At 70.3% G+C, this 115,343-nt stretch carries 97 protein-coding genes and 1 pseudogene (2 of these 98 only partly in view); 50 read left to right on the top strand and 48 right to left on the bottom strand.

Annotation, left to right across the window (positions count from 1 at the left end; genetic code table 11):
* The 7 genes from AB0L64_RS09050 to AB0L64_RS09020 form a co-directional block, all read left to right on the top strand.
* Positions 1-146: the 3' end of a dipeptide/oligopeptide/nickel ABC transporter permease/ATP-binding protein gene (locus AB0L64_RS09050; protein WP_363709352.1), read on the top strand. It extends 1,762 nt beyond the left edge of the window; the window shows 146 of its 1,908 coding nt (coding positions 1,763-1,908); its start codon lies beyond the left edge, outside the window; its stop codon occupies positions 144-146.
* Positions 143-895, top strand: coding sequence for an ATP-binding cassette domain-containing protein (locus AB0L64_RS09045; protein WP_363709350.1), 753 nt, complete (start codon positions 143-145; stop codon positions 893-895). Before AB0L64_RS09050 ends, AB0L64_RS09045 begins: the two co-directional genes overlap by 4 nt.
* The gene (locus AB0L64_RS09040; protein ID WP_363709348.1) at positions 892-4,167 is read left to right on the top strand and encodes a serine hydrolase; all 3,276 of its coding nucleotides are present in this window, start codon (positions 892-894) and stop codon (positions 4,165-4,167) included. Before AB0L64_RS09045 ends, AB0L64_RS09040 begins: the two co-directional genes overlap by 4 nt.
* On the top strand, positions 4,167-5,279 hold the full coding sequence (locus tag AB0L64_RS09035) for a M20 family metallopeptidase (RefSeq protein ID WP_363709346.1): 1,113 nt from the start codon (positions 4,167-4,169) through the stop codon (positions 5,277-5,279). Before AB0L64_RS09040 ends, AB0L64_RS09035 begins: the two co-directional genes overlap by 1 nt.
* Positions 5,276-6,151, top strand: a complete 876-nt coding sequence (locus AB0L64_RS09030; protein WP_363709344.1) for a GNAT family N-acetyltransferase — start codon at positions 5,276-5,278, stop codon at positions 6,149-6,151. Before AB0L64_RS09035 ends, AB0L64_RS09030 begins: the two co-directional genes overlap by 4 nt.
* Positions 6,148-7,254, top strand: a complete 1,107-nt coding sequence (gene menC, locus AB0L64_RS09025) for an o-succinylbenzoate synthase (protein WP_363709342.1) — start codon at positions 6,148-6,150, stop codon at positions 7,252-7,254. The genes AB0L64_RS09030 and menC overlap by 4 nt, the downstream gene beginning before the upstream one ends.
* A gap of 97 nt (positions 7,255-7,351) precedes the next feature.
* The gene (locus AB0L64_RS09020) at positions 7,352-8,974 is read left to right on the top strand and encodes a helix-turn-helix domain-containing protein (protein ID WP_363709340.1); all 1,623 of its coding nucleotides are present in this window, start codon (positions 7,352-7,354) and stop codon (positions 8,972-8,974) included.
* 7 nt (positions 8,975-8,981) lie between these two features.
* Here the strand turns inward: AB0L64_RS09020 and AB0L64_RS09015 are convergent, their stop codons facing one another.
* Together AB0L64_RS09015 and AB0L64_RS09010 are read right to left on the bottom strand one after the other, a co-directional pair.
* On the bottom strand, positions 8,982-9,533 hold the full coding sequence (locus tag AB0L64_RS09015; RefSeq protein ID WP_363709338.1) for a DUF305 domain-containing protein: 552 nt from the start codon (positions 9,531-9,533) through the stop codon (positions 8,982-8,984).
* A gap of 63 nt (positions 9,534-9,596) precedes the next feature.
* Positions 9,597-10,136, bottom strand: a complete 540-nt coding sequence (locus AB0L64_RS09010) for a DUF1996 domain-containing protein (RefSeq protein ID WP_363709336.1) — start codon at positions 10,134-10,136, stop codon at positions 9,597-9,599.
* 92 nt (positions 10,137-10,228) lie between these two features.
* Between AB0L64_RS09010 and AB0L64_RS09005 the strand changes: the two genes are divergently transcribed.
* Positions 10,229-10,399: a hypothetical protein gene (locus AB0L64_RS09005; RefSeq protein WP_363709334.1), complete on the top strand. Its 171-nt coding sequence runs from the start codon at positions 10,229-10,231 to the stop codon at positions 10,397-10,399.
* Here the strand turns inward: AB0L64_RS09005 and AB0L64_RS09000 are convergent.
* Complete coding sequence (locus AB0L64_RS09000; protein ID WP_363709332.1) at positions 10,386-11,243, bottom strand: NmrA/HSCARG family protein; 858 nt, start codon at positions 11,241-11,243, stop codon at positions 10,386-10,388. The genes AB0L64_RS09005 and AB0L64_RS09000 overlap by 14 nt on opposite strands.
* Positions 11,244-11,348: 105 nt before the next feature.
* Between AB0L64_RS09000 and AB0L64_RS08995 the strand changes: the two genes are divergently transcribed.
* Positions 11,349-12,698: a serine/threonine-protein kinase gene (locus tag AB0L64_RS08995; protein WP_363709330.1), complete on the top strand. Its 1,350-nt coding sequence runs from the start codon at positions 11,349-11,351 to the stop codon at positions 12,696-12,698.
* 3 nt (positions 12,699-12,701) lie between these two features.
* Here the strand turns inward: AB0L64_RS08995 and AB0L64_RS08990 are convergent, their stop codons facing one another.
* The gene (locus AB0L64_RS08990; RefSeq protein WP_363709328.1) at positions 12,702-13,958 is read right to left on the bottom strand and encodes an MFS transporter; all 1,257 of its coding nucleotides are present in this window, start codon (positions 13,956-13,958) and stop codon (positions 12,702-12,704) included.
* 56 nt (positions 13,959-14,014) lie between these two features.
* On the opposite strand from AB0L64_RS08990, the gene AB0L64_RS08985 reads away from it, so the two are divergent.
* The 3 genes from AB0L64_RS08985 to AB0L64_RS08975 all read left to right on the top strand — a co-directional run bounded on the left by AB0L64_RS08985 (position 14,015) and on the right by AB0L64_RS08975 (position 18,810).
* Positions 14,015-15,034 carry a DUF5937 family protein gene (locus AB0L64_RS08985; protein WP_363709326.1) on the top strand — a complete coding sequence of 340 codons (1,020 nt, stop codon included), beginning with the start codon at positions 14,015-14,017 and terminating at the stop codon, positions 15,032-15,034.
* 9 nt (positions 15,035-15,043) lie between these two features.
* Complete coding sequence (locus AB0L64_RS08980) at positions 15,044-16,393, top strand: beta-N-acetylglucosaminidase domain-containing protein (RefSeq protein ID WP_363709324.1); 1,350 nt, start codon at positions 15,044-15,046, stop codon at positions 16,391-16,393.
* Positions 16,394-16,500: 107 nt separating this feature from the next.
* A complete protein-coding gene (locus AB0L64_RS08975) occupies positions 16,501-18,810 on the top strand; it encodes a heavy metal translocating P-type ATPase (protein WP_363709322.1) in 2,310 nt (769 codons plus the stop codon).
* Here the strand turns inward: AB0L64_RS08975 and AB0L64_RS08970 are convergent.
* Both AB0L64_RS08970 and AB0L64_RS08965 read right to left on the bottom strand, forming a co-directional pair.
* A complete protein-coding gene (locus tag AB0L64_RS08970; RefSeq protein WP_363709319.1) occupies positions 18,801-20,534 on the bottom strand; it encodes a phosphatidylglycerol lysyltransferase domain-containing protein in 1,734 nt (577 codons plus the stop codon). The genes AB0L64_RS08975 and AB0L64_RS08970 overlap by 10 nt on opposite strands.
* 10 nt (positions 20,535-20,544) lie before the next feature.
* Entirely contained in the window at positions 20,545-21,045 is a 501-nt protein-coding gene (locus AB0L64_RS08965; RefSeq protein WP_363709317.1) for a nitroreductase family deazaflavin-dependent oxidoreductase, read from the bottom strand.
* Positions 21,046-21,181: 136 nt separating this feature from the next.
* Here AB0L64_RS08965 and AB0L64_RS08960 point away from each other — a divergent pair, with 136 nt between their 5' ends.
* Together AB0L64_RS08960 and AB0L64_RS08955 are read left to right on the top strand one after the other, a co-directional pair.
* A complete protein-coding gene (locus tag AB0L64_RS08960; protein ID WP_363709315.1) occupies positions 21,182-22,402 on the top strand; it encodes a low temperature requirement protein A in 1,221 nt (406 codons plus the stop codon).
* A gap of 94 nt (positions 22,403-22,496) precedes the next feature.
* On the top strand, positions 22,497-22,970 hold the full coding sequence (locus AB0L64_RS08955; RefSeq protein WP_363709313.1) for a GyrI-like domain-containing protein: 474 nt from the start codon (positions 22,497-22,499) through the stop codon (positions 22,968-22,970).
* 9 nt (positions 22,971-22,979) lie between these two features.
* Here the strand turns inward: AB0L64_RS08955 and AB0L64_RS08950 are convergent, their stop codons facing one another.
* The gene (locus tag AB0L64_RS08950) at positions 22,980-23,492 is read right to left on the bottom strand and encodes a pyridoxamine 5'-phosphate oxidase family protein (protein WP_363709311.1); all 513 of its coding nucleotides are present in this window, start codon (positions 23,490-23,492) and stop codon (positions 22,980-22,982) included.
* 37 nt (positions 23,493-23,529) lie between these two features.
* Complete coding sequence (locus tag AB0L64_RS08945; RefSeq protein WP_363709309.1) at positions 23,530-24,405, bottom strand: universal stress protein; 876 nt, start codon at positions 24,403-24,405, stop codon at positions 23,530-23,532.
* 229 nt (positions 24,406-24,634) lie between these two features.
* Here AB0L64_RS08945 and AB0L64_RS08940 point away from each other — a divergent pair, with 229 nt between their 5' ends.
* Positions 24,635-25,255, top strand: coding sequence for a hypothetical protein (locus AB0L64_RS08940; protein ID WP_363709307.1), 621 nt, complete (start codon positions 24,635-24,637; stop codon positions 25,253-25,255).
* A 10-nt stretch (positions 25,256-25,265) separates the two neighbouring features.
* Here AB0L64_RS08940 and AB0L64_RS08935 read toward each other — a convergent pair whose 3' ends face one another.
* Complete coding sequence (locus AB0L64_RS08935) at positions 25,266-26,060, bottom strand: inositol monophosphatase family protein (RefSeq protein WP_363709305.1); 795 nt, start codon at positions 26,058-26,060, stop codon at positions 25,266-25,268.
* A 121-nt stretch (positions 26,061-26,181) separates the two neighbouring features.
* Here AB0L64_RS08935 and AB0L64_RS08930 point away from each other — a divergent pair, with 121 nt between their 5' ends.
* A complete protein-coding gene (locus AB0L64_RS08930) occupies positions 26,182-26,835 on the top strand; it encodes a hypothetical protein (protein ID WP_363709303.1) in 654 nt (217 codons plus the stop codon).
* On the opposite strand, the gene AB0L64_RS08925 is transcribed toward AB0L64_RS08930, so the two are convergent.
* Positions 26,836-27,810, bottom strand: a complete 975-nt coding sequence (locus AB0L64_RS08925; RefSeq protein ID WP_363709301.1) for an L-threonylcarbamoyladenylate synthase — start codon at positions 27,808-27,810, stop codon at positions 26,836-26,838. It lies immediately after the preceding gene.
* Between the two features lie 130 nt (positions 27,811-27,940).
* On the opposite strand from AB0L64_RS08925, the gene aqpZ reads away from it, so the two are divergent.
* Positions 27,941-28,705 (top strand): aquaporin Z, encoded by a 765-nt coding sequence (gene aqpZ / locus AB0L64_RS08920; protein WP_363709299.1) that lies wholly within the window; start codon positions 27,941-27,943, stop codon positions 28,703-28,705.
* Positions 28,706-28,757: 52 nt separating this feature from the next.
* On the opposite strand, the gene AB0L64_RS08915 is transcribed toward aqpZ, so the two are convergent.
* From AB0L64_RS08915 to AB0L64_RS08890, 6 genes are read right to left on the bottom strand one after another with little or no spacing between them, the layout of a single operon-like run.
* Positions 28,758-30,890 carry a TIM-barrel domain-containing protein gene (locus AB0L64_RS08915; RefSeq protein ID WP_363709297.1) on the bottom strand — a complete coding sequence of 711 codons (2,133 nt, stop codon included), beginning with the start codon at positions 30,888-30,890 and terminating at the stop codon, positions 28,758-28,760.
* Between the two features lies 1 nt (position 30,891).
* Positions 30,892-31,986 (bottom strand): glycoside hydrolase family 15 protein, encoded by a 1,095-nt coding sequence (locus tag AB0L64_RS08910; RefSeq protein ID WP_363709295.1) that lies wholly within the window; start codon positions 31,984-31,986, stop codon positions 30,892-30,894.
* Between the two features lie 47 nt (positions 31,987-32,033).
* Positions 32,034-33,293 (bottom strand): sugar ABC transporter substrate-binding protein, encoded by a 1,260-nt coding sequence (locus AB0L64_RS08905; protein ID WP_363709293.1) that lies wholly within the window; start codon positions 33,291-33,293, stop codon positions 32,034-32,036.
* Between the two features lie 13 nt (positions 33,294-33,306).
* Positions 33,307-34,110: a carbohydrate ABC transporter permease gene (locus AB0L64_RS08900; RefSeq protein WP_363709291.1), complete on the bottom strand. Its 804-nt coding sequence runs from the start codon at positions 34,108-34,110 to the stop codon at positions 33,307-33,309.
* Positions 34,103-35,053, bottom strand: a complete 951-nt coding sequence (locus AB0L64_RS08895; protein WP_363709289.1) for a sugar ABC transporter permease — start codon at positions 35,051-35,053, stop codon at positions 34,103-34,105. Before AB0L64_RS08895 ends, AB0L64_RS08900 begins: the two co-directional genes overlap by 8 nt.
* The gene (locus AB0L64_RS08890) at positions 35,050-36,249 is read right to left on the bottom strand and encodes an ROK family protein (RefSeq protein ID WP_363709287.1); all 1,200 of its coding nucleotides are present in this window, start codon (positions 36,247-36,249) and stop codon (positions 35,050-35,052) included. The genes AB0L64_RS08895 and AB0L64_RS08890 overlap by 4 nt, the downstream gene beginning before the upstream one ends.
* A 158-nt stretch (positions 36,250-36,407) precedes the next feature.
* Here AB0L64_RS08890 and AB0L64_RS08885 point away from each other — a divergent pair, with 158 nt between their 5' ends.
* From AB0L64_RS08885 to AB0L64_RS08875, 3 genes are read left to right on the top strand one after another with little or no spacing between them, the layout of a single operon-like run.
* Positions 36,408-37,589, top strand: coding sequence for an ROK family transcriptional regulator (locus AB0L64_RS08885; protein WP_363709285.1), 1,182 nt, complete (start codon positions 36,408-36,410; stop codon positions 37,587-37,589).
* Positions 37,590-37,640: 51 nt separating this feature from the next.
* Positions 37,641-40,934, top strand: coding sequence for a TIM-barrel domain-containing protein (locus AB0L64_RS08880; protein ID WP_363709283.1), 3,294 nt, complete (start codon positions 37,641-37,643; stop codon positions 40,932-40,934).
* Positions 40,931-43,780 (top strand): TIM-barrel domain-containing protein, encoded by a 2,850-nt coding sequence (locus AB0L64_RS08875; RefSeq protein WP_363709281.1) that lies wholly within the window; start codon positions 40,931-40,933, stop codon positions 43,778-43,780. The genes AB0L64_RS08880 and AB0L64_RS08875 overlap by 4 nt, the downstream gene beginning before the upstream one ends.
* Before the next feature lie 8 nt (positions 43,781-43,788).
* Here AB0L64_RS08875 and AB0L64_RS08870 read toward each other — a convergent pair whose 3' ends face one another.
* Positions 43,789-44,715: a proline dehydrogenase family protein gene (locus AB0L64_RS08870; RefSeq protein ID WP_363709279.1), complete on the bottom strand. Its 927-nt coding sequence runs from the start codon at positions 44,713-44,715 to the stop codon at positions 43,789-43,791.
* Positions 44,716-44,830: 115 nt separating this feature from the next.
* On the opposite strand from AB0L64_RS08870, the gene AB0L64_RS08865 reads away from it, so the two are divergent.
* Entirely contained in the window at positions 44,831-46,006 is a 1,176-nt protein-coding gene (locus AB0L64_RS08865) for a helix-turn-helix domain-containing protein (RefSeq protein WP_363709277.1), read from the top strand.
* On the opposite strand, the gene AB0L64_RS08860 is transcribed toward AB0L64_RS08865, so the two are convergent.
* A complete protein-coding gene (locus tag AB0L64_RS08860) occupies positions 45,957-46,973 on the bottom strand; it encodes a LacI family DNA-binding transcriptional regulator (protein WP_363709274.1) in 1,017 nt (338 codons plus the stop codon). The genes AB0L64_RS08865 and AB0L64_RS08860 overlap by 50 nt on opposite strands.
* Positions 46,974-47,444: 471 nt before the next feature.
* Here AB0L64_RS08860 and AB0L64_RS08855 point away from each other — a divergent pair, with 471 nt between their 5' ends.
* From AB0L64_RS08855 to AB0L64_RS08830, 6 genes and pseudogenes are all read left to right on the top strand, one after another.
* On the top strand, positions 47,445-48,125 hold the full coding sequence (locus AB0L64_RS08855; RefSeq protein ID WP_363709272.1) for an ABC transporter permease subunit: 681 nt from the start codon (positions 47,445-47,447) through the stop codon (positions 48,123-48,125).
* The gene (locus AB0L64_RS08850; RefSeq protein ID WP_363709270.1) at positions 48,122-49,030 is read left to right on the top strand and encodes a carbohydrate ABC transporter permease; all 909 of its coding nucleotides are present in this window, start codon (positions 48,122-48,124) and stop codon (positions 49,028-49,030) included. The genes AB0L64_RS08855 and AB0L64_RS08850 overlap by 4 nt, the downstream gene beginning before the upstream one ends.
* A 30-nt stretch (positions 49,031-49,060) precedes the next feature.
* Positions 49,061-50,689, top strand: a complete 1,629-nt coding sequence (locus tag AB0L64_RS08845; RefSeq protein WP_363709269.1) for a hypothetical protein — start codon at positions 49,061-49,063, stop codon at positions 50,687-50,689.
* Between the two features lie 384 nt (positions 50,690-51,073).
* Entirely contained in the window at positions 51,074-52,126 is a 1,053-nt protein-coding gene (locus AB0L64_RS08840; RefSeq protein WP_363709267.1) for a Gfo/Idh/MocA family oxidoreductase, read from the top strand.
* A complete protein-coding gene (locus AB0L64_RS08835; protein WP_363709265.1) occupies positions 52,123-53,298 on the top strand; it encodes a Gfo/Idh/MocA family oxidoreductase in 1,176 nt (391 codons plus the stop codon). Before AB0L64_RS08840 ends, AB0L64_RS08835 begins: the two co-directional genes overlap by 4 nt.
* Positions 53,299-53,357: 59 nt before the next feature.
* Positions 53,358-53,456: pseudogene (locus AB0L64_RS08830) on the top strand (DUF2961 domain-containing protein); the annotation flags it as partial.
* 47 nt (positions 53,457-53,503) lie between these two features.
* Here the strand turns inward: AB0L64_RS08830 and ligD are convergent.
* The 3 genes from ligD to AB0L64_RS08815 form a co-directional block, all read right to left on the bottom strand.
* A complete protein-coding gene (ligD, locus tag AB0L64_RS08825) occupies positions 53,504-54,424 on the bottom strand; it encodes a non-homologous end-joining DNA ligase (protein WP_363709263.1) in 921 nt (306 codons plus the stop codon).
* Positions 54,425-54,537: 113 nt separating this feature from the next.
* Positions 54,538-55,791, bottom strand: coding sequence for a HAMP domain-containing sensor histidine kinase (locus tag AB0L64_RS08820; RefSeq protein ID WP_359923190.1), 1,254 nt, complete (start codon positions 55,789-55,791; stop codon positions 54,538-54,540).
* A complete protein-coding gene (locus AB0L64_RS08815) occupies positions 55,788-56,480 on the bottom strand; it encodes a response regulator transcription factor (protein ID WP_355691371.1) in 693 nt (230 codons plus the stop codon). Before AB0L64_RS08815 ends, AB0L64_RS08820 begins: the two co-directional genes overlap by 4 nt.
* A gap of 125 nt (positions 56,481-56,605) precedes the next feature.
* On the opposite strand from AB0L64_RS08815, the gene AB0L64_RS08810 reads away from it, so the two are divergent.
* The 6 genes from AB0L64_RS08810 to AB0L64_RS08785 all read left to right on the top strand — a co-directional run bounded on the left by AB0L64_RS08810 (position 56,606) and on the right by AB0L64_RS08785 (position 61,507).
* Positions 56,606-56,896, top strand: coding sequence for a hypothetical protein (locus AB0L64_RS08810; protein ID WP_363709260.1), 291 nt, complete (start codon positions 56,606-56,608; stop codon positions 56,894-56,896).
* A complete protein-coding gene (locus AB0L64_RS08805; protein ID WP_363709258.1) occupies positions 56,893-57,909 on the top strand; it encodes a MoxR family ATPase in 1,017 nt (338 codons plus the stop codon). Before AB0L64_RS08810 ends, AB0L64_RS08805 begins: the two co-directional genes overlap by 4 nt.
* On the top strand, positions 57,906-58,835 hold the full coding sequence (locus AB0L64_RS08800) for a DUF58 domain-containing protein (RefSeq protein ID WP_363709256.1): 930 nt from the start codon (positions 57,906-57,908) through the stop codon (positions 58,833-58,835). Before AB0L64_RS08805 ends, AB0L64_RS08800 begins: the two co-directional genes overlap by 4 nt.
* Positions 58,832-59,770, top strand: a complete 939-nt coding sequence (locus AB0L64_RS08795) for a VWA domain-containing protein (RefSeq protein WP_355691376.1) — start codon at positions 58,832-58,834, stop codon at positions 59,768-59,770. Before AB0L64_RS08800 ends, AB0L64_RS08795 begins: the two co-directional genes overlap by 4 nt.
* A gap of 13 nt (positions 59,771-59,783) precedes the next feature.
* Positions 59,784-60,722: a trypsin-like peptidase domain-containing protein gene (locus AB0L64_RS08790; RefSeq protein ID WP_363709254.1), complete on the top strand. Its 939-nt coding sequence runs from the start codon at positions 59,784-59,786 to the stop codon at positions 60,720-60,722.
* Positions 60,723-60,922: 200 nt separating this feature from the next.
* Positions 60,923-61,507, top strand: a complete 585-nt coding sequence (locus AB0L64_RS08785; protein ID WP_363709252.1) for a hypothetical protein — start codon at positions 60,923-60,925, stop codon at positions 61,505-61,507.
* Between the two features lie 221 nt (positions 61,508-61,728).
* Here AB0L64_RS08785 and AB0L64_RS08780 read toward each other — a convergent pair whose 3' ends face one another.
* Together AB0L64_RS08780 and AB0L64_RS08775 are read right to left on the bottom strand one after the other, a co-directional pair.
* Positions 61,729-63,564, bottom strand: coding sequence for a DUF222 domain-containing protein (locus tag AB0L64_RS08780; RefSeq protein ID WP_363709250.1), 1,836 nt, complete (start codon positions 63,562-63,564; stop codon positions 61,729-61,731).
* A 112-nt stretch (positions 63,565-63,676) separates the two neighbouring features.
* A complete protein-coding gene (locus tag AB0L64_RS08775) occupies positions 63,677-64,516 on the bottom strand; it encodes a phytanoyl-CoA dioxygenase family protein (RefSeq protein ID WP_363709248.1) in 840 nt (279 codons plus the stop codon).
* An 87-nt stretch (positions 64,517-64,603) separates the two neighbouring features.
* Here AB0L64_RS08775 and AB0L64_RS08770 point away from each other — a divergent pair, with 87 nt between their 5' ends.
* Positions 64,604-65,443 carry an AraC family transcriptional regulator gene (locus AB0L64_RS08770; RefSeq protein WP_363709246.1) on the top strand — a complete coding sequence of 280 codons (840 nt, stop codon included), beginning with the start codon at positions 64,604-64,606 and terminating at the stop codon, positions 65,441-65,443.
* Between the two features lie 12 nt (positions 65,444-65,455).
* Positions 65,456-67,261 (top strand): heparinase II/III family protein, encoded by a 1,806-nt coding sequence (locus AB0L64_RS08765; protein WP_363709244.1) that lies wholly within the window; start codon positions 65,456-65,458, stop codon positions 67,259-67,261.
* Here AB0L64_RS08765 and AB0L64_RS08760 read toward each other — a convergent pair.
* The 6 genes from AB0L64_RS08760 to AB0L64_RS08735 form a co-directional block, all read right to left on the bottom strand.
* Positions 67,258-69,000, bottom strand: a complete 1,743-nt coding sequence (locus tag AB0L64_RS08760; RefSeq protein WP_363709242.1) for a beta-galactosidase — start codon at positions 68,998-69,000, stop codon at positions 67,258-67,260. The genes AB0L64_RS08765 and AB0L64_RS08760 overlap by 4 nt on opposite strands.
* Positions 69,001-69,110: 110 nt before the next feature.
* Entirely contained in the window at positions 69,111-70,178 is a 1,068-nt protein-coding gene (locus tag AB0L64_RS08755; RefSeq protein ID WP_363709240.1) for a LacI family DNA-binding transcriptional regulator, read from the bottom strand.
* 20 nt (positions 70,179-70,198) lie between these two features.
* Entirely contained in the window at positions 70,199-72,136 is a 1,938-nt protein-coding gene (locus tag AB0L64_RS08750) for a family 43 glycosylhydrolase (RefSeq protein ID WP_363709238.1), read from the bottom strand.
* A 7-nt stretch (positions 72,137-72,143) separates the two neighbouring features.
* Positions 72,144-73,013, bottom strand: a complete 870-nt coding sequence (locus AB0L64_RS08745; RefSeq protein WP_363709236.1) for a carbohydrate ABC transporter permease — start codon at positions 73,011-73,013, stop codon at positions 72,144-72,146.
* Between the two features lie 9 nt (positions 73,014-73,022).
* On the bottom strand, positions 73,023-73,982 hold the full coding sequence (locus AB0L64_RS08740) for a sugar ABC transporter permease (protein WP_363709234.1): 960 nt from the start codon (positions 73,980-73,982) through the stop codon (positions 73,023-73,025).
* Positions 73,982-75,262, bottom strand: a complete 1,281-nt coding sequence (locus tag AB0L64_RS08735; protein ID WP_363709232.1) for a sugar ABC transporter substrate-binding protein — start codon at positions 75,260-75,262, stop codon at positions 73,982-73,984. The genes AB0L64_RS08740 and AB0L64_RS08735 overlap by 1 nt, the downstream gene beginning before the upstream one ends.
* A 356-nt stretch (positions 75,263-75,618) precedes the next feature.
* Between AB0L64_RS08735 and AB0L64_RS08730 the strand changes: the two genes are divergently transcribed.
* Positions 75,619-76,383: a sulfite exporter TauE/SafE family protein gene (locus AB0L64_RS08730; RefSeq protein WP_363709230.1), complete on the top strand. Its 765-nt coding sequence runs from the start codon at positions 75,619-75,621 to the stop codon at positions 76,381-76,383.
* Between the two features lie 24 nt (positions 76,384-76,407).
* Here the strand turns inward: AB0L64_RS08730 and AB0L64_RS08725 are convergent, their stop codons facing one another.
* Positions 76,408-77,283 carry a LysR family transcriptional regulator gene (locus tag AB0L64_RS08725; protein ID WP_363709228.1) on the bottom strand — a complete coding sequence of 292 codons (876 nt, stop codon included), beginning with the start codon at positions 77,281-77,283 and terminating at the stop codon, positions 76,408-76,410.
* A 72-nt stretch (positions 77,284-77,355) separates the two neighbouring features.
* Between AB0L64_RS08725 and AB0L64_RS08720 the strand changes: the two genes are divergently transcribed.
* Both AB0L64_RS08720 and AB0L64_RS08715 read left to right on the top strand, forming a co-directional pair.
* Entirely contained in the window at positions 77,356-78,015 is a 660-nt protein-coding gene (locus tag AB0L64_RS08720) for a type 1 glutamine amidotransferase domain-containing protein (RefSeq protein ID WP_363709226.1), read from the top strand.
* A gap of 83 nt (positions 78,016-78,098) precedes the next feature.
* On the top strand, positions 78,099-78,770 hold the full coding sequence (locus AB0L64_RS08715; RefSeq protein ID WP_363709224.1) for an N-acetylmannosamine-6-phosphate 2-epimerase: 672 nt from the start codon (positions 78,099-78,101) through the stop codon (positions 78,768-78,770).
* 156 nt (positions 78,771-78,926) lie between these two features.
* On the opposite strand, the gene AB0L64_RS08710 is transcribed toward AB0L64_RS08715, so the two are convergent.
* The 5 genes from AB0L64_RS08710 to AB0L64_RS08690 all read right to left on the bottom strand — a co-directional run bounded on the left by AB0L64_RS08710 (position 78,927) and on the right by AB0L64_RS08690 (position 85,852).
* Complete coding sequence (locus AB0L64_RS08710) at positions 78,927-80,192, bottom strand: ABC transporter ATP-binding protein (RefSeq protein ID WP_363709222.1); 1,266 nt, start codon at positions 80,190-80,192, stop codon at positions 78,927-78,929.
* 81 nt (positions 80,193-80,273) lie between these two features.
* The gene (locus tag AB0L64_RS08705; protein ID WP_363709220.1) at positions 80,274-81,458 is read right to left on the bottom strand and encodes an amidohydrolase family protein; all 1,185 of its coding nucleotides are present in this window, start codon (positions 81,456-81,458) and stop codon (positions 80,274-80,276) included.
* A 117-nt stretch (positions 81,459-81,575) separates the two neighbouring features.
* Positions 81,576-84,308 (bottom strand): AAA family ATPase, encoded by a 2,733-nt coding sequence (locus tag AB0L64_RS08700; protein WP_363709804.1) that lies wholly within the window; start codon positions 84,306-84,308, stop codon positions 81,576-81,578.
* 43 nt (positions 84,309-84,351) lie between these two features.
* A complete protein-coding gene (locus AB0L64_RS08695; RefSeq protein ID WP_363709218.1) occupies positions 84,352-85,095 on the bottom strand; it encodes a universal stress protein in 744 nt (247 codons plus the stop codon).
* A 115-nt stretch (positions 85,096-85,210) separates the two neighbouring features.
* Complete coding sequence (locus AB0L64_RS08690) at positions 85,211-85,852, bottom strand: HAD hydrolase-like protein (RefSeq protein WP_363709217.1); 642 nt, start codon at positions 85,850-85,852, stop codon at positions 85,211-85,213.
* Positions 85,853-85,894: 42 nt separating this feature from the next.
* On the opposite strand from AB0L64_RS08690, the gene AB0L64_RS08685 reads away from it, so the two are divergent.
* Both AB0L64_RS08685 and AB0L64_RS08680 read left to right on the top strand, forming a co-directional pair.
* Complete coding sequence (locus AB0L64_RS08685; protein WP_363709215.1) at positions 85,895-86,926, top strand: DUF4037 domain-containing protein; 1,032 nt, start codon at positions 85,895-85,897, stop codon at positions 86,924-86,926.
* 3 nt (positions 86,927-86,929) lie between these two features.
* Positions 86,930-87,964 carry an enolase C-terminal domain-like protein gene (locus AB0L64_RS08680; RefSeq protein WP_363709213.1) on the top strand — a complete coding sequence of 345 codons (1,035 nt, stop codon included), beginning with the start codon at positions 86,930-86,932 and terminating at the stop codon, positions 87,962-87,964.
* A gap of 11 nt (positions 87,965-87,975) precedes the next feature.
* Here AB0L64_RS08680 and AB0L64_RS08675 read toward each other — a convergent pair whose 3' ends face one another.
* The 4 genes from AB0L64_RS08675 to AB0L64_RS08660 form a co-directional block, all read right to left on the bottom strand.
* Positions 87,976-89,616, bottom strand: coding sequence for an MOSC and FAD-binding oxidoreductase domain-containing protein (locus tag AB0L64_RS08675; protein ID WP_363709211.1), 1,641 nt, complete (start codon positions 89,614-89,616; stop codon positions 87,976-87,978).
* Positions 89,617-89,695: 79 nt separating this feature from the next.
* Entirely contained in the window at positions 89,696-90,595 is a 900-nt protein-coding gene (locus tag AB0L64_RS08670; protein WP_363709209.1) for a hypothetical protein, read from the bottom strand.
* A gap of 9 nt (positions 90,596-90,604) precedes the next feature.
* Complete coding sequence (locus AB0L64_RS08665) at positions 90,605-91,492, bottom strand: hypothetical protein (RefSeq protein ID WP_363709207.1); 888 nt, start codon at positions 91,490-91,492, stop codon at positions 90,605-90,607.
* 81 nt (positions 91,493-91,573) lie between these two features.
* Entirely contained in the window at positions 91,574-93,100 is a 1,527-nt protein-coding gene (locus AB0L64_RS08660) for a sulfatase (protein WP_363709205.1), read from the bottom strand.
* 85 nt (positions 93,101-93,185) lie between these two features.
* Between AB0L64_RS08660 and AB0L64_RS08655 the strand changes: the two genes are divergently transcribed.
* From AB0L64_RS08655 to AB0L64_RS08635, 5 genes are all read left to right on the top strand, one after another.
* Positions 93,186-94,190, top strand: a complete 1,005-nt coding sequence (locus AB0L64_RS08655) for an acetylxylan esterase (protein WP_363709203.1) — start codon at positions 93,186-93,188, stop codon at positions 94,188-94,190.
* A gap of 104 nt (positions 94,191-94,294) precedes the next feature.
* Positions 94,295-94,711 carry a glyoxalase superfamily protein gene (locus AB0L64_RS08650; RefSeq protein WP_359923285.1) on the top strand — a complete coding sequence of 139 codons (417 nt, stop codon included), beginning with the start codon at positions 94,295-94,297 and terminating at the stop codon, positions 94,709-94,711.
* Positions 94,708-95,694: an RNA polymerase subunit sigma-70 gene (locus AB0L64_RS08645; protein ID WP_363709200.1), complete on the top strand. Its 987-nt coding sequence runs from the start codon at positions 94,708-94,710 to the stop codon at positions 95,692-95,694. The genes AB0L64_RS08650 and AB0L64_RS08645 overlap by 4 nt, the downstream gene beginning before the upstream one ends.
* Before the next feature lie 10 nt (positions 95,695-95,704).
* Complete coding sequence (locus AB0L64_RS08640; protein WP_363709198.1) at positions 95,705-96,460, top strand: beta-phosphoglucomutase family hydrolase; 756 nt, start codon at positions 95,705-95,707, stop codon at positions 96,458-96,460.
* Positions 96,457-98,826 carry a glycoside hydrolase family 65 protein gene (locus tag AB0L64_RS08635; protein WP_363709196.1) on the top strand — a complete coding sequence of 790 codons (2,370 nt, stop codon included), beginning with the start codon at positions 96,457-96,459 and terminating at the stop codon, positions 98,824-98,826. The genes AB0L64_RS08640 and AB0L64_RS08635 overlap by 4 nt, the downstream gene beginning before the upstream one ends.
* A gap of 19 nt (positions 98,827-98,845) precedes the next feature.
* Here the strand turns inward: AB0L64_RS08635 and AB0L64_RS08630 are convergent, their stop codons facing one another.
* Both AB0L64_RS08630 and AB0L64_RS08625 read right to left on the bottom strand, forming a co-directional pair.
* On the bottom strand, positions 98,846-99,115 hold the full coding sequence (locus AB0L64_RS08630) for a hypothetical protein (RefSeq protein WP_359923296.1): 270 nt from the start codon (positions 99,113-99,115) through the stop codon (positions 98,846-98,848).
* A gap of 117 nt (positions 99,116-99,232) precedes the next feature.
* Positions 99,233-100,036 carry a hypothetical protein gene (locus tag AB0L64_RS08625; RefSeq protein WP_363709194.1) on the bottom strand — a complete coding sequence of 268 codons (804 nt, stop codon included), beginning with the start codon at positions 100,034-100,036 and terminating at the stop codon, positions 99,233-99,235.
* Between the two features lie 157 nt (positions 100,037-100,193).
* Between AB0L64_RS08625 and AB0L64_RS08620 the strand changes: the two genes are divergently transcribed.
* The gene (locus AB0L64_RS08620; RefSeq protein WP_363709192.1) at positions 100,194-101,297 is read left to right on the top strand and encodes a crosslink repair DNA glycosylase YcaQ family protein; all 1,104 of its coding nucleotides are present in this window, start codon (positions 100,194-100,196) and stop codon (positions 101,295-101,297) included.
* A gap of 31 nt (positions 101,298-101,328) precedes the next feature.
* On the top strand, positions 101,329-102,711 hold the full coding sequence (locus tag AB0L64_RS08615; RefSeq protein ID WP_363709190.1) for a ricin-type beta-trefoil lectin domain protein: 1,383 nt from the start codon (positions 101,329-101,331) through the stop codon (positions 102,709-102,711).
* Here the strand turns inward: AB0L64_RS08615 and AB0L64_RS08610 are convergent, their stop codons facing one another.
* Complete coding sequence (locus AB0L64_RS08610; protein ID WP_363709188.1) at positions 102,712-103,581, bottom strand: DMT family transporter; 870 nt, start codon at positions 103,579-103,581, stop codon at positions 102,712-102,714.
* An 81-nt stretch (positions 103,582-103,662) separates the two neighbouring features.
* Between AB0L64_RS08610 and AB0L64_RS08605 the strand changes: the two genes are divergently transcribed.
* Positions 103,663-104,544 carry a LysR family transcriptional regulator gene (locus AB0L64_RS08605; protein ID WP_363709186.1) on the top strand — a complete coding sequence of 294 codons (882 nt, stop codon included), beginning with the start codon at positions 103,663-103,665 and terminating at the stop codon, positions 104,542-104,544.
* Positions 104,545-104,554: 10 nt separating this feature from the next.
* Here the strand turns inward: AB0L64_RS08605 and AB0L64_RS08600 are convergent, their stop codons facing one another.
* From AB0L64_RS08600 to AB0L64_RS08585, 4 genes are read right to left on the bottom strand one after another with little or no spacing between them, the layout of a single operon-like run.
* On the bottom strand, positions 104,555-104,746 hold the full coding sequence (locus tag AB0L64_RS08600; protein WP_359923310.1) for a DUF1918 domain-containing protein: 192 nt from the start codon (positions 104,744-104,746) through the stop codon (positions 104,555-104,557).
* A gap of 38 nt (positions 104,747-104,784) precedes the next feature.
* Positions 104,785-105,429: a LysE family translocator gene (locus AB0L64_RS08595; RefSeq protein ID WP_363709184.1), complete on the bottom strand. Its 645-nt coding sequence runs from the start codon at positions 105,427-105,429 to the stop codon at positions 104,785-104,787.
* A 55-nt stretch (positions 105,430-105,484) separates the two neighbouring features.
* Complete coding sequence (locus tag AB0L64_RS08590) at positions 105,485-106,897, bottom strand: HAMP domain-containing sensor histidine kinase (RefSeq protein WP_363709182.1); 1,413 nt, start codon at positions 106,895-106,897, stop codon at positions 105,485-105,487.
* A gap of 25 nt (positions 106,898-106,922) precedes the next feature.
* Positions 106,923-107,600, bottom strand: coding sequence for a response regulator transcription factor (locus AB0L64_RS08585; protein ID WP_355691469.1), 678 nt, complete (start codon positions 107,598-107,600; stop codon positions 106,923-106,925).
* A gap of 133 nt (positions 107,601-107,733) precedes the next feature.
* Here AB0L64_RS08585 and yicI point away from each other — a divergent pair, with 133 nt between their 5' ends.
* Positions 107,734-109,977: an alpha-xylosidase gene (gene yicI / locus AB0L64_RS08580; protein WP_363709180.1), complete on the top strand. Its 2,244-nt coding sequence runs from the start codon at positions 107,734-107,736 to the stop codon at positions 109,975-109,977.
* Here yicI and AB0L64_RS08575 read toward each other — a convergent pair.
* On the bottom strand, positions 109,926-112,709 hold the full coding sequence (locus AB0L64_RS08575) for a glycoside hydrolase family 3 C-terminal domain-containing protein (protein ID WP_363709178.1): 2,784 nt from the start codon (positions 112,707-112,709) through the stop codon (positions 109,926-109,928). The genes yicI and AB0L64_RS08575 overlap by 52 nt on opposite strands.
* A 161-nt stretch (positions 112,710-112,870) precedes the next feature.
* Positions 112,871-114,061 carry an ROK family transcriptional regulator gene (locus AB0L64_RS08570; RefSeq protein WP_363709176.1) on the bottom strand — a complete coding sequence of 397 codons (1,191 nt, stop codon included), beginning with the start codon at positions 114,059-114,061 and terminating at the stop codon, positions 112,871-112,873.
* Positions 114,062-114,170: 109 nt separating this feature from the next.
* On the opposite strand from AB0L64_RS08570, the gene AB0L64_RS08565 reads away from it, so the two are divergent.
* On the top strand, positions 114,171-115,343 hold the 5' portion of the coding sequence (locus AB0L64_RS08565; protein WP_363709174.1) for an extracellular solute-binding protein. 492 nt of this gene lie beyond the right edge of the window; 1,173 of the gene's 1,665 nt are visible here — the first part of the coding sequence; its start codon is at positions 114,171-114,173; its stop codon lies off the right edge, out of view.

Raw genomic sequence — 115,343 nt, 5'->3', positions numbered from 1 at the left:
CCCGCTGCCCGTTGGCCGACGAGCGTTGCCGGGCGGAGGATCCGCCGCTGTCGACCGACGGCGCGGGACACCGGGTCGCCTGCTGGCATGCGGGCGAGCCGATCGCGGTCGAAGCGTCGATCGACGAGCTGGTGGAGGCGCCGTGAGCGAGTTGCGTTTCGACGGCGTGCGGGTCAGCTACGGCCGGACCACGGCCGTCGACGGTGTCAGCCTGACGGTTCCGGCCGGTCAGATCGTCGGCCTGGTCGGCGAGTCGGGATCGGGGAAATCCACCTTGGCCCGGGCCGCGGTGGGACTCGCGCCGCTGGACGGCGGACAGATCCTGCTGGACGGCCGGCCGGTGCCGACGCGGGGCCGGCAGCGCCCGTTGCAGATGGTGTTCCAGGATCCGTACTCCTCGCTGGATCCACGGATGCGGATCGGTGAGAGCATCGCGGAGGTCGTCCCTCCGGGCGGGTCGCGCGCCGAACGCCGGGCCGAGGTCGAGCGGCTGCTCGGGCTCGTGCACCTCGACCCCGCCCAGGCCGCGTCCTACCCGTCGCAGTTGTCCGGCGGTCAGCGCCAGCGGGTGGCGCTGGCGCGGGCCCTGGCCGGTCGGCCGCGGGTGGTGATCGCCGACGAGATCACCTCCGCCCTGGACGTCTCGATCCAGGGCGCCGTCCTCAACCTGGTGCGCGAGCTCCAGCGCGAGCTCGGTCTGTCCATCCTCTTCATCTCGCACAACCTCGCGGTGGTCCGCTACGTGTCGACGCAGGTCGCGGTGATGTACCGCGGCCGGATCGTCGAGCAGGGACCGACCGACCGCGTCCTGGCCGAGCCTCGCGACGACTACACCCGCGAGCTGCTCGCCGCCGTCCCCGGGCCCACGGCCCCGACCGACAGGAGTACCCCATGACCCGACGGATGCGTATCGACGACCTGACCGAGCTCGCGGTCCCGTCCCAGCCGGCCCTGTCCCCGGACGGTACGCGGATCGCTTACGTGGTGAGGACTCTGGACGCCGACCTCGACCGCAACGTCGACGAGCTGTGGCTCGCGGCGACCGACGGGACGGCGGCTCGTCGCCTGACCGCAGGCCCGAAGGACGTCGCACCTGCCTGGTCACCGGACGGCACGCGCGTCGCGTTCGTCCGGGACGGACAGCTCGCCGTACTCACCGCCGACGGTGGCGAAGCGGAGACGCTGACCGATCTGTCTCTCGGCGCGGGTGCGCCGGTGTGGAGCCCGGATAGCCGGCGGCTGGCGTTCAGCGCGCTGGTCGATGATGGCACGAGCGGTCCGCTGGTCGCGGATCGCGTCGACTACCAGGCCGATGGCGCCGGCCGGTACGGCGTTGTGCGCAGCCAACTGCACGTCCTCGATCTCGCGACGCGCGACGTACGCCGGCTCACGGACGACTCGGAGAGCGCGGGACAACCCGTGTGGTCGCCCGACGGTACGACGCTCGCCTTCACCCGGCGCGTCGGCGACGACAGCGATCTGCGGTCCCGGACCGCCGTACACCTGCTCGCTGTCGACGACCCGAAGGCCGAGCCACGCGCAGTCGCGCTCACGGACGGTCTCGCGGCGACCGTCGACTACACGACGGACGGCAGCGCGTTGCTGGTCATCGGCTGGCCGGGCGAGCCGAAGGGCCACCTGCGGTTGCTGCTCGTTCCGCTGGACGGCGGGGACACTGTCGAGCTGTCCGGATCGCTCGATCGCAACGTGATGCCGGGTGCGACCGCGTACCCGGGCGGACGGCCGCAGGAGCATGACGGCCGGATCTACTTCTGCGTCCGCGACCGCGGCTGCACGGGCTTGTGGTCCGTCGCCCTCGACGGCACCGGCGCACGTCCGGTCCTGGCAGGTGCCGACCGTGTGGTCGGCGGCCTGTCCGTTGCCGCCGGCAACGCCGCGATCACGCTCGCCGGCATCACGTCGTACGGCGAGATCGCGGTCGTGGACCTGTCCACCGGCGACTCGACCGTGCTGACCGAGCATGGATCCGCCCTGAACGACCTACAGCTGTTCCCCCGCGAGGAGCGGACCTTTACGATCTCGGACGGGTCGCAGGTGCAAGCCTGGCTGGTGCGTGATCCGGACCGCTCAGGTCCCACGCCGGTGCTGCTCGACATCCACGGTGGCCCGCACAACGCGTGGAACGGTGCCGCCGACGAGGTGCACCTGTACCACCAGGAGCTTGCGGCGCGCGGGTGGACCGTGCTGCTCGTCAACCCGCGCGGCAGCGACGGATACGGCGAGGCCTTCTTCGGCGGAGCGGTGGGCGCCTGGGGTGTTGCCGACAGCAAGGACTTTCTCGAGCCGCTGGACCAGCTGGTCGCGGAAGGGCTGGCGGACCCGGACCGGTTGGCTGTCGCGGGCTACAGCTACGGCGGCTTCATGACGTGCTGGCTGACCGCGCATGACGACCGGTTCGCCGCCGCGGTGGCCGGCGGGGTGGTCAGCGACCTGGTCAGCATGGCCGGGACCTCTGACGACGGGCACTTCCTCAGCGCCCACGAACTCGGCGGCCTGCCCTGGACGCAGCCCGAGCGGTACGCCGCGATGTCGCCGATCGCGAGCGTGGCGGCCGTCCGCACCCCGACGCTGATCCTGCACGGCGCGGATGATCTCAGGTGCCCGGTCGGGCAGGCGCAGCAGTGGCACACCGCGCTGCGTGAGCTCGGCGTACCGACACGGCTGGTCCTGTACCCGGAGGCGTCACACGCGTTCATCCTGACGGGCCCGCCGTCGCAGCGGCTCGACTACAACCGCCGGATCGTTGACTGGGTCGAGCAGCACGTCGTCCGCTCGGGCCGCCCGCGCATCGATGTTGCGCACTGGCAGAAGCGGCTGACCCGGCTGGCGGAACGGCACCACGTGCCGGGCGCGCAGCTCGGCATCCTTCGCGCGGACGAGCAGGTCGAGGCGTCGTACGGCGTACTCAACCTGAACACGGGCGCTCCGGTGACGGCGGAGTCGGTGTTCCAGATCGGTTCGATCACTAAGGTCTGGACCGCGACCGTCGCGATGCAGCTGGTCGACGAGGGACTGCTCGACCTCGACGCTCCGCTCGTGGAGGTGCTGCCGGAGCTGCGGCTGAAGGACCCGGACGTGACGAAGGCCGTCACGCTGCGGCACCTGCTCACTCACACCAGCGGGATCGACGGCGACATCTTCACCGACACCGGCCGCGGCGACGACTGCCTGGAGAAGTACGTCGACCTGCTGGCCGACGCGGCGCAGAACCATCCGCTCGGCGCCACCTGGTCGTACTGCAACTCGGGCTACTCGCTGCTCGGCCGTGTGATCGAGAAGGTCACCGGCAAGACCTGGGACCAGGCGATGCGCGAGCGTCTGTTCACACCGCTCGGCCTGACCCACACGACGACGCTGCCGGAGGAAGCTCTGGTGTTCGCCGCGGCGGTCGGTCATGAAGAGCGGGACGGGAAGCAGCAGCCCGTCCGGGTCTGGGGACTACCGCGGTCGGTCGGACCCGCGGGACTCGTCACGTCGACGGTGTCCGACGTCCTGGCATTCGCTCGCTTGCATCTGGCCGGCGGTACGACGACCGACGGGCAGCGGGTGCTCGCCGAAGCCACAGCGACCGCGATGACCGAGCACCAGGCCGACCTGCCGGACAAGCACGTCCTCGGCGACTCGTGGGGACTCGGCTGGATCCGTTTCGGCTGGGACGGTCAGCGGTTGTACGGCCACGACGGCAACACCCTCGGGCAGGCCGCGTTCCTCCGGGTCCTGCCGTCGCAAGGACTCGCCGTCACGTTGCTGACGAACGGCGGCAACACCCGCGATCTGTACGAGGACCTGTACCGCGAGATCTTCGCCGAGCTGGCCGGTGTGGCGATGCCGGCGCCGGTGACTCCGCCCGCGGAGCCGGTCGAGGTCGACGTCACGCCGTACGTCGGAGCCTACGAGCGCGCGTCGGTCCGGATGGAGGTCGAGGCGACGGCCGACGGGCCGCTGCTGCGGACGATCCTGACCGGTCCGCTCGCCGAGCTCGTGCCCGACCCGGTGGAGGAGTACCCGATGGTGGCGATCGGGTCGAAGCAGTTCCTGGTCAAGCCGCCGGAGGCCGAGACCTGGGCGCCGGTGACCTTCTACGAGCTGCCGACCGGCGAACAGTACGTCCACTTCGGGGTGCGGGCGACGCCGCGGGTGAAGTGATGCTGACCAGCCTCCTGGCGGACATCCAGGCCCTGGTTGAGTGCGAGTCGCCGTCGGCCGACCTGTCCGCGGTCGCCCGCTCCGCCGCGGTGGTGGCGCGGATCGGTACGGCCCGGCTCGGGGTCGAGCCCGAGCGGATCGTGCTGGACGGCCGCACCCATCTGCGCTGGCGGCTCGGCGAGCGGCCGCGTGTCCTCCTGCTCGGCCATCACGACACGGTGTGGCCGATGGGGTCGCTGGCGACTCGCCCGTACTCGGTCGAGGGCGGCGTCCTGCGCGGGCCGGGCTGCTTCGACATGAAGGCCGGACTCGCGATGGCCTTCCACGCCGCCGCCGGACAGGACGGCGTCACGCTGCTCGTCACCGGCGACGAGGAGCTCGGCTCGCCGTCGTCGCGGTCGCTGATCGAGGACGAGGCCCGGGTCGCGGAGGCCGCCTTGGTGCTCGAGGCCTCCGCCGACGGCGGCGCGCTCAAGACCGAGCGCAAGGGCGTGTCGCTGTACGACGTACGGATCACCGGCCGCGCTGCCCACGCGGGCCTCGAACCTGAGCGCGGGATCAACGCGACCCTGGAGCTCGCGCACCAGGCACTCGCCGTGCATGCACTCGGCGCACCGGAACTCGGCACGTCGGTCACGCCGACAAGCTCCCGCGCCGGTACGACGACCAACACGGTCCCGGCCGAAGGGTCGTTCGCGGTGGACGTGCGCGCCCGGACGACCGCCGAGCAGGATCGCGTCGACGCAGCCATGCGTGCGCTACGACCGATGCTCGCGGGCGCCGCCATCGAGGTCGGCGGTGGCCCGAACAGGCCGCCGCTGGAGTCGTCCGCCGTCCTTCTCGAACGGATCCGCGCCGTCGCGGCCCGGCTCGGGATGCCGGCGCCGGCAACGGCCGCGGTCGGCGGCGCGTCGGACGGCAACTTCACGGCCGGCGCCGGGACACCGACGCTCGACGGACTCGGCGCGGTGGGCGGCGGTGCACACGCCGACGACGAACACGTCCTGATCGAGCCGCTCGCGGCACGGACCGAGCTCCTGCGCGCGCTCGTCGCGGACCTGCTGACCGATCCGATCCGGCACCTGACGACTACTGGCACGGGGCGACGATGACAAGAGCTGAAGACCAGGGTGGGCTGCGGGTCCTGGCCGACCCGGTCCAGGACCGCGCGACGGCCGCCGCGGAGGCGGCGGCGCTGAGTGCGGGAGTGGTGGTCCGCGAGATCTGGGACCTGACCGAGCTGGAGGGCGTGGTGCGGCTGTACGGCGCGATCTGGGGCAACGGCACCAACCCCCAGGTCACCGTCGAGCTGTTGCGCGCGTTGACCAAGGCCGGGAACTACGTCGGCGGCGCGTTCGCCGGCGGCCGGCTGGTCGGCGCCTGCGTCGGCTTCTTCCACGCCCCCGCCGAGGACGCCCTGCACAGTCACATCGCCGGGGTGTCCCGGGACGGCATCGGGCGTGGCGTGGGCTTCGCACTCAAGCTGCACCAGCGGGCCTGGGCGCTGCGGCGCGGCGTCTCGGAGGTGGCCTGGACGTTCGACCCGCTGATCAGGCGCAACGCCTACTTCAACCTGGTGAAGCTCGGCGCCCGGGCCGACGAGTACCTGCCGAACTTCTACGGCGCGATGACCGACGCGATCAACGGCGGCGACGACTCCGACCGGCTGCTGGTCCGTTGGCGTCTCGCCGATCCGGCGGTCATGGCAGCCTGCGACGGCACACCCGTCGCCGTCGGCACCAGCGCGGCGGTCGTTGCCCTCGGCATCTCTGCGGCCGGCGCGCCGGTCGTGGGTCCGGCGGATGACGCCACGTGCCTGGTCGCGGTGCCGCCGGACGTCGAGGCGCTGCGGGTGCGCGAGCCGGCGCTCGCCCGGCAGTGGCGGACCGCGGTGCGCGACATGCTCGGCGTACTGCTGGCGGACGGCGGGCGGATCACCGGCTTCGACCGAGCAGGTTGGTACGTGGTGAGGAGAGAGCAGTGAAGCTGACCGGTGTTGAACTGCGGCACGTCTCGATGCCGCTCGTCGCTCCGTTCCGTACGTCGTTCGGCACCCAGACCACCCGTGACGTCCTGCTGCTGCGGGTCGTCACCGACGAGTCCGAGGGCTGGGGCGAGTGCGTGGCGATGACCGATCCGCTGTACTCGTCGGAGTACGTCGACGGCGCTGCCGACGTACTGCGACGGTTCCTGGTGCCCGCGCTGGCGGCGGCCGGCCCGATCGATGCGCACGCGGTCGCCACGGTGCTGACGCCGTACCGCGGGCACCGGATGGCGAAGGCCGCGCTCGAGACCGCCGTCCTCGATGCCGAACTGCGGGCCGAAGGACGCTCATTCGCGCGCGAGTTCGGCGCGGTGCACGACCGGGTGCCGTGCGGGGTGTCGGTCGGGATCATGGACAGCCTCCCGGCCCTGCTCGATGCGGTCGGCACCTACCTGGACGAGGGCTACTTGCGGATCAAGCTCAAGATCGAACCCGGGTGGGACGTCGAGCCGGTCCGGGCGGTGCGCGAGCGGTACGGCGAAGACGTCCTGCTGCAGGTCGACGCGAACACGGCGTACACGCTGGCCGATGCGCGGCACCTGGCCCGGCTGGATCCGTTCGGGCTCCTGCTGATCGAGCAGCCGCTGGACGAGGAAGACGTGCTGGGCCACGCCGAACTGGCGCGGCTCATCGAGACGCCGGTCTGTCTGGACGAGTCGATCACGTCCGCGCGCTCGGCCGCCGCGGCGATCCGGCTGGGAGCCTGCCAGGTGGTGAACATCAAGCCCGGCCGGGTCGGCGGCTACCTGGAGGCCCGCCGGATCCACGACGTGTGCGTCGCGCACGGCGTGCCGGTGTGGTGCGGTGGGATGCTGGAGACCGGCATCGGCCGGGCCGCGAACGTCGCGCTGGCCGCGCTGCCCGGGTTCGTCCTGCCGGGCGACACGTCGGCGTCCGGTCGCTACTACCGCACGGACATCACCGAGCCGTTCGTGCTGGCGGACGGACAGCTCGCCGTACCGACGGGGCCGGGATCGGGGGTGTCGCCCGTGCCCGAGTTGCTGGACGAGGTCACCACCGGGGTCGAGTGGCTGGCGGTGTAGTTGTTGTCCGGGCGGACAGGTTTCGTGCTGGATCTTGTCCGCCCGGACGAAGTACTCTGCGTGTGTCCGCGCCTACCTTCGGGAGGTGCTCTCTGCGATGAGCTCGAGCCGCCCACGGGCCAGTCTGTCCCGGATCGTCGACGATCTCGGGGCGACCCTGCTCGACCTGGTGCACGGCGACACCGAGTCCGCCGCCGGTATCGGCGGCGTGGTCATCCATGACCCGGTCGACGCTCCGCCGCTGCCGCCGTACGCGCTGATCCTCGGCGTCGGCCTGGACGATCCGGAGCGGATCGCCGAGCTGCTCGGGAGTCTTCGGCGTGGTGCGGCCGCGGCACTCGTCCTGCGGGCGCCGGTGCCGTTGACGCCTGCGGTCAGGGCTGCCGCGGACGCGGCGAACGTCGCGCTGCTCGGCCTCAGCCGCGGTGTCCCGTGGGCGCACCTCGCCGCGATGCTCCGCTCGTTGCTGGCCGAGGGCGATGTCGGCGTCGCGGAGCCCGAGTCGCTCGGCGGGCTGCCGTCCGGCGACCTGTTCGCGGTCGCCAACGCCGTCGCCGCGCTGCTCGACGCACCGATCACGATCGAGGACCGCAACTCCCGCGTACTGGCATTCTCCGGCCGCCAGGACGAGGCCGACGCGTCCCGCGTCGAGACCATCCTCGGCCGGCAGGTTCCGGAACGGTTCTCGCGGATGCTGTCCGAGCGGGGCGTGTTTCGCGAGCTGCACCGCAGCGACCGGCCGGTGTACATCGAGCCGCTGCCGGACAGCCGCTCCGGGCTGACGATGCTCCGGGTGGCGATCGCGGTCCGCGCCGGCGACCAGTTCCTCGGCTCGATCTGGGCGGCGGTGCCCGAGCCGCTCAGCGAGGAGCGGACCGAGGCCCTGACGGAGGCCGTGAAGCTCGTTGCCCTGCACCTGCTGCGGGTGCGCGCGGGGGCCGACGTACAGCGTCGTCTCCGGGCGGATCTGCTCAGCTCGGCGCTCGAAGGCGGTGCGGGTGCGCGCGACGCTCTCGAACGGCTGGGGCTGGCCGGCCGGTCCCTGGTCGTCCTCGCGGTCGCGCTCCGCGAGTCCGCCGCCGACGGCGCGATCGTCGCACAGGAACTCGAACGGGTCGGCGACGCGCTCGCCGTCCATCTGGGCGCGGTGCAGCCACGGTCCGCGGCTGCGCTCGTCGGTGGCGTGATCTACGGCCTGGTCCCGGCGACCGAGGACAGCGTCGTCCGTATCGCGACCGACTTCCTGCACCGGGTCGGCGACCGGATGTGCCCGATCGTCGGGCTCGGGCCCGCCGGCCGCGACCTGGCCGGCATCGTCCAGGCGCGCGCGGGTGCGGACCGCGCCCTGCGGGTGCTCCGGGAGCGGCGCGGCGCGCCGCGAATCGCCCGGCTGGCCGACGTACAGGTGGAATCGCTCGTGCTCGAGCTGCGCGATCTGGCCGCGGCGCGCGGTGACCGTCCGGGCGAGGCGCTGGAACGGCTGATCCGCTACGACGAGCGGCACCGGAGCAACCTCGTCGAGACCCTGCAGGCCTGGCTGGACGCGTTCGGAGACGTCGCGATCGCCTCCGACGCGTTGCACGTGCCCGCGAACACCTTCCGCTACCGCCTACGCCGAGCCGTCGAGGTCGGCGACATCGACCTGGACGACCCCAACACGCGCTTCGGCCTCCAACTCCAGCTACGCGTCCTCGTCCCGCACCGAGGCCGTCCGAACTGACCGGCGCTCAGGCCGGCGCCAGGCCCGGCACGTGCGACACCGAGGCCAGTTGGGTGGTTCGGGTTTGCTCGATCCTGGTGGCGACGGGCTTGACGGCCGGGGACCGGCCGGCGGTCTTCACGCTGCGGGTGATCAGGGCGGACTGGTTGAGGTGGTCCTGGATCTCGGTGGTGAGGGTCTTGTCGAAGGCAGGGCCACGGAGGTTGCTGAGGGCAAGTAGTTCGTCGGCGCGCATCATGCCTGGCATGTCATGGCCCTCGTGCGGGTTGGTGGTCGGCAGGCCCGCCTCGGTGCGGAGGGCGGTCAGCTGCTGGAGCTCGGTTCGATGACTCGGGGCGAGCTGCGCGGCGAGCCGCCGTACGGCGGGGTTGCGGGAGCGGGCCGGGGCCAGGTCGAGGATCTGGAGGAACTGTTCGTCCATCGGGATCATCAGTTCGAGCCAGGCGGCGTCGGTGGGATTGAAGGTGGAAGGGCTGGCCGGCGGAGCGGGCTGAGTGCTGCCGCACGCGGTCAGCAAGCCGCACAGGAGCGCGCCGGCGAGGCGTACTGCGAGAGGCATGGGTGTCCTTGGGGGTCGACCTGCGGTGCCGGGGTCTGCCCCCGCCCGGCACCGCAGGAACTGTCAGGGCCGGCCCGGCAGGCGGTAGTTGTCGCCGAGGGCTTGGCCGCGATCGGGTTTGTAGAGGTCGAACCCCTTCGAGTTGCACTGCAGGCCACCGTTGATGCAGTGGCTCACCAGGGCAGCGAGCGTCGGCGGGTCCCAGGCGTTGAAGAAGTCGTAGTGCCAGGAGTACCCGCGGCTGCTGGCGAGGCGGATCCCGGTCAGGTCACCGTCGGCCGGGAAGGCGATCTTGAACTCGAGCATCGGCACCGGGTTCGGATGCGACGCCGGGCAGGCGCCGTTGACCGGATACGCCATGTGGCTCTTGTGGTCGGCTGAGTCGAGGTCGTGGCCGTTCCAGCAGCTCGGCGCCTGGTAGCGGATGTTGAGCTGGGTCCCGGCCGGACAGCTCGCCGGGAAGTCCCAGTTGTGGAAGCTGTCGCCGCACTCCCAGCCTTCGACGGCGCCCGGTGCGGTCCGGAACGCGTCCTGGGTGGCCGACGGGCTGGTTTGGTGGTCAACGGCAACGACGTGACGATGTACGGGCTGTTCGTCGAGCACTACCAGCAGTACGAGGTGCTCTGGAACGGCAACGGCGGCCGCACGTACTTCTTCCAGAACGAGTTTCCGTACGACGTACCGGACCAGGCCTCGTGGTCGAGCGGCGGCGGGACGCAGAGGTTCCCGACACCGCCGGCGTCCGCTTCCACGACCTGGTCTCGGTCTCCCTCGGCGGCGTCGGCACCATCGCCGACGTCATCAACTCCACCGGCGGCGCCGCGAACGCCGCCAACCAGCAGCGCTACCTGGTCAGCTACCCCTGATCGGCTTCGCCAGAAACTCCTCGACCGTGGTGACGCGGTCGAGGAGTTCCGCCGTGGCCGCCGGATCCGCAGGCACGGGATGGTTCGCGAGCCAGCGCCACATGGTGGTCAGGTCCTTGCCGACGAATCGCTCGAAGAGCCACACGGGCATCGGGAAGCCGCGGGGAGCGCGGCCTCTGACCGAGGCCCAGGCCCGGCGGCAGTCCGCGATCGAGCGGAACTCGGTGGCGACGGGGAGTTCGGTGCCGGCCAAGCGCATGGGCTCCGCGAACACCCTCGCCGCGATCGCTCCGAGGTCGTCGACCGCGACCCACGGGATCGGTGTCCGATCGCCGGCGAGCTTGGGCATGACGTGCCAGACGGAGACCGGCGGGTAGAAATCCCTGTCGGTCATCAGCTCCATGAACGCCATCGGCCGGAGCACGGTCAGCGGTATGCCGGTGGCTCGCAAGTGGTCGGCGACAATGAGCTTCGACTCCCACGAATCGACGCCGGTTCCGCGCAGTCCTGGGCCTGCTGAGCCGTAGACGATGTGCTGTACGCCGGTCGCCTCGGCGGCGTCGGCGACGTTCCTGCCCTGCCGGATCTCGCCGGCGTGTCCGGCGGTCATCGGGTTCTGCACGCTGAAGACGCCGTGCACTCCGGTGAACACCCGGTGTAGCGAGGCCAGGTCGTCCATGTCGCACCGGCCGACCTGCGCACCCGCGGAGCGCAAGGACCTGCTCGCGGGCGAGTCCGGGGTGCGGGTGAGAGCGAGCACCGGTCGGCCTGCGGCCAGCAGGTGCCGCGCGACCGCTCCGCCCTGGCGGCCCGTGGCGCCCAGGACAGCGACCAGCCCGTCCATGCCACCACCCCCTGCCGCCAGGTTAGGACTGGTTTGCGCTGCGGGATAGCCTGGCCAATTGGACTTGGGCGGTTGCTGGTGGAGTGGCATGGGTACGGGAGTCGGATGCTGATCGCGGAGCGGTACCGGTTGGGCGCGTCCTTGGGGCGGGGCGGTATGGGGGAGGTCTACCGGGCGACGGACGAGACGCTGGGGCGTGAGGTCGCGGTCAAGCTGATGCTCCGGTCGGTCGAGAACACCTCGGCGGTGGAGCGTTTCCAGCGGGAGGCGCGGGCCGCCGCGCGGCTGACCGATCCGCACATCGTGGCCGTCTACGACTTCGGGCAGCACGACGACACCTTCTACCTGGTGATGGAGCTCGTCGAGGGCCGGTCGGTCGCGGCCGAGCTGGCCGAGAGCGGGTCGGTGTCGTGGGAGCGCGCGATCACGATCGTCGAGCAGGCCGCGGTCGGTCTCGCGGCCGCGCACGCGCAGAACGTCGTGCACCGCGACATCAAGCCGAGCAACCTGCTGGTCGCGGCCGACGGCACCGTGAAGGTCGCGGACTTCGGGATCGCCCACCTGCCCGGGGCCGAGACGCAGGAGCTGACGGTCACCGGCGAGATCCTCGGCAGCCCGCACTACCTCGCACCCGAGCGCGCCAGAGGTCTCCAGGGCGGACCGGAGTCGGACGTGTACGCGCTGGGCTGCGTGCTGTACCAGCTGGTCACCGGTCGTCCGCCGTTCGTCGGCGACCACCCGACCGCGGTGCTCTATCAGCACGTCGACACGCCGCCGGTCCCGCCGGCTCAGCTGCGCCCCGAGCTCGCCGGCCCGTACGACGGCGTACTGCTGCGGATGCTGGCCAAGGCGCCCGAGGACCGTCCGACGGCCGAACAGCTCACCGTCATGTCACTCGCGGCCGAGTCGTTCCCTACCGTCCCGCTCGTCGCCGAGCCGCCCGCGGGACCACCTCCCGAACCTGTCGCCCCGCCGGTGGCCGAGCCGTTGGCCGAGCCTTCCGGCCGCCGGAAGCCCTTGCTCGTCGCAGCCGCTGCCGTGCTGGTCCTCGCCGGCGCGATCGCGGCGGGCGTCGTCCTGCGCAACACCGGGAACGACCTGCCACCGACCGTTGACGTCGGCCCGCGGCCGAGTACGCCGGCTGCCACCCCGACGACCTCGGCGACGACCAGCGACCCGACGACGGCAAGTACCAGGGCTTCCGAGGCCGGAAGGACGACGCGGACCACTCCAACCGCTACGCCGTCGGACACCCCGAGCCCCACCCCGACTCCCACTGCCTCGAGCCCGACGCCGTCCTCCTCGCCGAGCCCGACCCCCTCGTCGTCGCCGACCCCGACGAAGTCGTCCTCGTCGCCGACGCCGTCGTCGACTCCCACCTCGACCCCGCCGAGCCCCTCGCCGACTCCGAAGTCGACGAGCACGCCGCCCCCGTCGGCTACGCCTACGCCGTAGCGCTCACGAAACCCTGGTCGCCGAAGCGGGCTGGTCCACCAGCAGGGACCGATGCTTGGCGGCGTGGTTCGCGAGGACTGCGGTCGCCGTGCCGGTGAGGGCGAAGATGGCGCCGAGGACCAGCCAGCCCGGTGTGCCATGGTCGACGCCGGTCGTGGTGACGACCGCCGGGCCGAGCATCAGCGCGAGCGCCAGGCCGGTCTGGCTGAGGCCCTGATAGGCGCCGGCGCGGGCCGGATCGGCGAGCTCGAACGCCATGCCCCAACTGCCGGCTTCGCCGCGGGTCTCGGCTGCCGAGGAGGCGAGGGCGGCCAGCAGTAGCACCGCGGTCGCGGCGGCGGCACCGAGATGACCCGCGACGGCGAACAACACGCAGGCGACGAGCAACAGCAACCCGGCCCGGCGGACCGATCGCCCCGCCGTGCGCAGGTCCTGGGTGCCCCGCGACGCGCGCACCTGGAACAGCGCGACGTAGGCGGTGTTGACCACCAGCAGCGCCGAGACGACGACGGTCGGGGCTTCGGTGTGGTCCGCCACCCACAGCGGTATGCCGATGCTCGTCAGCCCGAAGTGCATGGCGAGTACGGCGTTGAGCACCGTCGACGTCACGTACGTCCGATCGCGCAGCGGCGAAGGACCCCGCGGCGCTTCGGGGCCGGCCGCGGAATCCATCCGCTCGGCCAGCCCGGAAACCCTGCGGCGCAAGCCGATCAGCGGAAGCGTGCCGAGCATCGTGAGCGCGCCGACGAGCATCACGGTCAGGCGATAGGCCGTGGCCGTGTCGACCACCAGAGCCAGGCCCGCGAGCAGCGTCCCGATGCCGATACCGACATTCATCACAACGCGCAGCCGGGCGCGGACAGCGACCCGCTCCGGGCCGACGTACCACCGGGCGAGCAACGTCATCTGCGCGGTGCTCTGCAGACCGCGGGACGCGGAGACGCAGGCCGCCACCAAGACGAAGCTGACGACGTCGCTGGCCAAGGCGTAACCCAGCAGGGCGGCGCCGTTCGCGGCGAGAGCCCACTGCTGCAGCCGATCGGCGCCGATCCGGTCGCTCAGCCGGCCACCGGCGTACGACGCCAGAACGCCGACTCCGCCGGCGACGGTGAGACCGATGCCGACCGTGGCCGGTGAGAGTCCGACACCACGGGTGAAGTAGAGGGCGCTGACGGCGAAGAACATGCCGCGGGACAGCGAGAGGGCGGCGACGGCGCAGGCGAGCGCCCGTTCGACGGGATCGCGGAGGAGCTCAGGCACCCGTCAGTTGTCGCATCCGCCGCGTCGGGGACGCCACCGATGTAGCGTAATGCTTCATGATCGAATACGAGCTCGTCGGCAACGATCTCGGTGAGGTGCGTTTCGCGATCTCGCCGCTGAACGAGCTGGTGCTGTCGCTGCGAACCCTGCGTGACCCGGGCCGGTTCCCGTTGCAACTGCCCTGGCTGCGGGCCACCGAGCCGGCGCGGACCGCGCTGCGGCTGGAGCTGCTGCGCGCGCTGACGAACGACGCGCTGTGGACGCCGGACTTCCTCACACCGCGGCCGTACACCCCGCTGGGCAGGATCGAGGACGAGTTCGCCGCCCTCACCGGCACGCCCGGCGCAGTCGTCCGCGCAGACCTGGCGGAAATCCATCCGGCGGGGCTGCCGCCCGTGCTGCGAGGCCGGCCGGACCGCGTTCTCGCCCAGGTGCTGTCGGCGCTGCGGGAGTACTGGGAGGCCTGCTTCGAGCCGTACTGGCAACGGATGCGGACCGTGCTGGAGGCCGACGTCGTCTACCGCGGGCGAGTGACGGCGCAGTCCGGCCTCGCGGCGATGTTCGCCGACATCGACCCGCAGGTCCGCCTCGAGGAGAGCGTGGTGACCGTGCGGCTGCGCAGCGACCTGTCGTACCGCTGTTCGACCGCGGGGCGCGGGCTCACGCTCGTCCCCTCGCTGTTCAGCAGGCGGGCGTCGGTGCCGATCTCCGCCGACGAGCCGCCGCACATCATGTACCCGGCACGCGGTCTCGGCACCCTGTGGCAGACCGAGACGACCACGCCGCCGAACGCCTTGGTCGGCCTGATCGGCCGGGTCCGCGCGCGCCTGATGAGCCTGCTCGAGACGCCGACGTCGTCGACCGAGCTCGCCGTACGGCTGGGTGTCACGCCGACCGCGGTCAACCAGCACCTGCGGGCGCTGCGCGCGGCCGGTCTGCTGCTGTCCGCCCGCCACGGCCGCTCGGTGCTGTACCGGCGCTCGGACCTCGGCGACCGTCTCGTCCGCGGCGCCGGACCGCAAGGTGCGGTAAACTCGTCTAGTCCAATATTGACAACCACGGCGGCGCGCCCGTAGACACGAGCCGTGCCGATCACCGACCGGGCCGTCCTGGAGTGTTTCTACGGCCCTCTGTGGAGTCCTGCCGACCGCGCCGAGGTCGTCCGCCGCGCACACCGGCACGGCGCCACGGCCTATGTCTACGGCCCGTCCGCCGACGAACGTACCGGACCGGACTGGCGGCAGCCGTACGGTGCGGACGGCAACCACCTGGACGAGCTGGTTGCCCTGACCAACGACCTCGGGATGATGGCCACCTGGCGGGTCTCGCCGGGCGCGCCGTTGCGCCGCGAACGCGCCATGCGGCTGGCCGACGCGGACGAGCTCGCCCTGTTGATCGACCGGTTGACCGAGATGGTGCGGAGGGGATTCGGCCGGGTCATCATCGCCTTCGACGACCTCGACGCGGAGCTGGATCCGGCCACCCGCTCGGCGTACGCCGATGATCCGCATCCGATGGCGGCTGCCCAGGCCGGCGTGGTCAATGCCGTACACGATCGGCTCGCCCGCCTGGGGGCGGAGCTGCTGGTGTGCCCGACGCACTACTGGGGTGTCAAGTCGTCGCGCTACCGGCAGCGGCTCGGGGAGTTGCTGCACAGTGATCTGGTCGTGTGCTGGACCGGTTCCGCGGTGATCTCACCGACGATCACGGCCGCGCAGGTTCGCGCGGTGGTGGAGCAACTCCGGCGCCCGATCTGGCTCTGGGACAACTATCCGGTCAACGACTGGGACTCTGTCGACGGCGTGTTCGCGAACACCATGACGCCCCGGCGCCTCCCGCTGGCCCCGTTGCGGGGCCGGGATCCCGGGCTGGCCGACGTCCTCGCCGGGTACGGCACGAACGCTGCGCTGCAACCGCTCGCCGGACTGCCTGCACTGTGTACGGCGCTGGACTGGGCGCGCGATCCGCACGGGTACGACGCGGACGCATCGTTCGCGCGGGCGCTGGACGAGACCGGTCAGGGCAAGTCCCTCAGGGTGCTGGCCGAGCTCGCCGGGCCGAGCATCCTGGCCGAACGGCCCGGCCGGGTGGCCGACGGGTGCCGCCGTGTGCTGGCGGGTCCGGACCCGGCGGCCTTGTCGGCGCTCGACGAGACGATTGCCCAGGCAGCGATCGCTGCCGCGGCACTCGACGGCCCGATCACCGCCGAGCTCCGGCCGTGGCTCGACGCGCTGCGCACGGTGCTGCCGATCTCGGCCGCCGCTGTTCGCGCGATCGCCGCGGCCCGCGCCGGTGACCCGGTGCAGAACGAGGACATCGCCGCGCTGCGCACCGGCCTCCAGGACTGGCCCCGGATGTCCATCGCCGCCGGAGCGCCGTACGCGCTCGCCGACCACGCCCTCGCTCTGGCCGGCGGCGGCACACCGACCTTTTGATCGGCACGACCGCTTCTTGACGCCCTGAGCCGTACTGGGCCGGAAGGACCTACGGGCAGAGCCATGGTGCCCTGGCGGGCCGGCCTCGCCGGAGGAATCGTCGGGGCATGGCTACGGTCAGCGTCGGACGGGTGAGGGTGTCGGGAGAGACTGTCTTGCTGGTGCTGGTCACCGCGCTGCTGGCCGCCGGTGGCGCCGCGCGGTTCGGCGGACCGGTCCGCGCCGACAGCCTGTGGGCCGCCGCGGATCTGGTGGGGTTGATACCCGCCGCCGTGTGGGTCGTCGCAGACCTGCGGGCCGGCCGGTACGGCGCGGATCTGCTGGCGCTGCTCGCACTGGGCGGCACGCTCGCGGTCGGGGAGTTTCTCGCGGGCGCGATCATCGCGGCGATGGTCGCGACCGGACGTGTGCTGGAGAACGCCGCGCAGCGCCGGGCCGGTCGTGACCTGTCCGCGCTGCTGCAACGGGCCCCGAGCCAGGCACACGTACGACAAGGCGACGACGTCGTCACGGTCGTGATCGGCCAGGTGCGGCAGCGGGACCAGGTCGTGGTGCTGCCCGGCGAAGTGGTGCCGGTCGACGGCGCGTTGCTCGGAGACGGGACGTTCGACGAGTCGGCGCTGACCGGCGAAGCCGTTCCGGTGACCCGGCCGGCGTCGGACCGGGTGCGCAGCGGGGTGGTCAACGCCGGCGCCGTGGTCGAGCTCCGGGCGACGGCCAGTGCGGCGGACAGTACGTATGCCGGCGTGGTCGAACTCGCCCAGGAGGCCGCGGCGAGCAGCGCGCCGGTCGCGCGGCTGGCCGACCGGATCGCCGTCTTCTTCCTGCCGGCCGCGTTGCTGATCGCGGCGCTCGCGTGGACGATCAGCGGCGACGCCGGACGGGCGGTCGCCGTACTGGTCACCGCCACTCCGTGCCCGCTGCTGCTCGCGGTGCCGATCGCCGTCACCGCTGGGATGTCTCGTGCCTCCAGGGCAGGCGTCGTGGTCAAGGGCGGTGCGGCGCTCGAACTGCTCGGCCGGGTGAACACGCTCGTCATGGACAAGACCGGTACGGTGACCGCCGGCCGCCCCGAGGTCGTCGACGTGGTCTGGGCGCCCGGGGCGACTCGCGCAGAGGCATTGGCGTCCGCTGCCGGTATCGAGCAGTACTCACCGCACGTGCTCGCCGGTGCGGTACTGCGGGCCGCCGAGCGCGCCGGTGTGACACCACTGCGCGCCGAATCGGTGACCGAGGAGCCCGGTCGCGGCGCTGCCGGAATCATCGACGGCCAGGTGGTCCAGGTGGGGAAGCTGCCTGCCGGACTCGTGATGCCGAATTGGGCCCGTGGGGCCGCCCGGCGCGGCCGGCTCGACCTGGCGAGCGTCATCTGGGTCTGCCGGGGCGCCGAGCCCCTCGCGGCGATCTTCGTCCGCGACCGGATCCGGACCGACGCCGCCCGCACCATGCGCCGGCTGCGCGCAGCGGGAATCCAGCGCGTCATGCTGCTCACCGGTGATCATGTCGACAACGCCGTCGAGGTCGCCGGCATGCTGGGCGTCGACGAGGTGCACGCCGACGCGACCCCGGCCGGCAAGATCGAGCAGGTACGGGCGACCCGGGCCCACGGAATCACCGCGATGGTCGGTGACGGCATCAACGACGCGCCGGCGCTCGCCGCTGCCGACGTCGGCATCGCCCTCGGCTCCCGAGGCTCCACCGCCGCGGCGCAGGCCGCCGACGCGGTCATCCTCGACGACCGCATCGACCGGCTCGCCGACGCCGTCGAGGTCGCACACCGTACCCGACGACTCGCCGTGCAGAGCGCCGCGGCCGGGACCGTGCTCTCCCTGCTCGCCATGCTCGCCGCGGCCGGTGGCCGGCTGGGACCTGTGGCGGGCGCGGTCGTCCAGGAGGGAATCGATCTAATCGTCATCTTGAACGCGCTGCGGGCGCTGGGCGGCCGGACACGGAAACCTCACACCGAGGCCGACGCGTTGCTGCACCGCTTCGCCAAGGAGCACGAGGATCTGATCCAGGTTCGCGCCGCGGTCAGAGAAGCCGCCGACGCCGTCGCGGGTGGCACCGGTCCACGCACCGACGCGATCGTCGCCCGAACCTACGCACTCCTCGTCGAACGGTTGCTGCCCCACGAGTACGCCGAGGAACACACCCTCTACCCGGCGCTGGCCGAGGTCCTGGGCGGCCCGGAAGGCACCTTCACGATGAGCCGCGAGCACGCGGAGATCGAACGACTGGTTCGTCGCATCGGTCGTCATCTCGACGAGTCGCGCAGGATCCAACCGGACCAGCTCGACGACCTCCGCGCCACTCTCTACGGACTCGACGCGGTCCTCACGCTGCACTTCGCGCAGGAGGAAGAGGCCTACTTCACCCTCGACACCACCACCGCATCCGGCGACGCGCGTCACCCGTGACCCGCCGCGGCCCGGTCGGCGACGGCAAGGTGGGGCCTGCGGCGGTGCGGCCAGCGGACGAACGACTCCGCCTGCAGGGTGGCCGACGCGATCCGGGGAAGGTCGCGGGTGCGTGGGTAGCAGACGAAGCGCGGGTTCCAGGCGGGCCGGTACTTGGCGTTGGCCCGGTACAGCGACTCGATCTGCCAGAACCGGCTCAGCCCGAGCAGGACGCGATACCGAACCCGCGACGCGGCACCTGCTCCGGTCAGGCCGCCGCGCTCGAACACCTCGCGGAAGACCGCGAAGTTGAGGGAGATCCGCGTGACTCCCAGTTCCGGACCGGCTCGGACGAGTTCGTTGACCATGAACTCGATCACCCCGTTGCCGGCGTTCGGCGAGCGGACCATCAGATCGAGCGAGAGCCCGTCGTCGTTCCAGGGCACCAGACTCAGGATCGCGACGAGCTCCGCACCGGCGTCGCGGCAGCTGACCACCACCGCGTCGCTGTCCCGGGGATCCCCGAACCGCCCGAGCGCCATCGAGAACCCGCGCTCCGCCTGGCCCGCACGCCAGCCGGCCACCTGCCGGGACAGCTCGTCGAGTTCCTTGCCGTCGATCTGGCGCAACCGGCGGATCTGTGCCACGTGCCCCCGTCGTTCGGCCCGCCGTACTGCCTGCCGGACGGACCGCATCGGCCGGGATGCCAGGCTGAAGGTCGCCGTGTCGAGCACTGCCTCGTCGCCGAGCTGGACCGCCGCCAGCCCATGATCGCCGTAGCTCGACACACCGCTCTCGCTGGCCCCGACGACCCCGGGTGTCCAGGCATAACGGCGAGCTTCGGTCAGCCAGGCGTCGATCGCTTCGGACCATCCACCCCGATCGCCGATCGGATCGCCGCCGGCCAGCGAGACGCCCGCGACGACGCGGTACGCCACCGCCGCCCGTCCGGAAGGCGAGAAGATGAGGGACTTGTCGTCGCGCAGCGCGAAATAGCTCAGGGAGTCGTTACGGCTTCCGGCCAGCAAGGCCCGCAGGCGCTCGGCTTCGGCATCGATCTGATGCCGCGGCGCGCGAGCGGTCCGCAGTGCCACGAGCACCGTCGTCAGTGCTACGACGACCCCCAGCAGGAGCAGGGTGGTCTCGAGTCGCTGACGAGCTTGCGCCGATTCGAACTGTGCCGGTCCGCTGACACCGACGAAACCGAGCCAGACCTCGCTCATGAGCTTCCGCATCGGGAGACGCTGCGTCAGAGCGTCCGGGTCGGCCAGGAGTGCGCCGGCGCCCACGAGCGTCGCCAGCAGGAGCGACGCCAGGAACGTGAGCGCGACGGTACGCCGGCTGCCCGGGTCCGGACGACCGGTGAACGCCGAGCGGGTGACCACCAGCAGCACGATGACCACCACGGCCGCGATCGACTCCCCGATCGATCGGGCCAGTCCGTTGAGGACCAGCAGGCCGGTCGTCGCCGCCAATGCCCCCACCCAGGCACGCCGCTTACGCCGAGCGAGACCTCGCGACAACAGAACCAGAACCACCCCGAGCGGCACGGCCGCGCCCGCCGCCTGTGGTACCAGGACCGGCAGTACGTCGGTCAACGCCTCCAACCGTGGCCGCAGCGGCGGGCTGATGGCGTCGAGCACGCTCACGACACCGAGCAGGCCCACCAGGACGGCGATCCACGGCGCCCACCGTGCCTGGTCACGCGGTGTGTCCGCGGTCCGTCGGTCTCGCCGCCTGTGCATGTCAGTCGGTTCACGCCGGGGCGGGCGTGATGCGGAAGACGGGGTAGTCCGCGGCGATGCGCTCGAATTCGGCGAGCGGAGCGGTGCGGTCCACCGGCAGGTGCGCCCTCGCGCCGGGGGCCAGCTCCAGGAACTTCTGCAGGATCGCCGCTCGGGCGGCCGGTGCCACCTCCACGAGCCGTACGGCCTCGCGGTGACCGGAGCGAAGGACGGCCCGTCCGTCGGCGGCGCGGACGTTCCGCACCCAGTTGGTGTGCTCGCCCAGCATCGAGACCAGGTACCGCTGACCGTCGTACGGCGTCAGCACCAGCGGGAACGAGATCGCCTTGCCCGTACGCCGCCCGACCACCTCCAGCGTGACCGCCTGCCTGGGTGCGGCGATCCGGTGCGCGTACTGGACCGCCCCGATCCGGTTCAGCACCCGCGCGAGCCGGTTCGGACGGCCGCCCCGGTACATCCACCGATCGAGCCGGTGCAGCATTCCCGCGGATGTGGTGTCAGCCTGCTTCATGAGTCCTCCGCCGATGTGGGTACTTCGATCGTGTGCCGGGCGGTGCGTCGGACGAACGGGCGAAGGTCCTGAGCGGTGTCGGCAGACGGCCCGGACCTGGCCGGGGGAGACGCCGGTGCATGGCAGGATGCGGCGTATGGCGACGTTCAGGCATCCGCTTCGGGTCACGGAGGCGGCGCGCGATCAGCCGGTCACCACGTTGGAGTTGTTCTTCGACCTGGTGTTCGTGTTCGCGCTGACGCAGATCACCGCGCTGATGGCGCACGAGTTGACGTGGCACGGTGTCGTCCGCGGACTGCTGCTCGTCGGGCTGCTGTGGTGGAGCTGGATCGGGTACGCCTGGCTGTGCAACATCGTGAAGGCGGATGTCGGAGCGTTCCGCGGCGTCCTGCTGCTCGCGATGGCGGCGATGTTCGTGATCGCGCTGGCGATCCCGGAGGCGTTCCACGACCTGCCCGGCGGGCTGCCCGGACCGGTGGTCATCGCCTGGGCGTACTTCGCCTTCCGGGCGCTGCACCTGGTGCTGTTCTGGATGATCGCCGACGGGGATCGTGCCCTGCGCCGTACGCTGGCGCGGTTCACGCCGTCGATGCTCGGCGGCACCGCGCTGCTGCTGGTCGCGTCGCAGTTCCACGGCTGGACCCAGACCGCGCTCTGGGCGGGCGCGCTCGCGGTCGACTACGGCGGGACGTACCTGATCGACGCGCGCGGTTGGCGGTTCAGGTCCGCCTCGCACTTCGCCGAGCGGCACGGACTGATCGTGATCATCGCGCTCGGCGAGTCGATCGTGGCGATCGGGGTCGGCGTCACCGATCTGCCGATCTCCTGGCCGGTCCTGATCGCGTCGCTGCTCGGCCTGGGGGTCTCGGCCGCGCTGTGGTGGATCTACTTCGACGCGACCGTGCACTACGGCGAGCACGCGCTGGCGGCGGAGCCCGAGGAGACCCGGTCGGTGATGGCCCGCGACGCCTACACCTTCTGGCATTTCCCGATGGTGACCGGCATCGTGCTGCTCGCACTCGGCCTGAAGAAGGTCCTGGAGTACGTCGCCGACGCCGAACACCACGACCTGTCGGACCCCTTGAAGGGCCCCGGCCTGTACGCGCTGTACTTCGGCGTCGTGATCTACCTGCTCGGTCACGTCGGCTTCAAGTGGCGCACGGTGCACATTGTCGGCACGACCCGGCTGGCCGCGGCGGTGACGCTGATCGTCGCGGCGCTGCTCGTCGGCAAGGTGCCCGCCCTGGGGCAACTCGGTGTCCTGGTCGCGGTGCTGGCGGCCCTGGTCGTCGTCGAGTCCGTCTACTACGCCCGGGACCGCGCCCAACTGCACCACACCGGCGACCAGGCGTCTTAGCGGAGAAAAGTGCCCGAGTCCGGGACCAAGGGCCCTGACAGACGCGCGGTGCAGGGGCCATGGTGGAGGGGACGAACAAACCTGGGGAGGGACCATGCAGGCCGAGTTCCGGACAGTTCGTGAGCAGCTGACCGCCGTACTGCGGGCGACCCTGGGGCGCCGTGATGTTGTCGACTGGTTCGACGCCGCCTTCTCCACGGTCGCCGACTACCTGTACCGGCACGGCGTCGCGGCGTGCGGGTTCCCGTTCTCCCGCGACCACCTCCTCCCCGACGGCAGCTACCTGCTCGAAGCGGGGTTCCCGGTCGGTACGAGGATCAAGGGTGACGGGGAGGTCCGCCCGTCCAGCCTGCCCGGTGGGAAGGTCGTGGTGGCCCGGCACATCGGGTCGTACGCGGATGTGGCGGACGCCTATCAGGCGATCGACGAGTGGCTGAAGGCAGAGCACGCGATCCGCACCGGCGACGCGTGGGAGGTCTACCGCGGAGCGGGCGGCGACCGGGCCGGACAGACCACCGAGGTCGTCCAGCCCTTCCGCCTCGTACCGGTCGGCAGCCTCACGCACTGACCGGCGAGGTCAGCTGACGCGCACGTGGGCGCGCGCCGCGGCGGGGTTGCGCATCTTCAGCAGCGGGGTGCCGATGCCGTAGGTGAGGAAGAAGCCTTCCGGGAAGATCTCGACGATCCGGGTGTCGGCCAGCCGCTCGGCCGGTACGAGCGTGGCCAACTGTGACGACAGCGAGTCGATGTCGAGCGAGCCCCGCGGATGAACGACCGCCCGGGCATGGAAACTGATGGTGGCCGCCGGGATCGGCCAGATCAGCGAGAGCAGACCGCCGCGCCGCACCGGCACGGTCACCGCCACCTGGCCGGTGACCGGGATGTGCCTCGCCTTCCAGCTGTCGGGTGCGACGGCCGCGTACAGCCGGCCAGGGGCGGCGACGTACACAACGCCGCTCGACCTGGGCTCCCCGGCCGGCGTGACGTAGCTGAGCACGGCGAACGACCGCTTCTCGAGCTGCTTCCAGACCTCCGCGCCGGTGGGTCCGGGCGTCCGGGGCTCCTTCACTCGGTTGTCTGTCTCGACCATCGGCCTGCCTTTCGAGCTGTTGAAGGGTCGCGCCCGCTCAGCGGATGACGGCGACGGGACAGGGGGCGTGGTGGAGGACGTGCTGGCTGACGGAGCCGACCAGGAGTCCGGCGAAGCCTCCCCGGCCGCGGGATCCGACGACGATGAGATCGGCGGAGTCGCCCGCGCGAAGGATGGCGCGGGCCGCCTGGCCGTTGATCAGCCGCGTCTGCCACGGCACGTCCGGATAGTCGAGGACGGCCCCGGCGACCGACTCGGCGACGAGCAGCCGGCTGGACTCCTTGACGTCCTCCTCGTCGAACTGCAGCATCGACTCGCCGTCGACGTAGGTGAGATACGGGCTGGTCCAGGCGTGGACGGCGACCACCCGGGCGCCGAGCGCGTCGGCGTGCTCGAAGGCGAAGCCGATCGCCCGGGCCGAGGTCTGCGATCCGTCGACGCCGACGACCACGGTCGGCTGGTCGGCGACCCGCGGCCGCTGATCGGGCGGTACGACGACGACCGGGCAGGGCGCGTGCATCGTCACCTGCATCGCCACCGAGCCGAGCATCAGGCCGGTCCAGCCGCCGAGGCCGCGGGAGCCGAGAACCATCAGCCGGGCCGCTGCGGCCTCCTCGACCAGTTCTTTCGCGGCCACGCCGTCCAGGAGAACCGCCTCGACCTGCAGAGCGGGATGCCGGAGCCGGATCCCCTCGGCGATGGCGTTGAGACCTCGCTCCCGCAGCGCCCGCAGCGTCGAGAGCGGGACGGTCTTGCCCAGCGAGGGGCGGGTCGCGACGACCAGCTGGAAAACCTCCGCGATCCGCAGCGGAGCGTGCAGCCGGACCGCTTCGGTGGTCGCCCAGTCGAGCGCGGCCAGGCCCGCGGGCGAACCGTCGTACCCGGTGACGACCGGAGCGGGTCGTGTGGTCATGTGCCCCCCTCGCAGGCACGCGCTGAGCCGCGTGGCCACGACCAGTCGACAGCGCCGCGCGGTCCGCGTTCAAGGGCCGATGGGCCTCATCGGTCGTGCCGTTGGGCCCTGCTGCCGCTGCCATGCGCGAAATCGGGACTTCGGACCCTAGCCGGGGGAGGCCTCGCGGTTGATCGTGGAGCTATGACGTAGTCGGCCGCCCTGGCGTCCGACGGGGGGAGGCTCCGCCATGGGGTCTGGTTCGTGCGCCGATTCCGAGGGGACGGCGGGTGCGCAACTGGCGCTCTACCGTGCCGTCTGGTGGGGGTTCTGCGGCGCGTTCATCGTGATCTGCGGTGCCGCGGCGGCGCTGTTGCTGCCGTCGGACATCCTGTTGCTCGCGCTGGCGCTCGTTCCGGTGTCCGGTGCGACGGCCGCGGCGATGTACGGCGGCGACACCGAGTGGCTCTCCCGCTGGACGAGATGGCAGGTTGCCGTCACGGTGGCCGTCATCGCGGGCGCGAGTACGTTGCTCCTCGGCCTCACCGATGTTCTCGGGTACAGCGTGCTCTGGCTGGTCCTGCTCCTCGGAGCGAGCTCACCGCCCGCGGTGCGGTGGTACCGCGGGGGACCGCGGATCGGCCGCGCCGGACTACCGGAACGCAGTACCGCGGAGCTGTGCCGGCAGTGGCGCGACAGTTACGACGCGCTGCGGCGGGCGACGAGCGACGCGCACCGGCTGCGGATCGTCCTGGAGCGCCAGCACTGCTTGGACGAACTCGGCCGACGGGATCCCGAAGGCCTGCAAGCCTGGCTCGCTTCGGCCGCCAGCGCGGCCGGCGACCCCGAACGGTTCCTCAAGAGCCAATAGAGCCAACAGGTCAGCGGAGGCGTTCGAGATGGGGTGCGAGGAAGCCGAGGATCTCGGTGTGGACTTCGGCGGAGGCGCTGATCACGGCGCCGTCTTCGGTGCCGAGCGGGGCGCCGCGCAGGTCGGTGATGATGCAGCCGGCGGCTTCGGCGAGGGCGAGGCCGGCGGCGAAGTGCAGGTCGTTGCGGAGTTCGCCGTCGGTGACGTACGCCGCGCGCCGGCCGGCTGCGACCCAGGCGACTCCGAGGGTCGACGACAGGACCCGCGGCGAGAACTGCGCCCGGAACGCGACATCGGCGACGAGTTGGCCGCTGACGGAGGCGGCGGCGGTGGGCCGGTCGGCGTTGATCTCGACCAGTCCGGTCGCCACGGAAGGCACCAGCGGCTGGTCGGTGCCCGCGTGCCGGACCTGCGCCGACATGCCGTCGGTCCAGAAGGTCTCCTGCGCGACCGGGTCGGCAGCCGCCGCGGCGATCGTGCGCTCGCCGTCGAGCAAGGCCACGTTCACGACCATCAGCGGTGTCGTCGCCGCGAAGTTCAGCGTCCCGCACAGGGGGTCGATCAGCCAGCGACGGGCGGTGGCCGCCGGTCCGGAGCGACCGAACTCTTCACCCTCGCGCGCGTCATCGGGCCGCCGGGCCGAGAGCACCGCGGTGATGGCTCGCTCCGCGTCGAGGTCGGTCTGGGTCGCGAAGTCGGTCGCCGACTTCGCGAACCTCAGGTGTTCACGACCGTACGAGCCCGCGACGACCGCCGCGCCCGCATCGGCTGCCTCGATCGCCACCTCCGCATCACTCATCGCCATGCGCCGACCTTAGGCCCTGACCTAGCCGCTGCCGCCGGCCGGAGGTCGGTTCGGTGGTACGGCGGGGTACCGGGGTAGTGAGCGATCCGTCGCGGACGGATGTGCTTGTCAGGGAGTCGCCATGGTCCGTCGGCGGGGCAAAGAGTCCGACCGGGTGGTCGAGGTCGGGCTGGACGAACTGCTCTGGCCCGGCGCGAGCACGGAGGACGAGCCGGCCCCGGACGCTGCCGATGAACCCGCCGGTGAACAAGGGATCAGTGAGCAAGGGGCCGGTGAGCGAGGGTCCGGTGAACCGGCGGCCGAGCCGGTGCAGCCGGGTGCGTCGTTCGGTGTCGCGTTCTTCGGCTGGCTCGTCGCCAGTGGCACCTCGGTCCTGCTGGTGGCCCTGGTTGCTGCCGTCGGCACGGTGATCGGCTGGGACAAACTCGCCGACTGGTCGAGAGACTGGCTGTTCGTCGGCCTGTGGGCACTTCTCGTGCTGTCGTTGGCCATCGGTGCGTTCTCCGGCGGGTACGCCGCCGCGCGCATGGTGCCGTCCCAAGGCGCACGGCAGGGCCTCGAGGTCTGGTTCTTCAGTTGGTGCGCGGCCGCCGTCCTGGGCGGGCTGGGCTATTTCGCGAACCGGCAGTACGACCTCGTGGCTCGCGTCGACTGGCCGTCGGTGCCCGTCGCCGAGCCCGATCGGGGGCTGGCCGCCGTGATCGCGACGGCGGCGGTCCTGCTCGTCACGTTGGTGGGTGCGGTAGTCGGTGGTGCCTCCGGCAACAGGAAGTAGTCAGACGTCACGGGGGCCGGCGGCGCGGCGGAGACGGTTGGCGATCGCGAGGCCCATCTCCTTCTCCTCCGGGAGCGAGGCGATGATCAGGTCGCAGCCGCGCTGGTCGAGCTCACGGAGGAAGCCGTACAGCTCGCGCGCGTACACCGCCGGCGACTCCGGGACCGCGACGACCGCGTGCGCCTTCACCGGAGTGCCCGCCAGGGACGGCGGCAGGAAGACACCGACCCGGTGCCCGCGGTCCTGCGCCGACTCGGCCTCGGCGACGACGTCCGCCGGCTCGACGAGGACGACCTTCGCGTTCGGCGCGTAGTGCGAGGGGTGCTGACCCGGCACCCGGATGTGGCTCGTCGCGGGCACCGCGAGCCGGAGGCCCAGCACGGCTTCCAGGTCCTCCCGGGTGACTCCGCCGGGACGCAGGATGTTCGGCGTGTCGCCGGTGACGTCGACGATCGTCGACTCGAGGCCGACCTGGCAGGGGCCGCCGTCGAGCACGAAGTCGACGGCGTCGCCGAGCTCGGCGCGCACGTGGTCCGCCGTGGTCGGGCTGACCGAGCCGAACCGGTTGGCCGACGGGGCCGCGATGCCGCCGCCGAAGGCCGCGAGCAGCGCGAGCGCCACGGGATGCGCCGGGACGCGCAGCGCGACGGTCTCCAGACCGCCGGTCGCCTCGAGCGGAACCCGGCGGCCGCGGCGCAGGACGAGCGTCAGCGGCCCGGGCCAGAAGTGTTCGGCCAGCCGGCGCGCGGTCTCCGGCACCTCTTCGACCCAGTCACCGAGCTGCTCCGCGCCGCCGATGTGGACGATCAGCGGATGCGACGGCGGGCGGCCCTTGGCCTGGAAGATCCGGGCGAGCGCCGCCGGGTCCTCGGCGTTCGCGCCCAGCCCGTACACGGTCTCGGTCGGGACCGCGACCAGACCACCGGCGCGCAGCACCTCGGCCGCCTTCTCGATCTCAGCACTTCCTGCGAACATGCCCGCAATCCTCCCACTGCGGGCCACTTCGGACTCAATCGACGCCGATTTCACCCGATGTCACGATCCGATGGCTTACCGTGACAAGGAGAGTGCTCCAATCCACGGGGGGTCCAACAAGGAGGCTGTCGTGGAATCACCCAGTCCTGCGGCTCGGATCGGTGCGGAATTCCTGGGGACGTTCTGGCTGGTGTTCGGCGGCTGCGGCGCTGCCGTGCTGGCGGGCGTCGTGCTCAGTCCGGACAAGGTCCCGGTCGGCATCGGCTACCTCGGCGTGGCGCTGGCCTTCGGCCTGACCGTGCTGACCATGGCGTTCGCCGTCGGCCACGTGTCCGGCGGTCACTTCAACCCGGCGGTCACGATCGGCCTCGCGGTCGCGCGGCGGATCGAGTGGAAATGGGTCCCGACGTACATCGTGACCCAGATCGGGGCCGCCAGTGCGGCCGGCGCCGTCCTGCTGGCGGTTGCCAGCGGCAAGGACGGCTTCAGCGCCGCCGGGAGCGGCTTCGCGAGCAACGGCTACGGTGACCGGTCGCCGGGCAGCTACTCCTTGCTGGCCTGCCTGATCGTGGAGGTCGTGCTGACCGCCTTCTTCTTGTACGTGATCCTCGGCGCCACCGACGACCGGGCGCCCAAGGGGTTCGCCCCGATCGCGATCGGTCTCGCCCTGACGCTGATCCACCTCGTCGGCATCCCGGTCACGAACACCTCGGTGAACCCGGCGCGGTCGCTCGGTGTCGCCTGGTTCGCCGGGGCCGACGCGCTCGGCCAGGTCTGGCTCTTCATCCTGGCCCCGATCGCCGGCGCCGCGATCGCCGGGATCAGCTACGCCGCCGTCACCGGGGCGCGCGGGGCACAGGCCGAGGTCGACGCGGGGGTCGCCAACAACCCGTGAGGAGCGCGGCGTCCGGCGGCCTGGGCATCGGGCCGCCGGACGCCGCGGCCGATCAGCGCAGTACGCCGGGCCTGCGGCTGTAGACCGGGATGATGTCGATCGGCACGTCGCGGGTGATCAGTCCGCTCTCGACGGGCTCGTCGGTCCAGGCGTCGTACCAGGTGCCCTCGGGCAGGTACGTCGTCCAGGTGGTGACGCCGGGCTCGAGGACGGGGCTGACCAGCAGGTCGTCACCGAGCTGGTACTGGTACGGGTGGTCCCAGATCTCCGGGTCGTCGGCGTGGTCGAAGAACAGCGGCCGGAGCAGCGGGCGGTCGGTGGCGACGGCCCGTGCGGCCTGCGCCGCCAGGTACGGGACGAGCTTCTCCCGGAGTACGGCGTACGCGCGGAAGACCGGGACGACGCGGTCGTCGCCGGTGGTCTCGGCGACGAACCACGGTGTCCGGTCGCGCAGCGGGAGCTGGTGGTGGTTGAACTCCGAGTGGTACTGCATGATCGGCAGGAACGTCGACGCGGCAGTGGCGCGCAGGTACAGCTCGGCGTCCGGCACCGGTCCGGAGAAGCCGGCCAAGTCCCAGCCCCAGTAGACGATGCCGCACGACGCCGCCGTCAGGCCCGCGGTGATCGACGACCGGAACGCCTCCCAGGTCGAGTCCTCGTCGCCGGCCCAGAAGATGCCGTGCGCCTGCGACCCGGTGAACCCCGCGCGGGAGAACGTCACCGGCGCCTTGCCGGCCGACCGGAGCAGGTCGCCGAACGCGCGGGCGTAGTGCACCGGGAACAGGTTGTTGCCGTCGTCCCCGCGCCGCCCATCGGCGTACCGCAGGTCGTGACCCCACGCGTGCTCGCCGCCGTCGGTCTTGAAGCCGTCGACGTCGAAATCCTCGACCAGATACCGGCGCTTCTCGGTCCACCAGTCCCGGGTGCGCTGCACGGACAGGTCGGGCATCAGCGCCTTCGGGAACCACCAGCCGCGGTTGCGGTAGGCCGTACCGTCCGCCTCCAGCACCGCGTGGCCCTCACGCACCATGGCGGCGGCGTCGGCGGCGACCTGACCGCTGTCGAACTCGCTCTTCTGCAACGGGATCTGCCACAGGATGACCTTGATGTCGCGGCTGTGCAGCTCGTCGATCATCGCCCGCGGGTCCGGCCACGCGCCGTCGGCCGGGTAGCTGAAGTCCGCGGCCTTGTGAGCGCTGCCGTCCGGCGTGACGTCGTACTGCGCGTCGCGCCAGATCGTGATGCCTTCCTCGTCGCTCCACGCCTCGATCACCACGGTCCCGACCGGGATGTCCAGGTCGCGGTGCGCGTCCATCCGGGCCATCACCAGCGCCTGGGTGTTCCATTCGTTGCCGGAGGCCCACAGGCGGAACACCCAGTCGGGCAACTCCTCCGCGCGACCCACCTCGTCCAGGAACGCGGACAGCACCTCGGTCGGTGAGCCCTCGTAGATGCCCAGGTCGACCACCGGCTCGTCGCCCAGGGCGACTTCCACGGTGAGGCCGGTGTCGTCGGACGAGAACCAGGTCCGGCGCGACGTGCGGACGTGGAAGCCCCAGCCGCCGTTGACCACGTGCGCGAACGGCATCGGCAGGTAGGTGCGGCCGTGTACGCCCTGCGCCTTGTACTGCTCGAACACGACCGCGTCCAACTGCTGGCCGCGCTGGTCCAGGTGGTCGTAGCGCTCGCCGAAACCGACCAGGTGATCGGTCGGCTGCAGAGGCAGTCTGAACCGGGCGCGATGGACGCCCTCGGCCGACACCAGCCACTCCACATCACGGACCCGATGACCCCCACCGCGCACCTGTCCGCCTTCAGCCATCCACGCAGCCGGCGCCACGTCGAACCACTCGCTCGTCTCGGTGCCCGCGTGGAAGCGGTATCGGACCGGTTCGGTGATCGGCGGGGTGACGACCGACCAGCTGTCGTCGGATCCCAATGACTTCGCCTGGGCCTCGCTCAGGTGGCCTTCGCCGCCCGCCAACGCCGCCGCGTCGGCCGCAGTCGCCTGCGTCGGCGTCAGCTCGAGTGTTGTCGTGCCCCACTCGCAGACCACCGACGTGACGTACGGGGAGGCGACGACGCCGAGCCGGACAGGTTCGCCGGCGAGCGGGAGGACCGGCACGCGCTGGTCGGGGGAGCTGGCGTACGGATGCTCGATGCCGTGCGGGCGATGGGTGATCATGTCAGGCCTTCTCGGAGAGGATGCCGAGCTCGTCGGCGAGGATCAGGTACATGCCGTGCGACCACAGCAGCGGCGTGGCGACGGTGCCCCAGCGGGCGATCCACTCGTCCCGCGACCCGGGGTGCAGGAGATGGTGCGCGACCTGCTCGGGAAGGTCGCCGTCGGGTGTCGCCTGGTCGGCGATCCAGCGCAGCAGCCGCCACGCCCCGGCGGTGTCGCCGGCGGCCGCGAGGTTCCAGCCGAGCAACGCGGACAGCAGGATCCATTGCCCGCCGCCGTAGAACACGTCGGCGGTGAACCGGTGAACGCCGCCGTCGGCGTCGAGGTCCCGTGCGACCGCGCCGAGCGTCGCCGTACCGGCGTCACCCGACACGAGCCCGAACGGTACGACGCAGGAAGGCAGCGACCCGTCGACCGCCGCGGTCCCCAGCCACTTGGTCAGATGCCCGTCGTGCATGCCCTCGGCGACGACCAGGGACCGGATGCGCTCGGCAACGTCCAGGACGGCGACCCGGGTGTACGGCGCGATCGCGACCAGCCCGCCGTGGATCGCGCCGAGCGTCGACACGTGCCGCTGCTCGACGTGCTCCTCCCACCAGTCGTAACAGGGCCGGTCCCAGAACGCGACCAGGTAGTCGACGGCGACGTCGATCCCGCCACGCCACCGCTCGAGGTCCAGTCCGTGCCGGGCCGCATGCGTGACGACGGACCACAGCCACGTCCCGTAGCCGTCGGTCTGGAAGTCCCACCACGGGTCCGACCCGTCCGCGCCGTCGAACGTGAAGCGGGTCGGCAGCATCGCCGAATCCGGGGGAGTGGCACCGCGGGCGGTCGCCGCGCGCAGGTCGTCCACCTGCGCGCGACGGCTCCGCAGCACGCGATCCACCCAGTCGTGGAACCGATCGGCCGACGCGACATCGCCGTACCGCGAGATCCCTTCCGCGGTGAACGATCCGTCCCGCAACCAGGCGTAGCCCTTGTACGCCGAGAAGGTGGGCGCCGCCGGATACGCCCCACCGGCGTCCTGGTGCTTGGTGATGACTGCGTGGCTGTACTCGGCCAGCGCACGCAGCCTGGTCAGATCAACCTCGGCCACCTCCCCCGCCCCCGAGCGAAGCGAGGGGGCGGGTTCTTCTGTTCTCTTCACTTCTTCAGCAGACCGTTCACCTTGGACTGGGCGTCGGCCAGTGCCTTCTCGACCGTCTTCCGGCCGGCGGCCGCGGAGCTCAGTTCCTGGGTGACCGCGTCCTGCATCTCCTGCTGACGCTCGACGACCGGCGGCAGGACCGGCTCCTCGAGCGCGGTGAAGACGGCCTCCCGGTTGGCAGGCTTCGGCTGGTCGAGGTACGTCTTGAGCTTGCTCTCGTCGGCGACCGGCGGCAGCTCCCAGGACGACGCGAGCCGGGTCTTCGTGGTCTCGTCCGACGCGGAAAGGTAGGCGATCCACTTCTGCGCGGCGGCCGCGTTCTTCGAGGCGGCGTTCACCACCAGGCCGTTGGCGAACATCGCCGAGGCCTTCTTGGTGTTACCGGGCTCGACGACGACGTCCCAGTCGAACTTCGCGCCGTCCAGCGCCGAGAACATCCAGATCCCGGTGTGCCACATCGCGAGCTTCCCGGACTTGAACAGCTTCGAGTCGAAGTCCGGCGTCCCGGCGCCGTCGGCCTCGGTCGGCATCGTCTTGCCCACCTTGCCGACCAGGAAGTTCGCCGCCTCGACACCCTGCGGGGAGTTGAAGGTGGCCGCGGTCCGGTCCGCGTTCAGGAACTCGCCGCCGTTCTGCGCGAGCACCTTGTAGAACTCGTTGTACGACACCGGCTGGTAGTCGCCCCAGGTCTTGGTCGCCTTGTTGGTCAGCTTGGCGGCCGCGGCCTGCTCGTCCTTCCAGGTCCAGTCGGCCGTGGGCTCGGCGACGCCGGCCTGCTTGAACAGGGTCTTGTTGTAGAACAGCACGACGTTCGAGAACGACTCGGGTACGCCGTATTGCTTGCCGCCGGAGTTGAACGCGTCGTACAGCGTCTTCTTGTAGACCGACGAGTCGACGTTCTGCAGTTCGGCCAGCGAGCCGTTCGACGCGTACGTCACGAAGTTCTCGTAGTTGAGCTCGAAGGCGTCGGCCGCGGTGCCGCCGGCAACGGCGGTTTGGAGCTTGGTGAAGTAGTCGGCGTACGGGACGGTCTCGACCTGGACCGTGATGTCCGGGTTGGCGGCCTGGAAGGCGTTGACGATCGCCGTCAGGTCCTTCTCGTGACCGTCGTTCGACGAGAAGTTCATGTAGCGCACGACCGACTTGCCGGCCGGCGCGTCGGCCTGCTTGGTCGCGGATCCCTGCCCGCAGGCGGTCAGCGCGAGCGCGGCGGTCAGGCTCAGAGCAGAGACGGCCGCGAACTTCAGGAGGCGCATGGGGTGTTTCCTCTCACTTGATACCGGTGTGTGCGACACCGGCGATGATGTGGCGCTGCGCGAGCAGGTAGACGATGGCGATCGGCACGATCGAGACGACGGATCCCGCCATCACGACGTCCCACTGGGTGGTGAACTGGCCCTGTAACGTGGACAGGCCGAGCGGCAGGGTCATGAACTCCGGCGACCGGATCACCACCAGCGGCCAGAGGAAGCTGTTCCAGCTGCCCATGAAGGCGAACACCGCGACCGTCGCCAGCGCGGGCCGGATCAGCGGCAGCACGATCGTGGTGAAGATCCGCAGGTGCCCGGCGCCGTCGATGGTGGCCGCCTCGTCGAGTTCGGCCGGTACGGCGGTGACCGCCTGCCGGAGCAGGAAGACGCCGAACGCGGACGCGATCGTCGGCGCCAGCAGGGCGAAGTACGTGTCCTGCAGGTTCAGTGTCTTCATCTCGATGAACAGCGGTACGACGAGCACCTGCAACGGGACCATCAGCGTGGCCAGGTAGCAGCCGAAGATCACGTTCTTCAACGGGAAGTGCAGGCGCGCGAACCCGTAGGCCGCCATCGAGCCGGTGATCAGCTGGAGCACGGTCGAGGCGATCGCGATCAGCAGCGAGTTCACCAGGATCCGCCAGATCGGCATCGCGTCGAGCAGCGTGCGGTACGCGTCCAGGGTCGGGTTGTCGACGATCAGCTTCGGGCCCTCGGCCAGTGAGCCTTCCGGGGTGATCGACGTGATCACGGTCCACAGGAACGGGAAGAGCATGATCGCCGCGCCGGCCACGACCGCGGCGTACAGCCAGAACCTACGCATAGTGCACCCACTTCCGCTGGCCGCGGATCTGGACCACTGTGATCACCAGGATCACCGCGAACAGGATCCAGGACAGTGCGGACGCCTCACCGGCGCGTCCGTACCGGAACGTGAGGTCGTAGATGTGCCCGACCACGACCTGGCTGCTGCCGGACGGCCCGCCGCCGGTCATCACGTACACCTGGTCGAACACCTGGAAGCCGTTGATCAGCGAGATGACCACGACGAAGAACGTCGACGGGGACAGCAGCGGCAGCGTGATCCGCCAGAACCGCTGCCACCCGCTCGCGCCGTCCACCAGCGCGGCCTCGTAGACGTCGGACGGGATCGCCTGCAGTCCGGCCAGCAGGATCACCATCACGAACCCGAGGTCCTTCCAGGCCGACGACAGGATCACCGCGGGCAGCGCCCACTGCGGATCGGTCCACCAGCCCGGGCCCGGTACGCCGAAGAAGCCGAGCACGTCGTTGACGAGGCCGTTCGCCGGGTTGAGCAGCCACTTCCACACCAGCGCGACCACGACCCAGCTCGTCACCACGGGCAGGAAGTACGTCGCGCGCAGGAACGCGCGGCCCTTCAGCCGCTGGTTCAGGACGAGCGCCAGGCCGAGCCCACCGGCGTACACGAGCGGCAGGTAGCCGGCGACGTAGATCAGCGTGTGCAGGAAGACGCGGCGCGTCATCGGGTCGGTCAGCAGGTTCGAGTAGTTGTCCAGCCCGCCCCACTGCATCGGCGAGATCAGGTTCCACTTGTGCAGGCTGACCCAGAGGCTCGACACCATCGGCACGAGCGTGAACGCCAGCAGCGGGATCGCGCTCGGCAGCAGGAAGAACAGCACCCAGCCGAGCTTCTTCCAGCCGCCACCACGCCTGGCCGGCGCGGGTCGGGGCGGTGTGTGCGTCTTCCGGTCCCGCCGGCGCTCGGTGAGTGTCGGCGTACTCATGACGCTCCCAGCCGTGCGCGCACCAGACGGCTCTGCTCGCCGCCGTTGTCCGCCGAGTCGAACGGCGAGGCCAGCACGAGCGAAGCCGCGCCGCGCGCCCACTGGTCCTCCGTCCACGGCTCGACCAGCACGGGCACGCCCTTGCGGGCCGGCAGCAACGATCGCCGGAACGACGGCTCGAAGCCGGGCTGCCAGAACTCCCATCCGTCCACTCCTTCACCCAGCAGGACGACGACCTCCGGGTCGACGGTGTGGATCACGCCGGCCAGTGCGCGGCCGAGCAGGTCGCCCGCCCCGGCGTACACCGCCTGCGCCGCTGCGTCCCCGGCGGTCGCCGCGCGCAACAGTCCGGCGAGAGTGCCGCGCGGGCCGAGAGCGCCGCGACTGCGCGCCGTCCGGACGAGGCCGTCCGCGCCGATGTAGGCCTCCAGGCAGCCGGTCGAGCCGCAGGTGCACGGCGGCTGCTCGGTCGCGGAGTCCCAGACCGGGATGTGCCCGATCTCGCCGGCGCCGCCGTTCGCGCCACGATAGATCCCGCCGTCGACGACCATCCCGCACCCGATACCGCGCCCGATCGTGACGACCAGGTACGACGAGTGCTCGCGGCCGATGCCGTACAGCCGCTCGGCCGCGGCGAGCGTGTTCACGTCGTTGTCCACGAGCACCGGCGTACCGACCGCCTGCCGCAGGATCGGCCCGACCTGCGCGGCCCGCCAGCCGAGCGTCGGCGCGTCGACGATCCCGGACGCCTGCGAGTCGACGGAGCCGGGGACACCGACGCCGACGCCGAACAGCTGGTCGTCGAGGCCGGCGACCTCGTGGGTCAGGATCCGGCCGAGCCGGTCCAGGGCGTCGGCGGCGCCCGGGTCGAAGTCGTGCGATCCGGACGACCGCACGCTTCCGTCGAGCTCGACCGTGACCACGGCGACGTGGTCGGCGGTGACCTTCGCGCCGAGCGCGACCCCGGTCCGGCTGACCAGCCCGAGCAGGCGCGCCGGCCGGCCGCCGTTGGACGGCACCGACTCGAGCTCCTCGACGACCCCGCGGGCGATCAGGTCCTTGGTCACCTGGGTGACGGTGGCCGGGCTGAGCCCCAGGTTGCGCGCGATCGCGGTTCGCGACGTGGGCCCGCGGGTGCCGAGCATCGCCACGATGCCGGACGGCACCAGGTCGCCGCGGGGACTCTGACCGGTCACACTCGCCTACTTCCTTCGGTACTAAATTCGGTACTAAATTTAGTCAGAAACTAAGCAGGACTGCTCAGAACTGTCAAGAGGTCGAGGTCTTGACCGCCCGTGATTGCGGGGGATACGTTCCGGGGCACTTGCTTCGGTGACCTTAGGAAGTGGTGCGAATGCAGCCGGTGCGCGTCGGCAGCAAGGAGTTGATCCGCGAGATCAACTCCTCGCTCGTGCTCGCCGAGCTGCGGGCCGGCCTGGTCTCGCGCACCGACCTGGCCCGGCGCACCGGCCTCAGCCTGCCGACCGTGTCCGAGATCGTCGCGGACCTGATCGCCCGGGGCGTCGTCGAGGAACGCGCGACGGCGGTCTCCGGCGGCGGGCGCAAGCCGGTGCTGCTCGCGCTGAAGGCGGATGCCGGGTTCGTGATCGGGATCAAGGTCACCGAGACCCAGGTGATCGCGGTCCGCACCGACCTGAACGCCGGTATCGTCGACCGGGCCGTCGCCGCGGTGCCGGCCGACGACGTGCGCACCGTCGTCCGGGTCATCGCCCAGGTGGTGCGCAAGCTGCGCCCGAAGGACGGCCCGCTGTACGGCGTCGGCGTCGGGCTGGCCGGCGTGATCGACCGGGCCAGTGGCGTGGTGCGCCATGCGACGTACGCGGACTGGCGGGACGTGGATCTCGCCGGTCTGCTGGAGAAGCGGCTCGGCCTGCCGGTGGTGGTGGACAACGACGTCAACACCCTGGTCGCGAACGAGCAGTGGTTCGGCGCGGGCCGCGGAGTGGCCGACCTGGCCGTGGTCAGCATCGGCCGCGGTATCGGGCTCGGCATGGTGCTGGACGGCCGGCTCTACCGTGGCGCCGCCGGCGGCGCGGGGGAGTTCGGTCACCTGAAAGTTGCCGACGGCCCCGACTGTGCCTGCGGCGGCCGTGGCTGTCTGGAGGCGGTGATCGGCGGGCCCGCGATCCTGAGTCGTACCGGCCGGGCGACGCTCGAGGACGCCGCCGCCGTCGCGCGCGGCGGCGACCCGGCCGCGCGTGCGGTGTTCGACGAGGTCGGCCGGATCCTGGGGACGGCCGTCGGCAATCTGGTCAATCTGCTGAATCCGAAGCTGATCGTCCTCGCCGGCGAGGGCACCCGGGCCGGTGAGCTGATCCTGCCCGGCTTCGACGACGCCTTGCGCACGGCCGTGTTCGACGGACTCCAGCGGGAGCTGGAGATCGTCGTCGACGACTGGGACGACGAGGCCTGGGCCCGCGGTGCCGCGGGCCTGTTCCTGGGCGAGCTCTTCCAGCCGAACCTGCGACCGGACGAGGCCGGCCGCCCTTCCCTGACCACCCGCTCCGCGGGTTAGTCAACTCACCACCTTCGACACGAAGTGGGGCAGTCGATGAGTCATGCCGTCATGTCCAAGTACAGATGGATCGCCGGGCTCCTGGTGCTCGCGGCGGTGCTCTTCCAATTCACGCCCGCACCCGCCTGGGCGGGGACGCTGACGGGCGTCTTCCATGCGCCGTACGGCGCCGATGAGCTCTACAACAGTCAACCGACCGAGCGCACACCCCGCGATCCGATGGCGGGCCAGGCCGTCGAGATCAAGGCGACCACGTGGCCGATCTCGACCGGCCAGACCGTCTGGGTGACGTGGACGAAGAACGGCGTGAACCAGACCCCGATCGGCGCGGCGTTCGACTACAACAGCGGGAACAACACGTACTGGAAGCTGAACCTCGGGAGCTTCAACCGCGGCGACCAGATCACCTATACGGTGAACGCCGACGTCGACGGAGCCAACCAGAAGACGAGTGGTCCGTTCTCGTTCGCGGTCACGTCGTTCAGCGGCGCCGGCAACGTCACCGGGTTCGTGAACAACGGGACCAGCGTGGACGTGACGACCACGGACACGGCCGGCAGCTTCACGCCCAAGATCCGCTTCGCGTTTCCCGCCGCCGACCGGTTCCACGTCCAGGTGGCTCCCAAGGGCACGGGCCTGAACATTTCCGGCAGTACGTCGTACACCGTGACCGACAACGCCTCGACGCTGCAGCTGGCGACGACCAACGTGGTGGTCAAGATCCAGAAGACGCCGTACCGCGTCGCCGTCTACAAGGGGGACGGCACGACACTGATCGCGCGGCAGTACGACCCGGCGACGTTCCGCAACACGGGCTGGGCGAGCGACGGCGGCAACAGCGTCACCAAGGTCGAGGACCACTGGCTGACCCCGTCGGGAGAGCGATTCGAAGGCCTCGGCGAGCGGTACGACGCCCTCGACCAGCGCGGCAAGGACGTCCACAACTACGTCTACAACCAGTACCAGGACCAGGGCCCGACGCATCGGACGTACCTGAGCGTGCCGTTCTTCACCAACTCGGCGGGCTACGGCATCTACGTGCCGAGCACGCGGTACTCGATCTTCAATCTGGGCACGTATCTGAGCGACATGGCCGGCTTCACGATCGACACCGGCGGCGCGGCGAACTCGACCGCGGACTACTACTTCTTCACCGGCACCCGGGCGCAGATCCTCGACCAGTACACCGCGACCACGGCCCGGCCGAAGCTGCCGCCGAAGTGGGCGTTCGGTCTGTGGGGTTCCGCGAACGAGTGGAACACGCAGGCGGAGGTCAGCGCCGAGCTGGCCAACATGACGTCGAACAGCATCCCGCACACCGCGATGGTGCTCGAGCAGTGGAGTGACGAGGCGACCTTCTACCTGTGGCACGGGGCGACGTACACGCCGAAGCCCGGCAGTCAGGCGCTGACCTATTCCGACCTGACGTTCCCGGCCGGCGGCGAGTGGACCGACCCGAAGGCGATGGTCACCGCGGCGCACAACCAGGGCGTCAAGATGGTGCTCTGGCAGATCCCGGTGCTCAAGCAGGACTTCGACACGAACCCGTCCACGCCGCCGCAACAGCACGTCAACGACCGCGACTACGCGGTGTCCCAGGGCTACGTGCTCGGGGACGGCGCCGGCGGGCCGTACCGGATCCCGGCCGGGCAGTGGTTCGGCAACAGCACGGTGCCGGACTTCACGAGCACCGCCGCGAGCAACTGGTGGATGAGCAAGCGCGCCTACCTGTTCGACGACATCGGCATCGACGGGCTGAAGACCGACGGCAGCGAGGCCGTGTTCGGGCGGAACGTGACGAGCGCGAGCGGCCGCAAGGGCGACGAGCTGCACAATGCCTATCCGAACGAGTACACGCGGGCCTACAAGGATCTGGTCGAGTCGAAGACCGGCAGTCAGGGCACGCTGTTCAGCCGCGGCGGTACGGCGGGCGCGCAGGCGAACTCGATCTTCTGGGCAGGCGACCAGGCGTCGACGTTCGACGCGTTCCAGCAGGCTGTGCGGGCGGGGCAGAGCGCCGGGCAGTCAGGTGTCCCGTTCTGGTCCTGGGACCTGGCCGGATTCACCGGGTCGTTCCCGAGCATCGAGCTGTACCTGCGGTCGGCCGCGCAGGCGACGTTCGCGCCGATCATGCAGTACCACTCGGAGAAGTCGAACCCGAGCCCGTCGGAGGCGCGGACGCCGTGGAACGTGCAGACGCGCACCGGTGACACCAGCGTGGTCCCGAAGTTCCGGAAGTTCGCCAACACCCGGATGAACCTGATCCCGTACCTGTACACCGAGGCGAAGAACTCGTCGACGACGGGGCTGCCGATGATGCAGGCGATGAGTGTGGCGTTCCCGACCGATACCACGGCCGCCGCGCAGGACCAGCAGTACATGTTCGGGCGGCAGTTGCTGGTGGCGCCGATCACGACGCAGGGCGCGACCAGCAAGAGCGTCTATCTGCCGGCGGGGGAGTGGTACGACTTCTGGAACGGTGGCCGGGCGCAGGGCGCCGGGACGAAGGTGTACAACGCGGACACCGGCACGATCCCGGTGTACGCCAAGGCCGGGGCGATCGTCCCGCTGAACCTGAACGCGAACTACGAGCTCGGCGGCACGATCGGCAACAGCGTCGACACCTACACGAACCTGGCGTTCCGGGTGTATCCGTCCGGGACGACGAGCTACGGGTACTTCGAGGACTCGGCGAACCAGACCCGGACGATCACGTCCACCGAGAACTTCGCGGGTCACCAGGTCACCGTCAGCGTGCCGCCGCTGAGCACGAAGAGCACGCTGCAGGTGGCGTCGTCGAAGCCGGCGAGCGTGACGAAGGACGGAGTCACGATGACCGCACACGCGACCCTGGCCGCGCTGCAGGCGGCGAGCGAGGGCTGGTACTGGGATCCGGTGCAGCAGTTGACGCTGGTCAAGACGACGTCGAGCGCGTCGGCCCGGTCTGTCGTGCTCAACGGTGTCGACAAGGCGGCGTACGAGGCGGAGTTCGGCACGAACACCGGCACGACGACGAACACCGATCACCCGGGTTACACGGGGACCGGGTTCGTGGACGGTTTCGAGACCTCGGGCGACGCGGTCTCGGTCGACATCCAGGCCGACGTCACCGGCTCACACGTCCTGAAGTTCCGCTACTCCAACGGCGCCGCCACCACGGCGACCCGCACCATCCAGATCGACGGAGTCACCGTAGGCACCCTCAACCTACCGACCACCGGCAACTGGGACACCTGGTCCTCCGCAACCCTCACCACCACCCTCACCACAGGCAAACACGCCGTGAAAGCCCTCTACAGCACCGGCGGCATCAACCTCGACAACATCACGGTGGCACGCCCATGAAACGCATCGCAGCTTTCATCCTCCTCCTCCCACTGCTTGTCGTCCTGCCTGCTCAGACAGCTCAGGCTGCTGTGCAGCGGGTGCAGTTCACCGCGGGCGGCAACTACTTGGTGGTGGAGTTCCTCGACGACGACCTTGTGCACTTCGAGATGGGCGCCGGTAGCGGGCCCGGGACCGGTTCGCCGGTGTTCACGACCACTCAGATCGCGAAGACGAACTATCCCGGGCCGACCAGTCTTACGCAGACGGGTGGGGTGCTGACCACTCCAGGGATCAAGGTCGACGTCAACCAGACCACCTTGTGTGCCACGGTGTACGACACCACGCGGACACCGCAGCTGCTCCTCAACACGACATGTCCGCGCAACCTGAGTCAGGCGTGGAAAGGGCTGAGCTTCACCAAGTCCTCGATGCAGAACGCGTACGGCCTGGGCGAGCAGTTCTTCATGGGCGGCAGCGCCGACGGCGATTGGGTCGGTCGGCAACGCACGCCAGGCGGGAACTACGGCAATGCGATGGTCTACGACACCGACAACGGCCCGGTCGGCAACGCGCAGATCCCGGTGCTGTTCGCGGTCGGTGCGAACAACGCGAACTACGGCCTGTTCGTCGACCAGGTCTACAAGCAGCAGTGGGACCTGACCGGCGACCCGTGGACGATGGACACCTGGGGCGACCAGCTCCGGTGGTACGTGATGTCCGGGCCGGACCTGCCCGATCTGCGCAAGGACTACCTCGAGCTGACCGGCCGCCCGCCGGTGCCGCCGAAGAAGGCGTTCGGGCTGTGGATGTCGGAGTACGGCTACGACAACTGGAACGAGATCGACACCACGCTCGCCGGACTCCGCGCGAACAAGTTCCCCACCGACGGCGTGATGCTCGACGTGAATTGGTTCGGCGGTGTCACGGCCGGCTCGGACAACACCCGGATGGGCACGCTCGAGTGGGATCCGGTCAACTTCCCGAACCCGGCGACCAAGCTCGCGGCGTACCAGAACACCAACGGCGTCGGCGTGATGACGATCGAGGAGTCGTACGTCGGGAAGAACCTGCCGGAGCACTCCTCGCTGGCGAGCGCGGGCTACCTGATCCGCGCAGGGTGCTCGACCTGCAGTCCGGCGTACCTGACCGGCAACGACTGGTGGGGCCGCGGCGGCATGATCGACTGGACCCAACCGGCCGCGAGCACCTACTGGCACAACACGCAGCGCCAGCCGCTCGTCAACGACGGCGTGGTCGGCCACTGGCTCGACCTCGGTGAGCCGGAGATGTACGACGCCAACGACTGGACCGCCGGCCTGCTCGCCGGCAAGCACGCTCACGCCGACTACCACAACCTCTACAACCTGGAATGGGCCCGCGGCATCGCCAAGGGGTACGCCGACAACGGGAACCAGCAACGCCCGTTCATGCTGGCCCGCTCGGCCGCCGGCGGGATACAGCGCACCGGCGCCGCGATGTGGTCGGGCGACATCGGTTCGAAGCTGACCGCGCTCGCGTCCCAGCAGAACGTCCAGATGCAGATGTCGATGTCGGGGATCGACTACTTCGGCTCCGACATCGGCGGGTTCCGCCGGGAGATGCTCAACTCCGACCTGAACGAGCTCTACACCCAGTGGTTCGCGAACTCGGCGTGGTTCGACGTACCGATCCGCCCGCACACCGAGAACCTCTGCAACTGCGCCGAGACCTCACCGGACTCGATCGGCGACGTGCCGAGCAACCTGGCGAACCTGCGGCAGCGGTACGAGCTCACGCCGTACTACTACTCGCTCGCGCACAAGGCCTACACGACCGGCGACCCGCTGATGCCGCCGCTGGTCTACCAGTACCAGAACGACCCGAACGTGCGGGAGATCGGCCACGAGAAGCTGATCGGCAAGGACCTGCTCGTCGGGGTCGTTGCCGGCGCCAACCAACGGCAGCGCGACGTCTACCTGCCGGCCGGCACCTGGTTCGACTACTACACCAACACCAAGACCGTCAGCACCGGTCAGACACTCACGAACGTCCCGCTCTGGCGGAACGGCAAGTTCCAGCTACCGGCCTACGCGCGGGCCGGCGCGATCATCCCGAAGATGGCCGTCGACGACCAGACGATGAACGTCCTGGGCAAACGCGCCGACGGGACCACGCGCAACGAGCTGGTCGCGCGGGTCTATGCGGACAGTACGGCGTCGTCGTTCACACTGGCCGAGGACGACGGGACGACGGTCGGGTACCAGGCCGGATCCAAGCGGACGACCGACCTGACCCAGCAGCTCTCGGGCAGCACGGCGACCGTCGGGATCGCGGCGTCCTCCGGCACCTATACCGGAGCGCCGTCCGCCCGGTCGAACGTCGTCGAACTGGTCGCCGACACCCAGGCGTCCGCAGTGACGCTGAACGGTAGCGCCCTGACGCAGTACGCGAACAAGGCGGCCTTCGACGCCGCGAGCAGCGGCTGGTACAACGCCGGCGGCAACCTGGTCGTCGCCAAGTCGGCGTCGCTCTCCGTCGGATCGGCGAAGACCTTCGCCTTCACGCTCGGACAGGCGGTCGTCTCGAAGACGTTCAGCTGCGCGAACGGTACGACGACGTCGGGCCAGTCGGTGTACGTTGTCGGCAGCGCGCCGCAGCTCGGCGCCTGGTCGGTGGCGAGTGCGGTGAAGTTGTCGCCGACCGCCTACCCGACCTGGACCGGCACGATCGGCAATCTCCCGCCTAGCACCACCGTCGAGTGGAAGTGCATCAAACGCCAGGAGGCGAACTATCCGGCAACGGCCGACCAGTGGGGTCCGGATCCGAACATCTCGTTCACCACACCGGCCACCGGCAGCGGCGGTACGACGAACGGAGGGTTCTGATCCAGCGGCTACTTCGTCACCAGTGAACGGAGGAGGAACCCGACGTTGGCGGGCCGTTCCGCGAGCCGGCGCATGAAGTAGCCGTACCAGTCGTCGCCGTACGGGACGTAGATCCGCATCCGCGAGCCCTGGGAGCGCAACTGCTCCTGGGTGCTCGTCCGGATGCCGTAGAGCATCTGGAACTCGAAGTCGTCCGATCCCTTGCCGTGCTGGTCCGCCAGGCGCTGGGCAGCGGCGATCATCCGCGGGTCGTGGCTGGCGACCATCGGGTAGCCGAGCCCGCCCATCAGGATGCCGAGGCAGCGTTCGTACGCGGCGTCGACATCGCTCTTCGCGGCGTGGGCGACGGATTTCGGCTCGGCGTACGCGCCTTTGACCAGCCGGATCCGCGACCCCGCTCCGGCCAGGTCGCGGCAGTCGGCCTCGGTGCGATACAGCATGGACTGCAGCGCGACACCGACCCATGGGTGGTCCTTGCGGAGGTCGCCGAGGATGCCGAGGGTCGAGTCGACCGTGGTGTGGTCCTCCATGTCGAGGGTGACCGTCATACCGGCGCCGGCCGCGGCCGCGCAGATCGCGTAGGCGTTGTCGGCGGCCAGCTCCTCGCCGCCGCCGGGCAGCGCCTGGCCCATGGCCGACAGCTTGAGCGACGCCTCGGAACCGGCCGCGAGACCGTGATCCGCGAGGAGCGCGATGAGCTGGAGGTAACCGTCGCGGGCAGCCTCGGCCTGCGCACGGTCGACGGTGTCCTCACCCAGGCGGTCGAGGGTGACGGCGAAACCGCCGGTGGTCAGCCGGCGGGTCGCCTCGACGGCCGCGTCGGCGTCGTCGCCGGCGATGAAGCGGGTCACGACCCGGCGGGTGACCCGGGACTTGGTGACCATCGCCCGGACGCGGCGGCTCCGGGAGGCGGCGAGCAGAGCGGTACCGAGCATGGGTGGCTCCTTCGAGGTCAGATGACGGCACTGTAAGGAGCCCGGCCCGCCCGAAGCCTCATCCAGTTGGCAGAAAGCTGGAGCGAATCTTCATACAGCTGTCTAAACTGCCGTCATGGACCTCGACGAGCTGGTCGGTGCGATCTCGGACGTGTTCGGGACCCCGGCAGTCCTCGAAGACCGCGACTTCAACCTGGTCGCGTACAACACGCAGCCCAACGAGATCGACGCGGTCCGGGCCGGTTCGATCCTGCGGCGCCGGTCGACCGCCGAGGTCCGGAGCTGGTTCGAGCAGTTCGGTATCGCCGGCGCGACCGGCCCGGTCCGGACGCCGGCCGAGCCGAGCCTCGGAATCCTGCCCCGGCTGTGCCTGCCGGTGCGGTGGAACGGCGTGACCTACGGGTACTTCTGGCTCCTCGACCCCGAGGCCGGACTCGGTACGGCGCAGCAGCTCGAGGCGGCTGCGGCTGTCGCGCGGGAAGCGGGTGCCGTGCTCGCTCAGCGGGCCCGTGGCGGTCGCGACGCCTCGTTGCTGCTGACGAACCTGCTGGCGCCCGACGACGAGGTGTCGCGGCGGGCAGCGGACGAGCTCGACGGCCGCGGGCTGATTCGGCGTACGGCGACGGTCGTGGTCGTGCACGCGGAGCAGCCGCCGGGCGAACCGCGGGAGGTGATCCCGCTGAATCTCTGGTCGCTGCCGCGGCACGTGATCGCGCTGTCCGGCGAGGGATTCACGACGTTGCTGCTCGACCTCGGCGTCGACCGGGCGTCGCGGATCGAGCAGGCGATCGACCGGCTCCGGCAGCTGCATGCCCAGCGGCTGGGAGAGCAGGCCGCGAGCCGGTTGCTGGTCGGTGTGGGGGATCCGCAGCGCGGGCTGGCCCAGGTGCGAACCAGCCATGAACAGGCACGCCGTGCCGTGCAGGTCCTGGCCGCGGTTCCGGGGTCAGGTGTGGTGGCGCGCTGGTCGGAGCTCGGTGTGCGGCGGCTGGTTTCGTGCGGTCCGCATGCCGCGCTGGTGGACGCCGTACTGGATCCGCGGGCGCGACGGCTCATCGCGGAGAGCGGCGAGCTGGTGCGTACGGCTCAGGTGTTTCTCGACAAGGCCGGGAACGTGCAGGAGCTGGCTGCTGAGCTGGCGATCCACCGTCAGACGGCGTACTACCGGTTGCGGCGGATCGAAGCCGTGACCGGCTTCGACCTGCGGCGTGGTGAAGATCGGCTGGTCCTGCACCTTGCCCTCACGATGGCGCCCCTGCTGGCGGAGGGGCCGTCGACTCGCGAAAGATGAGGTGGTTGATGGTCCGGGTGGTGGGCTCCGGGATCGGCTCGCCGCGGATCTCGGCGACCAACCGGTGGATCGCCGCGCGGCCCTGCGCCTCGCGATCGACGGCCACGGTCGACAGCGACGGGGTGGCGAACCGCCCGATCTCCTCGTCGTCCCACCCGAAGACGCTGAGGTCGCCGGGCACGCTCCAGCCGCGCGACAGGGCGCCGCGGATCACGCCCATCGCGACGACGTCGTTGGCGGCCACGACGGCGGTCACGCCGCAGTCGTCCGGCAGGCTGGTGATCGCGTCGAAGCCGGACTGTGCCGACCAGTCGCCGTCGACAGCGCCGACCGAGCGCAGCCCGAGCTCTTCGATCGTCTCCAGGTAGACGCTCTTGCGGTTGCGGGCCGAGGCGAAGTTCTGGGCGCCGGCGACGTGCAGGAAGGTCCGGTGCCCGAGCGAGACCAGGTACTCGACGATGTCGCGGATCTCGGTGGCGTCGGCGAGCTCGGCCAGCCCGTGCAGCTTGTCGTCGTACGAGCCGCTGACCACGATCGGCACCCGGTTCGACTTCTTGCCCCTGAGGCTGATCGGGGACAGTGCCAGGATGCCCTCGACCTGGCCGGAGCGCGCCAGCTCGTCGATGCGCGCCGATCGTTCCTGTGATCCGCCCTCGACGCTGACGATCTCGACCTGGTACCCCGCTTCGTGCGCCGTCCGCGAGGCCGCCGCGAGCAGCCGGCCGGGGAAGTGGGCGCCCGACGCGAGCACGATCGCGAGCCGGTTGGTGTGCCGGGTCCGCATCGACCGGGCGACCAGGTTGGGGCGGTAGTCGAGGGCCTTGACCGCGTACTCGACCTTGATCCTGGTCTTCGGCTTCAGGCTGTCCTTGTCCTGGAGGTACCGCGACACCGTCGTGTGCGACACCCCGGCCAGGCTGGCCACCTGGTGGATGGTCGCCGGCCGTTTGGACGCCGGGTCCGCCACGTTCCCCTCCTCGTGCCAGGCCGTCTCAGGCCGGGCAGCTTATCACCAGCGCTCGTCCGAATAGCGCGGCGAGGCCTTGACAGCAAAAGTGGGCTGCGGTTAGCTACCGGCTCAGAAGTGGATCGATCACTTTTTAATCCGAGTATCGAAGGAGTGCCTGTGGCTGAAGCTGACACTGCTTCTCGGGTGCGTGATCCAGTGCGCGTGGACGCGGATTCCGGGGTTCGCAGCCGGGAGCGCAAACGATCCCTGCTGTCGCGGCTGAGACGCGACTATCCCGTGCTTTTGCTGGCGATACCGGGCCTGCTCGTCCTGCTGGCGTTTCAGTACTACCCGCTCTGGGGCAACGTCATCGCCTTCCAGGACTATCAACCCTTTTTGGGAACAGCGAAGAGTCTGTGGTCCGGATTCGAGAATTTCTCCGTCATTTTCAATGGTGATCCGGAATTCCTCAACGCGGTCCGTAACACCTTGATTCTGACCGCTATCCAGACCGTGATCGTGTTTCCGGCGCCGATCGTGGTGGCGCTCGTCCTGCACAGCCTGCTGTCGAACAAGCTCCGCCAGCTCGTGCAGACGATCATCTACCTGCCGCACTTCATGTCCTGGGTGATCGTGGTCGCGGTGTTCCAGCAGGTGCTGGGCGGGACCGGGATGATCAACAACTGGCTGCGCGGCCACGGGTACGACCCGATCCACGTGATCGGGAACGTCGAGGCGTTCCGGGCGCTGCTGACCTCGCAGGTGCTGTGGAAGGACACCGGCTGGGCGACGATCCTGTTCCTCGCCGTGCTGTCCCAGATCGACCGTGCGCTGTACGAGGCCTCGGCGGTGGACGGCGCGGGACGCTGGCGGCAGACCTGGCACGTCACGCTGCCCGGGCTGAAGCCGATCATCATCCTGCTGCTGATCCTCAAGCTCGGCGACTCGCTGACGGTCGGTTTCGAGCAGATCGTCCTGCAGCAGCAGGCCGTCGGCGTCGATGCCAGTGAAGTGCTCGACACCTACGTCTACAACAACGGCATTCTCGGCGGGAACTGGGGAGTGGCGGCCGCGGTCGGCCTGGTGAAGAGCGCCGTCGCCCTCGCTCTGGTGCTGTCCGCCAACAAGATCGCCCACCGCTTCGGCGAGGAAGGGGTCTACCGCGGATGAAGGCCAAACCAGCTCCGACGATGGTCGGCGGGATGCCGGTGCCAGGGCTGACCGAGCGCATCGTCAAGGCGCTCTTCCTCACGGTCATCTGCGGGGTCGTCGTGTTCCCGTTCATCGGCGTGATCTCGACCAGCCTCGCGCCCGCCGAGGAGGTGACCAAGGCCGGCGGATTCGTCCTGTTCCCGACGCACGGGCTGGACTTCACGGCGTACCGCTCGATCCTGTCGGGCGGGACGGTCACCCAGGCGCTGCTGATCAGCGGTTTCGTCACGGCGGTCGGCACGGCGCTCGCGCTGGTGCTGACCTGCACGCTCGGATGGGCGCTGAGCCGCCGCGGCACCATCGGCAACAGACCGCTGCTCCTGCTCGTGCTGATCAGCCTGCTGTTCAACCCGGGGCTGATCCCGTCCTACCTCGTCGTCCAGCAGTTCGGGCTGCTCGACAGCCTGTGGGCGGTGATCGTGCCGGTCAGCGTGAGTGCCTTCAACGTCATCGTCGTCCGGGCGTTCTTCGTCGGGCTGCCGGCCGAGATCATCGACGCGGCCCGGATCGACGGCGCCTCCGAATGGAAACTGTTCCGGCACATCGGCCTGCCGCTGTCCAAGGCGGTCGTCGCCGTCGTCGGCCTGTTCTACGGCGTCGGCTACTGGAACAGCTTCTTCAACGCGTTGCTCTACCTCAACGACAGCAGCAAGTGGCCGCTGCAGCTGGTGCTGCGGACGTACGTCGTGAACGGCGTCGAGCTCGGCGGTCAGGACCTCGGGCTGGCGGGCGAGGCGGTTCCGCCGCAGACCTCGATCCAGATGGCGATCCTGATGATCTCGATCGTCCCGGTCCTCTGCGTCTATCCGTTCATCCAGCGGCACTTCGCCAAGGGCGTCCTCACCGGCGCCGTCAAGGGCTGACCCACAAGACCTGGAAAGTAGGTAACACCCATGAGTGTCTACGATGCACGGCCGCTGGGGCGCCGGGCGGTCCTCGCCGGCGGGGCGGCGCTGGGCCTGGCCGGTGCGGTCGGCTGCTCGAACGACGGCCGCGGGGCCTCGGGCGCGGGGAACGACGAGGCGGCGCGGTCCAAGATCCGGCCGACGTACGAGCGGTACACCGGGGTCAAGCCTGATCTGGCCGGCGCCGAGTACAACATCCCGGACGCGTTCAACAAGTACCCGGCTGATCCGGTGCAGGCGATCAACGCGGCGCCCGGCGACGGCAAGCCGATCACCGTGACGACGTACACGAACACGCCGATCCCGCCGAAGCTCGAGCAGAACACGTTCTGGCAGGAGTTCAACAAGCGGGTCGGGTCGCCGGTGCAGGTGAACCTGACCCCGTCGGTGGACTACGACAAGAAGTTCGCCACCGCGGTGGCCGGCGACCAGCTGGGCGACCTGTTCGTGGTCGGCGCGATCGCGCAGACGCCGCAGATGCTGGCCGCGAAGGCGGTCGACCTGACGCCGCACCTGTCCGGGGACAACATCAAGAAGTACCCGTTCCTGGCGAACCTGCCCGAGGTGGCGTGGAACTCAGGCATCTTCGACGGCAAGATCTACGGCGTCCCGATCCCGCGCGGTGCGATCAGCTCCCAGGTGATGTACAGCCGCGGCGACATCCTCGCCGCCGAGGGACTGCAGGCGGGGGTGAAGAGCGCCGACGAGTTCGTCGAGCTCTGCAAGGGCCTGACGAACAAGAAGCTGAACCGTTTCGCGCTGGCCTCCGCGCCGACGCAGTTCGTCCGGAACATGTTCGAGATCCCGAACACCTGGAGCAAGGACGGGGACAAGCTGGTCAGCAACCTCGAGCACCCTGCGCACGAGGAGGTCTTCGGCATCCTGCAGAAGCTCTGGAAGTCGGGCTACATCCACCCGGACGCGTACGCCGGGCAGAACCTGGACCTGAAGACCCGGTTCTCGAACGGCTCCAGCCCGCTCGTCCAGGACACGTTCAGCGGCTGGCCGACGTACCTGCAGATGATGACCGACCCGAAGGCCGAGATCGCGATCATCGCGCCGCCGAAGCACGACGGTTCCGGGCAGGGCAAGACCTGGCTGGGCGCGCCGGCGATCGGTGTCACCGCGATCAGCAAGAAGGCCGAGGGCCGGGTCGAGACGTTGCTGGCCTACCTGAACTTCCTGGCGGCGCCGTTCGGCACGCAGGAGTACCTGTTCCGCAAGTTCGGTCTGGCCGGGGTGCACCACACGATGCAGAACGGCAGCCCGGTGCTGAACGCGAAGGGCTTCAGCGAGACCCAGCTCGGCCTGATGTACCAGGCCGACGCGCCCTGGACGATCTTCCTGCCCGGCAAGGAAGGCAGTGCCGAGAACCAGTTCAACGCGATGAAGTCCGTGTGCCCGACGGCACTCGCCAACCCGGCGGCCGGCGTGTACTCCGAAACCAGCAACCGCAAGAACAAGCAGCTCAACGACGCGATCAACCAGGTCACCGACGACATCGTGCAAGGCCGCAAGCCCGTGTCGGCGTGGGCCACGGCAGTGAAGAAGTGGAAGAGCGACGGCGGCGACAAGATCGCCGAGGAACTCGCCCAGGCTCTGAAGGCCTCACGCTGAGCTGCCATGAGAACCCGACTGCACGGCCGGTCCGCGTCGCGGTCGGGGAGCGCGGCCGATCTGTTGCGGTCCCGCAGGGGCACTCACGGGTTGAGACTGTCCGCGACCTGCGGAAGGCCGGCGAGGTAACCTCGGACGCGATGCAGTTGCTGCAGCGAGGGATCCTCACAGCGGACGCAGAACTCCGCAAAACCAACACGGCCGGCCGTCTGCCGGCCCTTCAGGACGTCCGCCTGGCGCCGCCGACGGCGTCGGCACCACACAGACCATGACCCTCACCAGCGGGACGCACTCCGTCCAGCTCCAGCTACCTGCCCTGCCGAACTGGGACACCTGGCCGGACCACGACCCGGGCGTCGTCGGCCGACATCGGAAGGAACACCCTTGAACTCCAGCCAAGCCATCCGCTTCGCCGCCGTCGGACTCGACCACGCGCACATCTTCGGCCAGGTCGCCGGCCTGATCAAAGCCGGTGCGACGTTCGCCGGGATGGCCACCGACGACCCGTCGGCGGCGGTCGCGGTCTCGGTCCGCGAGCGGTACCCCGACGTACCGTTCGTCGACGACCCGGACGAGCTGATCGCCGCCGACGGGATCGACCTGATCGTGACCGCCGCCGTACCGGACCGGCGCGGGCCGATCGCGGTCGCGGCGTTGCGGGCCGGCAAGGACGTGGTCGCGGACAAACCCGGGTGCGTCACCCTCGAGCAGCTCGAAGAGGTCGAGAAGGCCGTCGCCCAGAGCGGCCGGTTCTGGTCGGTGACGTTCTCCGAGCGGTTCGAGGTCGCGTGCGTCGTCAAGGCCGGCGAGCTGGTCCGCGAGGGCCGGATCGGCACCGTGGTGCAAACGCTCGGCGTCGGCCCGCACCGGATCGGCGACCGCGGCCATCTGGCCGGTGGCGGCGGCCGCCCGGACTGGTTCTACGACAAGGCCCGCTACGGGGGCATCCTGACCGACATCGCCTCGCACCAGATCGACCAGTTCCTCTGGTTCACCGGTGCGCGGACCGGCGAGGTGGTGACCAGCTCGGTCGGGAACTTCGCCAACCCCGACGAGCCGGGGCTGCAGGACTTCGGCGAGATCCTGCTGCGCAGCGACAACGCCCAGGGCTACATCCGCGTCGACTGGTACACCCCGGACGGCCTGCCGACCTGGGGCGACGGCCGGCTGACGGTGCTCGGCACCGAGGGCTACATCGAGATGCGCAAGTACGTCGACCTGGAAGGCCGCCCGGGCGGCAACCACCTGTTCCTGGTGGACAACAAGGGCACGCATTACATCGACTGCTCGGACGTCGAGCTGACCTACTTCCCGGACCTGCTGCGCGACGTACGGGACCGGACCACGACGGCCGCGCCGCAGGAGCACACGTTCGAGACGATGCGGCTGGCCCTGACGGCGCAGCAGAACGCGACCGTCCGCGGAGCGGCCCGATGAAGGTCGCGATCGTCGGCTGCGGCAACATCAGCCACCGGCACGCCGAGGCGTACGCGAAGACGGGCCGGGCCGATCTGGTCGGGGTCGCCGACGTCGTCGAGGCCAAGGCGCAGGCGGCGGCGGAGAAGTACGGCGCGACGCCGTACGCGAGCGTGACGGAGTTGCTGGCGGCGGAGGATCCCGACCTGGTCTCGGTGACGACGCCGCCCGGCAGCCACGCCGAGATCGCGATCGAGGTCCTGGCGGCCGGCAGCTCGGTGCTCCTGGAGAAGCCGCCGGTGCTGAGCCTGGCCGAGCTGGACGAGGTCGCGCGGGCCGAGGAGGCGAGCGAGGGATCGGTCTGGGTGGTGTTCCAGCACCGGCACGGGTCCGGGGCCGTCCGGGCCGCGGACCTGCTGGGCCGCGGCGCGCTCGGCCGTCCGCTGGTCGCGGTCTGCGAGACGCTGTGGTTCCGGCCGCGCAGCTACTTCGATCCGGAGTGGCGCGGCACCTGGGTCGGCGAGGGCGGCGGACCGACCCTCGGTCACGGTATCCACCAGATCGACCTGCTGCTGCATCTGCTCGGACCGTGGCGGACGATCACCGCGTCCGCGGTCCGGCTGGAGCGGCCGGTCGAGTTCGAGGACGTCTCGACGGCCTCGGTGACCTTCGAGAGCGGCGCGGTCGCGACCGTGGTGAACAGCCTGCTGTCGCCCCGGGAGCTGAGCCGGATCCGGATCGACACGTCCGGTGGAACGCTCGAGGTGAACCACGTCTACGGCTACTCCGACCGGGACTGGACGTTCCATCCGGCACCTGATGCGGCCAAGGCAGCCACGCTCGGCCTCGATCCCGGTGTCCGGCAAGCAGACGGCCTGCTCGTCGGTACGGCGGAGTCCGGGGCCGCGGCCGACCCCTGGGCCGCGTCGGCCGGCGAGGACGTGCCGAGCAATCACGACGCCCAGATCACCCGGCTGGTCGACGATCTGCTGAGCGGTCGCACCCACGAGACCACGCTGGCGAGCACCCGGCCGACGATGGAGTTCGTCACGGCCCTCTACGCGTCGTCGATCACCGGCGGGCCGATCCACCGGACCGACCTCACCCCCGCCCACCCGTTCTACCGCGCACTCCACGGCAACCTCCCGAAACCCCAGGTCACCGAGTCGTTCCTGCCGCGATCCGGCAAGTGATCGGGAGCCGCCAAATAGCCGTCCTGAGAGGAAGCTCCTGCTGACGGTTCCCGACCGCACTGGTCACCTCCGCCCCGATCGTCGTCGCGCCGACGGGTGGGATGAACTGCTACTTCCCGATGCCGTTCCGTACGGGCGCACGTCTCACGCTCGAGAACCAGCACGCCGGCGAACTACCGCTAGGTGACGGTCCGGCGGCTGGTCCTCATTGCGGACGCTCCCGGATGACGTCGGGGGCGGACTTGTCGAGGCGGAGGCCCTGGAACCGGGGGTGCCGGAGCAGGCCGTCGCGGGTCCATTCGGAGAAGACGATCTGGCCGACCAGCTGGGGTTTGACCCAGTGCACCCGCCGCCGGGGAAGCTTGCCGTCGGCAAAGGGCGGCTCGTCCCGCTCCAAGGTGCGGAGCTTGCGGGCGAGCTCGTCGAGCGTGCGCCGGTCGTAGCCGGTGCCGACCTTTCCGGCGTACCGGAGCTCGTCGCCCTCGTAGTAGCCGACGAGCAGCGCGCCGAACCCGGACCGGCTGCCCTGGGGATCGGTGAAGCCGCCGATCACGAACTCCTGCGCGGTGACGCACTTGAACTTCAGCCAGTCCTTGGACCGGCCGGAGGTGTACGCCGAGTCCGCCCGTTTGGCGATCACGCCTTCCCAGCCTTGGCGGCACGCGTGTTCCCAGTAGGCGACGCCGTCGCGGTTGCGATGCGCGGTGTAGCGGAGCGGGTCGGCGTACGAAACAAGCTCCCGAAGCGCGGCTTTGCGCTGCCGGAGTTCGACCCCGGTCAGATCGCGGCCGTCGTGACGGAGGACGTCGAAGAGGTAGAGGTACACCCTGACGGTGCTGTGGCGAGCCTTGTCCGGGTTGCTGACCTGCATCCGTCGCTGCAGCCGCGCGAAACTCGTGGCGTGGCCCGCGAACGCGACGATCTCGCCGTCGAGGACGAAGTCGCCCTTCTGCGCCGCGAGAGCGTCCACCAGCTCCGGGTAGCTGTTGTTCAGCTCGTGCCGGTTCCGCGAGTACAACGACACCCTGCCGCCCGTCCGATGGACGAGGCACCGGACGCCGTCGAGCTTTCGCTCGTAGATCCACTCGGCGTCGGAGAACCGCTCACCGGTCAGCGTCGCGAGCATCGGCGGGATCCACGATCCGGAAACAGAGCGTTCACGGTGCGCCACGAGCTTCTTGTGCCCAGCGCCCGGTTTCGCATGCGTCGTAGGGTCGGCCGGGCGCGGGGCGCCGAGGTTCAGCGGCGGGGGCCGAGCGGGTCGTCGGCCGGCGGCGTGGGGGAGCGGCGGGTGGTGTTGGTGAGGGACCGTTCGGGGAGCCAGATGACGAAGGTGCTGCCGACGCCGAGCTCGGAGTGCAGCGTGACGGTGCCGCCGTGGGACTCGGCGATCTGGCGGACGATCGCGAGCCCGAGACCGGCCCGCCGCTGGCCGGTCGACGGCACCGTCGCGGGCGACTGTTGCTGGCCGGCGCGGTAGAACCGGTCGAACACCCGGTCGGCGTCGTCGGCCGCGATTCCCGGGCCCTCGTCGCGGACCGCGATCCACGCCCAGCCGTTGCGGCTTCCGACCGCGAGCACCAGCTCGCTGCCGCCGCGCGCCAGCCGGACCGCGTTCGAGAGCAGGTTGTCGACCGCCCGGCGCAGCGCCGACGCGTCCCCGGCGGCGACCGGGCCGGGCGCGAGCCGCCGTACGACGCGGAGCTCGCGGTCGGCGGCGAGCAGTTCGTACTCCTCGGCGGCCTCGCCCGCGATCGTGGCGAGGTCCACGTCGGCGTCGACGAACGCCGGTGACGACCGGCGCGCGGAGGCGAGCAGGTCCTCGACGAGCCGCGTCATCCGCTGGATCGCGCGACCGACGATCGCGGTGGCCTGCGCACGGTCGTCCGGCGGGGTGTCGTCGTGCGCGAGGACCGCATCGACGTTCGCCTGGATCACGGCGAGCGGATTGCGCAGTTCGTGCGAGGCGTCGTCGACGAGCTGACGCTGGGCCAGGAAGGCCGTCTCGAGCCGCCCGAGCATGCCGTCGACGGTGTCGGCCAGATTGCGCAGCTCGTCGTGCGGGCCCTGCAGGGCGATCCGGCGGGACAGGTCGGTCGCGGAGATCTCCTGCGCGGTGGCGGTGATCCGCCGGACCGGACGCAGGACCCGGCCCGACAGCCACCAGCCGGTGCCGAGACTGACCAGGAACAGCGCGCCGATGCCGGCCGCGGAGTAGTTCCGCAGGGTTTGCAGCGTCTGGTAGTTGACCGCGGACTGCACACTCGACAGCTCGGCGGCCTGGATCACCTGGCCGGGCTTGAGGTGGAACTCGCCGTGCGCGTCCTTGTAGTACTTCTGGACCTCGATCGAGTCCAGCGGCTTGGGCTCGAGGATCTGCGACAGCGCGAGGTACACGCCGCCGAGCAGCAGCGCGGACAGGGCGATCAGCACGGCGGAATAGGTCAGGGTCAGGCGGAACCGGATCGTCTGCGCCCAGAGCGGGAGCTTCATGTGTCACCCCTGAGGCGGTAGCCACGCCCGATGACGGTCTCGAGGATCGGTTCCTCGCCCTCGCGCGCGAGTTTGCGGCGCAGGGTGCCGACGGTCACCCGGACGGTCTGGGTGAAAGGATCCGCGTTCTCGTCCCAGACGTGTTCGAGCAGCTCCTCGGCCGAGATCACGTGCCCGGGGCGCGACATCAGGTATCGCAGGATGCCGAACTCCTTCAGCGTCAGCGGGAGCTCGCGCCCGGCCCGGGTGGCCAGGTGCCGGGAGGAGTCCAGGACGAGGTCGCCGACGTGCAGCTGGGTGGTGCCGTTGGTGACGTCGCGGCGGAGCAGGGCGCGGATCCTGGCCAGCAGCTCGACCAGCGCGAACGGCTTGGTCAGGTAGTCGTCGGCGCCTTCGTCGAGGCCGCGGACGCGGTCGGCCAGCGAGGCGCGCGCGGTCAGCATCAGCACCCGCAGCTCCCGTCCCGACGCCACCTCGATCTCGCCGCGGCGGACCGCGCGGCACAGGTCGAGGCCGCTGGTGTCCGGCAGCGTGATGTCCAGGATCGCCAGGTCGTACGGCGTGCTCGCGAGTTTGTCCATCGCCTCCGCGCCGGTGGTGGCCGCGTCGACGGCGTACCCGGCCCGGCCGAGTCCCGAGCGCAGCGCGCTGACCAGGCCTTCCTCGTCCTCCACCACAAGTAGTCGCACGCACCCAAGGTAGCCGGGAACCCGCGCCGGTCCGGTGCGCGCTTTCGGCGGGCTTTCGGTCCGCTTTCCGGTCGTTTTCGCGCCTGCTTGATGAGCTGTGGCCAGGCGAATCGAAGGAGAACCTGATGAAACTCCCGGTCAAACGGCTGGTCCTCGGCAGTGCGGTGGCGGTTGCGGCGCTCGGTGCGGGCGGGATCGCGTACGCCGCGGGAAACGACCCCGCCCCGGAGCAGGGGTACGTGACGGTGGAGGACGGCGACACCACACCGTCGCCGTCGCAGCGTTCGCAGGACTGCCCCGAGAAGAACGGGCAGGGCGGTCAGGGCGAGGGTCGGCAGGGCCAGGGCGACCAGCCGTCGCAGCAGCCTTCCCAGCAGCCTTCCCAGTCCGAGCAGAACCCGGCCGGTAACGCATGACCGAGCCGCATCTTCCGCGGGGCGCGGCGACAGCCGCTTCGCTGGAGCACGCGCTGTTCGAGGTGAAGCGGGTCGTCGTCGGGCAGGACCAGCTCGTCGAGCGGATGCTCGTCGGATTGCTTGCCCGCGGCCACTGCCTGCTGGAAGGCGTGCCGGGCGTCGCCAAGACGCTCGCCGTGCGCACCCTGGCCGAGGTGATCGGCGGCCGGTTCGCCCGGCTGCAGTTCACCCCGGACCTGGTACCCGGCGACATCATGGGGACCCGGATCTGGCGGCCGTCCACCGAGGGGTTCGACACCGAGCTCGGCCCGGTGTTCGCGAACCTCGTCCTCGCCGACGAGATCAACCGGGCGCCGGCCAAGGTGCAGTCCGCGTTGCTCGAGGCGATGGCCGAGCACCAGGTCAGCATCGGCGGTACGTCGTACCGGCTGCCGGAGCCGTTCCTGGTGCTCGCGACCCAGAACCCGATCGAGTCCGACGGCGTCTACGCGCTGCCCGAGGCGCAGCGGGACCGGTTCCTGCTGAAGATCACGGTGGACTACCCGACCCCGATGGAGGAGCTGACGATCCTGCAGCGGATGAGCGCGCACCGGCCGCACGCGAACGCCGTCCTCACCCCGGAGCAGGTCGCACAGTTGCAGGAGGCAACGGACGACGTGTTCGTCCACAACGCGGTGGCGGAGTACGTCGTCCGCCTCGTGCACGCGACCCGGGTGCCGGCGCAGTACGGGATCCACGACCTGGCCGGCGTGCTCGAGTTCGGCGTCAGCCCGCGGGCAACGCTGGGACTGGTCGCGGCCGGGCGGGCGCTGGCGTTGCTGCGCGGGCGGGACTACGTGTTGCCGGCCGACGTGTACGACGTCGCGCTGGACGTGATGGCGCACCGGTTGGTGCTCACGTTCGACGCGCTCGCCGACGGGGTCGATCCGCGGTCGGTCGTCACGCGGATCCTGCACACCATCGAGCAGCCGCACGTGGTGCCCTCCGACGACGCCCAGGGCTCGGCGGCATGACCGACCTGCTGACCGGGCGGGAGCGGACCCTGCGTGCGCTCGAGCTGACCGTGAAGCGGAAGCTGGAAGGCTTCCTGCACGGCGAGATCACCGGCCTGCGCAGCGGTCCCGGCAGCGAACCGAACGAGGCGCGTCCGTACCAGCCCGGCCAGGACGACGTACGGCGGATGGACTGGAACGTGACGGCCCGCTCGCTGGAACCCCATGTCCGGGCACCGCTGGCGGAGCGCGAGCTGGAGACGTGGGCCTTGCTGGACGCGTCCGCGAGTATGGACTTCGGCACCGCGCTGAGCGAGAAACGCGATCTGGCCGTCGCGATCGTCGGCGCGGTAGGGCTCCTGTCCGACCGACCCGGCAACCGCCTGGGCGTACGGATTGCCCAAGGCAACGACCTCCGCCGTCTCCCGGCCGCCGCGGGCGCGGTCCAACTCCGCCGTACTCTCCGTACTCTCCTCACGCTCCCCAGACCCGAACCGGGCGCCGTCCCCGGGACAGATCTGGGTCGTGCGATCAGTCGCCTCGACCGGGAACATCGCAGGCCGGGGATGCGCCTGATCGTGTCGGACTTCCACGAAACCGGCTGGGCGGATCCCCTGCGGAGGTTGGCCGCCAGGCACGAGGTGGTCGCCGTGGAAGTGCTGGACCCCCGCGAACTGGAACTCCCCGAGGTCGGCCTGCTCACCCTCGTCGACCCGGAGACCGGACGACGCCGCGAGGTCCAGACGTCCAGCCGCAGACTCCGCCGCAGGTACGCCGACGCGATGGCGGCACACCGCGAACAGACCACCCAGGCGATCCGGGCCGCCGGTGCGGCGCATCTCGTGCTGCGCACCGACACCGACTGGGTCCGGGACGTCGCCGCCTTCACCACCGCGCGCCGCCGGGCCGGCGTCCGGCGGAACCCGACTGCTGTGAGGACCAGATGAGATTCGAGCAACCGCTGTGGCTCTGGCTGCTGGTGCTGGTCGCCGCGCTCGTGGCGGCGTACCTGATCGCCCAGCGCCGCCGGACGAAGTACGCCGTCCGGTTCGCGACCCTCCCGATGCTGGAGAAGGTCGCCCCGAAGCGGCCCGGCTGGCGCCGGCACGCGCCGGCCGCGGCCTTCCTCGCCGCGCTGACCGTGCTGACGATCGCGATCGCCCGGCCGGTCGCGGACCTCCGGGTCCCGCGTGAGCGCGCCACCGTCCTGGTCGCGATGGACATCTCGAACTCGATGGCGGCGACCGACGTCGCGCCGAACCGGTTCGAGGTCGCGAAGCAGGCCGCGGTCCAGTTCGTGCGGGACCTGCCGGAGAAGTTCAACGTCGGGCTGGTGTCGTTCGCGCGGACCGCGACCGTGGTGTCGGCGCCGAGCACGAACCACCAGGCGACCGTCGACGCGATCAACAGCCTGCAGCTCAGCGACTCGACCGCGATCGGGGACGCCGTCCTCACCAGCCTGCAGGCGGTGCGGACGATCGATCCCGACGATCCGCCGCCCAGCCGGATCGTGCTGCTGTCCGACGGCGGCAACACCGCGGGCAGCCCGGTCGACCAGGCTGCCGAGGCGGCCGCGCAGGCCGGCGTACCGGTGTCGACGATCGCCTACGGCACGCCGGACGGAACCGTGAACCTGGAAGGACGTGAGATCCCGGTTCCCGCGGACACCGAGGCACTGCAAGGTCTCGCCGACGCGACCGACGGGTCCTTCTACGAGGCCGAGAGCGACGAGCAGTTGCGTGACGTCTACTCCGACCTCCAGTCCTCCATCGGCTGGACCACCGAGCCGCGCGAGATCACCAACCTCGTCGCCGGGATCGCCCTGGCGGCGGCGCTACTGGCCGCGCTGGCCTCGCTGCTCTGGTTCTCCCGCCTTCCTTGATCAGGAGCCACCTATGCCTCCACATCTGGGTCACCCGTTCCGCGGACCGGACTACGTCCCCGGTCCGCCTCCCAGCTCCGTCACCCCGGCCCCCGCTCCGGCATCCCCCTCTCCGGCAGCGGCACCTCAGGCCGGGGTGACGGCCCCACCACTCATCCCGCCGGTCATCCCGCCGGTTGCGCCCCCGGTTGCTCCGCCGGGCGTTCGGTCCGGCGGCGGTCGGCGTCGAGCGGGGCTCGTCATCGGCACCCTCGCTCTCTCGATCACTGCCGGTGGACTCGCCGGCGCCTTCACCGGCGGCCGTCAGCCCGCGACGGAGCTGCAGCAGTCGTCGGCACCTCCGGCGGTCGCCCAGGGTTCCATCACCGCGGCCGCCGCGAGCGTCCTGCCGGGCGTCGTCTCGGTCCGGGCAGGACGCGCGACCGGCTCCGGCTTCGCGGTCGACCAGCAAGGCCATGTGGTCACGAACGCCCATGTCGTGGAAGGAGCGAGTGATGTGTCACTGGTCCTGTCGACCGGCCGTACCGTCGACGCGCGAGTCGTCGGCGCCGACGAGGACAACGACCTCGCCGTACTCCAGGTCGCGTCCGCCGACGCCGCGGCCCTGCGCGCGCTCCCGCTCGGCCGGTCCGCACAACTCCAGGTCGGCGACCCGGTGCTGGCCGTCGGATCCCCACTCGGCCTGGAAGGAACCGTGACCGCCGGCATCGTCAGCGCCGTCGACCGCCAGGCCCGCTTCGGCGACAACGGCACCCGCCAGACCGCGATCCAGACCGACGCCGCCATCAACCCCGGCAACTCCGGCGGCCCGCTCGTCAACGCCGCCGGTCAGGTCGTCGGCGTCAACACCGCCATCGCCACCCTCGGCGCCACCCGCTCCGGCAACATCGGCATCGGTTTCGCCATCCCGGTCGACCGCATGACCACCATCGTCGACAACCTCCTCGACTGACGCCGAAGACCAAAGAGGAGAAGGGCGGCCGAGCTCAGAGCAGTGGCTCGCTTCAGTGGCCGGCTGGCGGTTCTCTGTGCCGTCAGCGTGTGAGAACGCGCCGAACTGATGAGCGGCCATGTTCGGGTCCTCGAAGGCCGACTGCAGACGCCGGGCCGACCGCCGAGCGTTGGGTCCTGCACGGCACCAGCCGGCCGACCATGCCGCTGCCCGACCAGGTCCTCTGCTTATGCGAACCCGAGTCGACCAGCATGTTCGTCAACCGCGAGGCACTCGTCGACGGCACCCTGCCGGCCTTGTCGACACCTGTCGCCGTCCGCCGACCCGACCGCCACGCGACCACCGAACGCGGCTGGGAACCCGTGCTCGACGGCTACACCTGGTACGCCGACGCCGCCACCGTCCCGTACGCAAAACACAGCGCCTTCAAGCAGCTGAGTTCCGCCCTTTTGGTGGGCCGGTTCCGAGTTCGCCAGGAGCGGTACAGAACCAACGCCCCCACGACACCGTCCGGCTCGCCCCGTACCCGGTCGCACGGGGCGGCGTGCCGCTCAGCGGGTCAGCTGGTACGACGCCGTTGCCTTGTGCAACCAGAGTCGTCGGACGCCCTGTTGCCGCGCGCGTACGCGATCGACGGCGAGCAGGTTGCGTGGGATCGGTCGTCGCCCGGCTGCCGCCCGCCGACCGAGGCCGTGTGGCAATACGCATGTACCGGCGACACGCCCGGCTACCGCTACGGACCACTCGACGAGATCGCGGGGTGCGGATGGCCGCGCGAGGGCTGACGCGCCAGCCGGATCCGTCCCTGAGGGACGATTGCGTCGCTTGGTCGACGACCCGGGCCGCGGTGTCGTACTCCATCCAGTTGCGCCGGTTCGCCGGGGTGGCAGGACAATCACACGCTGCCGGAGGCGCTGAAAGGACTCCTCGCTCTCTCCGACCGGCAGCAGCACAACAGCCTCCTGCCCGCAGGCCCGCGGTGAGGAGGTGTTGGGTTGTCCGCCCGCTACCCGGTGGCTGCAAAGGCAGCCGCTTGCTGGAGAACGGCATCGTCGGCCCTCCAGCGCGAGCGGTCCGGGATGCTCTCCCCGCAGCCGGCTGCCTCGACATCCGGCGCTACCGCGAGTCCAGCCCGGCCGTCGCCCGGCGGTTCCGTACGCCGCGGCCCGCCATCCAGCGATGCCGCGCGCCCAGCTTGGGCGTCGTACAGCGCAGCCCGTTCAGGTTGTGCGTCGGGCGGTGCCGCGCGTCCGGGTTGCGCGTCGGGCGGTGCTGTACGCGGTGCGTCGGTGTCCAGTGGTGCCGGACGTCGGGCCCGGGCATCTGGAGACGCCGTACGTCGTGGCTGGGTGTGTGGCGGTGCGGTGCGTCGGGCTGTGGCTGGGGTGGGTCCGGGTTCGGCCCAGCTGGGGCGGGCGACGTGGACGACGCCGTCGAGGATGGTGATCTGCCAGCGGCCCCTGTGCAGGTCGGTGTGGTGACGGCGGCACAGCAGAGCCAGGTTCGAGACCTTGGTGTCGCCGCCGTCGATCCACGAGATCAGGTGATGGGCGTCGCACATCACCGGCGGGGCTCCGCAGACCACGCAGCCACGGTCACGGGCGTCCAGGGCGCGGCGCATCGCCTTGGTGACCAGCCGCACGCGGCGGCCCACATCCAGCGGCTCGGAGTTCGAGCCCAGCACCAACGGGATGATGTTCGCGTCGCAGGCCAGCCGCCGGATCGTGGCCGCGGACAGCCCGCCGCTGTAGACGGTGCGCCCGATCGCGTCCGCGGTCGCGGCTTTGAGGTCTTCGAGGTCGATCGTGACGGTGATGGTCGCCTTCGCGCCATACCCGGCCACCCGACCACCCGTGCCCGCGGTGCCGGCTGTGTCCTCGGCGCCCGCGGCGCCTTCAGCCGCCGAGGCCGCGGCACCCGCGGTGCTCGCGGCACTACCTGTGCCCGCAGTGCTCGCAGCACCATCTGTGCCCGCAGTGCTCGCGGTGCCCTCGGTGCCCGTGGTGGGGCCGGTGGTGGGGCCGGTGGTGGCCCAGACGGCGGCGGCGGTGCTCAAGGCATCCGACAGGGCGTCGGCCTGGCGCTTGTCGCGCGGGCGGGGGTCGTGTTCGCCGTCGACGGTCTTGTGTGGGCGGGCGCCGGCGTGGACGACGGCGCGCAGGAGTTCGGCGTTCTCGTTGGCCAGGAAGCCCGTGAACTTCACCCCGTTGTCGGCAGCCGACAGCGTCAGGGACTCCCGTTCATACGCCTTCAGCTCCTCGGGCTCGGGGCCGTCGGAGTCCAGCAGGTCGGCGATCTCCTTCGCGGCGGTGCGCAGCTCGCCGGGCGACAGGTGACCGGCCAGCCCGACCAACTGCTCCGCGGCCGCGTCCAGGTGCTCCACCGGGACCCGCGACCGGACCCGGTCGAGTCCGAACACGATCGCGGCCGCCTGCGCCGGCCGCAGCAGCCAGCCACCACCACCACCGTCGCCGGATCCGCTGTCGTCGGACCCGCTGTCGTCGGACCCGCTGTCGTCGGACCCGCTGTCGTCGGGGGCGTCGGTGGGTGCGGAGGAGGCGGTGCGTTCGAGGGCGGTGGATACGGCCGGGTAGTGCGGGGCGGTCTGGGCGAGGCGGAGGGTGCGGCGGGCGGCCGGTGAGTCCAGGCGGTACCGGAAACGCAGGAGTTCGGCGGTGTCGCGGGCGCCGAGCTCCTGCGCGTACCCGGTGGACTCGATCGCGGCGATCACGCTCAGCCGGTAGGCCTCCAGGCGGGCGAGCTCGGCCTCCAGCGTGTCGAGGGTGGACAGCAGTTCGCCGCCACTCATCGACCACGCCGGCCGTTCGCCCAGAAGTTCCATGGCATCGACTCTAGACGGTGCCACCGACAGTTTCCGAGCCGGAATCCCCTTGTTTTGTGGGCTGTTCGTGGGCCCACACCAGCAAACACCAGCGGGTTCCTCATCGCTCCCGCTATTGGAGGCCGGCGGTGTCGTACAGGATCGGGTTGAGGGGGGATTGGGGGATCTGGCCGGGGGTCGTGCCTGGCATCCAGTTGGCCAGGTCGGCGTGCTGGTTGTCGTTGGTGGGGGCTGCGGCGCGGATGTCGGCGTCGATGTAGATGACCGTCATCACGCGCCGGGGCTCGGTGCCGCGGTTCGGGCCGGCGTGGTGGAAGGTCCAGCCGCGGTGGAAGGACGCGTCGCCGAGGGCGAACGGTTCGACCACGTCCTCGAAGTTCTGCTCGGCCACGGCGTTCTTCAGCTGTTCCTCGGACTCGTCGGAGATCGGGAGCTCGCGGCCGAAGGCGAAGTTGTGGCTGCCGCGGGCGAACGCGAGCGGCCCCATCTCCCGCGGCGTCTCCTGCAGCGGCAGCCAGATCGTCACGCACCGATCGGAGGACAGCGGCCAGTAGTACTGGTCGGCATGCCACGGGGTGATGCCGCCGCTCGGCTCCTTGTAGAGCGCCTGGTCGTGGTACAGCCGAACGGCGTGCACCCCGAGCAGTCGCGCCGCGATACCGGCCAGACGGCGGGAGAACACGAGCTCCTTCACCAGCTCGTTCTGCTGCCACAGGTTCGTCACCTGCAGGAACGCCTTGCCGTACGTGTCGCGCTCGGCGAGCGGCAGGTGCTGGGTGTTGAGCCGGATCACCTCGGACGTGATCGTCGGCTCGTACCGCGCGATGGTGTCCGGGCTCAGTACTCCGGACAGGTGGGCGAACCCGTCGCGGTTGAAGTCGGCGGTGGCGGTCGGCGGCACACCGTCGTACGGCGTATCGAGCTCGTCGACGGAGAGGTCGGTGGTCGTCATGGCCTCCACGATTCCAACCCCGGCCCGCGGGGTGCTACGCCGCTGATGACCGGTTCCGGTACTCAGTTGTCCTCCTAGACTGTGCCGATGAACCCGCGCTACGAGCGGCCGGGAGTCCCGAGCGGTACGACGTTCACGTGCTTCACCAGGCGCGAGCGGTCGTTCGGCTTCGCCTGGCACTTCCACCGGGAATACGAACTCACGCTCATCACCGCGGGATCCGGGACGAGGTACGTGGGTACCGATGTGGAGGGGTACCTGCCGGGCGATCTCGTGCTGCTCGGGCCCGATCTGCCGCACACGTACGCGTCGGATCAGCAGTCCGAGGCCGCCGTGACACAGTTCCGGCACGACTTCCTCGGCGCCGGCTTCTTCGAGCTCCCGCAGTTCGCCGCCGTCCAGAGTCTGCTGAGCCGCTCGGCCCGCGGGTTGTACTTCGGCCGCCACGAGTTGCACGCCGACATCGCTGCTCTTCCCCGACTCGCGCCGGCCGACCAGACGGTGCGGCTTCTCGACGTACTGCAGCGTCTCGCCGCCGGTACGGCAGCGACACCGATCACCGGAGCCGGGTACGCCGCCGCGCCGAGCACCGCCGTACGGGATCGGGTCGACGTGGTGTGCCGGCACCTGCAGCGGGCGCACACCGAGCCGGTCGTACTCGACGAGGTCGCCGCGCTCGTCCACATGGCGCCGACGTCGTTCAGCCGCTTCTTCCGCCGCGCGCTCGGCTGCACGCTGACCGACTACGTCAACCAGCTGCGCGTCGAGACCGCTTGCCGCCTGCTCACGACCACCTCGCTCCCGATCACCGAGATCGCCACCCGTAGCGGCTACCACAACCTCGCCAACTTCAACCGCCGCTTCCGCGAACAGAAGACCATGCCCCCCACCCACTACCGAGCCACCCACCACCGTGGGGTCGCCTAATACGGTGTCCTGGTGACGTCGTTGATGCAGCGGTGGCGGTCCCTGTCCGACGAGGTACGCCGGTCGGCCGTCGGGGCTGCCGCGGTGCGGCTCGGCGTCCCCGACATCAGCGAGCGGGCCGCGTGGGAGGCCCTGGATCACAAGGCTGTCGCCGCGCTGCTGGGGGAGGCGGAGAAGGACCGCGCGCAGCCTTGGCCGCACACGCTGCTCTCGGACTACGCGCGCTACTGGCGTGACGGCGTGCGGGTCGCCTACGAGCAGCCGGTCGGTGAGCTGCGTCGCCGTACGGCGGCAGCGGTCGCGGCGGCTGCTGTCACCGGTGAGGAGTCGTGGGTCGACCACGCCGCCGACGGACTGCAGTTGCTGTGTGAGCAGACCACCTGGTGCTGGGCTGCGCACGAGTCGTTCGCCTCGGCACGCAACGAGGTCGTCGCCGATCCGGACGATCCGTACGTCGACCTGGGCGCGGCCGAGACCGTCGAGGTCCTCGCCTGGGCCGATCTCGTCCTCGGACCTGCCCTCGACGATCGCGTGCCAGGCCTGCGTCGTCGCCTGCGGCGCGAGGCACGGGTCCGTGTCTTCGTACCGTTCCTGCAGCGCCGCGACTGGCATTGGCTCGGGCTGGACGGCCGGCTGCACAACTGGAACCCGTGGATCCACGGCCACATCCTGAGTGCCGCTCTGCTGCTCGAACCCGACGCCGACCGGCAACTGCGGCTCGTCGACCTGGTCGTGGAAGGGCTCAGCCGGTACCTCGACGCGATGCCGTCCGACGGCGGCTGCGACGAAGGCTATGCGTACTGGTGGAACGGCCCGGCCCGTCTGGCGACCGCTCTCGAACTCCTCGACCGGATCACCGCCGGCGCGTTCGACCCGTGGGGTGTTCCGCCGCTCGCCGAGCTGGCGCGGTACCCGGGCCGGATGGCGCTCGGCGACGGCTGGTTCGTGAACGTCGGCGACGGTCCCGCGCGACCGAGCACGCAGCAGCCATGGCATGTCCTGCACCGCTGGGGGCGCCGGATCGGCGACGACGACGTGACGGCGTTCGCAGCAACACATCGGGACGAACTGCCGACGCCACAGCCCGGCCTCGGGCGGCTGGTCCTGGCTCTCTTCGACAGCGACTGGTGGGCCGCGAAGCCTGGTGCCACAGGGCTGCCGCGCTCGACCTGGCTTCCGGACACGCAGCTGTTCGTCGCCCGGGACGCCGGCCTGGCCCTCGCCGTCAAGGGCGGCCACAACGACGAGAACCACAACCACAACGATGTCGGCTCGTTCATCGCCGCGGTCGATTCGTCGCCGGTACTCATCGATCTCGGTCAGCCGACCTACACGGCGATCTCGTTCTCGCCGCGGCGCTACGAGCAGTGGGTCGTGCGCAGCGCCTGGCACAACGTCCCGTTGGTCGACGGCCGGGAGCAGTCACCCGGCGCGGACTCGAAGGCCACGCACATCGACGTACAAGAGGGGGCCTCGTTCGCGTTGACGCTGCCGGACGGCGCCGTACGGCGGAAGGCCACGCTCGACGCGGGCGCCGTACGAGTCGTCGACACGTGGCCGGCCGGGCACGTACTCGTGGAGCACTTCGTGATCGCCGGTACGCCGCAACGACAGCGGCCCGGAGAACTCGTCGTCCGGGCGCTGTCCGGTGCCGTGGCGACGCTGACGTGGAACGCGGAACTCGGCGCGGGAACGCTCGAACGCCGCCCTGTCGACGACGACCTGCTCAGTGCCGTGTGGGGGCCGGAGGTCCACCGGCTCGCCATCGACGCGTCGGCGCTGACGACGTTCGAGCTCACCGTCCGGAAGACCGGCTAGAGGTCGGTGAACCCGAGCGACGCGGAGCCCGTGAAGGTCGCCGTGGGCGTGTCCATGACGTCGAGCTCGAGGACGACGAGGGTGTTCGTCCCCGGCGCCAGCAGCGGCGCCGGTACGTAGAGCGTCTCCTGGGGGCCGCGGCGCCAGTACCGGCCGAGGCAGAAGCCGTTGACCCAGGCGAGACCCTTGCCCCAGGCATCGGTTCGCAGGAACAGATTGGACTCGCCGTCGGTCTCGAACGTCGCGCGCCAGGCGGTCGGCCCGATGCCGAGAGCGGACGGTGTCGGGCCGGCGGAATCCCACAGCCGCGGAAGGTTGTCGAGGTCGATCACGCACGCCGACCAGCCGGTGAGCTCGTCGGCGCCCAGGCGCACCGGGCCGATCAGCCCCTTCGGCTCACCGATCCGCGGTCCGTAGTTGACCCGTCCCTGGTCCTCGACGACGAGCTCGAGCCGGCCGCGCGTGTGCGGGAGCATGATCGCCCGCTCGTGCCGTTCCCGCTCCAGGACACCGACCGGCGCACCGTCGAGGAACACCTGGACACGGTCACGGACCTCGCCGAACGTCAGCAACGCCGGCCCGCCCCCGCGCAGCTCGGTACGGAAGAGCGCCAGCCGCGCCTCGAGGTCGTCGAGCGTGGGCAGCGCGGCATGCTCGGACCAGGTGCCGCCGCAGCCCTGCAGGAGCCCGATGGGATCGGCCAGCGCGACGCCGAACTCGCGGGCCGGCGGCCGGATCGCCGGCAGTTCGTCCGGCACCGGGGCGTACCGCGAGATCACCTCGCGGAACGCGTGGTACTTCTCGGTCGGGTTCCCGGCCTCGTCGAGCGGCGCGTCGTAGTCGTACGACGTCACGGTCGCGCGGTACACGCCCTTGTCGTTGGCCCCGCTCGTCAGCCCGAAGTTCGTGCCTCCGTGGAACATGTAGATGTTCACCGACGCCCCGGCCGCGAGCAGCGCGTCCAGCTCCGCCGCGGCCTCGGCCGCCGACGTCGTGTGATGACGTCCGCCCCAGTAGTCGAACCAGCCGTCCCAGAACTCCATACACATCAGCGGCCCGGTCGGCTGGTGCTTGCGCAGCGCCTCCAGCCGCGACGGAACCCGCGACCCGAACGACGCGGTCCGCAGTACGCCGTCCAGTCCGCCGGCGGCGAGCATCGCGTCGGTCGGCTGGTCCACGGTGACGAGCGGAACGGTCGTGCCCGCGCCCCGGATGACCTCGGCCACGGCCTTCAAGTAGGTCTGGTCGTCGCCGAAGGCGCCGTACTCGTTCTCGACCTGGACGAGCAGCACCGGGCCGCCCTGGTCGATCTGCAGCGGGCGGACGATCTCCAGCACGTCCTGCAGGTATTGCGTGACCGCGGACATGAAGCCCGGCTCGTACCGGCGGACGCCGACACTGCTGTCCCGGAAGAGCCACGCCGGGAGCCCGCCGTTGTCCAGCTCGGCGCAGATGTACGGTCCCGGCCGCACGATCGCGTACAGCCCGGCGGACGCGACCTCGCGGAGGAAGCGCCCGAGGTCGAGCAGGCCCGAGGTGTCGAACACGCCCGGACGCGGGCTGTGCAGATTCCAGGGGACGTAGGTCTCGATGGTGTTGAGCCCCATCAGCCGGGCCTTCTCGATCCGGTCGGCCCAGCTGTCCGGGTGGATCCGGAAGTAGTGCAGCGCACCGGAAATGATCTGGAAGGGCCGGCCGTCCAGGAGGAAGTCGGACTCACCGATGGCGAAGTCAGGCATGGGTTCTCATCTCTTGTCGAGCCGTACGGCGACGTTGTTTACGTAAACATTGTCGTCAGCGACGGTAACTTGAAGACGTCACGAATGTCCACCGTGGATCGGTGCCGTGCTCAGCGCCGGGTCCGTCGGCGCGGGCGCGGCGCGGCCGTGCTCTGCCGGACGATCAGCGGCGCCGGCACGGTGCCGTGGTAGCCGGTCAGCTGCTCGCGGCCGCCGAGCTGCCGCATGATCACCTCGACCAGGTCGTGGCCGATCTGGTGGAACTCCTGCCGGACCGTGGTCAGCGGCGGCCAGAGGTGGGCGGCGAGGTCGATGTCGTCGAACCCGACCACGCTCACGTCGTCGGGCACCCGGCGGCCGGCCTCGTGCAGCGCGTGGATCAGGCCGGCGGCCATCTCGTCGTTCGCCGCGAAGACCGCCGTCACGTCGTCGCGCCCGGCGATGCTGCTGCCGATCCGGTAGCCCGCTTCCGCCGACCAGTCGCCGACGAACGCCTCCGGCACCTGGCGTCCGGCGCTGGTCAGGGTCTGCCGCCACGCGGTCGCCCGCAGGTCCGCGGGGCCGGAGTCGCTCGGTCCCGCGATGTGGTGCACGGTCGGGTGCCCGAGATCCAGCAGGTGCTGGACCGCGGCCCGGCTGCCGCCGGCCTGGTCGGCGCCGACGGCCGGATGGTGCCCGACGAACCGCGAGTCGGACACCGCGACCGGCAGCGTCGGCGGCAGCGCCAGCGCGGCCGGTGTCGCGGTCTCGGCGCGGATGATGATCAGGCCGTCGATCGCCTGGTGACTGAGGTGCTGGACGGCCTCGCTGACATCGCTCGACGACGGGGTCTCGACGTCGACGAGGCTCACCGAGTAACCCTCCCGGCGAGCGGCCTCGATCACTGCCTCGATCGTCTTCGACTCACCCGTGCGGATGACCTGGTGAGCGATCAGGCCGATCGACCGGAAGTTGCCCTGGCGCAGGGCCCGGGCGGCGAGGTTCGGTGCGTAGCCCAGTTGCCTCATCGCGTCGAGCACCCGCTCCCGGGTCTCGGCCCGGACCGGCTCCGAGCCCGTGGAGACGCGGGACACGGTCTGCGACGACACCCCGGCCAGCCGCGCCACGTCGCCGATGGACGGTCCCGACTTCGGGTGCCCTTTGGCGCCGCGGCGCGCGCCTTTGACCTCGCTCGACATGGCATCAGCATAGGCGGGCGTCAGTTACCGCGAGCCACCATCAACCAGCTGACCTGGATGTCGGGGGAGCGGGTCGGAGTGATCGTCACCGTGAGCTTTCCGTCGGCCCCGACCGTGATCCCGCCGTACGTCGCCGCCACACCGGTCGCGGTGAACAAGCGCTGCTGGTCGACGACCGAACCGTTGACGGAGACCTCGGCAGCGCGGTTGGCCCACGGCCACGGGTCGTAGTAGCCCGCATGGACGGTGTACGTGCCGGGCTCGAGGTTTCCGAACGTGTAGACCAGCGGCTCGTGGTTCTTCGCGTACCGCAAGGTGGTGTAGAGGTCACCGGTGCCTGCCGGAGCGCTCGAACCGGTGTAGCCCCACTGTGTGCCGGTCGCGGGATCAGTGCCCAGCGGCTGCTCCGGCTCCGAGTTGAGCAGTGGTTGCTCCGCCGACGCGACCTGCGTCAGGCGGGTCCAGTCGGGCGTCGCGGTCCCGCCGGCGTTCACGGCGTACCGCAGGCCGTGCGGCACGACCACAACCGATCGGGTGAACGTCCTGCCGTCCGCGAGCGTGCCGCGCAGCGTCGCCGGTCCCGGTTGCGCGATGCTCGCCGCGTCCCAGGTGACAGCGACTTGCTGTGATCCCGAGGCCGTCGTCACCGTGACGGCGGCGGGCAGCGTGCTGGTGTCGCCGAGCCAGACGTGGTCCGGGATCGTGCTCGTGACGGTCCAGCGCGTGTACGGCGTGAGGTCTCGCAGCGTCCACTCGGTGTCCGGGCCGATGCTGAGCGCGCCGCCTTCGCCGAACCTCATCGGCATCCAGACGTACGGCGCGTTGGCGAGGTCGTTCGGCGTCCACCGGTCACCCATGAACACGAACTTGTTCTGCTTCTGGTCGACCGGGATCACGTTGGTGCTCTGCGAGTGGTACGTGGTCGCCGCGCCGTCACCGCTGATCGGGACACCGCGGTCGGTGAACTGCCCCAGGACGTTCTGCGAGGTCGCGTAGCGTGCCGGGTTCGGATCCCAGCCGGTGGCACCTGACGTCACCAAGTAGTAGGTGCCCTCGGACTTGAACATCGCCGGCGCCTCGCGCTGGTTGCACGCCAGCGTGCGCACGAAGTCCTTGCCCTGGACGGCGTTCTCCGGCGCCGCGGACAGGTACGTGTACGACCTGTTCAGCTTGGACACGTACATCGTCCGGTTCTCCTCGGACGAGTAGATGATGTACGCCGTGCCGTCGTCGTCCACGAACAGGTTCATGTCCCGCGCCATCCCGCCGGCCGGGTCGAACGCCGACCCGCTGCCGCACCACGGCACCGAGTCGCTCGGCACCCGGTTCAGGCGGTACGAGTCGATCCAGCGGAACGGGCCTTTCGGCGAGTCCGCGATCGCCACCCCGGCCTCGGCGCGCGCGTACGTCGACGTGCTGGTCGCCGACGACGGGCCGTCGGAGTGCACCCACATGACCCACTTGCCGGTCGCCTGGTTGTAGATCACCTTCGGGCGCTCGAGAATCGACGGGCGGGCCCAGCCGTCGGTGCGGACGCTGTTGGTGGACAGGTCGCGCCAGACGACGTCCTTCTGCGCGGGCGTGTACTTCTTGTAGAGCTTCGCGAAGTACGGATCGTTCGCGAACTGGTCGGGGGAGTTCATCGCGCGGAGGGCGAGCCCCTGATCCTTCCAGTTGTACAGGTCGTACGACGAGTACAGGTGGACGCCCGGGCTGTCGTAGTACCCGTTGCTGCGGTCCTCGCCGTACCAGTAGTAGATGCGCCGGCCGTCGTCGTCCGTCGCCGGCACGACCTGACCGCCGTGGGCCTGGATCACCTTGCCGCTCGTGTCCAGCCAGGGCTGACCGGGGCGGAAGGAGGTGTTCGCGGTGGGTTCGGCGGAATTGGCCGGTGACGTCAGGAGGCTGAGCCCGACCGTCGCCAGCAGCACACCCGCCCAGAGAGTTCTTCGTTTCACAGGGTTCTCAACCTTTCAGGCCTGTCTGGGCCACACCCTGCACGAGATACCGCTGCAGGAAGACGAAGACCAGGACGAGCGGCAGGATCGAGACGGCTGCCGCCATGAACAGTTGCGGGATGTTGATGGTCTGCGCTGTGACGAAGGTCGAGAGCGTGACCTGCACGGTCCAGGCGCTCTCGTCCTGGGCCACGACGAGCGGCCAGAGGAACGAGTTCCAACTCGCGATGAACGTGATCACGGCGATCGCCGCGATGAAGTTCCCGGAGTTCGGTACGACGATCCGCCAGAAGGTCCCGCCGTACCCGAGGCCGTCGATCCGGGCCGCCTCCTCGAGCTCCTTCGGGAACGAGAGGAAGTACTGGCGGAACAGGAAGACGGTGAAGCCGCTGAACAGGGACGGGATGATCAGGCCGCGGTAGTCCGAGACCCACCCGAGCCACGACACGATCACGAAGCTCGGCACGAAGGTCACCGCGCCCGGGATCATCAGCGTGGCGAGCACGGCGTAGAAGATCTTGTTGCTGTGCGGATGGTTGATCCGGGCCAGCGCGTATCCGGCCAGCGAGCTGACCAGCAGCGTGCCGGCCGTGGTGAGGACGGCGACGACCGCGGAGTTCCGCAGCGAGCTGAGCATCGGGATCTCGGGGTCGCTGAACAGGTCCGCGAGGTTGTGCCACTGGATGTCCTTGGGGAAGAACGTCCAGCCCGGGGCGGTGATGTCCTTGGTGCCGGCCAGTCCGTTCCTGATCAGCAGGTAGAACGGGACCAGGAACAGCAACGTCATCACGAGCAGCACGGCCGTCCCGGCGCCATTGGCGATCCGGTCGGCGAGAGTACGCCGGTAGCCGACGGCCTGCGGCTGATGGGAATCCATGGGAATCTCCTAGTCGCTGGGTCTGCCGAAGCCGAGGAGCTTGCCCTGCAGCACGGTGACGACGGCGATGATCGCGGCCAGGATCAGCGAGCCCGCGCTGCCGAGGCCGAAGTTCTGCTGACTGCCGAGCGCGAGGTGGTAGAGGTACACCAGCGGCGGGCGCGCGTACTCGACCGCGCCGAGCAGGTTGTAGAACTCGTCGAAGGCCTGGTACGCCGCGATCAGGCACAGCAGCAGCACCGAGATCGAGGTCGGCCGCAGCAGCGGGAGGGTGATGTGCCGGAACACCTGCCAGCCGGGCTTGGCGCCGTCCACGAACGCGGCCTCGTAGAGCTCGGGGTTGATGTTCTGCAACGCGGCCAGGAACAGGATCATGTAGAAGCCGGCCTGCAGCCACAGCCGCGCGGTCACGATGACCAGCCAGTACCACGGCGGATCCAGCGAGGCCAGCCAGCTGACCGGTTCCACGCCGATCCAGCCGAGCAACGTGTTCGCCATCCCGAACCGGACGCCGTTGAAGATCGACAGCTTCCAGATCAGCGACGCGACGACGTACGAGCAGGCGGTCGGCAGGAAGAACACCGACCGGAAGAACGCCCGCGCCACCCGGACCCGGTTCACCAGCACCGCCAGGAACAGCGACAGCGCGAAGGTGGTCGGAACGATGAGAACGGCGAACGCGGTGAACGTCACCAGCGAGGAGACGAACGCCTTGTCGCTCAACATCGCGGTGTAGTTGCCCAGGCCAACGAATTTGGTCGGCGTCACGGTGCCCTGGGCGTCGAAGAAGCTGAGGAACGCGCTCCAGGCGATCGGGAAGTAGACGAAGACCACGAGCCCGATCAGGAACGGCGCGATGAACAGCCAGAACGCGCGCCGCTGCCCGTGGATCGCCCGCGTTCTCCGCGCGCTCGAGATGCGCCCGCCGACCGGGCGCACCTGCGGAGCTGTGGTCGTCTGCTGCGACATCAGCCGAAGATCTTGCTGAGCTCGGTGTTGATCTTCTTCACCGCGCCGGCCAGCTCGGTCTCGGGGTCACCGCCCTTGCCGATCACTCGCGTGACGGCGTCGGTGAGCGCGGTGCTCATCGCGGGTGTCCAGTTCGGGTCGCCCTGGACCCCGTAGTCGGTGTTGAGCTTGACCGACTCGGCCGCGGGGCCGGACTGGAGCTTCGAGGCCTTCGCGGCCAGGCTCTTCCGCGGCGGGATGTGGAAGCCGTAGCTGAGCGACCAGTCCTCCTGCAGGTCGGTCTTGTCCACCCACAGCCACTTGGTGAACGCCTTCGCAGCGTCGATGTTCTTGGACTTCGCGCTGACGAACGCCGACCAGCCGCCGGAGACGACCGCCGGCTTGCCGCCGGCCGCGGCCGGGAACGGGAACGCGCCGATCTCGTCCGCGCCGAGCGCGGTCGACATCCCGGGCACCGCCCACATGCCGATCCACTGCATCGCGCACAGGTTCTGGTTGATCGCCGACGGATCCCACCAGTCGGTCGGCGCACCGAGCAGCAGGCTCTTGTCCGCGGCGAACTTCCGCAGCTTCAGCAGTACCTCGGCGACCTTGGCCGGGTCGAAGCCGATCTTGTGGTCGGCGGTCAGGAACCGGCCGCCGGTCGAGTAGATCGCCGCCGTGGTCAGGCCGCCGCCGGTGTTGTTGGCGTCGTTGCCGGCGAACAGGCCCTTGACCGACTTGTCGGTGAGTTCCTTCGCGGCCGCGATCAGGTCGTCGAGAGTCTGCGGCGGCTTGATGCCCTTCGCCTCGAACAGGCTCTTGCGGTAGTAGAGCATCTGCGGGTCGTTGATCATCGGGATCGAGTACAGCTTCCCGTCGATCGAGTTGGCGGCCAGGTCGCCCTCGGCGTAGTCGTCCTTGACATCGGCGATCAGGTCGTCGAGCGGCACGACCTGGCCGGAGCTGACCAGTGAGCGCTCGAGGTGGCCCTCGAAGGCGTCGGGCCCGTCGCCGGACGAGAGACCGCTGGACAGCTTCGCCGGGTAGTCGCCGGGGATCCACTGGATCTGGACGGTCGCGTCGGTGTACTCGGCGGCGTACTTCTTCGCTGCTTCCTGCGTCCCTTTCTCGCCGTACTGGTGGTACCACTGGCTGAGCGAGACCTTGCTGCCGCCACCACCAGTGGCAGCAGCTCCGGTTCCCTTGTTGGAGCCGCAGGCGCCCAGCACCCCTGCGGCGGCCAGACCGAGTGCTCCGCCGAGCACGGCGCGGCGGGAGACGTTGGCGGGCGGGGTCATTGTTACCTCCGGAGAGCCAAGAATGTTTACGTGAACAGAAGGTGCCGATGATTAGAGCGCCCCTGTCGATCCGGCGTCAAGAGCCCGTGCCCGGGAATTTCGACTGATCCGGTTCAGTTCGAGAAGCCCTTGATTTGCTGGTGTTTGGGCGGATCGGCGCGCGTGCTCGAGGCGCGGAGGTGCTGGACTCTTGACGTCCGTGCCTCGTGGGCCCATGATCGGGCCGAGTCGGTCTGTTTGCGTAAACAGCGTCCCGGACCGACCGTCTGCCCGGCCGCTGCCGGTCGTCAATAAGCTGGTGCCATGGAGTCGCCCGAGATCATGCTGGATGCCGGCGTCGCGGTGCGGGACAGGACGTGACCGGTGCGGAGCATCTGGCCATCGTCGCGGCCGGTCTCGGCGCCGGCGTGCTCACATCCACCGTCGGTGTCGCGTCATTGGTCAGCTTCCCCGCCCTGATCGCGCTGGGGATCCCGCCGGTGGTGGCGAACGCCTCGAACACGATCGGCTTGCTGCCCGGCGCGCTCAGCGGCTCGTTCGGGTACCGGCGGGAGTTGCGCGAGGTGTCCCGGCCGACGACGATCGCCGTGGTGCTGACGTGCGCGATCGGCGCGATCGGCGGCGCGGCGCTGCTGCTCGCCCTGCCGCCCGGGGTCTTCGCGGCGGCCGCGCCGTGGCTGATCCTGTTCACCTGCCTGGTCGTCGGCGTCCAGCCGTGGATCTCCCGCTGGCTGCGGTCGCGGCATGAGACCCCGGCGGAGACGCGGGCGACGATGACGCCGGCGACGACGTTCTTCGCCGCGCTGACCGGTGTGTACGGCGGGTACTTCGGCGCCGGTGCGGGCGTGATGATGATGGCGGTGCTCGGCCTCGGCCTGGACCTCGAGTTGCGTGTCGCGAACGCGCTCAAGACCCTGTCCCTGCTGGCCGCGAACCTCGTGGCCGGCATCATCTTCGTGTTCGTCGCCGACCTGAACCCGACCGCGATCGTGCTGCTCGCGGCCGGGTCGGTCGCCGGCGGGTACGTCGGCGCGCACATCGGCCGCCGGCTCCCGAGCGGCCTGCTCCGCGCCCTGATCGTGGTGGCCGGCGTCACCGCCGCGGTCCTGATGCTCCGGTAGTCAGGACTTGTTCGGGCGCGCGGGTCAGCCGAAGGTTCGCAGCAGCCGGTCGCGCACCACGGCGGCCGGGTTGTTCGGTCCGGTGGCCGACCGCGTTGCCAGGTAGAGGGTGTTGAGCGGCGGCAGTTCGGGATCGGACAGCAGGACCAGTTCGCCGGCGGCCAGCGCCTCGTCGCACAGGTATGTCGGCAACACGCTCGCGCCGGCGCCGGCGCGCACCGCGGCGAGGACTCCGCGCAGATCCGGTACGACGAGGTCGGCGGTCCGGGTCAGGCGGGTGGAGAAGACGGTTCGCCAGTAGCGGCGGATGATCGGCGCCTCCTCGGCGTACGCGATCAGGGGGATCTTCCGCAGCGGCTCCGGTGAGCTGGTCGGCGTACCGGCAGACCACTTCGGTGCTGCCACGAGCGCGAAAGTCTCGTCGTAGAAGGGTGTTGCGCGGACGCCGGCGCGCCGCGGCCGGGTCGAGCTGATCACCAAGTCGAGGCTACGGTCGACGAGCCGGTCCAGCAGGTCGTCGGGCAGGCCGAAAGTCGCCCGGACCTGGAGTCCGTCTGCGAGACGCTCGGCGAGCGACGGCAGAACCATGGCGCAGAGGAAGTCCGACGGGCCGCCGAGATGGACGGTGGTCGCGGTGGGCGCGGCGAGTTCGTCGCGCAGCAGGCCGTGCAGCGCGTCGATCGGATCGGCGACCCGGCGCGCGAGTTCGTCGCCGGCGCCGGTCGGCCGGACGCCGCGGGCGAGCCGCTCGAACAGCGGCCGGCCGAGCGTGGATTCGAGCGTCTTCAATTGCGCGGTCACGGTCGGCTGGGAGAGTCCGAGCAATTCCGCGCCGGCGGTGATCGAGCCGGCGCGATGCACGGCCAGGAACGTCCGAAGCAGGTCGAGAGACGGGCTCATATCAGAAATTCTATGGCACACCGCGCAGATTCCTATTGGTCTCCGATACCTCGGCGCTCGCATCATGAAGCCATGACACGCGTACTGATCGCTCTCACCAGTCACTCCCAGCTCGGCGACACCGGCCGGACCACCGGCTTCTACGCCTCCGAGGCGGCCGAGCCGTGGTCCGTCTTCACCGCGGCGGGCTTCGACGTCGACCTGGTCTCCGTCGCCGGCGGCCGTCCGCCGATCGACGGGCTGGACGAGGACGACCCGATCCAGCAGAAGTTCCTTGCGTCCGTGGACCTGGAGCAGACCCCGGCCGCGGCCGGCCTCGACGCCTCGGCGTACGACGCGATCTTCTTCGCGGGCGGGCACGGCACCGTCTGGGACTTCCCGAACGACGAGGCGCTGGCATCGCTTGCCGCAGGCATCTATGAGAACGGCGGCGTGGTTGCGGCCGTCTGCCACGGCCCGTCGGCGCTGGTGAACCTGACCCTGTCCGATGGCCGTCACCTGGTCGACGGCAAGAACGTCGCCGCCTTCACCAACGCCGAGGAGGCCGCGGTCGGTCTGACCGAGGTCGTCCCGTTCCTGCTCGCCGACGCGCTGACCGCTCGCGGCGCGATCCATCACCCGGCCGCGAACTTCACCCCGCAGGCCGTCACCGACGGCCGCCTCGTCACCGGCCAGAACCCCCAGTCGGCGACCTCGACCGCCGAAGCAGTCGTCGCAGTCCTCACCACCTGAATCGCCCTCCTCAGGCGGTCGGGTCCGGGCCCCTGAGGTGCTGCCTAGACTGGCGGTCACGGTTGCAGGGGAGAGAGTGCTGGATGAGTGACGTGCTGGAGGCTGTCCGGGCGCGGCTGGTTGTCTCGTGTCAGGCGTATCCGGGGGAGCCGATGAACTCGCCGGCCACCATGCGGGCGGTGGCGGAGGCCGTTGCAGCCGGTGGGGCCGCCGGTCTGCGGGTGCAGGGCATCGCGGACATCGCCGAGATCCGTACGGCGGTCGAGCTGCCGCTGATCGGACTGTGGAAGGACGGCCACGACGACGTTTTCATCACCCCGACCCTGGACCATGCGCTGGCGGTCGCGGAGGCCGGCGCCGATGTCGTCGCACTCGACGGGACGCAGCGGCCGCGTCCGGACGGACGCAGTCTCGCCGAGATCATCGAGGCGATCCACGACCGCACCGGCAAGCTCGTGATGGCCGACTGCTCGACCTTCGAGGAGGGTGTCGCGGCCGCGGAGGCGGGCGCCGATCTCGTCGGTACGACGCTCTCGGGGTACACGCCCTACACCACGAAGACCGACGGGCCCGACCTCGACCTCGTGGCCCGGCTGGCCGCGGCGATCAGCACTCCGGTCGTCGCCGAAGGCCGCATCCACACCCCGGACCAGGCCGCCCAGGCCGTCGCGGCCGGTGCCTGGACCGTCGTCGTCGGCACGGCGATCACTCACCCCACCACGATCACCAGCTGGTTCGTGAACGCTGTGAAATGAGTTCAGCGCTGGGCGACGCCGGTCGAGATGGTGCTGAACACCAAGCTGCGTGGGCTGTCCGGCTACCGCGTGTGTTCTACCTGCGGTCGTTGCTCTGGGCAAGCATCGTGGAAGGTGTCGCAACCACCGGCCTGGAGGGCTGAGCGCGGCGGCGGGTCAGCGGGTGATGCGGTCCACGCGGTGGCCGGTCTGGTCGAAGATGTGGATCCGGGAGGTGTCGAGCGCGAGGTGGACGCGGGTGCCGCGGGCCAGTTCGGTGTCGACCGGGAGTTCGACGACCACGTCGGCGCGGCGGTGCGTGGCGCCGTGCGGTTCGGGTGCGGGAGGTGTGGGTGCGCCCAGCCCGGCGCGCGAGCGGAGTCTGCTCAGGAAGGACGGCGTACGGTCGGTCGCGGGAGAGGCGTGAGCCGGAGTCGCGCGGCCGACGCGGTCGGGGTCGACGACCTCGATCCCGCAGTGCACGAAGGCGATCGACTGCTGGCCGTGGAACTCGAAGGCGCGGATGGTGCCGGTCAGCTGGTTCGGGGCGTCGTCGGTCAGGCTGAACGCGTTCGAGCGGGCGCCGACGATCACGTCGGCGCCGTCGTGGTGCCGCAGGATCAGCGACCGGCGGTCGGTGGGGTCGAGGGAGATCGACTGGTTGCCGAGGTCGAGGGCGACCCGGTGGTGCGCGGTGACGCGGACGGTGGCGGCCAGCAGGTTGATCCGCGGCGTGCCGAGGAAGCCGGCCACGAACGCGGTCGCGGGATCGTTGTACACCTGCGTCGGCGTACCGACGTCCTCGATCCGGCCGTCGCGCATCACCGCGATCCGGTCGGCCAGGGTCAGCGCCTCGACCTGGTCGTGGGTCACGTACAGCGTGGTCACGTTCAGGTCGCGGGTCATCGCGCCGATCTCCTGCCGGAGCTCGGTGCGCATCGTGGCGTCGAGGTTCGACAGCGGTTCGTCGAGCAGGAACACCTGCGGGCGGCGGACCAGCGCGCGGCCGATCGCGACCCGCTGCCGCTGACCGCCCGACAACGTGCGCGGCATCCGGTCGAGCACCGACTCGATGCTGAGGATCTGTGCGAGGCCCGCCGCGGTGGATCCGGCCTGGACGTCGTCCTGACCGGCGACCTGCAGCGGGAACATGATGTTCTCCTGGACCGTCCGGTTCGGGTACAACGCGCCGGTCTGGAAGACCATCGCGACGCCCCGTTCGCGCGGCGCGAGCCGGGTGCCGTTGGTGCGCCCGAACCACACCTCGCCGGCCGTCACCCGCTCGAGACCGGCGATCATCCGCAGTAACGTGGTCTTCCCGCAGCCGGAAGGCCCGAGCAGCACCATGAACTCGCCGTCGGCGATGTCCAGCGACAGCTCGTCGACGGCCAGGTGTTCGCCCTCGAACACCTTGGACACCGCGTCGAGCCGGATCGCCGTCATGTAAGGCTTATACGGGAAAGGGCGGTTCACCGGCAAGCATTGGGCCCCCGCCAAGTGATTGCGGGCGGCAAGATCCAATACTTAACTGTTGCTGCAAGCAACCACGCGGCCGTTGACAACGACGGCCGCGACGTCGCCGACGGCGCCGTTCGGGGTGCTGGTCAGCTGGACGAGGTCAGCGCGGGCACCGACCTCCAGACGGCCGCGATCGTGCAGGCCGAGCAGGTCGGCCGGTGTCCGGGTGGCCATCGTGACGGCGATGTCGAGGGGGAGTCCGCCTGGACCGGTCGCCCACCGCAGGCAGTCGAGCAATGAGGCGCCGCTACCGGCCAGGTACGGCGTGCCCTGGAGGCGGAGGCTTCCGTCGGGCCCCACGGTGACCGCGCCGCCGACCGCGGTCCGGTAGTCGCCCGGTGCGCATCCGGCCAGGGCGGCCGCGTCGCTGGTGAGAACGCATCGCTGCGGACCTTTGGCGCGCACGAGAGCGCCGAAGGTGTCCGCGGGCAGGTGATGGCCGTCGGCGATCAGTCCGGCGGTCAGGGTGTCCTCGGTGAGTTGGGCCCAGATCGGGTTGTGGTGGCGCTCGATCTGGGCCGGAAGCCCGTTGCCGAGGTGGGTGGACATCCGCCCGCCGGCGGCCGCGAAGGCGTGGATGTCGGTCGCGGTCGCGAGCGAATGCCCGACCGAGACGAGGACCGGGCTCGTCGCTGACGTGTGCGTGCCCGGCCTGGTGGTGAGGTGCCGGGTGAAGTCGATGGCTCCTTTGCGTTCGGGAGCCAGCGTCATGATCGCGATCGCGCCGTCGGCCGCGGCCTGCCAGCGGTCGAACTCGTCGGCGTCGGGGTCCCGGATGACCGCCGGGTCATGCGCGCCGCGGGCACCTTCCGCGGACGAGATGTACGGGCCCTCCAGGTGCAGGCCCGGTACGCCGTACGCTACGTCGGGGTCGGCCGCGCGGGAGGCGGCAGCGCGCTTGACGAGGGTGATCGTGGTCGCGTCGTCCGCGGAGATGATCGTCGGGTAGACCGTCGTCACGCCTTGTCCCCACAGGGCACGGACGAGGTCGGGCAGTTCGCTCGCCGGGCGCGACGGGTCGTTGACGTCCAGACCGCCGTACCCGTTCAGCTGGATGTCGACCAGCCCCGGGATCAGCAGCAGGTCCGGCGCCGACGGGTGGTCGGTGATCTCCTCGATGCCGTCGGCCGAGAACCGCACCCGTACACCGCGGCCGGCGGCGGTGCGGCCTTCCAGGACCTCGCTCGTCACGGGTTCTCCTCACCCTTGGTTTGCGGACAACCCAACTGCATCCGGCGACCCGCGGCAAGGATGCTGATCGCGACGCCGAGACCCAGCGAGCTCGGCCGCACCCCTGAAACACCCTGGTCAGGCGCGGGCGAAGGCGGTCCGGAGCTGGCGGCGGGAGGTGATGCCGAGCTTGGAGAACGTCTTGCGGAGGTGCCACTCGACGGTGCGCGGGCTGATGAAGAGCTGGGCGGCGATCTCCGGATTGGTCAGTCCGTCCCTGGCCAGGCCGGCGATCTGGGACTCCTGCGCGGTCAGGTCGTTCGTGGTTTCGGGCGTGCGCTTGCGGACGGTCTCGCCGGTGGCGAGCAGCTCGTGGCGGGCGCGTTCGGCGAACGCCTCGGCGCCGATCCCGGCCAGCTGCTCGTGGGCGGTCCGCAGGTGCTCGCGGGCGTCCTGCCGGCGGCCTTCGCGGCGCAGCCATTCGCCGTACAGCAGCTCGGCGCGGGCCGCTTCGATGCGCAGACCGGTCCGGCTCAGGTAGTCGATCGACGCGCGGTACGCGTCCTCGTCGTCGGCCAGCAACGCTCGCGTGCGGGTCTGCATCCCGCGGCCCCAGTCCGTCGGCGCGGCGGCGACGCGCTCGTCGAGCCAGGCCAGCGCGGTCTCGACGAGCTTGGTGTCACCGGTCCGCGAGGCGGCCTCGGCCAGTTCGCCGATCACCAGCGCGCTGTACGCGACCACGTCCTGCTCGAAGACCTGCAGCGCCGCGTCGCGGGCGGTCTCGTACCGTCCGAGGCCGTTGTTCAGCAGCGCGCTCGTGTACGTCGCGATCGCGGTCATCCGGCCCTGGCCCTGGGCGCGTGCCTCGCGGATCATCGCGTCGATCAGTCCGGTCGCCTCGGCCTCGTGCCCGCGCAGCGCGGCGAGCTGCATCCGCCCGATCCCGAGCACCCGGTTCCCGGTCGCGGCGCCGATCCGCCGCTCCTCCTCGACGTACGCCGTCGCGGCCGCGAGGTCACCGGTCATCGACACCACGTTGGCGCGGAAGTTCAGCGCCCACTGGAGCTGGACGAGAGCGCCGCTGTCGCGGGCGATCCGTTCGTGGCGGGCGGCCAGTTCGAGCGCCGCGTCGAGGTCCCAGACATCGATCGCGACGATCCCGCTGGACCGGCTGCCCGCGAGCCACAGCCAGCCGCGGACGTCCTCGGCCTCGCCGGCGCTCTGCCGGGCGTGGTCGACGGCTCTGACCAGCTGGGCCGCGGCGTCGGTGTACCCGTGGGTGAAGCGGAGCGCGAGCGCCTGCAGGAGCAGGTCGCCCGGCGGGTCCGACGGTGCCGGCGCCGGTGCGGCGGCCGCTGCCTCACCGAGGATCCCGGGCGCGTCCGGGCCGCTCGCCCAGATCGCGGCCGACATCGCCTCCAGGTACGCGACCCGGGCCTGGTCGTGGTCGAGCGGCTCGAGCTGCCGCGCCGCGTCGACCAGCGTCCGCGCGGCCTCGGTCGCGTGTCCGCGGTCGAACGCGATCTCGCCGCGCAACCGCGTGATCTGCGCGTCCCGTACGGCATCCGCGGGCCCGGCGGATGCCGCGCCGAGCAGGTCCAGCGCGGCGTCGAGCCCGCCGGCACTCCGCTGGGCGGTCGCGGCGGCCAGCACACGGTCGGCCCGGCGGCCCGGGTCGATGGTCAGCGCGGCCGCCCGCTCCAGGAACGTGCCGGCCGCGAAGAACCCGCCGCGGGCCCGGGCGCGCTGCGCGGACCGTTCGAGCTCGGCGGCGACGTCCTCGTCGGGCGCCATGGTCGCCTGCGCCCGGTGCCACGCCCGGCGATCGGGGTCGGTCCCGGGATCGGTGACGTCGGCGAGGGCGCGATGAACGGCCAGCCGCTGCTGCGGTGTCGCCATCCGGTACGCCGCGGAGCGCACGAGCGGATGCCGGAACCGGATCTGCCGGCCGAAGGTGATCAGCCCGGACTCGATTGCGCCGGCCGCCGGGTCGGCGCCGAGCCCGAGCCGCTCGGCCGCCTGCCACAGCAGGGTCGGGTCGCCCAGCGGTTCCGCGGCCGCGGTGAGCAGGAGCAGCCGGGTGCCGGGCTCGAGGACTTCGAGGCGCCGGACGAAACTGTCCTCGATCCGGCCGGCCAGGCTGCCCCTGGTCAGACCGCCGGCCAGCTCCGCGGCAGTCCAGGCGCGCGGGAGTTCGAGCAGGGCGAGCGGGTTGCCGTGAGTCTCGGCGACGATCCGGTCGCGGACCCGCGGGTCGATCGGTCCGGGCAGCACGGATTCGAGCAGTGCTCGCGCCTCGGTCTCGTCGAGGCCGCGGATCGCCAGCTCGGTCAGGCCGGTGAACGCGTGGTCGATGCCGTCGCGGACGGCGAAGACCATCACCACGGATTCGGCCGCGAGCCTGCGGGCGACGAAAGCGAGGATGCGCGCGGACATCAGGTCCAGCCACTGCGCGTCGTCGACCACGCACAGCACGGGCCGGTCGCCGGCGGCGTCGGAGAGCAGGTTCAGGACCGCGAGACCGATCAGGAACTTGTCCGGCGTTGGGCCGCTCACCAGGCCGAACGCCGTGCCGAGCGCCTCCCGCTGCGGTGCCGGCAGTCGCTCGAGATGTTCCAGGAACGGCTGGAGGAGCTGGTGCAGGCCCGCGTACGCGAGCTCCATCTCGGATTCGACCCCGGCGGTTCGGGTGATCCGGCAGCCGTCGGCACCGGCGACCAGGGTGTCCAGCAAGGCCGACTTGCCGACTCCGGCCTCGCCTGTCAGCAGCAGCACCTGGCTGCGGCCGGCCCTCGCCTCGCTGACGAGCCCTCTCAGTACTTCGGTCTCCCGCTGCCGGCCCCTCAGCTCTCGATGCTCGCGATCTGCCATCCCCACGCCGGTCAGCCTAGCCGGGCCGGCCCGGGTCCACTGGTCAGACCAGTATTACTGGACCGCGCGCGAGCCGGGCGACCGTCGCGTTGCCGGTCTGCTGGAGCCAGGTCCGGTCGGCCGTCAGGACGGTCAGGGCCGCGGCGGCGGACTCGGCCAGCACGGCGCTCGCGACGGTGCCGGTGACCGCGCTCCGCCGTACGTCGACCTCCGGGTACGCCGTCTGCCACGCGGTGACGTCGGCCGGACCGGTCTGCAGGATGGTCAGACCAGTGCCCCGCCGCCGCGCCGCGCCGAACGCGAACCCCAGCGCATCGGACCGGTCGTGGCCGTCGACGGCCACGACCACACGCCCCGTGGACGGTCCGGCCGCGTGGTCCGAGGTCAGACCGACGACTGCCAGGGAGCCGTTCGTACGGCGGGCCAAGCGCCTGGCCAGGCTCCGCTCGAAGCTGCGACCGTGCCCGATCACCACGAGTGCGCCGGTGCTCTCGCGCGCCTCGTTCAGCAGCGCGGTGGCCGGGCGGCCGGGGAAGACCGTGGTGGAGACCCGCAGGCTCGGGAAGATCCGCCGGGCGTGGCCGGCTGCCTCGTCGACGTCCTCCTCGGCTGCCTCCAAGTCCCGCTCGTCGACCGTCAGTTCACCGAGCGGGTCGAGCAGGTGGGGCCAGCGGAATGCGTGCACGATGCGCAGCTCGGCGCTTCGGGCCGCGGCTTCGGCCGCAGCCCACTCCAGCGTGTCCTGGCTGTCGAGTAGGACGACCACTGGGCCGTAGTACTGCTTCATCGGGGTGCCTCCCTGGACGCTCTTCGGTGTGAAACCACCGTCTCGTCGCAGGCAGGTGCATCACACCAGGGAGAACCACGGGCCTGTACCCCTGGGGATCATGGCGGCTCTCGTCTCAGGCGTCGAGCAGTTGGAGCGCCTCCGTGATCGAAGCGGCCACCGGGGCACCCGTCGAGTGCAGGGCTTGCGGGGTCATCGCGCCGGTGGTGACGAGCACGCAGCGGGCGCCGGCCGCTTGGGCCGCCTCGGCGTCGTCGACGACGTCCCCGATCAGGACGACGTCGGCCGGATCGAGCTGCTGCGCCTCCAGGTGCCGGACCAGGCTGTCGGCCTTCGATCCGCCGCCGACCGCGCCGGGCAGCCCGTCGATCCGGGTGAAGTAGGTCGTCAGCCCGTAGTGCTCGACCGTCGGCGTGAGCCGCGAGTGGAACCACATCGACAGCAACGACTGCGTCCGCCCGCTCGCCGTGCAGGACCGGAGCACCTCGTGCGTCCTGGCGGCCAGCTCACAGGTGTGCAGCAGCGCGTCGTACCGGTCGTGGTAGAGCTTGTCGACCTGCTCCCACTCGGCCTCGTCCAGGGTGCGCCGCAGGATCTGCTCGTACGACAGCCGCATCGGCCGCGCATAGGCCGCCTGCCACTCGCCCCAGCTCAGCTCCGCCCGCCCGAACCCGGCACAAACTTCGTTGACGGCAGCCAGGACGGCGTGATTGTCATTGAGCAGCGTCCCGTTCCAGTCCCACACCACATGTCTCACCGGGCAACTGTAAACGGGCAGACCGAACCGAAAGGCGGCCCAGTGGGTTCCAAGGCTGAGTTCAGGCCGGCGGCTGAGGTCGCGGAAAGGTTTCACGCCGAGGTGGTCGCGCCGCTGGTGGGGGACATCGGCTACGCGGCCGGGCTGCTCGGGTGGGGGTCGGACGTGCTCGGATACGACACCGCGCGGTCGATGGACCACGGCTGGGGGCCGCGGCTCGTCGTACTGGTGGACGCGGCCGACGTCGAGCGGGTGCGGAAGGCGGTCGACGACGGGCTGCCCGACGAGTACGACGGGTATCCGGTGCGCTTCGGTTGGGACAGCTACGCGCCGCGGCACCACGTGACCGTCGCGACGCTGGGGGACTGGTTGCGGGGGCAGCTCGGGTTCGACGCGTCACAGGGCATCGGGATCGACGACTGGCTGGTGACTCCGCAGCAGCAGCTCCTCGGTGTGGTGGCCGGCCGGGTGTACGCGGACGACGGACGGCTGGCCCGGGTCCGTGAGGCACTGGCCTGGTACCCGGACCAGATCTGGCGGTGGACCCTGGCCTGCCAGTGGTCCCGTGTCGCCCAGGAGGAGGCGTTCGTCCAGCGCACGCACGAGGTAGGTGACGAGCTCGGGTCGCGGGTCGTGGCTGCCCGGCTGGTGCGGGACCTCATGCGCCTGGCCCTGTTGCAGGCCAGGGCCTACGCGCCGTACAGCAAGTGGCTCGGTACGGCGTTCGCACGGCTCGATCACCCGGACGGGCTCGACGTCGCGCTGGCCGGCGCGGTCGCGGCCACGTCGTACGCCGAGCGCGAGCGGGCGCTCGTCACGGCGTACGAGCTGGTCGCCCGGCGGCAGAACGCGCTCGGGATCACCGACGAGCTCGACCCGGCCCCGCGGCCGTACTTCGACCGGCCCGCGATGGTGCTCGGCGCGGACCGGTTCGTGCAGGCGTGCCTGGCGACCGTGACCGACGAAGCGGTGGCACGGCACGGGCTGATCGGGTCGATCGACCAGTTCGCGGACAACACCGACGTGCTCAGCAATCCGGCGGCGTTCCGACGGCTGGTCTCTGTCTATCGTTGACCGATGACCCTCGCCAGGCACGTCATCAGCTCGGTCACGACCACCGAGATCCGCTACGACTACCTCCGCACGATCGGCCGCAACTCGTTCCTCGGGAGCCACGGGAGCGGCGGCAGCACCACGGCGTACGTCGTGGAGACCGACCGCGGCGCGACGGGCTGGGGGCTGCCGCTGCACGACGCGGACCCCGGCTCGCTCGTCGGACGGAACCTCGCAGAACTGATCGACCCGGACCGCGGGGTGATCGACTCGGCGGCCGAGTTCCTCGACTACCCGCTGCACGATCTCGCGGCGCGGATCCTCGACGTGCCGGTGTACGCGATGCTCGGCGGCGCCGGATCGCCCCGGGTGCGCTGCTACAGCGGCGGGATCTACCTCGACGACCTCGACGGCGGGCTGGACGCGATCCGGGCGAACCTCGCCCAGGACCACGAGTTCGGGTTCCGCGACTTCAAGCTGAAGATCGGCCGCGGGCATCGCTGGATGGACTCCCACGGCGGTCTGCAGCGGGACATCGAGGTGACCCGGCTGACCCGCGAGCTGTACCCCGACGCCGGGATCCTTGTCGACGGCAACGACGGCTTCAGCGTGAACACCCTGTTCGAGTACCTGGACGGTGTCGCGGACTGCGACCTGTACTGGATCGAGGAGCCGTTCGCAGAGCGCCGCCCCGACCTGGAGGCGCTCCACGTGTACCTGCAGAAGCTGCCCGCCCGCCCCAAGGTCGCCGACGGCGAGTACGACCCGAACGTGGAGCACGTCCTCCAGTTGGCACGCGACGGTCTCGTGGACGTGGCCCTGATGGACGTCACCGGCCACGGCCTCACCGCCTGGCGCCGCACCATGCCCGACCTGTCCGCCGAGGCCTCACCGCACGCCTGGGGCCAGCCGCTCAAGACCCTGTACGCCGCCCACCTGGCCGCCGGCCTCGGCAACATCCCGATCGTCGAGGGCGTCCCCGGCCCCGGCTTCTACACGCTGGAGGACGGCCACATCACCCTCACCGACCAGCCCGGCTTCGGCTTGAAGCTGCCGTAGCGCGGCGTCCGCTACATATCCAAGATGAGGTCGGTCACCGGGCGGGAGCAGCAGAGGAGCGCCTGCCCGCTCGGCGGCGGTTCCAGTGGAGTGGGGGAGTACGTGAGGTCGCCGGACAGCACCGGGGTGATGCAGTTGTGGCAGACGCCGGTGCGGCAGCTCCACCGCGCCGGCACGTCACAGGCTTCGGCCAGCTCGAGCAGGGTGCCGTCGCGCATGGCTGTCGAGATGCCGCTGCGGGCGAACGTCACCAGCGGCCCATTGCCGGCGGCACCGTCCGGCTGATGCGGCGGCCTGAGCGTCTGGCCGACAACACCGGGATTCAGCGATGCGAGCGCGCCGAACAGCTCCGTACGAACCCGAGTTACCCCTACTGCGGTCAGTGCTGCCTGCATGTCCGCCATGAAGCTCTCAGGACCGCAGACGTACGCCGTGGCATCTGGCGGCAGGCCCAGCTCGAGCAGCTTGTCCTTGGTCAGCCGCCCATCGACGGAGCTGTAGTAGATGTGCTCGTGAGCGTTCGGGAGCTGCGCGAGCAAGTCGTGTGCCTCCGCGGCGAACGCGTGCTCCGTCGGTCCGCGTGCCGCATGGATCCACCACACCTCGCGACTACTACCTGCCAGGCTGTGAAGCATCGCGAGGACAGGCGTCACTCCGATCCCCGCAGAGATCAACAGCACCGGTCCGGTGCCGTCTTCGAGCAAGAACTCACCGCGTGCTGCCGCGACTTCCAGCAGGCTGCCGGACGACAGTCGGGCCATGTAGGCGCTGCCGATCCCGTGCGGCTCCTGCTTGACGCTCACGCGGTAGCCGGGCGAGGTGGAGAGCGAGTAGCTGCGCACAGCCTCCGGCAGCCGGAACGTCAGGTACTGACCCGCCTGAGCCGCCGGCAGCTCACCGCCGTCGGGCGCAGCGAGCTTGATGGAGAACACGTCCGTGGCCTCGGCGACGACATCTGTGACGCGCAGCTGCCGGAAGCCGTCCCACGCAGGCCCTGGTGCGTTCTCCTTGTCCAGAAGCTCGTGGAACGATCCTTGCCACCCCGGGCTCATCGCCGGGATGCGTACGGCGATCCGCAGCTTGTCGATGTCGCGGTCGGGTAGGTACAGCAGAGCATCCGTGTCGGAGACGCTCAGGGCGCCCGGTCCGGTAGCCGTCTTGACGATCGGATCACCGGCAGCGACCTCGCCTTCGGTGATCACCCGGCAGTAGAACCCCGGTCGGTGGTGGCTGACGAGCAACGCCGGCAACTCCGGCTCACCCATCCGCAGTCCGACCCGATAGCAGGTCACCCGCGGCTGGGTGACCTCCAGTTCGGCGCCGCCGATCCGGTAGCGGTCGCCGATGCAGACCTCGTCGTCCGGCAGCCCGTCGACTGTCAGGTTCTCGCCGAACTGTCCGTAGCCGAAGTCGTCCCGCCCGAAGTGCTGCGCCCAGTAGCGGTAGGAATCCAGCTGGTACACCAGCACCGCACGCTGCTCGCCACCGTGGCCGGCCAAATCGCCCTGGCCGTCGCCGTCCAGGTTCAGCCGACGGACCATCACCGGCCCGTCGACCGGCCACTTCCACACGCCGGTGTAGACGGTCTTCCCGTTCCACTCGACGTCCTTCGGCAGACCGACGTTCACCGACACCACAGTCGCTTCGCTCATCCGGACAGCTCCTCCACCGAGAGGTCACCGCCGACATCATCTCGCGCCTCCGCGGCCCGGGCACGCCCCGGGCCGACTCTCATTCGCCGAAGAGACGGTCGATCGGGAGGAACCAGCGGAAGTCGACCGGGTCGCCGAAGGTGGCCGGGACCTTGCCGCGCGGCAGGATGATCGTGGCCGGTCCATTGGCGTGCCCAACGGCGTACAGGTAGCCCGTGCCGGCCGCCTTGTCGATTCCGAGCAGCAATGTGCCGTAGATGCCGCAGTTGGTCGCGACCAGTGACTCGAAGCCCTGCCAGGTCGCGCGCCGGACGAGCTTCACGACTGGTTTCATCGGTGTGCCGGTCGGGATGTGGATCGTGTACAGCGCACCGCCGTGAGTGGTGGCCAGGAAGGTGTCGTAGGTCCGCGTCTTGCTGATCAGCGCCATCGCCTTCACCGCCGCGAACCCCGGGTACGACGTCTTGCCGCGCCAGCCGCCGTTCGGGTCGACAGTCCACCGGAACAGGACGCCGTCGGAACGCAGCCCGTAGGTGTTCATCCGCCAGGGAGCGTCCTCGGAGGACACGGACTGCTCGACGGCGACGAAGTCCCGCCAGCCGCCGCCGATCCGGGTCAGCTGCGCGTGGTGGACCTCGGCGGTCAAGCCGGCCTGGTACCGGGTGAGGTACAGCCCTGAGCCGATCACGACGTAGCCGGACACCTGGGAACCGCCTGGGTCCGGTTCGGCACGCAGGGAGGTGCTGAGCCCGACCAGGCCGGGTGCGAACACCTCCAGCGCGACCTTGGAGTCTCTCGTCAGCATGGGCGGCACAGTGCTTGTGACGACCTGGGCGCGGTGGTCACCGTTGCTCGTGACCGAGCCGGCCGTGACCGAACAGGTCACCGTCGCGCGGTTCGGCGCCGCATCGGCCGGCCAGGCGAGCAGGCTCCCGGCCAGTCCGATCGCCGCCATCAGCGCAGTGGTGCGGATTCTCATCTCGGCCCCCTATTCACCGAAGGGCGGTGGTTCGGGCGGCGAGATCCACCGGAAGTACACGCCGGAGCCGAACGATCCGGGGACCTTGCCACGCGGCTCGATGACGGTCGACGTTCCGCCGGCATGCCCGACGGCGTACAGGTATCCGGCGTGGGTGTCGGTGTCGATCCCGATCACGAGCGTTCCGTAGATGCCGCACTTCTGCGCGAGCATCGCCTCGAAACCTTGCCAGCCCGACCGGCGGACCAGCTTGACGACCGGCTTCATGGGCGACGTCACCGGAATGTGGATCGTGTACAGCGCACCGCCCCGGGTATTGGCCAGGAAGGTGTCGTACGTCGCGGTCGCACTGATCAGTGCCATCGACTTGACCGCCGAGAATCCCGGGTACGACGTCTTCTGGCCCCAGTTGGCGGCGTTCCACCGGAACAGCACGCCGTCGCGACGCAGCCCGTAGACGGCGCCCCGTCGCACCTGCGGCGATGAGTAGGTGGAACGGTTGAGCGAGGTGAAGCTGCTCCAGCCGCCACCGATCCGCGGCAGCGCCTGAGCCAGAATCTCGCCGTCCGCGGTGACGATCGAATAGCTGTTGTACAGCGTGTCGCCCAGAACGACGAGCCCGCCGACGTCGTAGTTGCCCTCACCGTTCTTCGAGGACATGATCGGGCCGCTGAGCCGGGCAGGCCCCGGATACGGGTTGTTGATCCACAGTCCCAGCGACCTCGTCGGCGGTACGGTCGAGAACACGGACCAGCCGTACTCGCCGTCGCCCGTCACCGCACCGACTCCCACCGAGCAGACTGCCGATGCCGTGGCCGACGCCGGCTGGGTTGTCACGGCTCCGAAGGCCAGACTCGCCGCGGCGAGCGCCCCGAGAAATTGCACTGTTCTCGACATGTTCCCCCACCACCCCCTGGTTGCCCCTGGGTCAACCGTCCTGGACCAGAACGGGGGGTGTAGAGGGCCGAAGGTCCCGACTCAGTGGGACCTGTTGGCCTCCGGGTCCTCTTCCACGCGTCGCCTGTGCTCGGCTGCATGCTCCAGTGACCTCTCGTCCGCCCACGACCACTTCGGTGCCGGGGTCGACGGGCCGTCGTACGGCAGGTCGGCATAGTGCCTTTGGAGTTCTGCCAGTTCGGCGGTCAGCGCGGCGCGGGTCTCGGTGTACGCCGGGTCCTCGGCGACGTTGACCAGCTCCTCCGGGTCCTTCTGCAGGTCGTACAGCTCCCACTCGGATTCGAACAGGCGCTCCGACGAGCCCGGTACACCGAGGCCGGCGCCGTAGTAGTGGATGAGCTTGAAGTCCTTCGTGCGGATCCCGTAGTGCGCGGGAGCGTGGTGGTACGGGTCGTCGTGCTCCCAGTACCGGTAGTAGATCGCCGTCGGCCAATCCGGGACCTGCTCACCACGCAGTAGCGGCAGGAAGCTGCGGCCTTGGGACGTGGGCAGCTCCAGCCCCGCCATGTCGAGGAAGGTCGCCGCGAAGTCCACGTTGGTGACCATCGCGTCGCAGGTGCCGCCGGCCGGGATCACCGACGGCCAGCGGATCATCATCGGCATCTGCAGCGACTCGTCGAACATCAGCCGCTTGTCGAACCAGCCGTGGTCGCCGAGGAAGAATCCCTGGTCGGACGTGTAGACGACGACCGTGTTGTCGCTGACGCCCTCCTCGTCGAGGACGTCGAGCAGCCGCCCGACGTTGTCGTCGATGGACTGGACGCACTGCAAGTAGTCGCGCAGGTAGCGCTGGTACTTCCAGCGCATCCGCGCCTCCCGGTTCTCCGGGCCGCGCAGGTCGTCCGGCAGCTCTTCGCCGAGCTCGTCCGCGCCCAGGTCGTCCGCGACGGACATGCGCACGCCGCGAACCGCCTGGCTGCGCGTGCTGTGGTCGTCGAACAGCGTGCTCGGCTCCGGGATCGAACCGACCGGGTAGAGGTGCTTGTGCTTCTCGTCCGGCACCCACGGCCGGTGCGGGGCCTTGTGGTGCACGAGCAGCAGGAACGGGCGGTCCGGGTCCCGCCGGCGGATCCAGTCGATGCTCTGGTCCGTAACGATGTCCGTCGCGTACCCGGGCACGGTCGCCGCGCCGTCCGGCCCGATCATCAGCGGGTCGACGTAGTCGCCCTGGCCGGGGAACACCCGCCAGTCGTCGAAGTGCCGCGGCGCGGACTCCGGCCGCTCACCGAGATGCCATTTGCCGAACAGAGCGGACTGGTAGCCGGCGTCCTGCAGCACCTCGGCGAACGTCGGCACCCGGTAGTCGATCTCGGTGAAGATCGAGGCGACGCCGTTCACGTGGCTGTACGTCCCGGTCAGGATCGAGGCCCGCGAGGGGGAGCAGATCGAGTTCGTGCAGTACGTCGCGTCCATCCGTACTCCGTCGCGGGCCAGCCGGTCCAGGTGCGGCGTGCTGTTGACCTTGCTACGTGTGTTGTTGCTGTACGCCGAGATCGCGTGCGCGGCGTGGTCGTCGGACATCACGAAGACGATGTTCGGAGTCGGCATCACCTCACCCTAGGTCACCCGCGGCCGGATTTGGACATCGCTTACCGCCGGACCTCCGGTGGGCGTAGGTTTGCCGGTTATGGCCATGTTCGACCTTTCCCTCGACAAGCTCCGCGAGTACCGGCCCGAGGTGGCCGCGCCCGCCGACCTGGTCGACTTCTGGCGCCGCTCGATCGAGAAGGCGCGCACCGACGACCTGTCCGCCACGTTCACCCTGATCGACAACAAGCTCGCGGTGATCGACACCTACGACGTTACCTACGCCGGTTTCGACGGCTCCCCGGTCAAGGGCTGGCTGCACGTTCCGGCCGGCGCGACCGGTCCGTTGCCGACCGTCGTGCAGTACCACGGCTACTCCGGAGGCCGGGGCTTCCCGCACGCCACGACGCTGTGGGCGCAGGCCGGTTACGCCCACTTCGTGATGGACACCCGCGGCCAGGGGTACAGCGCCGGCGGCGTCGACGGGACGCCGGACGCCACGCCGTACGCCGGTCTCAACCACACGCCCGGGTTCATGACGCTGGGAATCACCGACCCGGAGACGTACTACTACCGCCGGGTCTTCATCGACGCGGTGCGGGCGCTCGACGCGGCCCGGACGTCGCCGCTGGTGGACCCGGACCGGATGGTCGTCACCGGCGGCAGCCAGGGCGGCGGCATCGCGATCGCGGCGGCCGGCCTGGCGCCGATCGCCGGGATCGAGCTGCTCGGCTGCGCCCCCGACGTACCGTTCCTGTGCCACTTCCAGCGGGCGCTGCAGATCACCGACAAGGACCCGTACGGCGAGATCACGCGGTACCTGAAGGGGTTCCGCCAGGACGTCGACGCGGCGCTCACCACGCTCGGCTACTTCGACGGCGTCAACCTCGGCCGGCTCGCCACGGCGCCGGCGCTGTTCTCGGTCGCGCTGATGGACCCGATCTGCCCGCCCTCGACGGTGTTCGCCGCCTTCAACCACTACGGCGCCACCGGCAGCGAGCAGAAGGACATCGAGGTGTACCACTACAACGAGCACGAGGGCGGCCAGACGTACCAGCAGCTCGCGCAGCTGGACTGGTTCTCGAAGGTCTTCGAGGCGTCCGGAAAATAGTCATCGATCGACCGATGAGTTTTCGGCCCGGGCGTCGTTACACGGTCATCTAACGTCGGTCAGACTGGGACCGACCTGACCGCGGAGGCCCCGAGATGACGCAGATGGACTGGAAACTGGAGCTCGTGATCGTGCCGGTGACGGACGTGGACCGGGCGAAGAAGTTCTACACCGAGCAGTTGGGGTTCGCCGAGGACGTCGACCATCGGGCGGGCGACTCGTTCCGGGTCGTGCAGCTGACACCGCCCGGGTCGGCGTGCTCGATCACGATCGGGACCGGCCTGACCGCCGCACCGCCGGGCAGCTACCAGGGCACCCACCTGGTGGTGAACGACATCGAGGCCGCGCACGCCGAGCTGGCCGGCCGCGGGGTCGAGGTGAGCGAGCCGTTCCACTTCACCCCCGAGGGGAAGCGTCCCGGTCTCGCGCCGGCGCGCGGTGACTACGAGACCTTCCTGTCTTTCGAGGACCCGGACGGCAACGGCTGGACGGTCCAGGAGGTGGGAAGGACCGCCTCGTGACGACTCTCGAGGAGGCGGCGTTCGCGGGTGACGAGACCGCGTTCGCCGACCTCGCGGGCCGGCATCGCCGCGAGCTCCACGTGCACTGCTACCGGATGCTGGCCTCGTTCGACGACGCCGAGGACGCCGTCCAGGAGACGTTGCTGCGGGCCTGGCGCGGCCGCGATCAGTACGACGGGCGCACCTTCTTCCGCGCCTGGCTGTACCGGATCGCCACCAACGTCTGTCTCGACCTCACCCGTCAGCGCAGCCGGCGCCCGGTGTCCGCTGCCACGGACTCGCCCGGGGACCTGGTCTGGTTGCAGCCGTATCCTGATCGGCTGCTCGACGAGATCGCGCCGCCGGCCGACCAGCCGGACGCCGTCGTGGTGGACCGGGAGACGATCGAGCTCACCTTCCTGATCGCGCTGCAGGCGCTGCCGGCCCGGCAACGCGCCGCACTGATCGCCCGCGACGTGCTCGGCTGGTCGGCGGCCGACACGGCCAAGCTGCTGGAGACGAGCGTCGCGGCGGCCAACAGCGCGTTGCAGCGGGCGCGGGCGACGATGCAGCAGCGGCTGCCGGAGCACCGCGCCGACTGGTCCGCGCAGCGGCCGACCGCGGAGGAGCGCGAGGTGCTGGCGCGCTTCATCGACGCCCACGAGCGCTGTGACGCCGAGGCGGCGATCGCGATCGCCGGCGAGGACCTGCGGGTCTCGATGCCGCCCGACCGGCTGTCGTTCACCGGGCTGCGCGCCTGCCTGCCGCTGTTCCAGCGGGCCTTCGGGCCGGACCGCGACGGCGACTGGCGTCTCGTGCCGACGTCGGCGAACCGGCTGCCCGCCGCGGCGACGTACCTGAAGCGACCGGGCGATTCGATCTGGCGGGCCTTCAAGCTCGACGTGCTGTGGGTCGACCACGGCAAGATCGTGGAGATCACCACGTTCGGTGCGTCCCGGTTCCCGGGCTTCGGCCTGCCCGACCAGTGGTCCCCGGACCGCTAATGTGGTGTTCATGCTGGGACTACCTACGGGGATCCGGGCCTGCCTGTTCGACCTGGATGGTGTGCTCACCGACACCGCCGCCGTTCATGCTGCCGCGTGGAAAGAGATGTTCGACGAGTTCCTCCGCGACTATGCGGCGCAGCACGGGATCGCCTTCGTGCCGTTCGACGCCCGCGCGGAGTACGACGCGTATGTCGACGGCAAGCCGCGGCCCGACGGCGTCCGGGACTTCCTGACCTCGCGCGGCATCACCTTGCCGGAGGGCACGGCCGGGGATCCGCCGTCCGCGATGACGGTCAACGGTCTCGGCAACCGGAAGAACGAGGCGGTGCAGCGGCGGATCCGCACCGACGGCGTGCACGTGTTCGAAGGCTCCCGGAAGTATCTGGAGGCCGCCGAGCAGGCCGGGCTCCGCCGGGCCGTCGTGTCGTCGAGTGCGAACACCCGTCAGGTGCTGGAGGTCACCGGTCTGGCGCGGTTCGTCGAGCAGATCGTCGACGGTGTGACGATCCGGACCGAGGGCCTGAAGGGCAAGCCGGCGCCGGACACGTTCCTCGCCGCGGCCAAGGGCTTCGGCGTCGACCCGTCCGCGGCGGCGGTCTTCGAGGACGCGCTGGCGGGTGTGTCCGCCGGCCGTTCGGGCCACTTCGGGCGGGTGATCGGAGTGGACCGCGTCGGCCAGGCGGCCGAGCTGAAGTCGCACGGCGCCGACGTCGTGGTCCGCGACCTGGCCGACCTGCTGCGGCCGGAGGTGGAGGGCGAATGATCGACCGGGGCCACCATCCGATCGAGCCGTGGCGGCTGCGCGAGACGCGGCTCGCGCTCGACAAGCTGGCGCAGGCGGAGTCCCTGTTCGCCCTGTCGAACGGTCACATCGGCCTGCGCGGCAACCTCGACGAGGGCGAGCCGTATGCGATCCCCGGCACGTACCTGAACTCGTTCTACGAGCAGCGCCCGCTGCCGTACGCCGAGGCCGGCTACGGGTACCCGGAGTCCGGGCAGACCCTCGTGGACGTCACCAACGGGAAGCTGATCCGGCTGCTCGTCGACGACTCGCCGTTCGACATCCGCTACGGCTACCTGTCCAAGCACGAGCGCTCGCTGGATTTCCGCACCGGCATCCTCGAGCGGGACGTGGACTGGACGTCACCGGGCGGCAAGCGGATCAAGGTCCGCAGCCGCCGGCTCGTGTCGCTCACCCAGCGCGCGGTGGCCGCGATCGAGTACGTCGTCGAGCCCGTCGACCAGCCGGCCCGATTCGTGATCCAGTCCGAGCTCGTGGCGAACGAGGCGCAGCCGAAGCTGTCCGACGATCCGCGGGTGGCCGCGGTCCTGGACAACCCGCTGAAGCCGGTCAGCCACGACGGCGGCGAGCACGGGACCGTCCTGATCCACCGCACGACCCGCAGCCAGCAGCTGATGGCCGCGGCGATGGCGCACGAGGTGGACACCTCGGTCCGCTACGCGATGGACCAGGACGTCCGCGAGGACTGGGCGCGGACCACGGTGATCTGCCAGCTGCAGCCGGGCGAGAGCCTGCGCGTCGTGAAGTACCTGGCGTACGGCTGGTCCAGCCTGCGGTCCGAGACCGCCATCCGGGACCAGGTCGCGGCCGCGCTCGCGAGCGCCCGGTTCTCCGGCTGGGACGGCCTGACCGGGCAGCAGGCCGAGTTCCTGGACGACTTCTGGGACGGCGCCGACGTCGAGGTGCAAGGGCATCCGGAGTTGCAGCAGGCGGTCCGGTTCGCGCTGTTCCACATCCTGCAGGCCGGTGCGCGCGCCGAGCGGCGGGCGATCCCGTCGAAGGGACTGACCGGCGCCGGGTACGACGGGCACACGTTCTGGGACACCGAGGGCTTCGTGCTGCCGGTGCTGACCTACACGATGCCGGACGCCGCCGCGGACGCGCTGCGCTGGCGCCATTCGACGCTGGAGATGGCGAAGCAACGTGCCGCGGAGCTCGGCTTCCGCGGGGCCGCGTTCCCGTGGCGGACGATCCGCGGCCAGGAATGCTCCGGCTACTGGCCGGCGGGGACGGCGGCTTTCCACATCAACGCCGACATCGCCGAGGCCGTCATGCGGTACTACCGGGCCACCGGCGACGACGGCTTCCTCGACGAGGTCGGGCTCGAGCTGCTCGTCGAGACCGCCCGGTTGTGGATGTCGCTCGGCCACCACGACCGCGAAGGACGCTGGCACCTGCCCGGAGTGACCGGCCCGGACGAGTACAGCGCTGTTGCCGACGACAACGTCTTCACGAACCTGATGGCAGCCCGCAACCTGCGCTCCGCGGCCGAGATCGCCGCGAAGGTGCCGGCCAAGGCGCGTGAGCTCGGGGTCGACAGCGAGGAGGAGGCGATCTGGCGGGACGCCGCGGCCGCCGTCTACATCCCGTACGACGAGGACCTCGGCGTACATCCCCAGTCCGAAGGCTTCACCGGATACGCCGTCTGGGATTTCGAGGCCTACAAGGACAGGTATCCGCTCCTGCTGCACGCGCCGTACTTCCAGCTGTATCGCACCCAGGTCGTCAAACAGGCCGATCTGATGCTGGCGACGTACTGGTGCGGCGACGCGTTCACCGCCGAGGAGAAGGCGCGGAACTTCGACTACTACGAGCGGCTCACCGTGCGGGACTCGTCGTTGTCGGCGTGCGTGCAGGCCGTGATGGCGGCCGAGGTGGGGCACCTGGACCTGGCCTACGACTATGCGTACGAAGCGGCCCTGATCGACATGCGCAACCTGCACCACAACACCGGCGACGGTCTGCACATGGCCTCGCTCGGCGGTGCCTGGAGTGCGCTGGTGGCCGGGTTCGGTGGATTGCGCGAGTGGGACGGCTGCCTGTGCTTCGATCCGGCGTTGCCGGTCGGCCTGGCCGGACTGAGTTTCGCCGTCCGCTGGCGCGGGGTGCGGCTGCGGGTGGAGATCGAGCCGCTCTCGGTGAAGTACTCGGTGCACGACGGGCCGGACGCGTCGATGACGTTGCGGCACGCCGGTGAGCTGATCACGGTCACCGCGAAGCAGCCGGTGATCCGGTCTTTGGAGAAGCGCCGGCCGTTGCTGCCCCGGCCGCCACAGCCGCCGGGCCGCGCGCCGCGGCCGGCGATGGCGATCAACGAGGAGAGCTGAGGCCGGCGCTCCGGGTCGGTCAGTGCTTGATGGCGCGGTTCTGGTGGCGGGCCGACAGCGACTCGGCGGTGCCGACGAGCAGTACCGAGGAGATCACCGCGACGATGAAGCCGAGCGCGTTCAGCTCGAAGATGCCGCCGGTGCCGAGAATGCTCGCGATGGTCCCGCCGATCACCGAACCGGCCAGCCCGAGCAGCAGCGTGGCGAGCAGGCCGAGCTTCTGCTTGCCGGGCGTGAAGAGCCGGGCCAGCGCTCCGATGATGAGTCCGGCGATGATGAAGCCGATCATGGCTGATGTCCTCCGAGAGTCGAACGGTAGGACTCCAGTCTGCCGCCGCGGGTCGCTCCGCGGCAGGGGAGTTGTCCCTGACCGGACCCGGACCCGACCCTGGCCGGGCTCGGCGGTTCAGGGACGTGTCGTGACGCTGTACAGCCTGCTGTTCGCGAGCAGCCGGGGAGCGCCGCCGAGCCGTCCGATGACCGTGGCCTCGAGTTGCTCGGTCGCGTTCGCGTCACCGCGCAGCAGCGCCTTGTAGCCGGTCCGGCAGGCCGAGCGGGGGCTCAGGATCTCGACGTACAGCTCGATATCGGACATTTCCGGATGGGTCTTGAGCACGCCCAGGGTGCTCTTCGCGCACCGCACCAGGGTCGGCTGGGTCCGGGCCGAACTGTTGGCGGTGAGCAGCTGGTCGGCGAGTGCTTTCGTGACGAAGTACTCGGCGCTGGATTGCCTGTCCTGGAGGTAGCGGACGGACGCGGACTCCTTGACGTTGTCGGTGAGCGCGCAGAGCGCCCACTTGGGTGGCAGTGTGACGACCTGGGTCTGCGGCACGTACGGCGGGATGTCTGGCACCTTCGCGCCACTGTTGTTGACCGCGATCAGGGCGGCCCGCGAGGCCGGGTCTTTCGGGTTCGCGTGCGGCGCCGCGACCAGGCGGGTGGTGAAGTTCGGGTCGGGGATGACGACGACCGACAGGCTGCCGGTGTTCTTCATCAGCAACGAGGTGCGGCTCGGATCGGTGCGGACCGTCAGCTGCACGCCGTCGGTCTCGGACTCGGTCGGAAGCCTCTCGGTGGACCGGGTGCAGTCGGTCGCCGGCTTGAGCGCCGCCTGCGTGCGCGGCACGGCGACCGACGGGCTCGGCGACACCTCGGGCGGCACACTCGTCCCTCCGTCGGACGAACAGCCGGCGACGAGCAGAACCGACATGATCGACACAAACGACACCGCACAGGGCAGGAATGCCCGCTCACGTAACGCCACCATGACCCCCTGAAAACTCCGAGCACCAGGTCCCCACCCGCTCGGCTACTCCCTCAGAATCTCCCTCCACCATACTGTCCGTGCGGTGCCTTAGCCTCGGTTCGTGGCTGTTCACCGGTTGTCGAAGCGCGATGCACGGCGGCTGGCCGTGCGTGCCCAGCTGCTCACCAAGGAGCGGCCGGCCGACCTGTTCGAGGTCGTGCGCGGGCTGACCGTGGTGCAGCTCGACCAGACCGCGTATGTCGCGCCGAACGCCGACCTCGTGGCCTGGAGCCGCCTTGGTTCGTCGTACGATCCGACCGAGCTCGTCGATGCGCTGGCGTCGCTGGAGCTCGTGCAGTTCCGCGGGTTCGCGCGGCTGCCGGAGACGATGGCGTTGTTCCGGGCCGAGATGGCGGCCTGGCCGAGCGACGGGGAGCCGCTCGACTGGCAGCAGTACCGACAGGACTGGGTCCGGGCGAACGAAGGCTGCCGGGTCGACATCCTGGAGCGGCTCCGGCAGGACGGTCCCCTCACCATGCGCGAGCTGCCGGACACTTGTGTGCGGCCGTGGCGATCGAGTGGGTGGACCAACAATCGCAACGTGTCGCAGATGCTGGAGTTCATGGTGCAGCGCGGCGAGGTGGCGATCGCGGGCCGGGACGGCCGGGACCGGCTGTGGGACCTCGCCTCCCGCATCTACCCGGACGATCCGGTCGTGCCGCTCGCCGACGCGGTCACGATCCGGCACGAGCAGCGGCTGCGGTCGATGGGGCTGCTGCGCTCGAAAGGACCTGCCTGCCCGGGCGAGCCGCTCGACGCCGGCCACGTGGGGGAGCCGGCGGTGGTGGACGGCGTCCGCGGCGAGTGGCGGGTCGATCCGGAGTTGCTCGACCGGCCGTTCAGCGGGCGGACGGCGCTCCTGTCACCGCTGGACCGCCTGGTGTACGACCGGAAGCGGCTGCTGGAGATCTTCGACTTCGACTACCAGCTGGAGATGTACAAGCCGGTCGCGAAGCGCCGGTGGGGGTACTTCGCGCTGCCGATCCTGCACAACGACCGGCTGGTCGGGAAGCTCGACGCGGCGTCCGACCGGAAGGCCGGGGTGTTCCGCGTGGACGCGATCCACGAGGACGAGCCGTTCTCGAAGACGCTGACCGCCGCGGTGCACCGGGAGATCCGTGACCTGGCCGCCTGGTTGCGCCTCGAACTCGTGACGAGCTCTTGACGACCCGCTCTGTTTACGTAAACATCGCGGCGTGAGATCAACCGTCCGCAGTCTCCTCGCCGTCCTGCTGTGCTGTTTCGCGCTCGCCGCCGCGGTTCCCGGAACCGTCGCCGCGAGCCCGCCGGGAACGAACGATTTCCGCGGCGTCAACTGGGCCGATCCGCGCGACAACTACGCCGACGACGAGGTCGTCCCGTCCGGCCTGAGCACGACCGACGACTACCCGGCGACGTACCGCAAGGCGCTCGGGATCGTCGGGGAGTTCCGCAAGGAACTGAAGGCGAACACGATCCGGCTGCCGATCAACCCCTTGAGTGTGGGCACCGACTGGTGGCGTGCCTACCGCGGGGCGATCGACGCGTCGGTGGCCAGTGGGTTCAAGGTGATCCTGAGCTACTGGGAGGCCGACAACGCCAAGGACGGACGGGTCGACGACCCGGCGGCCTTCGCGGCGATGTGGGACACGGTGGTGAAGGCGTACGGGAAGAACCCGCGGGTGTACTTCGAGCCGATGAACGAGCCGTTCGGGTACTCGCTGCCCGAGTGGGTGTCGCTGACGTCGGCGTGGATCGCCCGGCACAGCGACGTTCCGCGCGGGCGGATCGTCATCTCCGGGACCGGCTACAACGACAACGTGACCGGCGTCGGCGCGGCGCCGGAGCTGAACGGGACGCTGCTGTCGCTGCACTTCTACGGCTTCTGGGCCTCCGACACGACCGAGGCCGCCTGGCTGGCGAACCTCCGGCCGCGGATCGGCTCGTACGGCTGGCGGACGATCATCGACGAGGCCGGCTCGCCGATGACGATCGGCCTGAACTACGGCAACCACGAGGGGAACGTGTACACGTCGTACCTCGCTGCGCTGACGCAGGTCGCGCGTGAGAACGACATGGGCATCGTGTACTGGCCCGGTCTGCGCACCGGCGACTCGTACTCGATGACGACGCAGGTCGGGCCGGCCGATCTCCAGGTCAACAGCATCAGCGGACGCGACCAGCTGTGGTGGGGCTGGGGCCTGCTCAAGAGCGAGCCGACGAACAGCGAGCCGCCGGCCCCGCCTGGTGAGCCCCTGCGTGGTGTCGCCAGCAACCGCTGCGTCGACGTGCCGGGCTTCTCGACCAGTCCCGGTACGGCGCTCGACCTGTGGGACTGCAACAACGGCGGCAACCAGTCGTGGAACCTCACCGCCTCGAACCAGCTGACGGTGTATGCGGACAAGTGCATGACCGCGGGCACCTCCTCCGTGACCATCGAGAACTGCACCGGCGGCGACAACCAGGTCTGGCATCTGAACGCCGACCAGACCGTCACGTCGACGGCCGGCTGCCTGACCGCCAACGGCACCGGCAACGGAGCAGCCGTTGTCGTTGCCCCCTGCAACGGCTCGGCCGACCAGAAATGGACGCGCAGCTGATCAACCCTGGGTGACCGGCACCGGCTGGGGCCGCGACTCGCGGTGGGTGCGTTCGATGGATTGGCCCCAGGTGGTGCCGGCGAGCATCAGGGCGGCGCCGAGAACGGCCGGGGTGGCGAGGTGTTCGTCGCCCAGGCCGATGCCGATGGCAACTGCCCAGATGGGTTCGGTGCCGAGCAGGAGACTGGCGCGGCTGGCCGACGTGCGCTGGATCGCCCAGGTCTGGGCCAGGAAGGCGAACACGCTGCAGAACAGGGCGAGATAGATCATCTGCAGCCAGGTGCCGGCACCGGCGTGCGTGGGCAGGTGCGGTACGGCGGGGATGGCGAACAACGCCGTACCGACGAGGGTTTGGACCGTCGTCAGCTGCAACGGCCGCAGCCCGGTGGACAGGCGGCCGACGAGCGCGACGTGGCCTGCGCGGACGACGGCGGCGGCGAGCATGAGCAGATCGCCGACGCCGGGTGCATGCAGGCCGTGGGCGGACATCAGCAGGCCGACGGCGACGACGCAGAGACCGGCCGCGAGGTAGAAGCGCGGCGGCAGACCGCGACGATCGAACAGCGGCGTGAGCACCAGCGTGAGGCTGATGATCAGCCCCGCGTTCGCCGCGGTGGTGTGCGTGACGCCGTACGTCTCCAGCACGAGGACCGCTGCCTGCGTGAGGCCGAGGACGAGCCCGGCCTTCATTTCCCGCCGGTTGATGCCGCGGGCCAGTGGTACGAGCGCGAGAGCAGAGATGCCGTACCGCAGGAAGAGCACGGTCAGCACCGGCGCGCTGCCGGTCGCGGTCTTGGCTGCGAGGTAGCTCGATCCCCAGACCACGGCGACGAGTAGCAGGACGAGATCGGTACGGCGGGTTCCGGGCACGGGATCAACCGTGCGGGCTCAGAACGTTGAAGCCAAGTACCAATGTGTTCAGCAACGATGTAGTGCAGCTACATTATGGGAATGGATGAACGGCAGCTCCGGGTGCTTCGGGAAGTCGGCGAGCTGGGGAGCGTGACCGCGGCGGCAGAGGCGTTGCTGGTGACACCGTCGGCGATCTCCCAGCAGCTGCGCCTGTTGCAGCGGTCGATGCCGGTGCCGTTGACCGAGCGCGACGGCCGCCGGGTCGTGCTGACCCCGGCCGGTCGTGCGTTGGCGGGAGCTGCGGCCGATGTGGAGTCGGCGCTCGCACGGGCCCGGCACGTCGTGGACGACTTCGTGGAGCAGCCTGACGGCGAGGTCTCGGTGGCGGCGTTCCACAGTGCCGCCGCGGCGTTCTTCCCGCGGTTGCTGTGCATCGCCCCGAAGGTCAGCCTGCACGACGAGGACGTGCCGCAGGACGAGTTCCCGGCGCTCACCCGGGAGTACGACGTGGTCCTGGCGCACCGTCTCGACCACGCGTCCCCGTGGCCGCGGACGGTCGCGGTCACGCCGCTGCTGCACGAGCCGCTCGACGTCGCCGTACCGGTCGATCACCGGCTCGCGGCGAAGCGGTCGCTGACCCCGCGCGACGTCGCGCACGAACCGTGGATCACCGTCCACGACGGCTTCCCGCTGATGGCGACGATCGAGGCGATCGGAGCGGCCGCGAACCACCGCCTCGAGCTGGTCCATCGCGTCAACGAGTTCACCGTCGTCGCCGAGCTGGTGGCGGCCGGCGCCGGCCTCGCCCTGATGCCGCGCTGGACCGCGCAGCGTCATCCGGCGGTGGCGCTCCGCCCGCTCCGCGACGTCCACACCCGTCGCCACATCGACGCCCTGTATCGTCCCGAACGTGCCGCGAGGCAAGCGGTCCGCACAGTCCTCGACGAACTCCGGCACGCCACCGCGGCCGTCCGGAACTGACCCGGATCAGCTACCTCTCGACGTGCACGATGTGCGCGTCCGGACCCGGGAAGAACAGTGACTCGGAGTCGGTGTCGCTCCAGTGCACGAGGTACGGCGGTGCGCCGTCCGGATCGTGCACCTCGACGATCTGACCTTCCCGCCGATGTGCCATCAGGTGGCTGCTCTCCACCACGACCTGATCGCCTGCTGCAGCTTTCACCACACCCACCTCCTTCACCTTCCAGCTTGGTCCACCCCTCAGCGGATGTCGATGGCGAGCCGGGCGGCAAGCCCCGCGAAGATCGCCGCCGTCACCCGCTCGAGCCTCCGGCGGATCCTGCTGCCGGTGCGGAAGAAACGCTCGGTGAGCGTGCCGGCCAGCAGGGCCGCGCCGGCGTCGACCGGGAAGCCGACCAGGATGAACACCGCGCCGAGCACCAGGAACTGCACGGTCGCCGGCCAGCTGCCGCGGCCGGTCGTGATGAACTGCGGGACGAAGGCCAGGTAGAACAGGATCACCTTCGGATTCGCCAGGTTGGTCAGGGTCGCCATCAGGTAGGTCCGGCGCAGCGTCCGCCGAGGGAGCTGCGGCGCGTCCTCAGGAGTCCCGAACTCCTGCCGGCTCGCGCGCCACGTCAGATACGCGAGGTAGAGCAGGAACGCCGCCCCCGCTACCCGTACGCCGTTCAGAACCTGCGGCGCTGCCTGGATCAACGCACCGAGGCCGAGCGCGGCCGCCACGCTGTGCACCGCCAGGCCGGTCGACATCCCTGCCGCGGCCACGACGCCGGTACGGCGCCCGCCGGCCGCCGCGTTCGCCACGATGAACAGCATGTCCGGTCCTGGTACGACGCTGACCAGGAAGACCGCTACCAGGAACCCGAGCACCACCGACACGTCCATGCGTTCCATCCTGGCCCACGGGTGCCGTCCGGTCCCGGCGATTTTCGGTCCGTGGTCAGTTCGGGAGCGTGACGGTCGCCGTCGTACCGCCGGTGCTCGAGGACGTCAGCGTGATGGAGCCGTGGTGCGCATGGGTGATCTCGCGGGCGATCGACAGCCCGAGCCCGGAGCCCCCGCTGGAGCGGGACCGGCTCGTGTCCAGGCGGACGAACCGTTCGAAGACCCGCTGCCGGTCCTGCTCGGGAATCCCGTCCCCGTCGTCCGACACCGTGATGACCGCCGACCCGTTCACGTCCGCCGTGGTCAGGTGGACCGTGCTGTGCGCCGCGCGGGCAGCGTTGTCGACGAGGTTCCGCAGTACCTGACTCAGCCGCGCCGGATCGCCGACGACCCGGACGGGATGCACGTCACCGGTGACGGTCAGTTCGGGCGCCGAGCTCCGCAGCCGCTGGATCTCCGCCGTCACGAGGTCGTCGAGGTCGACGTCGACCTGGCGCATCCGCAGCCCGGTGTCGTCGGCCTTCGCCAGCAGCAACAGGTCCTCGACCAGTTGCCGCATCCGGTCGGTCTCGGTCTCCATCACCTGCCGCAGGTCGTGCCAGGCCTGACCCGTCGTGTCCGCCCCGATGACCTCCAGCGCCGCGGTCAGCGTGGCCAGTGGCGACCGGAGCTCGTGGCTCGCGTCCGCCACGAACGCCCGCTGGGTCGCGTGCCCGGTCTCCAGCCGGTCGAGCATCTCGTTCATCGTCACCGCGAGCCGCGCGATCTCGTCCCGGGTCTGCGGCACCGGGACCCGCTCGGTCAGGTCCCGCGTCCCGATCCGCTGCACCCGCGCCCGGATCCTTTCCACCGGCCGCAGCGCCTGGCCGACCATCAGCCAGCCGGCCACACCGACCACGATCAGCAGCGCCGGGAACCCGATCGCGAGGTACTTCGCCACGGTCGTGACCGTCTGCCGCTGGGTCTCCACCGAGGACGCGACGACGACCGTGTACGTCGTCCCGCCGTACGCCGCTCCCTGCGCGACGATCAGGAACGAGTGGTCGTCGTCGATGAGCGGCATCTCGCCGACCTCGGCCCGCAGCAGCGCGCCCGCCGGCGGCCGGAGGTCGGTGAGCGGGGTGGTCCCGACGCGGGTCGACGACGCAGCGACAACCCGGCCGGCCGGGTCGAGCACCTGGATCAGCTGACCGCTGCGGGTGGACTCGGCGAGGGCAGGCGTGAGCCCCGCCGTGCCGTTCGCGCTCACCTGTTGGGCCACCTCCGCGACCCGGACCTCGGCCGCGTCGGAGACCTCGGTGATCAGCGCCCGCTGCAGGAGCAGCAGCAGGGCGGCCGCGCCGAGCATCATCGCGACCGCCACCACGATCACCGCCGCCGCCGTCGAGCGGCTCCGGACACTCGCCTGCCGCAGGCCGCCGGCGGTCCGGTACCACCCGTCGACGCGCCGTCGCACCACCGTGCTCACGCCCCCAGTCTGGCCCAGGTGCTTTCTAGCCGCCTTCGGGGTTCAGCCGGTAGCCCATCCCGCGGATGGTCTCGATCGCGTGCCGGGCGAACGGGGTGTCGATCTTTTTGCGCAGGTAGCGGACGTAGACCTCGACGACGTTCGGGTCGCCGTCGAAGGCGGGGTCCCAGACTCCGGCCAGGATCTCGCTCTTGCTGACCGTGTCGCCGCGGTGCCGCATCAGGAACTCGAGCAGCCCGTACTCGCGGGGCGTCAGGGTGATCTCCCGCCCGTTGCGCTCGACCCGCCGCCGGGTGACGTCGAGCGTCAGGTCGCCGGCCGTCAGCACGACCGGGCGCTCCGGTCCGCCGCGCCGGATCAGCGCCCGCAGCCGGGCGACCAGGACCAGGAAGCTGAACGGCTTGGTCAGGTAGTCGTCCGCACCGAGGTCGAAGGCGTCGGTCTGGTCGTACTCGCCGTCCTTGGCGGTCAGCATCAGCACCGGCGTCCAGACGCCGCGGGCCCGGAGCAGCTCGAGCACGCGGTACCCGTTCAGCTTCGGCAGCATGATGTCCAGCACGATCACGTCGTAGTTGTGCTCGGTCGCGGCCCACACCGCGTTCTCGCCGTCGTGCACCAGCTCCACGACGAACCCGGCGTCGGTCAGCCCCCGGTGCACGGTGTCGGCCAGCCGCAGTTCGTCCTCGACCATCAGCACTCGCATCCCCCCAGTCTCACGGCTCGGCGCTGAGAATCCGCTGAGAGGTCCGCAACTTGACGTCGTGAAGTTGCGATCTCTACGGTTGTCGAAACGCTGTCGAAGCGCTTCGACAATCCGATCCGGAAGGCTGGCCGGCATGAAGTTCACCGACGGGTACTGGCAGCTGCGGGCGGGGCTGACGCGGTTGCGGCCGGCCGAGGTCGAGAGCGTGCAGGCGGGGGAGCGGGAGCTGACCGTGTTCGCGCCCGCCAAGCGGATCGAGCGGCGCGGCGACACGCTCAACCAGCCGATGTTCACCGTGACGTTCTCGTCGCCGGCCCGCGGGGTGATCGGCGTCCGGATCGCGCACCACCTCGGCGGACTGCCCGCGCACCCGTCGTACCGGCTGACCACCGACGACGGGCATCCGGTGAAGGTGGAGGTCGGTGCCGCCGAGGCGCGGCTGACGTCGGGCGAGCTGAGTGTGGTGATCGCGCTCGACGGCCCGTGGGACGTGCGCTTCGAGCAGGACGGGAAGCAGCTGACCAACTCGGGCGCGCGCAGCGTCGGCCTGGTCACCGATGCCGACGGCAGGCACTTCCTGCACGAGCAGCTGGCGCTCGGCGTCGGCGAGACCGTGTACGGACTCGGCGAGCGGTTCGGCGCGTTCGTGAAGAACGGCCAGGTCGTCGACAGCTGGAACGCCGACGGCGGCACGTCGAGCGAGCAGGCGTACAAGAACGTCCCGTTCTACCTGAGCAGCAAGGGGTACGGCGTCCTCGTCGACAGCCCGGCCCACGTGTCGTTCGAGGTCGGCTCGGAGGTGACGTCCCGCAACCAGTTCAGCGTCGAAGGCCAGGAGCTGGCGTACTACGTGTTCGCCGGCCCGGCGCCGAAAGACGTGCTGCGCCGCTACACCGCTCTCACCGGACGGCCCGCGCGCGTGCCCGCGTGGTCGATGGGGCTGTGGTTGTCGACCTCGTTCACCACGGACTACACCGAGGAGACGACGAGCGCGTTCATCGACGGGATGGCGGCGCGCGACCTGCCGCTGAGCGTCCTGCACTTCGACTGTTTCTGGATGCGGCAGTTCCACTGGTGCGACTTCGTCTGGGATCCGGTCGCGTTCCCGGACCCGGCCGGGATGGTGCGCCGGTTGAAGGACCGCGGGCTGCGGGTCAGCCTGTGGATCAACCCGTACATCGCGCAGCGCTCGGTGTTGTTCGAGGAGGGCCGCCGGCTCGGGTACCTGCTGAAGCGCGCGGACGGCTCGGTCTGGCAGTGGGACTTGTGGCAGGCCGGGATGGCGATCGTCGACTTCACCAACCCGGACGCGACGGCCTGGTTCCGCTCGAAGCTGCAGGCGCTGGTCGACCTGGGCGTGGACTGCTTCAAGACCGACTTCGGCGAGCGCATCCCGACCGACGTCGTCTGGTTCGACGGCTCCGACCCGGAGCGGATGCACAACTACTATCCGCAGCTCTACAACGCGGCGGTGTTCGGGCTGCTGGAGGAGAATCGCGGGGCGGGCGAGGCCGTGCTGTTCGCCCGGTCGGCGACGGCCGGTGGCCAGCAGTTCCCGGTGCACTGGGGCGGTGACTGCGAGTCGACCTTCGAGGCGATGGCCGAATCGCTGCGCGGCGGGTTGTCACTGGCGGCGTCGGGCTTCGGCTACTGGAGTCACGACATCGGCGGGTTCGAGGGCACGCCCGACCCCGCGATCTTCAAGCGGTGGGTGGCGTTCGGGCTGCTCTCGTCGCATTCGCGGCTGCACGGCTCGTCGTCGTACCGGGTGCCGTGGGCGTTCGACGAGGAGGCGGTCGACGTCCTGCGGAAGTTCACCAAACTGAAGCTGTCGCTGATGCCGTACCTCGTCGCGGCGGCCGAGGAGGCGCATCGGGACGGGGTGCCGGTGATGCGGCCGATGGCGCTCGAGTTCCCCGGCGATCCCGCGGTCGCGTACCTGGATCGGCAGTACATGCTCGGCCCGGATCTGCTGGTCGCGCCGGTGATGAGCTTCGACGGCGCGGTCTCCTTCTACCTGCCCCGCGGGCGCTGGACGTCGCTGCTGACCGGCGAGGTTGTCACCGGCTCGGCGTGGGTGGAACAGACGCACGGCTTCGACACGGCGCCGTTGTTCGTGCGCGAGGGCGCGGTCATCCCGATCGGCGCGGTGGACGACCGGCCGGAGTACGACTGGTCGGACGGCGTCGAGCTGCGCTGGTTCGAGCCGTCCGACGGCCAGGTCAGCATGATCACACTGCCGTCCCCGAACGGCGACGCCGTGATCGAGCTGACGTTCAAGGCCGGCCAGGTCGAGTCCCGCGTGCTCTCAGGCGCCTGCGAGCACTACACGGTCAAGCTCTCCAGCACGGCCCCGGCGGCCGAGAACACCGCATAGAGCGTATGGACACCGCTCACGGGGGGGAGCTCACCGACGACTGTGATGAGCTCCTCCGTCGGTGACACCTGCACGGTGCTCAACAACTCGCCGTGCAGCGGATCGTCCAGGCGCAGCTCGACGGTGGCGGGCTCGCTGCCGCGGTTGGCGACGCGGGCCACATAGCTCGTCGGATCGAGCTGCAGGTCGTCGAACGCCAACCAGGCTTGGGCTTCCAGCGCGATCACGGCGTCGCCGCGGTCGCGGGCCGCGGTCGTCAGGGTGGTGGCGCTGTAGTCGTCGAAGCCGGCGGCGGCGAGGCGGGTGAGGGTGCGAGGCGGGATCCGCTCGCCGTGAACGTCGAGCGTCGCGGTGAGGCGCAGGTCGGTGCTGGATCGGCCGACCATGATGCTGTGCCGCGCGGTCTCGACGCAGCGCCGGTCTCGGGTCACATCCCAGAAGCCCAGGTCGGCCGCGGCGACGGTCAGCTCGATCTCGGCGGTCTCACCCGGCTCCAGCGACACCCGCCGGAAGCCGCGCAGCTGTCGCAGCGGCTGCTTGACCCGCGAGCGTTGCTGGCGTGTGTACAGCTGGGCGATCTCGGTTCCGGCCCGATCGCCGGTGTTGGTGACGGTGAACGTGACCTGCACGTGGCCGTCCGCCGGCGTCGACGGTGCGCTCAGCCGCAGGTCGCCGTACGCGAAGGTCGTGTAGCTCAGGCCGTGGCCGAACGGGTAGAGCGGTGCGCCGCGGAAGTACAGGTACGTCGCGTCCGTCGCGATGATGTCGTAGTCGAGCAGATCGGGCAGATCCGCCGCGGAGTGGTACCACGTCTGCGTCAGCCGGCCGGCCGGGTCGTGGTCACCGAACAGGACGTCGGCCAGCGCGCGGCCGTACTCCTGGCCGCCGTGGGCGGACCACAGGATCGCCGGGAGATGCTGCTGCGCCCAGCCGATGGCGTACGGGTAGCTGCTGCTCAGGACCAGGACCGTCCGCGGGTTCGCGGCGTGCACCCGCCGGATCAGGCGGTCCTGCGCCGGTGGCAGCTCCAGGGTTGTCCGGTCCTCGGTCTCGCGGCCGTTCACCAACGGGTGGTTGCCAGCGACAACGAGCGTGACGTCGGCCCGGGCCGCCAGCTCGGCGGCCGCCGCCGCGCCGTCGATCACCACGTCGAGCTCGAACGCCGTACCGGCGTCTGCCAGGCCGACTGCACCGTCTGCGTCGACCTGGACGTAGCGGCCGCTGTGCAGGTGCTGGATCAGGACCGCGTTCGACGACGGCACCAGGCGGAAGGTCTGCTTGACCTCCCAGCCGTTCGGGCCGGGCTGGTCCGCGAGCAGTTCGCCCTCGTCGGTGGCGGTCAGGTGCCGGCCGTTCCGCACCGAGCGCAGCGCCCAGGCGTCCCCACCCCAGTCGAACAGATCGAACTCGCCCGGATCCGTGCCGGCCCGCAGCACCGCGTCCCCGCCGACCGCGAGGTACGACGACGAGCCGGCGATCCGCAGCGTGATCCGGTCGACGCCCTCGCAGTACTCGACGCGATCGGAGCCCGATCGCTCGATCAGGCCGTCCAGCGCGGTGACCTGGTAGGGCAGCGTTCCGGCGTACCAGTCCTCGGAGAGCGTGCCGGCCAGCGGCCCGACGACGGCGACCCGCGTCGTCGGCGCGAGCGGGAGGACCTGGCACTCGTGCTTGAGCAGCACGATCGCCTGACGGGCCGCGTCCTGGGCGAGCCGGCGGTGGGTCGGGCAGTTGACCAGTTCGGGTTCGAGTGCGCGGTAAGGGTCGAGCTCCGGCGGGTCGAACTCGCCCAGCCGGAAGCGGATCGCGAGCACCCGCCGTACCGCGGTGTCGAGGTCGGCGGTCGTGATGAGCCCGCGGTCGAGGGCCGTCGTCAGCCGGTCGATCGTCGGGGCGGTGTCTGCGCCGTCCTGGGTGAAGCTGTCCACGCCGGCCGTCAGCGCAGCGGCGTACGCGGTCGTGGCGTCGGGCAGGTACTGCTGCAGGCCGGACAGGTTCCCCGGCGCATAGGCGTCGCTCACGACGAGCAGGTGGTCGGTCGTCCACGTCCGGAGGACGTCGTTGATCAGCGGGCTGAGGTGGGCGGGCCGTCCGTTCACCAGGTTGTACGACGGCATCACCGCGACGGCCGCGCCCGCTTCGATCGGCGCCCGGAAGGCCGGCAGTTCGTAGTCGTGCAGGACCCGTGGCGGCAGGTTGCTCGAGGTGGTGCAGCGGTCCGTCTCGTTGTTGTAGGCAAGGAAATGCTTCAGCGTCGGAGCGGTCTTCAGGTACGTCGGGTCGTCGCCGGCCAGCCCGTGTCCGTATGCGGTCGCGATCACGCCGGTCAGCCAGGGATCCTCGGCGTACCCTTCCTCGTTGCGGCCCCAGCGCGGGTCGCGCAGCGGATTGACCACCGGCGCCCACACGTTGAGGCCGACATCGGCCGGGTCCTTGCGGTGGAACACGCGGACCTCGTCGCCGACAGCCGCGCCGACCTCGCGCACGAGCTCGGGGCTCCAGCTGCTGGCCAGGCCGATCGCTTGGGGGAACACGGTCGCCGGACCGTGCCAGGCGACACCGTGCAGGGCCTCGGTACCGGTTCGGAACGCCTGCAGCCCGAGCCGGGCGACAGGCGGCTGGTACTGGTGCAGGAAGGCGATCTTCTCGGCCAGGGTGAGCCGGGCGAGCAGGTCGTCGATCCGCTCACCGGCCGGCCGGGCGGGGTCGCGGAACGGGGGAGGAGTACTCATCGGCGATCGACTCCACGGTCTGGTGTCGAAGCGCTTCGATCAACGGGCGGCGGAAGCTGATCGAAGCGCTTCGACAGATCGGGCGTGAACAGAGGGTTGCATCCCGCACGCCCAGGGTCAAGACCTCGGCGAGCGGAACGGGTAGGCGCTTTCCTGGGTGGTCAGCGGCTCGGGAGGCGGCCGCGGGTCAATGGGGTCAGGGCGTGGGCGGTGGCGCCCAAGGGAGTGGCGGTGTGCGGGAACGTGGAGGCGGCGACGGTGCAGTCTCCGGCATCGGGGGCGATGGTGGCCTCGCGGAGCGCCTTGTCGACGGCCGGCGCGAGGTGGTCGGCGAGCAGCGCGTACGCACCGCCGAGTAGCACGACCTCGGGGTTGAGGATGTTGACCAGTGCCGCGATGCCGTCGCCGAGATGGGTCCCGGCCTCGGCGAGCACCTTCGTCACCGCGACCTCCTGGGCGTCGGCGCGGCGGATCAGCGACTCGAGCTGCTGCTGGGGATCGTCGTCGACCGCGCCGTCGACCCGTTCGAGGATCGCCGGCAGGCTCGCCAGCGCTTCGAGGCAACCGCGGCGGCCGCAGCCGCACACCGGTCCGTCCGGGACGAGGCGCAGGTGCCCGATCTCCCCGACGTACCCGAGATGCCCCGCGAGCGGACGGCCGTCGGTGATGATGCCCGCCCCGACGCCGGTGTCCCCGGTGACCTGGATGAGGTTCGGCGTGCCGGCGTACGGGCCGTAGAGGTGCTCGGCGAGCACGCCCAGCGACGCGTCGTTGTCGACGGTCACCGGGATGTCGGGTCTTCCGAGTGTCCCGGTGAGCTCGGCGCGCAGCGGGACGCCGGTCCACCCGAGGCCGGCGGCGAGGACGACGGCGCCGTCGCGGTTCACCAGCCCGGGGACGCCGACCGTGATGCCGAGCACCTGGCGCCCGGACGCCTGGACGGTCGTGATCGCCCGGCGGGCCAGGGCCGCGAGCGCGGTGACGGTCTTCGCCGGTCCCGCGTCGACGCCCGGGCCGGCCCGGTGCCACCGCAGGACCTGTTCGCCGGCGGTGTCGCAGGCCAGGGCGGTCTGGCCGCGCGCGCTCACCTCGAGCCCGATCGTCGCGTACGCCGAGCCGTCGAGCACGAGCAGCGTCGCCGGGCGGCCGACGTGGTTCTGCGTCTGCTGCGTCTCGCGGACCAGCCGGCGCTCCAGCAGCTCGCCGACGATGCTCGTCACGGTGGCCTTGTTCAGCCCGGTGCCGGCCGCGATCGCGGCCCGCGAGCAGGGAGCCTCGCGGCGCAGGTGGCCGAGCACCGCCGCCAGGTTGGTGGCGCGGATGTCGGTGTGGTCCGCGGTCTGTGTGGTCAAGGTCCGTCCCGTCCAAAAGAAGTTCTGGGTCAGTTCTACACCTTGTCGCGCTGAGGGCTCTGCGTTAATTTGTTTGGCTACCAGCCCAACTAAGTCTAGGGGATGCGACGTGACCGGACCAGAGATCGGCGGAACCAGCCGCCGCACCTTCATCTCCCTGCTCGGCGCCGGCGCGGCGGCGGCCGCGAGCGGGGCCACGCTGACCGGGTGTTCGGACGGCGGATCGGGGTCCAGTACGACGGGCCGCGCCGAGACCGAGGACAAGCTGTCCGGCCTGCTGCCGAAGTACATCGCGTACGAATCGGTGAAGCCGGACCTGCCGGGGGAGAACGGCGCCTCGCCCGGCTTCTCGCACTATCCGAGCGAGCTGCAGCGGGCGGTGCCGGACAAGATGGTGCCGAGCGGCAAGGAAGTCTCGGCGATGACACCGCTGTGGAGCCCGATCCCGCCGCTGGCCGGCAATTCGTACTTCGCGGCGAACGACGAGCGGATCGGCGCCCCGCTCAAGTTCAACATCCTGAACGGCAACGACTACGGCGACAAGCTCGGACCGATCCTCGCGGCCGGCAACATTCCCGAGCTGCTCTGCATCCCGGGCTGGAACATCTCGGGCCTGGCCCGGTTCGGCCAGGCCGCGGACAAGCTGTTCGAGGACCTCACGCCGTACCTGGCCGGCGACAAGGCGGCCGCGTACCCGATGCTGGCCAACCTGCCGACCAGAGCCTGGGCATACGGCGTCTGGAACTCGCAGCTGAAAGCGGTGCCGTTCCCCGGTGAGGGGTTCCCGTGGATGATGATGTACCGCAAGGACCTGTTCGACCAGGCCGGCGCGGAGCCGCCGAAGAACGCCGACGACTTGCTTGCGCTGGGCAAGCAACTGACCGACGCGAAGGCCGGCCGCTGGGCGTTCGGCAGTGTCGCCGACGAGGTGATCCGGTCGTTCGGGGCGCCGGGAGGCTGGCGCAAGGACTCCAGCGGCAAGCTGGTGAACAAGATCGAGACGCCGGAGTACGCCGAAGCCGTGGCGTTCGTGCGCAGGCTGTTCCAGTCGGGCTACGTGCATCCGGAGGTCGTCGCCAACGCCGGCGCGGACGAGAACGCGCTGTTCGAGGGCGGCAAGTTGCTGATCCGGCAGAACGGCCTCGGCGGCTGGCAGGAGTCGTTGCAGCGGCAGTTGCCGATCAACCCGAAGTACGACCCGCAGCCGGTGCTGCCGTTCGCGCACGACGGCGGTACGCCGATCGTGTGGAGCGGTGATCCGGCCGGGATCTTCACCTTCGTC

It is taken from the genome of Kribbella sp. NPDC051936 (assembly GCF_040680955.1).
Taxonomy (GTDB): domain Bacteria; phylum Actinomycetota; class Actinomycetes; order Propionibacteriales; family Kribbellaceae; genus Kribbella.
Note: the sequence above shows the minus strand (reverse complement) of the source record. Positions and strands in the feature narration are given on the sequence as shown.

Excerpts from the sequence above, each read along its gene's own strand:
- AB0L64_RS09040 (WP_363709348.1), top strand. The coding sequence starts at position 892 with ATGACCCGACGGATGCGTATCGACGACCTGACCGAGCTCGCGGTCCCG.
- AB0L64_RS09035 (WP_363709346.1), top strand. The coding sequence starts at position 4,167 with ATGCTGACCAGCCTCCTGGCGGACATCCAGGCCCTGGTTGAGTGCGAG.
- AB0L64_RS09030 (WP_363709344.1), top strand. The coding sequence starts at position 5,276 with ATGACAAGAGCTGAAGACCAGGGTGGGCTGCGGGTCCTGGCCGACCCG.
- AB0L64_RS09020 (WP_363709340.1), top strand. The coding sequence starts at position 7,352 with ATGAGCTCGAGCCGCCCACGGGCCAGTCTGTCCCGGATCGTCGACGAT.
- AB0L64_RS09015 (WP_363709338.1), bottom strand. The coding sequence starts at position 9,533 with ATGCCTCTCGCAGTACGCCTCGCCGGCGCGCTCCTGTGCGGCTTGCTG.
- AB0L64_RS09000 (WP_363709332.1), bottom strand. The coding sequence starts at position 11,243 with ATGGACGGGCTGGTCGCTGTCCTGGGCGCCACGGGCCGCCAGGGCGGA.
- AB0L64_RS08995 (WP_363709330.1), top strand. The coding sequence starts at position 11,349 with ATGCTGATCGCGGAGCGGTACCGGTTGGGCGCGTCCTTGGGGCGGGGC.
- AB0L64_RS08985 (WP_363709326.1), top strand. The coding sequence starts at position 14,015 with ATGATCGAATACGAGCTCGTCGGCAACGATCTCGGTGAGGTGCGTTTC.
- AB0L64_RS08975 (WP_363709322.1), top strand. The coding sequence starts at position 16,501 with ATGGCTACGGTCAGCGTCGGACGGGTGAGGGTGTCGGGAGAGACTGTC.
- AB0L64_RS08970 (WP_363709319.1), bottom strand. The coding sequence starts at position 20,534 with ATGCACAGGCGGCGAGACCGACGGACCGCGGACACACCGCGTGACCAG.
- AB0L64_RS08965 (WP_363709317.1), bottom strand. The coding sequence starts at position 21,045 with ATGAAGCAGGCTGACACCACATCCGCGGGAATGCTGCACCGGCTCGAT.
- AB0L64_RS08960 (WP_363709315.1), top strand. The coding sequence starts at position 21,182 with ATGGCGACGTTCAGGCATCCGCTTCGGGTCACGGAGGCGGCGCGCGAT.
- AB0L64_RS08955 (WP_363709313.1), top strand. The coding sequence starts at position 22,497 with ATGCAGGCCGAGTTCCGGACAGTTCGTGAGCAGCTGACCGCCGTACTG.
- AB0L64_RS08950 (WP_363709311.1), bottom strand. The coding sequence starts at position 23,492 with ATGGTCGAGACAGACAACCGAGTGAAGGAGCCCCGGACGCCCGGACCC.
- AB0L64_RS08945 (WP_363709309.1), bottom strand. The coding sequence starts at position 24,405 with ATGACCACACGACCCGCTCCGGTCGTCACCGGGTACGACGGTTCGCCC.
- AB0L64_RS08940 (WP_363709307.1), top strand. The coding sequence starts at position 24,635 with ATGGGGTCTGGTTCGTGCGCCGATTCCGAGGGGACGGCGGGTGCGCAA.
- AB0L64_RS08935 (WP_363709305.1), bottom strand. The coding sequence starts at position 26,060 with ATGGCGATGAGTGATGCGGAGGTGGCGATCGAGGCAGCCGATGCGGGC.
- AB0L64_RS08930 (WP_363709303.1), top strand. The coding sequence starts at position 26,182 with ATGGTCCGTCGGCGGGGCAAAGAGTCCGACCGGGTGGTCGAGGTCGGG.
- AB0L64_RS08925 (WP_363709301.1), bottom strand. The coding sequence starts at position 27,810 with ATGTTCGCAGGAAGTGCTGAGATCGAGAAGGCGGCCGAGGTGCTGCGC.
- AB0L64_RS08915 (WP_363709297.1), bottom strand. The coding sequence starts at position 30,890 with ATGATCACCCATCGCCCGCACGGCATCGAGCATCCGTACGCCAGCTCC.
- AB0L64_RS08905 (WP_363709293.1), bottom strand. The coding sequence starts at position 33,293 with ATGCGCCTCCTGAAGTTCGCGGCCGTCTCTGCTCTGAGCCTGACCGCC.
- AB0L64_RS08900 (WP_363709291.1), bottom strand. The coding sequence starts at position 34,110 with ATGCGTAGGTTCTGGCTGTACGCCGCGGTCGTGGCCGGCGCGGCGATC.
- AB0L64_RS08895 (WP_363709289.1), bottom strand. The coding sequence starts at position 35,053 with ATGAGTACGCCGACACTCACCGAGCGCCGGCGGGACCGGAAGACGCAC.
- AB0L64_RS08885 (WP_363709285.1), top strand. The coding sequence starts at position 36,408 with ATGCAGCCGGTGCGCGTCGGCAGCAAGGAGTTGATCCGCGAGATCAAC.
- AB0L64_RS08880 (WP_363709283.1), top strand. The coding sequence starts at position 37,641 with ATGTCCAAGTACAGATGGATCGCCGGGCTCCTGGTGCTCGCGGCGGTG.
- AB0L64_RS08875 (WP_363709281.1), top strand. The coding sequence starts at position 40,931 with ATGAAACGCATCGCAGCTTTCATCCTCCTCCTCCCACTGCTTGTCGTC.
- AB0L64_RS08870 (WP_363709279.1), bottom strand. The coding sequence starts at position 44,715 with ATGCTCGGTACCGCTCTGCTCGCCGCCTCCCGGAGCCGCCGCGTCCGG.
- AB0L64_RS08865 (WP_363709277.1), top strand. The coding sequence starts at position 44,831 with ATGGACCTCGACGAGCTGGTCGGTGCGATCTCGGACGTGTTCGGGACC.
- AB0L64_RS08850 (WP_363709270.1), top strand. The coding sequence starts at position 48,122 with ATGAAGGCCAAACCAGCTCCGACGATGGTCGGCGGGATGCCGGTGCCA.
- AB0L64_RS08845 (WP_363709269.1), top strand. The coding sequence starts at position 49,061 with ATGAGTGTCTACGATGCACGGCCGCTGGGGCGCCGGGCGGTCCTCGCC.
- AB0L64_RS08835 (WP_363709265.1), top strand. The coding sequence starts at position 52,123 with ATGAAGGTCGCGATCGTCGGCTGCGGCAACATCAGCCACCGGCACGCC.
- ligD (WP_363709263.1), bottom strand. The coding sequence starts at position 54,424 with ATGCTCGCGACGCTGACCGGTGAGCGGTTCTCCGACGCCGAGTGGATC.
- AB0L64_RS08820 (WP_359923190.1), bottom strand. The coding sequence starts at position 55,791 with ATGAAGCTCCCGCTCTGGGCGCAGACGATCCGGTTCCGCCTGACCCTG.
- AB0L64_RS08810 (WP_363709260.1), top strand. The coding sequence starts at position 56,606 with ATGAAACTCCCGGTCAAACGGCTGGTCCTCGGCAGTGCGGTGGCGGTT.
- AB0L64_RS08805 (WP_363709258.1), top strand. The coding sequence starts at position 56,893 with ATGACCGAGCCGCATCTTCCGCGGGGCGCGGCGACAGCCGCTTCGCTG.
- AB0L64_RS08800 (WP_363709256.1), top strand. The coding sequence starts at position 57,906 with ATGACCGACCTGCTGACCGGGCGGGAGCGGACCCTGCGTGCGCTCGAG.
- AB0L64_RS08795 (WP_355691376.1), top strand. The coding sequence starts at position 58,832 with ATGAGATTCGAGCAACCGCTGTGGCTCTGGCTGCTGGTGCTGGTCGCC.
- AB0L64_RS08790 (WP_363709254.1), top strand. The coding sequence starts at position 59,784 with ATGCCTCCACATCTGGGTCACCCGTTCCGCGGACCGGACTACGTCCCC.
- AB0L64_RS08785 (WP_363709252.1), top strand. The coding sequence starts at position 60,923 with ATGCCGCTGCCCGACCAGGTCCTCTGCTTATGCGAACCCGAGTCGACC.
- AB0L64_RS08780 (WP_363709250.1), bottom strand. The coding sequence starts at position 63,564 with ATGGAACTTCTGGGCGAACGGCCGGCGTGGTCGATGAGTGGCGGCGAA.
- AB0L64_RS08775 (WP_363709248.1), bottom strand. The coding sequence starts at position 64,516 with ATGACGACCACCGACCTCTCCGTCGACGAGCTCGATACGCCGTACGAC.
- AB0L64_RS08770 (WP_363709246.1), top strand. The coding sequence starts at position 64,604 with ATGAACCCGCGCTACGAGCGGCCGGGAGTCCCGAGCGGTACGACGTTC.
- AB0L64_RS08760 (WP_363709242.1), bottom strand. The coding sequence starts at position 69,000 with ATGCCTGACTTCGCCATCGGTGAGTCCGACTTCCTCCTGGACGGCCGG.
- AB0L64_RS08755 (WP_363709240.1), bottom strand. The coding sequence starts at position 70,178 with ATGTCGAGCGAGGTCAAAGGCGCGCGCCGCGGCGCCAAAGGGCACCCG.
- AB0L64_RS08745 (WP_363709236.1), bottom strand. The coding sequence starts at position 73,013 with ATGGATTCCCATCAGCCGCAGGCCGTCGGCTACCGGCGTACTCTCGCC.
- AB0L64_RS08740 (WP_363709234.1), bottom strand. The coding sequence starts at position 73,982 with ATGTCGCAGCAGACGACCACAGCTCCGCAGGTGCGCCCGGTCGGCGGG.
- AB0L64_RS08735 (WP_363709232.1), bottom strand. The coding sequence starts at position 75,262 with ATGACCCCGCCCGCCAACGTCTCCCGCCGCGCCGTGCTCGGCGGAGCA.
- AB0L64_RS08725 (WP_363709228.1), bottom strand. The coding sequence starts at position 77,283 with ATGAGCCCGTCTCTCGACCTGCTTCGGACGTTCCTGGCCGTGCATCGC.
- AB0L64_RS08720 (WP_363709226.1), top strand. The coding sequence starts at position 77,356 with ATGACACGCGTACTGATCGCTCTCACCAGTCACTCCCAGCTCGGCGAC.
- AB0L64_RS08715 (WP_363709224.1), top strand. The coding sequence starts at position 78,099 with ATGAGTGACGTGCTGGAGGCTGTCCGGGCGCGGCTGGTTGTCTCGTGT.
- AB0L64_RS08710 (WP_363709222.1), bottom strand. The coding sequence starts at position 80,192 with ATGACGGCGATCCGGCTCGACGCGGTGTCCAAGGTGTTCGAGGGCGAA.
- AB0L64_RS08700 (WP_363709804.1), bottom strand. The coding sequence starts at position 84,308 with ATGGCAGATCGCGAGCATCGAGAGCTGAGGGGCCGGCAGCGGGAGACC.
- AB0L64_RS08695 (WP_363709218.1), bottom strand. The coding sequence starts at position 85,095 with ATGAAGCAGTACTACGGCCCAGTGGTCGTCCTACTCGACAGCCAGGAC.
- AB0L64_RS08680 (WP_363709213.1), top strand. The coding sequence starts at position 86,930 with ATGACCCTCGCCAGGCACGTCATCAGCTCGGTCACGACCACCGAGATC.
- AB0L64_RS08675 (WP_363709211.1), bottom strand. The coding sequence starts at position 89,616 with ATGAGCGAAGCGACTGTGGTGTCGGTGAACGTCGGTCTGCCGAAGGAC.
- AB0L64_RS08670 (WP_363709209.1), bottom strand. The coding sequence starts at position 90,595 with ATGAGAATCCGCACCACTGCGCTGATGGCGGCGATCGGACTGGCCGGG.
- AB0L64_RS08665 (WP_363709207.1), bottom strand. The coding sequence starts at position 91,492 with ATGTCGAGAACAGTGCAATTTCTCGGGGCGCTCGCCGCGGCGAGTCTG.
- AB0L64_RS08660 (WP_363709205.1), bottom strand. The coding sequence starts at position 93,100 with ATGCCGACTCCGAACATCGTCTTCGTGATGTCCGACGACCACGCCGCG.
- AB0L64_RS08655 (WP_363709203.1), top strand. The coding sequence starts at position 93,186 with ATGTTCGACCTTTCCCTCGACAAGCTCCGCGAGTACCGGCCCGAGGTG.
- AB0L64_RS08650 (WP_359923285.1), top strand. The coding sequence starts at position 94,295 with ATGGACTGGAAACTGGAGCTCGTGATCGTGCCGGTGACGGACGTGGAC.
- AB0L64_RS08640 (WP_363709198.1), top strand. The coding sequence starts at position 95,705 with ATGCTGGGACTACCTACGGGGATCCGGGCCTGCCTGTTCGACCTGGAT.
- AB0L64_RS08635 (WP_363709196.1), top strand. The coding sequence starts at position 96,457 with ATGATCGACCGGGGCCACCATCCGATCGAGCCGTGGCGGCTGCGCGAG.
- AB0L64_RS08630 (WP_359923296.1), bottom strand. The coding sequence starts at position 99,115 with ATGATCGGCTTCATCATCGCCGGACTCATCATCGGAGCGCTGGCCCGG.
- AB0L64_RS08625 (WP_363709194.1), bottom strand. The coding sequence starts at position 100,036 with ATGTCGGTTCTGCTCGTCGCCGGCTGTTCGTCCGACGGAGGGACGAGT.
- AB0L64_RS08605 (WP_363709186.1), top strand. The coding sequence starts at position 103,663 with ATGGATGAACGGCAGCTCCGGGTGCTTCGGGAAGTCGGCGAGCTGGGG.
- AB0L64_RS08595 (WP_363709184.1), bottom strand. The coding sequence starts at position 105,429 with ATGGACGTGTCGGTGGTGCTCGGGTTCCTGGTAGCGGTCTTCCTGGTC.
- AB0L64_RS08585 (WP_355691469.1), bottom strand. The coding sequence starts at position 107,600 with ATGCGAGTGCTGATGGTCGAGGACGAACTGCGGCTGGCCGACACCGTG.
- yicI (WP_363709180.1), top strand. The coding sequence starts at position 107,734 with ATGAAGTTCACCGACGGGTACTGGCAGCTGCGGGCGGGGCTGACGCGG.
- AB0L64_RS08575 (WP_363709178.1), bottom strand. The coding sequence starts at position 112,709 with ATGAGTACTCCTCCCCCGTTCCGCGACCCCGCCCGGCCGGCCGGTGAG.